This window comes from Chromobacterium indicum (assembly GCF_039708975.1).
Lineage (GTDB): Bacteria > Pseudomonadota > Gammaproteobacteria > Burkholderiales > Chromobacteriaceae > Chromobacterium > Chromobacterium piscinae.
In genome coordinates this window covers 1-113,643 of record NZ_JAYFSJ010000006.1, presented here as the reverse complement: position 1 = coordinate 113,643, position 113,643 = coordinate 1, and the positions used below count along the sequence as shown (strand labels likewise).

The following is a 113,643-nucleotide window of genomic DNA, read 5'->3' as shown; positions in this document are numbered from 1 at the left end:
TTACGGCAATGTGTTCTACCAGAACGAGGTGGAGCAGTCGAAGTACGCGTTCGAGCACAGCAACGTCGAGCTGCTGTTCCGCCAGTTCAACGACTACGAAGCCGAAGCCAAGACGCTGCTGGACGCCAGCCTGCCGCTGCCGGCCTACGAGATGATCCTGAAGGCGGGACACGCCTTCAATCTGCTGGATGCCCGCGGCTCCATCTCGGTGACCGAGCGCGCCGCCTACATCGGCCGCATCCGCAATCTGTCCCGCGGCGTGGCGCAGGCGTATTACGATGCCCGCGAGGCGCTGGGCTTTCCGATGTGCCGCAAGGACTGAGCCGAGGGAAGTCTATGCTGTTAGGGGCGACGGCAATCGTCGTCGCGCCTGACAGGGGGTGGATATGAGAGTCAAAGCCGCATTCTGGCTGTTGTTCGCTTTGCCGGCCTGGGCGCAGCCGGCCGCCGACTGGGTGGTGTACCAGGACGGCGGCCAGATGCAGCTGGCGATAGACGGCAACTCGCTGTGGCTGGGCAAGGACGGGCTGGTGCATTTCATCAACCAGGAACGCTTCGCCAAGCAACGCTACGAGAAGTCGTACCGGCTGAACTTCTATATCCGCCGCACCACCGGCTACGCCGATTGCAAGCAGTACCAGTACGTGTTTGTCGGTTCCGAGTATTTCGACAAGAACAACAAGCACCTGTTTTCCACCATGTTCCCGGTGCCGCGCTATGCCTGGAAGTGGCAGCCGGTGAACGAGGATTCGGTCGCCCACGCCATGATGAAGGTGATTTGCGAGGCGGCGGGATCCGCATCCCGATAATTGAAGCTTGAGAGAATGAACGCGACCCTGTTGATCGAACTCCTGACCGAGGAGCTGCCGCCCAAGGCCCTGCCGCGTCTGGCCGCCAGTTTCGCCCAGACCATCGCCGAAGAACTGAAGAAGATGCAGTTCGCCGCCGCCGACGCCGAGGCGGTGGTGTACGCGTCGCCGCGCCGCCTGGCGGTGCAGCTGTCCGGCGTGCTCGCCGTGCAGCCTGAACAACGCATCACCCGCCAGGGCCCGGCCGCCGCCGCCGGCATGAAGGACGGCCAGCCGACGCCGGCCTTGGCCGGCTTCGCCCGCTCCTGCGGCGTGGACGTGTCCGAACTCTCCATCGTCAGCAACGGCAAGCAGGATGTCTACGCCTATTCCAGCACCAAGCCGGGCGAGGCGCTGTCCGCGCAGCTGGCCGATGTGGTGTCGCTGGCGCTGAAGAAGCTGCCGGTGCCCAAGCTGATGCGCTGGGGCGATTCCGACGTGCAGTTCGTTCGTCCGGTGCACGGCCTGATCATGCTGCACGGCGACAAGGTGATCGACGGCGAGGTGCTGGGCCTGAAGAGCGGCAGCGCCACCCGCGGCCACCGTTTCCTGTCGCAGGGCGACGTGGCCATCGCCAACGCCGATGCCTACGCCCGCGCGATGCACGAGCAGGGCAAGGTGATCGCCAGCTTCGACGCGCGCCGCGAGCTGATCCGCCACAAGCTGGCCGAGGCCGCCGCCAAGCTCGGCGCCGCCATCGCCGCGCCGGATGAGCTGTTCGACGAAGTGACCGCGCTGGTGGAGTGGCCGGTGGTGCTGGAAGCCGGCTTCGAGGCCGAGTTCCTGCAAGTGCCGCAGGAATGCCTGATCCTGACCATGCAGCAGAACCAGAAGTACTTCCCGCTGCTGGACAAGAACGGCAAGCTGATGAACCGCTTCCTGCTGGTGTCCAACGTCGATCCGCAGGATCCGTCCTTCGTCATTGGCGGCAACGAGCGCGTGCTGCGCGCCCGCCTGTCCGACGCCAAGTTCTTCTTCGAGCAGGACAAGAAGCACCGCCTGGACAGCCGCCTGCCGCGCCTGGCCAACGTGGTCTACCACAACAAGATCGGCTCGCTGCTGGAGCGCGTCGAGCGCTTGCAGAGCATCGCCGGCGCCATCGCCCATGAGCTGGGCGCCGACGCCGCGCTGGCCGCCCGCGCCGCCTATCTGGCCAAGGCCGACCTGGTCAGCGACATGGTCGGCGAATTCCCGGAATTGCAGGGCATCATGGGCATGTACTACGCCCAGCACGACGGCGAGCATGCCGAAGTGGCCGCCGCCATCGAGGGCCATTACCACCCGCGCTTCGCCGGCGACACGCTGCCGGAAGGCAAGATCGCCACCGCCGCGGCGCTGGCCGACAAGCTGGAAGCCATCGTCGGCATCTGGGGCATCGGTCTGATCCCGACTGGCGACAAGGACCCGTTCGCGCTGCGCCGCGCCGCGCTGGGCGTGGTGCGGATGGCGCTGGAAGCTGACCTGGACCTGAAGCGCCTGCTGGCTGTCGTCGCCGAGGCCTTCCCGGCCGGCAAGCTGTCCGCCAACGTCGCCGAGGAAGTGTTCGGCTTCATGATGGACCGCCTGAAGAACTTCCTGGCCGCCGATTACAAGGGCGACGAGATCGACGCCGTGCTGGCGCTCTCGCCCAGCCGCCTGAACGAAGTGCGCGCGGTGCTGGCCGCCGTGGCCGCGTTCAAGTCGCTGCCGGAAGCCGCCGCGCTGGCCGCCGCCAACAAGCGCGTCAACAACATCCTGAAGAAGGCCGAGGGCGAAATCGGCGCGGTGGACGCCGCGTTGCTGCAGGAAGCCGCCGAGCAGGCGCTGTACGCCGCGGTGCAGGAGCTGGCGCCGGCGGTGGAAGCCAAGTTCGCCGCCCACGACTTCGCCGGGGCGCTGTCGCAGTTGGCCAGCCTGAAGGCGCCGGTGGACGCGTTCTTCGACGGCGTGATGGTGATGGCCGAGGACGCCAGGGTGCGCGCCAACCGCGTCGCGCTGCTGGCCAGCCTGGCCGCGCTGTTCAACCGCGTGGCCGACATTTCGCTGCTGGCGGAATAAGCGGCGGCAAGCGCATGGATGGGAGGCGGCCGCGGCGACGCGGCCGGCCTCCCGTTTTGACAAGATGGCTGGGTGAAAGGATTATCGGGTGAAGCTAGTCATTCTGGACCGCGACGGCGTGATCAACGAGGATCGCGACGATTTCGTGAAGAACACCATCGAATGGGTGCCGCTGGCGCACAGCCTGGAGGCGATCGCCAATCTGACCCAGTCCGGCTGGCGCGTGGTGGTGGCGACCAACCAGTCCGGCATCGCCCGCGGCTTGTTCGACATGCACGCGCTGAACGCGATGCACGAGAAGATGCATCGGCTGGTCGGCCAGGCCGGCGGCCGCATCGACGCGGTAGTGTTCTGTCCGCACAGCGCGGATCACGGCTGCGAGTGCCGCAAGCCGCTGCCCGGCATGGTGCTGGAGATCGCCGAGCGCTTCAACGTCAAGCTGGAAGGGCTGCCGATGATAGGCGACAGCCTGCGCGACCTGGAGTCCATCGCCGCCGTCGGCGGCCAGCCCATCCTGGTGAAGACCGGCAAGGGCGCCAAGACGCTGGCCAAGGGAGGCCTGCCGGAAAGCACGCTGGTGTTCAACGACCTGTACGATGCCGCCGAGCATCTGATCAACCATCATTGAGGCAGAGACTGAAAGCATGATTGGTTTGTGGATACGCAACTTGCTGTATTGGGTGGTGCTGATCATCGCCACGCCGCTGTTCTTCTTGCTGCTGATGCTGGCCGCGCCGCTGCCGCGCCGCAGCCGCCACGTGTTCGGCGTGACCTGGGCGATGACCCTGCTGTGGATGCTTGAGCATGTGATCGGCCTGAAATACAAGGTGATCGGCGCGGAGAACATTCCGTCGGCGCCGTCGGTGATCACGTCCAAGCACCAGTCCGGCTGGGAAACGCTGGCGCTGCAGAAAATCTTTCCGTGGCAGGTGTATGTGGCCAAGCGCGAGCTGACCTGGATTCCGTTGTTCGGCTGGGGCCTGGTGCTGATGAACCCCATCATCATCAACCGCTCCGACCGCGCCCGCGCCAATCAGCGCCTGCTGGATCAGGGCCTGGAGCGCAAGCGCCACGGTTTCTGGATCACCGTGTTCCCCGAAGGCACCCGCACCAAGCCGGGCGTGGGCGGCAAGTACAAGCTGGGCGCCGCGCGCATGGCCAAGCAGTTCGACATGCCGATGGTGCCGGTGGCGCATAACGCCGGCGAATTCTGGCCGCGCAATGCCTTCCTGAAATATCCGGGCGAGATCACCGTGGTGATCGGCCCCGCCATCCATTCAGACGAAGAGACCGGCCCCGAGGCGATGATGGCCGAGGCCGAGGCCTGGATCGAGGCCCGCCAGCGCGAAATCGGCGGCGTCGGCCCCTTCGCCCATCCCGATGAAAAACGCCAGCGTCTGGCACCGCCTGCCTCTGCCTGACGGCGAGGTGCCCGTGCTGCTGACGCGTAGGTCGCGCCAGAGCATAGGCATCAAGGTCAGCGGCGGGGTGGTGGAACTGATCGCCGCGCCGGGTGTCAGTCAACAGCGCTTGCATCAGGTATTGCAGCAGCGCTACGACTGGATCGTCGGCCACGTGTTGCGCCAGCGCAGCCATCTGGAGGCCGGCGAGCAGCTGAGCAGTCTGGCGCTGTTGGGCGAGCAGCTGACGATCAGGCTGACAGGCGGCGCGCGCAAGGCGGCGCGGCGCGTGAGCGGAGAGTTGCTGGTGGCGGGCGTCGCCGACGGCGACGCCGCCGCGCTGAAAGCCGTTCTGGCCAAATTCCTGAAACGCGAGGCGGCGACACTGTTTCCCGGCCGTCTCTCCCTGCTGGCCGCGCACTGCCGCCGCAAACCAAGCGGGTTGCTGCTGTCGTCTGCGCGCACCCGCTGGGGCAGTTGCAGCGCCGATGGCCGCATCCGCCTGAACTGGCGGCTGGCGCAGGCGCCGCTGGCGGTGGTCGACTACGTGACCGCCCACGAGCTGGCCCATCTCGAACACATGAATCACTCGCCGGCGTTCTGGGCCGAGACCGAGCGTCTCTGCCCGGGCTGGCGCGATGCCCGCCGCTGGCTGCGCCAGCACGGCGGCGGCTTGTTTGTCTTAGACTGATCTTTAAAAGGAAAACGCCATGAGAATGCTTCACACCATGCTGCGCGTCGGCAATCTCGACCGCTCGATCGCTTTCTACCAGGAAGTGCTGGGCATGAAGCTGCTGCGCCGCAACGATTTTCCGGAAGGACGCTTCACGCTGGCCTTCGTCGGCTACGGCGACGAGGCGGCCCACACCGTGCTGGAGCTGACCCACAACTGGGATACCGAGTCCTACGATCTAGGCAGCGGCTACGGCCACATCGCCATTGAGGTGGAAGACGCTTACGCCGCCTGTGACATGGCGCGCGCCAAGGGCGGCAAGGTGACGCGCGAAGCCGGCCCGATGAAGCACGGCACCACCGTGATTGCCTTCATCGAGGATCCGGACGGCTACAAGATCGAGTTCATCCAGAAAGGCAGCCGCTAAGCGCTGCCGGCGGCGTGTCCGGGCGTTTCCGGATAGGCCGCCGAATCCACCGGCCGCATTCATGCGGCCGGCCACGGGCGGGAGGGGCCGCCCAGGCGGACCGGCACCCGGAAGCCGGTCCGCTTCCAATAATAACCGGGAATGTTCCGGCAGCCGCGGCTGCGTTTTGGCATCACGGGCACCTGCTCGTTCGGGAAGGACTGATGAATAAAAAACTGATTGCACTGGCGGGCGGGCTGCTGCTCCCCGCGTTCGCCCGCGCCGCCGATCTGGACGGCGCCACGCTCAGCCTGGGCTGGGGCGTGCCCTTCGCCGGCATCCTGCTGTCCATCGCGCTGTTTCCGATGCTGGCTCCCGGCATCTGGCACCACCATTTCGGCAAGATCACCGCGCTCTGGACCGCGCTGTTCCTGCTGCCTTTCGCCGCCGCCTTCGGGCTGGGCCAGACCGGCGCGCTGCTGCTGCACGCGCTGTTCACCGAATACATCCCCTTCATCGTGCTGCTGTTCGCGCTGTACACGGTGTCGGGCGGCATCCTGGTCTGGGGCTCGCTGCACGCGTCGCCCCGGCTGAACACCTTGATCCTGGCCATCGGCACCGCGCTGGCGTCGGTCATGGGCACCACCGGCGCGGCGATGCTGCTGATCCGGCCGCTGCTGCGCGCCAACGAGGGCCGCAAGCGCAATGTGCACGTGGTGGTGTTCTTCATCTTCCTGGTGGCCAATGTCGGCGGCGGTTTGACGCCGCTGGGCGATCCGCCGCTGTTCCTCGGCTTCCTCAAGGGCGTGACCTTCGGCTGGACCTTCCAGCACATGCTGATGCCGGTGCTGCTGCTGTCAGCGCTGCTGCTGATCATCTTCTACTTTCTGGACCGCCACATGTTCGCCAGGGAGGCGAAGGAGGGCACGCTCAAGCCAGTGGACACCAGCCACGACAAGCCGCTGAAGCTGCACGGCAAGCGCAACTTCTGGCTGCTGGGCGGCGTGGTGGGCGCGGTGCTGATGTCCGGCCTGTGGAAGCCCGGCATCGCCTTCGAGCTGCCAGGCGTCCATCTGGAGCTGCAGAACCTGCTGCGCGACCTGGCCCTGCTGCTGCTGGCCTTCGTTTCGCTGTGGATCACGCCCAAGCAGGTGCGCGCCGGCAACGAGTTCAACTGGCTGCCCATCCTGGAGGTGGGCAAGCTGTTCGCCGGCATCTTCATCACCATCGCGCCGGTGATCGCCATCCTGCGCGCCGGCGACCACGGCGCGCTGGCCGGTCTGGTGCAGACGGTGTCGGGTCCGGACGGCAAGCCGCTGGACGGCATGTATTTCTGGATGACCGGCATCCTGTCCAGCTTCCTGGACAATGCGCCGACCTACCTGGTGTTCTTCAACCTGGCGTCAGGCGATGCCGCCGAGCTGATGGGGCCGTTCGGCAGCACCTTGCTTGCCATCTCGATGGGCGCGGTATTCATGGGGGCGATGACCTATATCGGCAACGCGCCCAACTTCATGGTCAAGGCCATCGCCGAGCATCGCCACGTCAAGATGCCGGGTTTCTTCGGCTACATGCTGTGGTCGGGCGCGGTGCTGCTGCCGTGCTTCCTGCTGCTGACGTTGGTGTTCTTCCACTTCTGATTCAGGCTCGGCCCGCAAGCAAAAAGCCCATCGCATTGGCGATGGGCTTTTTTTGTCGGAGAGGATCGGGGTCAGGCTTCGGCGGCTGCCGGCTTCAAACCGGCTTGCGGCGCCGGTCGGCCCAGCAGCGCTTTCCAGCGGCGGAAGGCGGAGATCAGGATCACCAGTCCCAGCGCCAGCATTACGATGGAGATGCCGGCGTTGAACACGTTATAGCCTTTGGCGGCAGGGTTCAGATAGACGTTCTTCACCATCCAGTAGCCGGCGTAGTTGACGGTCACGTACAGGTAGGCGAGCGGCGCCAGGCAGGTCAGCATGTAGCCGCGATTGTGCGACAGCCGCAGGATGATGGTGGCGCCGATGATCAGGCCGATGGAGGCCATCAGCTGGTTGGACACGCCGAACAGCGCCCATACCGAATTGATGTCGCCGGAGTTCAACAGATAGCCCCACAATGCGCAGGCGACGACGGAGGCGCCGATCGCGCCAGGCATCCAGTCGGTGCGCTTCAGCGGCGCCCACAGGTCGCCGACGAAGTCCTGGATCAGGTAGCGGGCGACGCGGGTGCCGGAATCGATGGCGGTGAGGATGAACACCGCTTCGAACATCACCATGAACTGGAAGAAGTAGGACGCCAGATGGCTGAACCAGGGGATGCGGGTGAAGATGTCCGCCATGCCCACCGCCAGCGTCACCGCGCCGCCGGTGCGGCCGTACAGGTCCAGGCCTATCTCCTGCGACAGCTTGGGCAGATTGACCACGTCCATGCCCAGGGTCTGGAACACGGCCGGCGCGGAGTTGATGGCGAAGTAATCGGCCGGGTGCAAGGCGGTGGCGGCGATCAAGGCCATCACGCCCACCACGCATTCGGCCAGCATCGCGCCGAAGCCCACCGGCAGGATGTCGCTCCACTTGTCGATCTGTTTGGGCGTGGTGCCGGAGCCGATGAAGGCGTGGAAGCCGGAAATGGCGCCGCAGGCGATGGTGATGGAGATGAACGGCCATACCGGGCCGGACAGCACCGGACCGCCGCCGTGGATGAACTGGGTCACCGCCGGGAACTGGATCTGCGGGTTGATGAACACCACGCCGGCCACCAAGAGGCCGAACACGCCTATCTTCATGAAGCTGGACAGGCAGGCGCGCGGGGTTAGCAGCATCCACACCGGCAGCGCTGTGGCGAAGAAGGCGTAGATGGGCAGCAGCAGCGACACGGTGGACGCCTTCAGCGACAACCATTCGCCCAGCGCGGTGTGTTGGATGTAAGGGCCGGCGAACACGCAGGCCATGATGGCGGCGATGCCGACGTAGCTGGCGTTCTTCATGCTGCCGGTCACGCGTTCCCACAGGCCTACGCCGATGGCGATGGGAATGGTCATGAACACGGCGAAGGCGCCCCACGGGTTGCGCTCCAGCGCGTGCACCACCACCATGGACAGGCCGGCCATGGTGATGGTGATGATGAACAGCATGGCAAGGCCGGTGCACCAGCCGGCCACCGGGCCGAGCTCGGCCTTGGCCACTTCGGACAGCGACTTGCCGTGGTGCTTCATCGACGCGAACAGCACCACGGTGTCGTGCACCGCGCCGCCGATCACACAGCCTATCAGCAGCCAGATCATGCTGGGCAGATAGCCGTACTGGGCAGCCAGCACCGGGCCCACCAGCGGGCCGGCTGCGGCGATGGCGGCGAAGTGGCCGCCGAAGGCCACCCACTTGCTGGTGGGCACGTAGTCCTTGCCGTCCTTCAGTTCGTGGGAAGGGGTGACGGCGCTATCGTCGACGCCTAGCACCTTGCGCGTGAAGAATACCCCGTACAGGCGGTAGCAGATCGCAAGTATGCATAGGGTGCCGATCACAAAACTCAATGCGTGATCCATGTTGGAGGCTCCGGTGAAATCGTGGCTCCACCTTACGCTTCAAAAGGAGCGAGTCGACGCGGGAAATGGGCGAGCGGCAGCCTGGCGTCGCGAGCGGCGGCGTGGCGGGGGCGAGCGGCGGCGGCCACGACCCCGTGAGCAGCGGGAAGAGCCAACCGCGAAGAGTCCCTGGACCAAAACAAGCCGGCGCGGGCAGCGCAAGTTGTGGGATAAAGAGCGGGTGCGGGGGGATTAGCGGTTCTGCGGCTGCCAGTCCTGATAGGGCAGGTGCACCCTGGAGTAGGCCTTCTGCAGCTCGCCGCTGGCGCGGGCCGCCCTGATGGCGCGGCTGAGCGCCTGATTGACGAAGTCGCCGCGGCGATTGCAGGACATGAACAGCACGTCGGGGAAATCGTCGAAATGCTCGCGATGGATGTGGCTGAGCTTGTGCTTGCGCACCAGGTAGTCGGCTTCCTCCTGCGCCCACAGCACGGCGTCGATTCGCCCCAGATTCAGCTGCTTCAGCGACAGCTCCAGATTGACCACGCTCTTGCTGGGGAAGCCCCAGTTCACCGGCGGCGCCTCCACCGCATACCGCGCGAGATTGGCGGTGCGCAGGATGTCGATCTTGCGCAGCGGCTTGGCCTGGTTGGAATAAAGCACGAAGGTGACCTTGCCCATCATCTCGTGGGAGAACTGGTAGGGTGTGGCGCCGTCGGCGTTGTCGCGCACTTTCATGATGGGGAAACGGAAGTCGGCCCCGCGGTCGTCGGTGTCGAGGTAGACGCGTTTGACCGGCTTGATTTCGAAACTGATCCTGCCTTCCGGGTAATGGCGGGCGATGGTTTTCAGCAAGTCGGCGAAGGGGCCGGACTCGCTGTTTTCCAGCACCTGAGGCAGGTATACCGCGATGCCGCGCAGATCGGGCGCATCCACCCGAGAGGCGGTTTCCGGCGTGATGGTGCCGTTGCAGGCGAGGGCCTGGGCGGCGCATAGGGCCAGCGGCAGGCAAAGCGTTTTCGGCGCGTATATGGCCATCCCCTGGCATCCATCCTTTTCGTCTTGCGCCTTGTTATGAAGCGGCGCTTGCTGATTTGGGTGTAGCACAGGGGGAGGATGGCGTCAGCCGGGAATGCCCAGCGCCTCCTTCAGCGGCTTGAGAAAGCGCCGGCTGACCGGCAGCGAGCGGCCGGCGTGGGTGACGATGTCGGCGACGCCGTTCTCGCCCAGGCGGATCTCGTGGATGGCGCGCAGGTTGACCAGATGCTGGCGGTGGCAGCGGAACAGCGCGCTGCGCTCCTCGAAGGTGCGCAGCGTCAGTTCGGTGAAGTGCTCGCGCCCGTCGCCGGCCTGGACGAACACGCCGCTGACGCGCGAGGACACGTACTCCACTTCGGCCAGCGGCAACAGCACGATGCGGTTGACGCCGTGGCAGGGCACCACCTCCAGCGGGGGCAGGCAGCGCAAGATGTCCAGCGGCTGCGGCGCGGTTTCCCGCCTCAGCCTAGCCAGCGTCTTGGCCAGGCGTTGCGGGTCCACCGGCTTGAGCAGGTAGTCGAAGGCGTGTTCCTCGAAGGCCTGGATCGCGAAATCGTCGAAGGCGGTGACGAACACCACGCGCGGCATCTTGTCCGGGTCCAGCATCGCCAGCATTTCCAGGCCGCTGATCCGCGGCATCCGGATATCCAGGAACACCACGTCCGGCGGCTGGCGGTGGATGAAGGCGATGGCCTCGATCGCGTTGCCGCATTCGCCGACGATGTCGAAATCGCTGTGTCCCGCCAGCAGCTGGCGCAATTCGTCACGGGCTAGCGGCTCGTCGTCGACCAGCAGGGTTTTCAGCATGGCGCTTCTCCAGGCGCGGGGCAGGGCACGCTGAGCGTGACGCGGGTGTAGGCTTCCGGTTGGCATTCCACCGACAGGCCGTAATCCGGTCCGTGGCGGGCGCGGATGCGGCGGTCCACCAGCGCCATGCCCAATCCGTCGCCGGGTCCGGCCGGCGCGTACAGGCCTGCGTTGTCTTCCACCGTCACGAAAAGCCGACCGTCCGCGCAACGCGCCCCGATGCGGATGCGGCCGGTTTCCAGCAATTGAGAGGTGCCGTGCTTGATCGCGTTTTCCACGATGGGCTGAAGCGAGAACGCCGGCAGCCGAGCCAGGCGGGCGGCCTCATCCAGCGCGATCTCCACGTCCAGCCTGCCGGCGAAGCGGGCTTCCTCGATGCGCAAGTAGGCGCTGACGTGTTCGATCTCGTCTTCCAGCGTCGCCGTTTCGCCGGAGCGCTTCAGGTTTTTGCGGAAGAAGGTGGACAGGTATTGAACCAGTTGCCGGGCGTGTTCCGGGTTGCGCCGTATCACCGCCGACAAGGTGTTCAGCGCGTTGAACAGGAAGTGCGGATTCACCTGGGCATGCAGCAGCTTGATCTCGGTTTGCGCCAGCAACTGCTTCTGCCGGTCGTACTGGCCCTGCAGTATCTGGGCGGACAGCAACCGGGCGATGCCTTCGCCCAGCGTCAGGTTGATGCGGGAGAACAGCTTGTTGCGCGGCTCGTACAACTTGATGGTGCCGATCACCCGCTCGTCCTCGCCGCGCAGCGGAATCACCAGCGAGGACGCCAGCCGGCACTGGGCGCTGATCGAGCAGCGGTAGGGGGTCTCGTTGCCGTCGGCGTACACCACCTCGTTGCGCTCGATCGCGCGATGGGTATGCGGCGAGGTGATGGCCGTGCCGGGCAGGTGGTGGTCGGCGCCTATGCCGATGAAGGCCAGCAGCCGCTCGCGATCGGTGATGGCCACCGCGCCGACGCCCAGTTCCTCGTACAGGATGCGCGCCACCGTCATGCTGTTTTCCGGGTCGAATCCTTGTCGCAGCACGCCTTCGGCTCGGGCGGCGATTTGCAGGGCCTTGCCGGAGAAGGCGGTGGAGTATTTTTCCGCCAGCACCCGGCGGTCCAGCAGGATGCGCATGAACATCGCCGCGCCTAGCGTGTTGGCCGCCATCATCGGCAGCGCGATGCTGGCCACCAGGCGCTCGGCCGCATCGGAAGGGCGCACCAGCGCCAGAAGGATCAGCATCTGTCCGATCTCGGCGACGCAGGCCACCGCCGCCACGACCAGAGGATCGAACAACCGCGCGCGCAGGCCGCGGCGCACCAGATACAGATGCGCCAAGCCGCCCAACAGGCCCTCCATCATCGTCGACACCATGCAGGCGCCGGCGGTGAGCCCCCCCAGCGAATAGCGATGCAGGCCGCCGGTGAAGCCTACCGCCAACCCCACCCAAGGGCCGCCCAGCATGCCGCCCAGCACCGCGCCGATGGCGCGGGTATTGGCGATGGAGTCCTGGATGTGCAGGCCGAAATAGGTGCCCATGATGCAAAACATCGAAAACACCAGATAGCAGACCAGCTTGTGAGGCAGTTGCAGCGTGATCTGGGTCAGCGGGATGAACAGCGGCGTCTTGGACAGCAGATAAGCGATCACCAGGTAAACGCACATCTGCTGCAGCAGCGACAGCACCAGGGTCAGTTCTACGAGCATTCGGCGGCGTGGATGGTTTGCATGAGGACAGTTTAATGGCTGTATCGCCGCCGCGGCCTTGTCCTGGCGCAAGGGCGGACGGCGCCTGCGGCGCGTCGAGGCGGGCGGGGGCCGGCTCGCGGTGTCGGGGCGGGCTGCTTTCCGGTATCCTTGCGGTTTCGTTGTTTTCAGCTGCGTTGAACGATATGCACATCCACATCCTGGGTATCTGCGGTACCTTCATGGGCGGCATCGCCGCCATCGCCAAACAAGCCGGCCACAAGGTGACCGGCTGCGACGCCAACGTCTATCCGCCGATGAGCACCCAGTTGGAGGCTATGGGCATCGAGCTGGTGCAAGGCTTCGGCGCGGAGCAGGCGGATCTGAACCCGGACGTGTACGTGATCGGCAACGTGGTGACGCGCGGCAAGCCGCTGATGGAGGAAATCCTCAACCGCGGCCTGCCGTACATCTCCGGCCCGCAGTGGCTGGCTGAGAACGTGCTGCAGGACAAGTGGGTGTTGGCGGTTGCCGGCACCCACGGCAAGACCACCACCAGCTCGATGCTGGCGTGGATCCTGGAAGACGCCGGCCTGGCGCCGGGCTTCCTGATCGGGGGCATTCCGGAGAACTTCGGCGTGTCGGCGCGGCTGCCGGGCAAGCCGGCGCTGGATCCGGACAGCGTCAGCCCCTTCTTCGTGATCGAGGCCGACGAGTACGATACCGCCTTCTTCGACAAGCGCTCCAAATTCGTCCACTACCGGCCGCGCACCGCCATCCTGAACAATCTGGAGTTCGACCACGCCGACATCTTCGCCGACCTGGCCGCGATTGAAACCCAGTTCCACCACCTGGTGCGCACCATCCCGGGCAACGGCCGCATCGTCAGCAACGGCCGCGAGGCCAGTCTGGACCGCGTGCTGGCGCGTGGCAGCTGGACACCGGTGGAGCGCTTCGGCGTAGAGGCCGGCTGGCAGCTGGGCGCGCTGCATGAGGACGGCGGCTTCGATGTGCTGCTGAACGGCGAGATGCAGGGCACGGTGAGCTGGGCGCTGATGGGCGAGCACAACCGCCTGAACGCGATCGCCGCCATCGCCGCCGCCCGCCACGCCGGCGTGGCGGTGAAAGACGCCATAGTCGCGCTGTCCCGCTTCGCCAACGTCAAGCGCCGGATGGAGGTGAAGGGCACGGTGAACGGCATCACGGTGTATGACGATTTCGCCCACCATCCGACCGCCATCGCCACCACGCTGGAGGGGCTGCGCCGCAAGGTGGGCGGCGCGCGCATCCTGGCGGTGCTGGAGCCGCGCTCCAACACCATGAAGCTGGGCACGATGAAGGACGCGTTGCCGGGCTCGCTGGAATTGGCCGACCGGGTGTTCTGCTCGGCGGCGGGGCTGAACTGGAATCCGGGCGAAGCGCTGCAAGTCATGGGCGCCAAGGCGCAGACCTTCGGCGATTTCGACGCGCTGATCGACGCCATCGCCGCCGAGGCCAAGCCGGGCGACCATGTGCTGGTGATGAGCAACGGCGGCTTCGGCGGCATCCACCAGAAGCTGCTGGACAGGCTGGCCTGAGCCGCCGAGCGGGGGATGCCGCGAGCGCGGCTCCAGGCTCCGGGCGCTAGATTAAGCGCCTGTGCCGGCTTGCGGGATCAGGGCAGTTCGATGATGTAATTGGCGCCACCCGCGCGGGCTTTGGCCAACGCATCTTCGAGCCGCTCCAGCATCGGCGCGGGGCTGGTTTCCTCCGGCCGCAACGTGCTGATGCCGATGCAGGCGGCCGCCTGGTTTTCGGCGCCCTGGTACAGGAAGGTGAGCTGGCGCAGCGACTTGATCAGGCGCCGTCCCATCTCATGGGCGCCGCCGATCGGCGTCTGCGGCAGCAGGATGACGAAGGTGTTGGCGCTGCGGCGCGCCACCAGGTCGCTGTCGCGGCTGCTTTGCAGGCATAGGCTGCCCGCCAGCCGGATCAGATGGCTGTAGGCGGAGCCGTCATCCTCGCGCGGCACCATCTCGGGAATGTTGACCAGCTCCAGCGCCAGGCTGGACAGATTGCCGCCGTAACGCTTGGCGCGGCTGGTTTCGGCGTGGGCGCTGGACATCAGCCTGTGCATGCCCACCACGCCGGTCAGCTTGTCCTCGTCTTCGCTCTGCCGGCCTTCCTCCTTCAGCGTCTTGACGATGCTGAGCGAGCGCTCCACCAGCTGGCGCTCGAAATCCAGCAGCTGCCCCAGCACCTTGGCCTCGGTGCGGTCGGAAAAACTGATCACCAGCAGCGGCACCTGGTCCAGCAGGATGCGCCGCGCCGACAGCTGGACGTCGAACAGCCGTCCGCCGCCGGTGCTCAGTTGCATGCCGCGGTTGTAGATCATGTTGTTGCCGGCCAGTTCGCGGCTGATGTTGTAGGCCTCGGTCTTGTCGGGCAGGAAATCGTAGACCGACGACTTGAGCAGATCGCTGTGGGGGCTGGCGAGCAGGATGCAGGCCAGCTGGTTGGCGCAGTAGATGCGGCCATCCTCGGGCGAGGCCAGCAGCAGGCTGCCTTGCACCGTGTCTATCAATGGCTGGAATGCCTGCAATGTAACCATCTCTCCGTCTCCCGTGGCTGCCGAAGGTAATGACGCGGCTCGGGCACCTGGGGGAGGCGTCGCAGCACACTACGTTCTTCTACTTAGTTTATTCATAGTTTTCGCCATTTTCACGTTGTTTGATGAAGATTAACTGCTTAATTTTCAATTAGATATCTGTGTTCCAGGCTGGGCGGGCTTTTCGCCGGGATCGGGCGGAATCGGCGGCGCATCGTTTTGCGCGCATGGGAGAACCGGTCGGCCTGCCCGGTCTGGCAAGCGGCTGAACCATGAAAAAGCGCGCCCGAGAGCGCGCTTTTTCATGGCGATGAGAGCTTATTGCCACAGTTGACAGTATTCGGTGTTCGCTTCGTAGTTGTCGCTGACCGTGCCGTCGTTGTAGATCTTCTTCACCCAGCCGTTGGGCTGCCGGCTGGTCGGCTGCGCGCCGCAGTTGGGGTGCACCCAGTGGATGCCGACGCCGCTGGTGTACAGCTGGCCGCACAGCTGCAGGCGGTCGCCCTGCTGGATGGTGTTCAGCGGAGAGGGAACGTCTTCGCCGGCATAGTCGTAGCCGTAGGCGTAGACATTGTCCATCGCCACGTCGTAGGTGCGGCCGTCCTGGTCGGCGCGCAGGCGGACGTGGGTGTGCGACAGCTCGACGCCTTTGAGCGATTGGCCGGAGGCGAAAGTCGGCCCGCTCACCACGGTGCCGGTCAGGTAGCTGCCGGCGGCGGCGCGGCAATCGGATTTGGCGTCCGCCAGCGCGGCGAAGGAAGCGCCCAGCAGGCAGGCGGCCAAAGCAAGTTTCTTCATTTCATGACCCTTGTAGTTTTAATGACATTGTTTTAATGCGAGAGTCATTCTAGTGATGATGAATAAGGTGTATGTTTCAATTGCAATAAAAGTGATGTGTTTGTTTTGCAATGGTGAAGAAAGTGTTAAGCGGGCGGATTGGCGCAGTTGGAGGCGGGTGACAACGCGGAAATCGAGCGGTCTGGCGCTGCCGTCGGCGGATCGCTGGCGGGATTGCTGTATATGCGGAATGTCATGTAAACGACTATTTACACTGGCATGAATTAGAGACTGCTCGCAATCGTGTTACATTCTGAAACGCATCTTCAAGATGCATCGCGAGGACTGGCAGGCTCCACCACCCCGGAGCGCCAGTAGCAACCGTTCAGCAGACGGCTTCCTCCCCCGGTTCCGCCGCGCAGGCGGCGCGGCTCGCTCCAGCGGCCCGCAATGCGCGCGACGGACATCTCGACTCCGCGGTTTGCCGCATCGGCAGACACGGACGTTCGGCGACGCCGCAGCATCGCGCGCTTCCCGTGCACGTTAGACCGGCTCCGTTTCGGCGGGGCGATTGCGCGTGCCTGAGCGCGCGTGGCGGCACACATAAAACCTATTACACGACAAAGATTTACAGGACATGGCTAGATCTCAATGGGGCTCGCGCCTCGGTTTCATTCTCGCGGCAGCCGGCTCGGCCATCGGGCTGGGCGCTATCTGGAAGTTCCCCTACGTGGCCGCCACCAATGGCGGCGGCGCGTTTTTGTTCATTTATCTCGGCATCTGCCTGACGCTGGGCCTGGCGCTGATGGTGTCTGAGATGGCGTTGGGACGCGCCACCAGCGCCGGCGCAGTCGGCGCTTTCCGCAAGCTGGCGGGCGGCTTCTGGCCGGTGATCGGCTATATGGGCGTGCTGGTGTGCTTCCTCATTCTGTCGTTCTACAGCGTGGTGGGCGGCTGGACCGTCGCCTACATCGTCAAGTCGCTGCAGGGCAGCATCATGACCTCCGATCCCAAGGCATTGGGCGCGATTTTCACCGGTTTCATCAGCGATCCGGTGCAGCCGGTGCTGTATCACGGCGGTTTCGCGCTGCTGACGCTGGGGGTGGTGGTTGGCGGCGTGCAGAAGGGCATTGAGGCGCTGTCGAAATTCCTGATGCCGGCGCTGTTCGTGCTGATGCTGGTGCTGATCGCGCGCGGGCTGACGCTGCCGGGCGCGCTGGAGGGCGTCAGCTACTTCGTCGCGCCCGATTTCTCCAAGGTGAGCGCGGCGATGCTGGTGGACGCGCTGGGCCTGGCCTTCTTCTCGCTGTCGCTGGGCCTGGGCATCATGATCACCTACGGCTCCTACGTCGGCCGCGAATCCAAGCTGGTGAGCTCGGCGCTGTGGGTGATCGCGCTGACCGTGGCCACCTGCTTCCTGGCCGGCCTGATGGTGCTGCCGGCGGTGTTCGCCTTCGGCTTCGATCCGTCCGCCGGCCCCGGCCTCACCTTCATCACCATGCCGGCGGTGTTCGCCCACCTGCCGCTGGGGCAGTTGTTCGCGGTGATGTTCTTCTGCTTGCTGCTGCTGGCGGCGCTGACGTCTTCCGTTTCGCTGCTGGAGGTGGTGACCAGCTTCGCCATCGACGAGCTGCGCCTGTCGCGCCGCGCCGCCGCCATCCTGATGGCCGCCGGCACCTTCCTGCTGGGCATCCCGGCTTCGCTGTCGCTGGGCGTGTGGGGCGATTACCAGCTGGGCGGCATGAATTTCTTCGACCTGCTGGACTTCGTCACCTCCAAGCTGCTGATGCCGGCGGGCGAATTGCTGCTGGCGCTGTTCGTCGGCTGGAAAGCCTGGCCGGTGGTGAAGGCCGAGCTGTCGTCGGGCCGCTCGCCGCGGGTGATGCGCTGCATGCGCGGCTTCTGCATGGCGCTGGCGCCGCTGCTGATAGGCTGGATCATGGTGGCCGGCATCTGATTGCTGGCATGTGAAGACGGGGAGCGATGGCTCCCCGTTTTGCTATGGTTCAGACAGCAAGATGGTCTGGAGAGGCGATGTCTGGATGGCGAGCGGCGGCGGCCTTGTTGGGCGCGTTGCAGGCGGGGGGCGCGCAGGCGGAAACCCTGCGCATGCTGCTGACGCAGATTCCCGGCGTCATCGAGCTGGCGCCGGATGGCGCGTCCATGCGGGGCACCGGCGTCGACCTGATGAAGGAAGTGGGGCGTAGGGCTGGCGTGGCGCTGCGCTTCGAGGCCTATCCCCAGGCGCGCGCCCGCCTGATGGTGGAACAGCAGGCCGATGCCTGCTTTCCCGTTGGGCGCTTGCCCGAATTGCAGGCGAAGTACAAATGGACCGCGCCGCTGCTGCACATGCGCCTGGTTTTGCTGGCCAGAGCGGACGATGGCCGTCAGCTGGGCGGCCTGGAGCAGGCGCAACCGCTGCGGGTGGGCGCGATGCGCGGCACCATGGCGGCGGCGCGGCTGAAAGAGCAGGGTTTGGCGGTGGAGGAGAGCGCCGATTATCTGAGCGGGCTGGAGAAGCTGCGGCTGGGCCGGCTGGACTTGTGGGCGATGCTGGACGTCGGCGTGTCGTCGTTGGCGAAGCGTCTGCAAATGCCGCCGCCCCGGGTAGCCTGGGTGATGGATACGCTGGAGGTGTCCTTCGCCTGCAACCGGCAGGTCGACGACGCGCTGATCGCCCGGCTGGACCGCGCCATCGCTTCGATGCGCGCCGACGGCAGCATGGCCCGTTTCGATCTGCGTTGACGGCGGACATGCCAAATGGGCCCGCGCTGGGCTACACTGCCGTTTTGCCCGTTTGCGAGACACCGTTGAAAGCCCGTCTGACCCTGCTGGCAGGCAGTCTGCTTGTCGCCGCCTGCGCCACGCCCCCCAATCCGGCCTCCGCGCCGGCCCCCATCGTCGCGCCGGATATGTCCGCCTCTGCGCCCGCCGTCGACGTGCCGGCCCCGTCTCAGCCGGCCTCCGCGCCGGCCGCCGCGCTGCCGTCTCGTCCGGTCGCGCGGCCGGTGCAGCCGCCGGCCGCCATTTCCGACAGCCAGGGCCGCGCCTTGCTGGACCGGCTGCTGCCGCCCGGCATCCCGGATCGCAAGGGCTGGAGCAACGACGTGATGGGCGCGTTCAGCCATCTGAAGATTCCATACACGCCGCAGTTCTTCTGCGCAGTGCTGGCGGTGGCGGAGCAGGAGTCCGGCTTCAGTCCGGACCCGGCGGTGCCCGGCTTGTCCAAGATCGTTTGGGGCGAGATAGAGCAGCGCCGGCAGAAATACCTGATTCCGCAGTTCGTCGTCGACGCGGCGATGAGCAAGAAATCACCGGACGGCCGCACCTTCAAGCAGCGCGTCGACGCCTTGCGCACCAAGCGCGAGATGAACGCGTTGTACGAGGACATGGTGCGCGAGCTGCCGTTCGGCCAGACCATTTTTGAGCATAAAAATCCGATCCGCGACGGCGGGCCGATGCAGGTCAGCGTGGCCTTCGCCGAAACCCACATCCGCGCCTGGCCGTACCCGTATAGTTATTCCAGCCTGCGCGACGAAGTGTTCGGCCGCCGCGGCAGCGTCTACTTCGGCACCGCCATCCTGCTGCAGTATCCGGCGCCGTACCACGAGATGGTGTACCGCTTCGCCGACTACAACGCCGGCCGCTACGCCAGCCGCAATGCCGCCTTTCAGCAGGCGGTGGCTCGCCTGTCCGGCCGCAAGCTGGCGCTGGACGGCGACATCATGCTCTACAGCGACAAGATGAACCGCGTGCTGTCCGGCGAAACCAGCGATACCCAGCGCGCGCTGCAGTCCATCGCCGGCCGGCTGGGCATCAGCGACGCCGATATGATGCGCGACCTGCGGCTGGAAAAGCTGTCCGGCTTCGGCCAGAGCCCGCTGTACCAGAAGGTGTTCGCGCTGGCCGGCCCCAAGGCACCGCGCGAAATCATCCCGCAGATCGTGCTGGTCAGCCCCAAATTCACCCACAAGCTCACCACCGAGTGGTTCGCGCGCCGCGTCGACGGCCGCTACCAGCGCTGCCTGCAACGGGGAGGCTGAGCGGCCCGCCGGCTTGAGTCTGAACCGATAGCGCCTATAGTGATTGCAGCGGCGCCGCGGCGGGATTCCGCCCGGCGCCGGTTCGCATCCGGACGGCGGCCATCGCATGGCCGTCGTCTTCTGTTTCTCGGCTCGGGAGGCAAGGCATGAAGGTTTCCATCAACGGCAAGGAGGTGGAGCTTAACTCCTCTCCGGACACGCCCATTCTGTGGGCATTGCGCGACGAACTGGGCCTGACCGGAACCAAGTTCGGCTGCGGCGCGGCCTTGTGCGGCGCCTGTACGGTGTTGAAGAACGGTCTGCCGATCCGCTCTTGCGTGACGCCGATCTCCACGCTGGCGGCGGACGACAGCATCACCACTGTGGAAGGCAACGCCGACAAGGTGGGCCAGGCGGTCAAGCAGGCCTGGCATGAGCTGGACGTGGTGCAATGCGGCTTCTGCCAGAGCGGCCAGGTGTTGGCCGCCACCGCCTTGCTCAGCGCCAACCCCCATCCTTCCGATCAGGACATCGATCTGGCGATGAGCGGCAACCTCTGCCGCTGCGGCACCTATCCCCGCATACGCGCGGCCATCCACGCCGCCGCCAAGCTGCTGTAGGAGGCCCGGATGACAACCATCGGAGTATCCCGCCGCAGTTTCCTGAAAATGAGCGGCGCGGTCGGCGGCGCGCTGTGCCTGGGCTTCGTCCTGAGCGAGGGCGGGCGCAGGGCCGAGGCCGCCGAGGCCAAGAACGCCATTCCCTCTCCCAACGCCTTCGTCCGCATCGAAAAGGACGGCGGCGTCACCATCGTCAGCAACAAGTCGGAAATGGGGCAGGGCATCTACACCTCGCTGGCGATGCTGATCGCCGAGGAACTGGAGTGCGATTGGAACCGGATCAAGGTGGTGTCGGCGCCGGCGGCGCCGATCTACGTCCATACCGCCTTCCATATCCAGATCACCGGCGGCAGCACCAGCACGCTGTCCAGCTATGACCAGTACCGCAAGATAGGCGCCGCCGCGCGCGATATGCTGATATCGGCCGCGGCGCGGCGCTGGCGCGTGCCGGTCTCGCAATGCCGCGCCGAAAACAGCCGGGTGTTCAACAACGCCAATGGCGCCAGCCTGGGGTACGGCGAGCTGACCGAGGCCGCCGGCAAGCTGCCGGTGCCGGACACGGTGGAGCTGAAGCCGCGCCACCGCTGGAAGCTGCTGGGCACCCGCGTGCACCGGGTGGACGGCGACGAGAAGCTAGACGGCCGCGCGCAGTTCGCGATGGATGTCCGCCTGCCCGGCATGCTGACGGCGCTGGTCAAGCGCTGCCCCAGCTACGGCGGCAAGCCAAAGGGTTTCAATGCCGACGCGGCCAGGGCGGTGCCCGGCGTCAAGGACGTGTTCGCGATCGGCAACGGCGTCGCCGTGCTGGCTGACGGCTTCTGGCCGGCGAAGAAGGCGCGCGACCTGCTGGAGGTGGAATGGGACCGCGGCGCCAACGCCGAGCTGGATTCGGCCCGGCAGCGGGCCGACTACCGCGCTCGCGCGGCCAAGCCTGGGCAGGTCTATCGAAGCGAGGGCGACGCCCAAGCGGCGTTGGCCGGCGCGGCCAAGAAGCTGGAGGCCTGGTACGAAGTGCCGTACCTGTCGCATTCGCCGATGGAGCCGCTCAATTGCGTGGTCTGGCTGAAGCCCGGCAGCTGCGAGATCTGGAGCGGCACCCAGTCGCAGACGATAGACGCCGGGATGGCGGCTTCGATGTCGGGACTGAAGCCGGAGCAGGTCACGCTGCACACCACCTTGCTGGGCGGCGGTTTCGGCCGGCGCGCGGTGCCGGTGGGGTCCGACTGGCTGAAGGAGGCGATGGAGGTGGCCAAGCATCACGGCCAGGGCCTGCCCATCCGGTTGATGTGGACCCGCGACGACGATTTGGCCGGCGCCTACTACCGGCCGATGTGGCTGGACCGCGTGCGCGGCGGCATTGACGCTTCTGGCCGTCCGGCGGCTTGGCTGCAGACTGGAGTCGGCCAGTCCATCATCGCCGGCACGCCGTTCGCGCCGATGATGATCAAGAACGGCATCGACGCGGTGTCGGTGGAAGGCACCGACGACATGCCCTACGCACTGCCGGCGGTCTCGCTGGACCTGCACACCCCGGAGATCCCGCTGCCGGTGCTGTGGTGGCGCTCGGTCGGCCATTCCCACAGCGCCTTCTCCAAGGAAAGCTATATCGACGAACTGGCGCGGCTGGCGCGCCAGGACCCGGTGGCTTATCGGCTGGCCTTGATGGGCAAGGCGCCGCGCGAGCAGGCCGTGCTGCGCGAGGCGGCGCGTATGGCCGGCTGGGGCCGCAAGCTGCCCAAGGGACATGGCCTGGGGGCGGCGGTGCACACCTCGTTCGGCAGCCATGTCGCCCAGGTGGTGGAGGTGTCGGTCAAGGGCAAGGAGTTGAAGGTGGTGCATGTCTGGTGCGCGGTGGATTGCGGCGTGGTGGTCAATCCGGACCAGGTGGCGGCGCAGATGGAGGGCGGCATCATGTTCGGCCTGTCGGCGGCGCTGTTCGGCGAGATCACCTTCAAGGACGGCGAGGTGGAACAGAAGAATTTCGACGGTTACCCCATCGTCAGGATGTTCCAGGCGCCCAAGGTGGATGTTTCCATCGTCGCCAGCGAGGAAGCGCCGGGCGGTACCGGCGAGCCGGCGGTGCCGGTGGTCGCGCCGGCGCTGGCCAACGCCATCCACGCGGCTTCCGGCCAAAGGCGGCGCGAGCTGCCGTTGAGCCGGCACGGCTACCAGATGGTGTGAGGGAGGCGGACATGAAAATCTCGATAGTCTTGTGCTGGGCGCTGGCCGGCTGTCTGCCGGCCGCGTGGGCGGCGGGAGACCCGGCCGCATCACGGCAGGCCTTCGGCGATGTGGCCAGGGTGCTGCAATCGCCGCGTTGCCTGAACTGCCACACCGTCACCGATTTTCCGCGCCAGGGCGACGACCGCCATCCGCACCAGCAGATGATCAAGCGCGGACCGGCGGACATGGGCCATCCGTCGCTGATGTGCCTGGCCTGCCATCAGACGGCCAACTCGGCCGACGGCGCGGTGCCGGGCGCGCCCAACTGGCACCTGGCGCCGCTGAGCATGGGCTGGGAAGGGCTGAGCGCCGGCCAGATGTGCCGCCGGCTGGTGGACAAGTCGCGCAACGGCAACCGCGACGTTCCCGCGCTGGTCGCCCACATGACGACTGACCCGCTGGTGCAGTGGGCTTGGCGCCCGGGCGGGCGGCGCACCTTGCCGCCCTTGTCGCAAAACGATTTCCACGACGCGGTGCGGCGCTGGGCCGACACTGGCGCCTACTGTCCGAAATGAGCGCGGCGATGCGCGGCAACGACGAGACCGTGCTGGCGCAGACGCTGGATTGGCTGCGGCAGGGCCGCCGCGTCGCGCTGCTGACGGTGCTGGGCACCTACGGCGCCAGCCCCAGGCCGCCGGGCGCGCTGGCGGCGATACGCGACGACGGCATGATCTGCGGCTCGGTGTCCGGCGGCTGCGTCGAGGACGATCTGCGGCGGGAGATCGCCGAAGGCGGCGTGTTTGGTGATGGCCGTACAGCCTGGGTGCGCAGCTTCGGCGCCAGCGTTGAGGAGAGGCAGCGCTACCGGCTGCCCTGCGGCAACAGCCTGCGGGTGGCGGTGGAAACGATGCCGGACCTGGCGCAGCTGGAGGCGCTGCTAGCCGCGGTGCGGCAGCGCCGCTGCCTGTGGCGGCGGGTCGACTACCAGGATGGCGCGGCTTATCTGCTGAATGAAGGGCCGGCGGACGCTTTCGCCGAGGACGAGACGGGATTTTCCGTGCTGCACGGCCCGCGCTGGCGGCTGTTGATCATCGGCGGCGCCGAGCTGGGCCGCTATCTGGCGCAGGTCGCGCTGACGCTGGACTACGCGGTGACGGTGTGCGAGCCGCGCGAGGAATACGCGGCGGGCTGGGAGCTGGGCGGCGTCGCGCTGTCGGCCGAGATGCCGGACGATCTGGTGCTGGCTTTCGGCTGCGACGAACGCACCGCAGTGGTGGCGGTGACGCACGACCCCAAGCTGGATGACCTGGCGCTGATGGAGGCGCTCAAGCTGCCCTGCCATTATGTCGGCGCGCTGGGCTCCGCTACCACTACCATGAAACGAAAGGCGAGGCTGGCCGAGCACTTCGGCCTGACGCCGGCAGAGCTGGACAGGCTACACGGACCGGTGGGGCTGGCGATAGGCTCGCGCACGCCGGCCGAGATCGCGGTTTCCATCGCCGCCGATCTGATCGCCAGCCGCAGCGCTTGTCACCGGGAGGGGGCTCATGGCGAGGAAAGGAGTTGCCGGACATGATGGCGGGCGCGCTGCTGGCGGCGGGCCAGGCGCGCCGCTTCGGCGCCGACAAGCGGCAGGCGCGGCTGCCGGACGGCCGCACGTTGCTGGAGGCCAGCGCCGCGGCGTTTATCGGCCGGCTCGGGCCGTTGGCGCTGGTGCTGCCGGAAGACGACGCCTTCGGGCTGGAGCTGTGCGGCCGGCTGGGCCTGCAGCCGCTGGCCTGCCGGCTCAACCGCGGCGGCATCGGACATTCGCTGGCCTGCGCCGCCGCCTGGGCCTTGGGCCTGCCGGACTGCCGCGGCCTGGTGCTGGGGTTGGCGGACATGCCGGGGGTGCGGCCGCACACCGTCAGCCAGGTGGCGGCGGCGCTGGCGCACGGCCAACTGGTGCTGCCCTGCTATCAGGGGCGGGCGGGCCATCCTCGCGGGCTGCCGGCGGACTGCTTGCCCGGATTGCTCGATTTGCGGGGCGATGCCGGCGCGCGCGACATCCTGGACTGGAATGGGGCCCTGAGGCTGGAGCTGGACGATCCGGGCGTGCTGCTGGACATCGATCAGCCGGAGGACCTGACGAAGCTGGTCTGAACCGCGAACCCTGGTATTTACGCTTAGCGGCCGGCCTCTCCTATAGTGAGAAGTGTTCCGGCTCGGGGTGGATGACGGATATGCGGGTTCGCTTCACGGTTGCCCACAAACTGGTGCTGCTGATCGCGCCGCTGGTGCTGGCCCTGTCCTGCGTGGCGATAGGCTACGCCTGGCATCAGCGCCAGTTGCTGCAGGTGCTGGATCGCGATCAGGTGCTGAGCGCCAATATCGAGATGGTGGGAGAGCTGATTCAGCAGCTGCAGGTCGAGCGCGGGCTGGGCTATGGCTATCTCAACCGCCATCAGGCGTTGCCTGCCGAGCTGGTCCGGGCGCGCGCGGCGGCCGATATCGTGCTGCAGAGGCTGCGGGCCCAGCCGCAGGACGAGCTGTCCGACGGCCTGCGAGCCTATCTGGGCCACAGCGTGCCGACGCAGAATGATCTGGACCAGCTGCGCCGAGACATCGACGCCCGCCACATCTCGCCCGCGCCGGAGTTCAACCGCTATTCGGACATGATCGAGCAATTGTCCGGCATCATCACCCTGTTCAATGCCCAGACGCCCGAGGTGCAAGCCCTGCTGTTGCAGTGGTCGGCGGTGAATTGCCAGAAGGAATTCACCAGCCGCACCCGCGGGCTGGTGACCGGTGTGCTGACCGTGGGCAGCTTCAGCATCACCAATTTCCGGCTGGTCAGCGGCGTGGAGTCGCAGGAAGAGCTGTGCCGCTCGCAATACCGGCAATACGGCGGCGACGAGGCCGCGCTGCGGGCGGCGATGGACCGCAGCCGGCAGTTCGAGTCGGCCCGCGACGCGGTGTTGGCGCGCGGCGCCGGCGCGATGCAGAGCGAGACGCCGGACGAATGGTTCCGCGTCGCCGGCCTGCGGGTGGCGGAGTTGTACCAGTTGCAGGGCCAGCTGTTGCAGCAGATCCGCGGACAGCTGGACGCGCAGGCGAGCAGCGCGCGGGTGTACGGCTACCTGGTGCTGCTGGGCCTGTTGCTGCTGCTGTTGCCGATCGGCCTGGCTGTGCTGGTGGGCCGCAATATCATCCGCACCTTGGGCGCGGAGCCGGACGAGGTGGCGCGGGGCATGCGCGAGCTGTCCGCCGGCCGGCTGGACTTCTTCCTGCCGCTGCGGCGCGGCGACGACCACAGCCTGGCCGCCCACATCCGCCAGATGGGTGAGCGGCTGTCCGGCGTGATCCTGCAAGTGAAGGAGGACGCCGACGCGGTGGCCAACGCGTCCACCGAGCTGAATTCCGCGTCGCAGGGCCTGTCGCAGGGCGCGGCGCGCACCTCGTCCGACGCGGAAGAAAGCAGCAGCGCGATCGACGACATCGCCTGCAGCATGTTCAGCATGGCTGGCGACGCCAATCACGCCGGTGGCATGGCGGACACCGCCAGCGCGCAGGCGGCCGAAGGCAATCGGGTGGTGCAGCAGACGATAGCGGCGATGCGCCAGATCGCCAAACGCACCGACATCATCGACGACATCGCCTACCAGACCAACCTCCTGGCGCTGAACGCGGCGATAGAGGCGGCGAGGGCGGGCGAGCACGGCCGCGGCTTCGCGGTGGTGGCGGATGAGGTGCGCAAGCTGGCGATGCGCAGCCAGACGGCGGCCAAGGAAATCGGCAAGGTGGCGATAGACAGCGTGGAACTGGCGGAAAACGCCGGCCAGCAACTGAGCGACATCGTCGAGTCCAGCCGCCAGACCCTGGTGCTGGTGAAGGGGATTTCCAGCGAGGCGACGACGCAGGCGCAGCGGGTGGGCAATATCAACCAGGCGATGCGGCGGTTGAACCAGCTGTCGCAGGACAACGCCGCCGCCAGCGAGGAATTGTCGGCGGCGGCGCAGGAGGTGGCGATGCGCGCCGACAGCCTGCGCCAGCAGATGCATTACTTCCAGCAGGGGACCGGGCCCGCGGATTGACGCTCAGCGCACCTCGCGCAGATTGTCGCGGTCGAAGCGCAGCCGCACCGGCGCGCCGGCCGGCAGCAGGTCGGCCGCGTGGCGGTTGAGCCGGTCCACCTGCAGCGTCGCGCCGCCGGCGTCCACCTGGTAGCGGATGATGTTGCCCAGCAGTTGGTGCTGTCGGATCACCGCCGGCAGCGCCTGATCGTCGGCGGCGTCATCGTTGCCCAGCAGTTCTATCGATTCCGGCCGAACCGCCAGGTGGCCGCGGATTTCCAGGCCGAGCAGCGCGTGGCTCTGCTCGGCGGTCAGCAGATTGTAGTTGCCCATGAAGCGGGCGACGAATTCGGTGGCCGGCTGGGTGTAGATGGTCTCCGCCGCGCCTTCCTGCTCCACCTTGCCCTGGTTCATCACGAAGATGCGGTCCGACATCGTCAGCGCCTCTTCCTGGTCGTGGGTGACGAAAACGGTGGTCAGTCCCAGGCGACGCTGGATGTCGCGGATCTGCTCGCGCAGGTTCTTGCGGATGCGGGCATCCAGCGCCGACAGCGGCTCGTCCAGCAGCAGCACGCGCGGCTCCACCACCAGCGCTCGGGCCAGGGCCACGCGCTGGCGCTGGCCGCCGGACAGCTGGTGCGGCAGGTGGCGCTCGCGGCCGTTCAACTCCACCAGCGCGATCACCTCTCCCACCTTGCGGCGGATTTCGTCCGCGGAGCGCTTCTGCATCTTCAGGCCGAAGGCGATGTTGTCGGCCACGTTCATGTTCGGGAACAGCGCGTAGCTCTGGAACACCATGCCGATGCCGCGCTTCTGCGGCGACTGGTGGGTGATGTCGTCGCCGGCCAGGCGGATGGCGCCGCCGCTGGGCGTTTCGAAGCCGGCGATCATGCGAAGCACCGTGGTCTTGCCGCAGCCGGACGGGCCGAGGAAGGTGACGAACTCGCCGGCCTCCACCTTCATGTTGAAATCGTGGACCACGGCCTGCTGGCCGAAGCGTTTGTTCAGATGGTCGATTTGCAGAAATGCCATGATGCTTTCCGTTTCCAATTCAATGTTCGTCGGCGCCGAGGGCGGCGCGGTTGCGGCTGAACACCTGCATCAGCCCCATCGCCGCCCAGGTGACCAGGAAGGCGATGATGGCCAGCGCGGCTGGCTCGTAGGCGCGGTTGGCGCCGATCAGCTGCAAGTAGGGGCCGAAGGCCGGGCGGGCCAGCAGGCTGGCCAGCGTGAACTCGCCGATGACGATGGCGAAGGTCAGGAAGGCGCCGGACAGGATGGCGGTTTTCAGGTTGGGGAAGATCACCAGCCTGAGGATGTCGAACCAGCCGCTGCCCAGGCTTTGCGCTGCCTCGGTCAGCGAGCGCACGTCTATCGCCGACAGGCCGGTATCCACCGAGCGGTACAGATAGGGCAGGGCCAGCGTCACGTAGCCAAACACCAGCAACACGTCGGTGCCGCGCTCGCTGCCGGTGAACGGCAGCCAGCCGCCGCTGCCGTAGAGGCGAAGGTAGCCGAACACCAGCACGATGGCGGGAATGACCAGCGGCAGCAGGGTGATGAATTCGATCAGCGGGCGCAGCCTGGGCAGCTTCAGCTGGATCCAGAACGCGGTGGGCACCACCAGCAGGATGCCGGCGAGGATGGTCAGCAGCGCCAGCAGCGCCGAGTAGCCGAAGCTCGCCTGGAAGCCGGGGTCGGACAGCACCACTTTGTAGGCTTCGAAGCTGTAGCCTTCGCGCTTCATCTTCAGGCTGAATTCGAAAGTTGCGATCAGCGGCAGCAGGAAGTAGCCGCTGCCGAGCAGGATGGCGATCCAGGCGCCCAGGCGCGAGGTGGCGGTGGGTTTCATGCGGCCTCCCGGTGGCTGCGCTTGCGCAGCCAGATGTAGCCGGCGTTGGCGCTGCCGGTGATCAGAACCATGCCCAGCGCCAGCGCGTAGCCCAGGTTCTGATCGTGCAGCACGTCGCCGTGGATTTGCGCGTACAACAGGATGGTGACGATGTTGAGCGAGCTGCCGGTCAGCGCGTAGGCGGTAGCCACCGCGCCGAAGGCGTTGGCGAACAGCAGCAGCGCGGCGCCCACCATGCTGGGCCACAGCACCGGCAGCGCGATGTGGCGCCAGTAGGCGAGGCCGGAGCCGCCCAGGCTTTCGCAGGCCTCGCGCCATTCGTCCTTCAGGCCTTCCACGGCCGGGGCGATGATCAGCACCATCAGCGGCACCTGGAAGTACAGATAGGTCAGCGTCAGGCCGGCGAAGCTGAGGATGGAGAAGCCGCCGGCGTACAGATCGACATCCAGATACTTGCGCAGCAGCATCGTCACCAGGCCCATCCGGCCCAGCGTCGACAGGAAGGCAAAAGCGAGCGGGATGCCGGCGAAGTTGGAGGCCACGCCGGAGAAGGTTGTGAGCGTTGGGCGGATCCAGGCCGGCAGGCCGCCGCGTATCGCCGCCAGCGCCAGCAGCAGGCCCAGCAAGGTGCCCAGAATGGCCGAGGCGGCGCTGATCTGCAGGCTGATCTTGTAGGCGCCGAGGATGTTGTCGTCGAACAGGCGGACGATGTTGTTCAGCGTGAAATGGCCCTGCGCGTCCTGGAAAGCGCCCACCATCAGCATGCCGGTGGGCAGGATCAGGAACAGCAGCGCGAAGATCAGGAAGGGCGCGACGCCCAGCCACGACAGCAGCGAGGCGCGGGCGGCGCTGGGCTGACTGGCTGTGCGGGAAGAGGGCGTCGGCATGGATTCTGAGGATGCGGACATCGGTGTTTCTCTAGGTGAACGGGCCGCCAGTGGCGGCTTCAGGCTGTTGGCAAAGTGATTCGGTCAGGTGCTGCAGGACCCGGCAAAGCCGGGCCTGTCCACATAAGTGCTTGAGTCCACAGCCTGAATGTCGAATCCCAATCCCCCCGCCCTTTCCCTGCAAGGGAGCCTCGCCTTCGTGAAGGCGAGAGGGGGCATTGTCAACAATCTGAGGGCCGCCAGCGGCGGCCCCGGGGTGAGACTGGGAGATCGTTTTACTTCACGTTGCTGCCGACCACGCTGTCCCACTGCTTGGTGATGCCGGCCTTGTAGGCCTCTTGCTGTTCGATGGTCGGGAATACCGCTTTCTTGTAGGCGGCAGCGTCCGGCAGCCTGCTGATCAGCTCGGAAGGAATCTTCTTCCTAGCGGTCAGGTCGTTGAAGCGGATCGGGTGGCAGTAGCCCTTCAGCCAGGCCACCTGGCCTTCGTCGGAGAACAGGTACTCCATCCACAGCTTGGCGGCGTTCGGGTGCGGCGCGTAGGCGCTGATGGCTTGGGCGTAGACGCCGGCCACCACGCCGCTCTTCGGCACGATTACATCCACTTTCGGGTTGCCCTTCAGCGTGTCGCGGTCGGCCAGCGCGTTGTAGTCCCAGCGCACGATGATGGGGGTGGTGCCCTGGGCCAGCGAGGCGGCCTTGCCGATCACCGGCACGAAGTTGCCGTTCTTGTTCAGCTGCGAGAAGAATTTCAGGCCGGCGTCGGCGGATTTGCCCACGTCGCCCTTGGCTTGCGCCAGGCCGGCGGCGAACACGCCCTGGATGGCCTGGTTGGCGGCGCGCGGGTCGCCGGCAAGCGCCACGGCGTTCTTGTATTCCGGCTTCAAGAGGTCGGACCAGTCGGCCGGGGCCTTGCTGATCAGGTCGCGGTTGACCTGGAAGGTCAGCACGCCGTAGTAGTCGCCGTACCAGTAGCCGTCCTTGTCCTTGACGTTGTCCGGAATGCTCTTCCAGGTGGACACCTTGTACGGCTGCAGCAGGCCGGCGGCCTTGGCTTGCGGGCCAAAGGACAGGCCGACGTCGATCACGTCAGGCGCCTGCGGGCCCTTGTTGTTCTTGTTGGCCTTGATGGCTTCCAGCTCGTCGGCGGAGCCGGCGTCCGGATTCAGTTCGTTGACCTTGATGCCGTACTTGGCCTTGAAGCCGGCGATCACATTGCCGTAGCCGCACCAGTCGTGAGGCAGGGCGATGGTGTTCAGCTCGCCTTCCTTCTTGGCGGCCTGGACCAGCGCGGCGAGATTGTCGGCGATGGCCGCGTTGGCGATCAGACCCAAGGCGCCGGCGACGGCGATGTAACCCAGTTTGTGCTTCATCATTGCTCCCCTTCTGCGGCCGGTGGCCTATTTATCGAAAAACTGATGCGATGGTATGAGGGATTGATGACAAAACGACGTCATTAATATGACAAAACGGTTTCATCCGCCGATGTCCGCCGGCGCGGGCGAAAAAAAACCGCCAGACCATCAGGTCGTGGCGGCTCAGTGAGAGGAACTTGATCAAGCGTGCAGCGCGAAATCCATCTGTTTTTCGGTGCGGTTGGGGAAGCGGCCGGCCAGGAAGGGCGTGACGTCCAGCGGCAGCGGCTCGCCGCGCACCAGCCCGTTCAGCATCACCCCGGTGATGGCAGAGGTGAGGATGCCGGTGCGGAAGTGGCCGCAGGCGTTCAGATAGCCTTCGACGCCGTCTTCCGGCCCCAGGATGGGCAGCTCGTCCGGGGTGCCGGGGCGCAGGCCGGCCCAGCAGCGCTTGATGTTGACGTTGGCGAGTTCCGGCACGCAGCGGATCGCGCCCTGCACCAGGCCGTTGATTTCCGGATAGGTGATGGTGGTGTCGTAGCCCTTGTCCTCGGTGGTGCTGCCGATCAGGATCTCGCCGTTGTCCTTCTGCGCGATGTAGCAGTCGCTGGTGGTGATGCAGCCGCGCAAGAGCTTGGGCATCTTCTCGGACAGCACGATCTGGCCCTTGACCGGCTTGACCGGGATGGTGCGGCCGGTGGCCCAGCGCGACAGCTCGGCGGCCCAGGAGCCGCCGGCGTTGATCAGCGTGTGGCACGAGAAGTCGCCGGCCTCGGCGGTGCTCACGCCGGTGACGCGGCTGCCCTGGCGAGTGACGCCGGTGACGTTGACGTTGAAGAACACGTCGACGCCGTTCTGGCGCGCCGCTTCGGTGTAGGCGTCGGTCAGGCGGAACGGGCTGACCTGGTGGTCGCACAGGAATTCCAGCGCGCCTTGCGCCTGGTCGCTGACGTAGGGTTCGTCCGCGCGCAGCTGGGCCCGGTCCAGCCAGCGCACTTCGCTGGCCAGATGCGGAATCTGGGCGGCGATATGCTCGGCGTACAGCTGGTCTTCCTCATCGTAAATGATGTATTTGAGCCCGGTGCGCTCGAACTTGAAGTCCATGCCGTGGTTTTCCATCAGCTCCTGGTGCAGCGTCGGGTACAGCGCGTTGGAGGCCAGCGCGAAGTCGAAGAAGCTTTGCGGCAGGATGTGCGGCGTGGTGGCGTCCACGGCCACCGCCGCGCCGGCCGCGTCGCGCTTGCGTTTGGCCGAAGTCATGCGGAAGAAGATCACGCCGCAGCCCAGGCCCACCGACTCGCCGATCGCCCACAGGCCGCCGGCCGACGCGCGTGAGGCGTTGCCAGGACGCTTGCTGTCGATCAGCGCGATCTTCAGGTCGCGGTTCTTGGATAGCTGGTAGGCGCAGGAGGCGCCGATCACGCCGCCGCCGGCGATCACGATGTCGTATTGCTTGCTCATGTCAAATCTCTTCAGTCTGTTGGGCATCGATTGCGGAGAACGCCGAGAACGGCAGCGGGTCCAGCGGGAAGCGCGGGCGTATCCAGCCCACGTCGCGCTTGCCAGTGTGCTCGCGCAGGCGGTCGCTGCAATAGCCGACGCACATCTTGCCCTGGCAGTCGCCCATGCTGACCCGGGTGCGCATCTTCAGGCTGATCAGGTCGTTGACGCCCTGTTCCAGCGCGGTGTCGATGTCCTGGCGGGTGGCGTGCTCGCAGCGGCAGATCACGGTGTCGCGCGCCGGCAGCGCCAGCTGGCCGCGGCCGCGGCGGGTGAAGCTGTCTATGCCCTTGCGGAAACGCAGGATGGAGGCCAGCTCGTCCAAGCAGGCCTGGCGCCGGCTCAGCGCCTGCGCCTGGTCCAGCTTGCCCAGTTGCAGCAGCATGGACTGCGCGGCGATGCGGCCGGTGACGATGGCGGCGTCGCCGCCGCGCAGGCCGCCGATGTCGCCGGCCAGGTGGACGTTGTCGCGGCTGCTGCGCTGCCAGTCGTCGTTGACCGGCTTCAGGTAGCCGTCGTCGTCGTAGCGGTGCTCCAGGCCCATCTGCTGGGTCAGCTGGGTGCGCGGGATGAAGCCGTAGCCGACGGCCAGCGTCTGCACCTGCAGGCGGCGGCTGCGCGTCAGGTCGGCGTGCCATTCGGCGTCGTACGGCGCGACGGTCACTTCGCCCAGTTCGGCGTCGCCGTGGGCCTCCACCACGCCCCAGCCGTAGTGCAGCGGCACGCCGTGGCGCTTCAGGTAGGCCACCATGCTCAGGCCGTCCAGGAACAGCTGCGGCTGGTTGAGCAGGGCGATCGCCTCCTTGGCCAGGCGGCCGAAGGCGCTGGCCTCGTAGACGCCGGCCACTTCCACGCCGGCGCGGTGCAGCTGGCAGGCGACCAGCGGCAGCAACGGGCCGGTGCCCACCAGCGCGGTGCGGCCCAGCGGCTTGACCACGCCGCTCTTGATCTGCAGCTGCAGGCCGCCCAGCATGATCACGCCGGGTAGGGTCCAGCCGGGGAAGGGCACGCTGCGCTCATGGCAGCCGGCGGCCAGCAGCAGCTGGGAGTAGGGGATGGCTTCGACCTGCTCGTCCGGCGTCAGCGCGAACAGCTCGCCGTCGCCGCCGCCGACGATGCGGGTGTCCAGCCGGATGTCGACGCGGTTGCGGTATTGCTCGAACTCGCGGTGCAGCGCCTGCATGTTCTCGCGATAGCGTTCGCCCAGGTAGTCCAGCACCACGCCCTGGCGCAGAGGGCCGCGGTAGACCACGCCGCCGACGCGGGAGGCTTCATCCAGCAGCACGCTGTCCACGCCGTGGCGGGCCAGTTCCATGGCGGCCGACATGCCGGCCGGGCCGCCGCCGACGATCACCGGTTTCGCGCTCATCTCAGGCCCTCCGTGTTCAGGCGGTTATGGGCCGTTTCCACCTTCATGCCGGGGCTGACCACGGTCTGGCAAGCGCGGCGCTTGTGGCGGCCGTCTATCTTGACCAGGCAGCAATGGCACACGCCCATCCCGCAATAGGAGCCGGCGATCTGCTGGTTGTCGTTGCGGCTGAGCTGGCGCAGGCCGACGGCGCTGAGCACGCTCAGCACGGTTTCGCCGCTGGCGGCTACGACGGGTTGATCGTTGATGTGTATCGTCAGGGTCTGGCCCTGCAATGCCTGGATATCGTGACTGCGATGTAAGGACATGGTGCACCTTGCTGGTTTTGGCTAGCTGGCGGTTTCTTACCGTGAAGCCGGGGTTCCGCCATCGCCCCGGTTCGTGATCGCGATACAGGTTTTGTTCGCTTGTCGGCTCAATGCTTTTCAGATTTGATGCAAATGGACTTGCTTAATGCAAGCAAAGTTCGTTTTAGCATTATGAAACTGCCATTTGTTTAACTCATGTCAATTTTTGAATTTAAACTCTACAAAAATGACAAACAGATAGTCTGTCTGTTACTTTTTTGCCGACTGTATATATGCAGATCCGAACGCGCTTCATGTTCGTTAACCAAGAGGACAAATTCGGACATCGGCGGGAAAAACGGTTATGCCGCCTGGCTTGGGCGGCTACAAACGCTTACACGCCGAAACCTGAATGCTGCTGAATTCATTTCCGGGAGCGGTCAAGCTGTAATCGGCTTTGCAAGGAACTGATTACAGCAGGCCGGACGGCTGAACCGATCCGGCCCGAAATCCAGGAGACGAATGGTGAAAACGACGATTGCCGGCCTCGTCCGGTTGATGCCGCTGGCGGCGGCGTGCGGACTCAGCGCCTGCGTGGTGGCGCCGCCTCGAACGGTGTACCGGCCGGTGACGGTGCAGGTGGAGGCGCCGCGCAGCTGGCGGCCCGCCGAACATCCCTACTATCTGCATGCGATGAGCGATCTGCGCCAGGCGCGCGCTTATCTGGCGCGCCCTGACTATCCGCAGATCGCCGACGACGAGCGCCGCGCGGTGGCCGAGATCGACGCGGCGCTGGGCGAGATGCAGCATGCCGCCATCGAGGACGGCAAGGATCCTTGGCGCTACGAGCAGCCTGATGCTCATATGAGCCCGACCGACCGCTTCCACCGCGCGCTGGCGCTGCTGGACGCCGCGCGCCGCGACGCCGGCCACCAGGAAGACGATCCTTGGGTGCGCGATTTGCAGCGCCGCATCCTGCATCACGTCGACGCCGCCCATCACGCGGTGCAGCAAGCCATCAACGACGCTTTGCGTTGAGCGCCGGGCCGATTTCGATCATACGAGGAGACAATCATGAAACTGCGTGGAATTCTGGCCATTCTGGCGCTGGCCGCCGCCGGCAACGCGATCTGCTGGCCCGTCCGGACTATCCGCGAGTGATGGACGACGAGCGCCGCGCCGTCGATGAAATCAACAAGGCGATGCGCAAGATGCGCGACGCCGCCATTGACGACGGCAAGGACATCTACGACCGCGCTGAGCCGGACGCGCGCTGGCGGCCGGAAGACCGCTTCCACCAGGCTAAGACGCTGCTGGACAAGGCCCGGCAGGATGCCTCCCACCGCGAGGACGATCCCTATCTGCGTTCGCTGCAGCGCGACATCGTCCATCACATCGACGAAGCGCGCCGCGCCATCGACGAGGCGGTGTCGGACGCGCTGCGCTGATCCCGCCTGTCCCGCCGGCGTGTGACGCCGGGTGAGGCTTGCGCTACCATCGTCCGCAGACCAAGTGCGATGGAGTATGCAATGAGCCGAATCCTGGTGCTCTACACCGGTGGTACCATAGGCATGGACCACACCCCCGAAGGCCTGGCCCCCGTGCCGGACCTGCTGCCGCGCCTGCTGCAGCGTTTCGCCCGCCCGGGCCTGGAGTTCGACATCGTCGAATTCGAACAGCTGATCGATTCTTCCGCGCTGACGCCGCGCCAGTGGAACCAGATACTGGACGCGCTGGTTTCCCGCTACCACGACTACGATGGCTTCGTCGTCATCCACGGCACCGACACCATGGCGTATACCGCCGGCGTGCTGGCGTTCGCGTTGCGCGGGCTGGCCAAGCCGGTGGTGCTGACCGGCGCCCAGCTGCCGCTGGTGCATCCGCGCTCCGATGGCTGGAGCAATCTGGCCGATGCGCTGGAGGCGGCCTGTCAGCCCGACCTCAATGAAGTGGCCGTCGCCTTCGACCGCCTGCTGCTGCGCGGCAGCCGCGCCCGCAAGATGGACGTCGAGCGTTTCGCCGGCTTCAACAGCCCCAATGCCGAGCCGCTGGCCGAGTTCGCGATCCACGCGCATTGGCGCAAGGAGCGCTGGCTGAAGCCGGATGGCGAATGGCGGCCTCTGCGGATAAACGAAGACCTGAAGCTGGCGGCTTTGATGCTGACGCCGGGCTACGGCAGCGCGCTGGCGGGGCAGACGCTGCGCGACGGCGGGCTGGACGGTGCCGTCCTGCTGGCTTACGGCAGCGGCAACGCGCCGGCGGATCCCATTCTGCTGCAAGGCATTGCGGCGATGACGGCGCGGGGAGCGCCGGTGCTGACGCTGACCCAGGCGCCCAGCGGCGCGGTGGAGGTGGGCGCGTACGCCGCCAGCCAGCCGCTGGCCCGCGCCGGCGCGCTGCCGGGCGCGGATCTGACGCCGGAGGCCGCGCTGGCCAAGCTGCAGGCGCTGCTGTCGGCGGGGGCGTCCGGCGAAGAGCTGCGCAAGCAGCTGGTCCGCCCGCTGCGCGGCGAAATGACGGTTTGAGTTTCCCCGTTGAAATGAAAGGCTGCCTAAAAAACAGGCAGCCTTTTTTCATGCTTTGCGCTCAGGGACTTGCGCGGCTTGTCCACAACGCTTCCACATGGCTTTGCACCGCGAGTGTGGGAAACCGGCGCGATGGTCCGGCTTTGCGTCCATGGGGTAAGGGCGGCATTTTTGCTTAAAAAATAATCAGACAGCGGCGGGCCATGGAAAATCAGGCGCTTGGGTGACTTGTCCACATGCCGCGCACAGCTTTGTGTACCGGCGTGGGGGATGACTCCAGTCCGCTGGCACGCAAAACTGCCTAAAAAACAGGCGGCGCTGGTTTTTCCTTCCCATACAGCGGCTTGCCGCGACTATCCACAACCGGTCCACACGGCTCTGCACTGGCGGTGGGGAAAAAATATTGAAATGATTAAAAAATAATCAGCGCGGGGAAAGGTCAAGGCATTCAATGCTTTGCGGCTATTGTCCACAGCCGGTTCACAGGGCTGTCCCCGGCGCTTGTGAAAATCCGGGAAACCACGGTCCGTCGGGGTATAATGTCCGGCTTGGCCTGAGCAATGGCCGGCGAGTGCCGGGAAAGACGAATGATGGGGCAGCAAAGGGCCGTTGGGCCTATCCGGGTGGCGATCGTCGGGCCGGAATCCAGCGGCAAGAGCACGCTGGCGCGCGACTGGTCGCGCCGATTGCGAGAGCTGGGCATGAGCGCCGCGTGGGTGGAGGAGTATTCCCGGGCCTATTATGCGGACAGGCCCTATGTGTCCAGCCTCGCCGACATCGAGGCGATCGCCGCCGGGCAACTGGCGGCGGAGAGGCGCGCGGCGGAGGCCGGAGCCGAAATCCTGCTGTGCGACACCACGGCGCTGACTTGCAAGATCTGGGCCGAAGTGGACCATGGGCAGGCGTCGGACGCGCTGCTGGCCCTGTACCGGCCGCGCGATTACGCGCTGACCGTGCTGGCCTGTCCGGACATCCCCTGGGAGCCGGACCCGCTGCGCAGCCACCCCACCCAGCGCGACTGGCTGCTGGAGCTGCACCGGCAGGAGCTGGCGCGGCAGGGCATCGCGGCGGTGGAATTGGCCGGCGCGCATGAGGCGCGGCTGGCGCGGGCGATGGCGGCACTTTTGCCGTTGCTCGCTGCCTAAAAAATGATCGGCCTGAAAATGGATAAGCGAATCAGCGGTTTGCCGCGCTTGTCCACAGCGGCTCCACAATATTGTTCGCCGGCGGCGTGGATAGTCCGGCGAGGCTGCCTAAAAAATGGGCGGCAAAGAAAACATCAGACAGATTAAGGGCTTGGCGGCCTTGTCCACAGGCCGCTCACAAGCCTGTCCAGAACGAGTGTGCAAAACATGAAGGAAACTTACCAACTCTCCGGCGAGTACATCGCGCTGTGCGATCTGCTGAAAGCCTGCAACGTCTGCCATTCCGGCGGCGCGGCCAAGCATTTCATCGCCGAGGGCAATGTGTCGGTCGACGGGCAGGTCGAGCTGCGCAAGACCTGCAAGATCCGCGCCGGCCAGCAGGTCAGCGGCGGCGGCTTCCTGATCGCGGTCGAGGCGGCCTGACATGGAAGACCCCGCCGACATCATGCCGGAGCCGCCGTTCGAGGTAGGCGACGACATGTGCTGCGGCAGCGGCTGCGAACCGTGCATCCTGGATATCCATCAGCAGGAGCTGCGCGCCTACCGCGCGCGGCTGGCCGCCTGGGAGAAACGCCAGGCGGAGCGGCGGGCCGCGGGAGGCGACGATGGCCAATATTGATCTGCATTTCCATTCCAGAACTTCGGACGGCGCGTTGACGCCGACCGAGGTGATAGACCGCGCCGCTGCGCGCGCGCCGTCCTTGCTGGCGCTGACCGACCACGATTGCACCGGCGGCCTGGCCGAGGCCGCGGCCGCTGCCGCACGGCACGGCATCCCCTTCCTCAATGGCGTCGAAATCTCGGCGACCTGGGGCCGGCACACGGTGCACATCGTCGGCCTGGGCATAGATCCGGACGAGCCCGCGCTGGCCGTTGGCTTGAAATCGATACGGGACGGCCGGCTGGAGCGGGCGCGGCTGATGGGGGCTTCGCTCGAGGCGGCCGGCATCGCCGGCTGCTTCGAGGGCGCGATGCGCTGGTGCGACAATCCGGAAATGATCAGCCGCACCCATTTCGCCCGCCATCTGGTGGACAGCGGCGCGGTCAAGGACGTGCGCACCGTGTTCCGCAAATACCTGACGCCGGGCAAGCCGGGTTACGTCGCGCACGAATGGGCCAGCCTGGCGGATGCCGTCGGCTGGATCGTCGGCGCCGGCGGCATGGCGGCGATCGCCCATCCCGGCCGCTACGATATGGGCAAGACGCTGATCGAGCGGCTGATCCTGGACTTCCAGGCCGCCGGCGGCCAGGGCATCGAGGTGGCTTGCGGCAGCCACAGTCTGGACGACATGCACAAGTTCGCGCTGCACGCCAACCGCCACGGGCTTTACGCCAGCAGCGGCAGCGATTTCCACGCGCCGGGCGAGGGCGGGCGCGACGTCGGCCATACCGAGGACTTGCCGCCCATCTGCAAGCCGATCTGGCGCGAGCTGGAAGCGCGCGTTATCCGGGCGTAGTCCCGGAACTCAAGAGGGATGGTATGAAAAGCGTTCATGGTGACGTCTGTTGCGTAGCGTATATGGCTACCAGTCTGGATGGTTATATTGCCCGGGAAGATGGCGGCTTGGAGTGGCTGAACCTGGTGGCTCTTGAGGGCGAGGATTATGGCTATAGCGCTTTTATGGCGACGGTGGATGCGCTGGTGATGGGGCGCGGCACGTTCGCCAAAGTGATGGGCTTTGCCGAGTGGCCATATCCTTGCGTGAAAGTCGTGGTGGCCAGCTCCAGTTTGAGCGAGGCTGACTTGCCAGCGGCGCTGCGCGACAAGGTGACGGTGAGCGCTGACGCGCCGGCTGAGCTTGCGGCAAGGCTTGCAGCAGATGGGGCGCGCTGCGTGTATGTTGATGGCGGACGCTTGGTCACGTCTTTTTTGGCGGCGGGAGTGTTGAACCGAGTCATCATTAGCCGAGTGCCTATCCTTTTGGGCGGCGGCATTCCCCTGTTTGGCAGCTTCGGGCGCGAGGTGGCGTTGCAACATCAGTCCACTCGCGCTTTTGCCAGCGGGCTGGTGCAGAGCGATTATCTGATCAATAGCAGTGGCCGTACTGAAACACGGCTTTGAAGCGACGGTAAACATGGCTCAGTTTTTTATCATTCACCCCGACAATCCCCAGGCCAGGCTGATCCGCGAGGCGGTGAAGATCCTGCGCGAGGGCGGGGTGATCGCCTATCCCACCGATTCCTGTTACGCGCTGGGCTGCGCGCTCGGCGACAAGCAGGCGATGGAGCGGATCCTGGACATCCGCGGCGTGGACCTGAAGCAGCGGATGATGACACTGGTGTGCCACGATCTGTCCGAGCTGGCCAACTACGCCAAGGTGGACAACCGCCAGTACCGGCTGCTGAAGAGCGCCACGCCGGGCAGCTACACCTTCATCCTGCAGGGCACGCGGGAGGTGCCGCGCCGCACGCTGCACCCCAAGCGGGCCACCATCGGCCTGCGCGTGCCCGATCACAAGGTGGTGCTGGCCTTGTTGGAAGAGCTGGGCGGACCCATCTTGTCCTGTACCCTGATGCTGCCGGGCGACGACGCGCCGATTTCCGATCCTTATGAAATCCGCGAGCGGCTGGAGCACCAGGTGGACGCCGTCGTCGATGGCGGCTGGTGCGGCACCGAGCCGACCACCGTGATCGACATGACCGACGGCGTGGAACTGGTTCGCGAGGGCAAGGGCGCGCTCGCGCCGTTCGGTTTTTGATTCATTTTTCGTCTGTTAGGAAATCATGCAGGAACTCTCTTTGATCCAGACGCTGGCGGTGTCGATATTGCCGGTGCTGTTCGCCATCACCATGCCCGCCGGCGCCCAGGCCTTCATGGCCGACCGCCTGGGCGACCGCACCGCCTACATGACCGGGCGGCGCACCTTCAGTCCCTTCGCCCACATCGATCCCATCGGCTCCATCGTGCTGCCGATGATAGGCGTGGCGATGGGCGGCTTCATCATCGGCTGGCCCAAGTCGCTGCAGCTGAATCCGGGCGCGATGCGCAAGCCGCGCACCGCCCTGGCCAAGGTGGCGGTGGTCACCCCGCTGGCCAATCTGGTCATGGCGCTGTTGTGGGCCGGCGCGATCGCCGCCTCCGCCTACGCGCCGGACTATTTCCGCGCGCCGCTGCAATGGATGGGGCTGATCGGCATCAAGGTCAATGTGGCGCTGATGATCTTCACGCTGATTCCGCTGCCGCCGCTGCCGGGCGGCGTCATCCTGCAGTCGCTGCTGCCGTCGCGCGCGGCCTGGCAGTTTTCCAAGGTGGAGCCTTACAGCTTCTGGATCCTGCTGCTGCTGATGTTCACCGGCGTGCTGGGCGGCTTGCTGATGCCGCTGCTCAAATTGGTCAACATGCTGATTCTGAGCCTGGTTCTGTAGCGGCGCGATTGCGGCCGGATTTGCCAAATCCGCGCGGGGCTGTCATGTTGATAACGTGGCGGAGCGCGGAGAACGGACATGTTCGACCCCAATCAGCTGGTGCAGCAAGTCACGATTTATGCGTTGCCGGTATTGCTGGCCATCACCTTGCACGAAGCGGCGCACGCTTACGCCGCGCGCCGCTTCGGCGACGACACCGCCTATCTGCAGGGGCGGATGACGCTGAATCCCTTCAAGCACATCGATCCGATAGGCACGGTGCTGCTGCCGCTGTTGACCATCTGGCTGGGCAGCTTCGTGTTCGGCTGGGCCAAGCCGGTGCCGGTCAACTTCAACGCTTTGCGCAAGCCGCGCCAGAACATGCGCTGGGTGGCGGCGGCCGGGCCGCTGGCCAATCTGGCGATGATGCTGGCCTGGGTGGCTTTGCTGAAACTGGCGTTGGGCATGGACGGCGCCTATCGCGATCCGCTGATGCTGATGAGCAAGGCGGGCATCAGCATCAACATCTCGCTGATGCTGCTCAATCTGCTGCCCATCCTGCCGCTGGACGGCGGCCGCATCGTCTATAGCCTGCTGCCGCCCGGCATCGCCTGGCGCTACGCGCAGACCGAGACCTGGGGCATGTGGCTGCTGCTGATCCTGATGGCCAGCGGCCTGTTGGGCGTCATCCTGCAGCCGCTGTATGTCTTGATGTATCATCTGCTGCAATTGTTTTTCTAGAACCCTGAGCGGGCCTGGCCGCCGGATGGAGCCGGCGGCTTTTCATTTCCCGCGCAACCGAGAGCATAACAATATGTCCGCCAACCGCATTCTCTCCGGCATGCGCCCCACCGGCAGCTTGCACCTTGGCCACTATCACGGCGTGATCAAGAACTGGGTGGAGCTGCAGCACAGCCACGAATGCTTCTTCATGGTGGCCGACTGGCACGCGCTGACCACCAACTTCGACGATGTGTCCATCATCGGCAAGTCCATCAATGAGATGGTGATCGACTGGCTGGCCTCCGGCGTCGATCCGGAAAAGTCCACCGTGTTCGTCCAGTCCAAGGTGCCGCAGCACGCGGAACTGCATCTGGCGCTGTCGATGGTGACGCCGCTGGGCTGGCTGGAGCGGGTGCCGACCTACAAGGACCAGATGGAGAAGCTGAGCCACAAGGATCTGACCACCTACGGCTTCCTCGGCTACCCGTTGCTGCAGGCGGCCGACATTCTGGTGTACAAGGCCGGGCTGGTGCCGGTGGGCGAGGACCAGGTGCCGCACATCGAGCTGACGCGCGAAGTGGCGCGCCGCTTCAATCACATGTTCGGCCGCGAACCCAACTTCGAAGAGCTGGCGAAGGCCGCGGCGAAGAAAATCGGCAAGGCCGGCAAGCTGTTCGAGCAGCTGCGCAACCGCTATCTGCAGGACGGCGAAGTGGAAGCGCTGATGCAGGCGCGCGATATTCTGGCGGCCAGCCAGAATCTGGGCGCCGCCGATCGCGAGCGCCTGTACGGCTGGCTGGAGAACAAGGGCAAGATCATCCTGCCGGAGTGCGAGGCCAAGCTGACCGCCGCGTCCAAGATGCCGGGCCTGGATGGCCAGAAGATGTCCAAGTCCTACGGCAACACCATCACCATGCGCGAAGCGCCGGAGACGGTGAGCAAGAAGATCCGCGGCATGCCGACCGATCCGGCCCGCGTGCGCCGCACCGATCCGGGCACGCCGTCCAAGTGTCCGGTGTGGCAGCTGCACGAGGTGTACAGCGACGGCGAGACCAAAGAGTGGGTGAAGGCCGGCTGTACCACCGCCGGCATCGGCTGCCTTGACTGCAAGCAGCCGGTGATCGACGCCGTGGTGCGCGAGCAGCAGCCGATGTTCGAGCGCGCGGAAAAATACCTGAGCAATCCGAAGCTGGTGTCCGAAATCCTCGCCGACGGCAATGCCCGCGCCGAGAAGGTGGCGCGCGAGACGATGAACGACGTGCGCGCCGCGCTGGGTCTGGGCTATTGACGCCGATCCGCCTCCGGCGCAGCCGGATGGAATGAAAAACGGGCCGCATGATCGCGGCCCGTTTTTTTTGACGCTTCGGCGTTTCAGCTCTGTTGCAGCAATTCCGACACTTCTTTCACCACCAGCACCACGTCGCGGGCGCCGGTGCGGATCTCCTGGATCGCGCTGCGCGCCTGGTCGGCCAGTTGCAGGCTGTTGCCGGCCAGCTCCTGCATCTGCCGCATCGCGTCGATGGCCGAGCGGGAATCGTCCTGGATGCTCTTGACGATGCCGGATATCTCGCCGGTGGACTGGCTGGTGCGTTCGGCCAGTTTCCGCACTTCGTCGGCCACCACCGCGAAGCCGCGGCCCATTTCGCCCGCGCGCGCCGCCTCGATCGCCGCGTTCAAGGCCAGCAGATTGGTCTGGTCGGCGATGTCGCTGATGGTGTTGACGATGCTGCCGATCTGGTCGGAGCTGTCGCCCAGCTTGGACAGGATGCCGGACGAGGTTTCCACGCTGCCGGCCACGCGGTTGATCTCGGTGGTGGCTTGCTCCAGCACCGAGCTGCCCTGTATCGACAGCTGCTCGGTGTTTTCCGACGCGTGCACCGCCGATTGGGCGTTTTCCGCCTGCTGCCGCAACTTCGTCATCTGCTCGCTGATGTCGCTGGCGAACTTCACCACTCGCACCGGCCGGCCGTTCGGGTCCAGCACCGGGTTGTAGGTGGCCTGCAGCCAGATCACGTCGCCGTTCCGGTTCACTCGGCGGAACTGCCCTTCCAGAAAGCGTCCCTGCCGCAGTTGCTGCCACAGCTGGCCGTACTCAGGGCTTTGCGCGTAGCTGGCCTCGCACAGCATGCGGTGCTGCTTGCCGAGCACTTCGGCGCGCTGGTAGCCGAATACTTTCAGGAAATTGTCATTGGCGTCCAGGATGTTGCCGTCCAGATCGAACTCGATCCGCGCCATGGAGTGGTCTATCGCCTGGCGCAACGCCTTGCTGTCCTGTTCCGCCTGCACCTGGGCAGTGATGTCGGTGGCCACCTTGATCACCCCGGTCACCTTGCCCGCCTCGTCGACGATGGGCGAGTAATTGGCCTCCAGCCATATTTCGCCGCCGTCCTTGCGCAATCTGAGAAAGTGGCCGGATTGGAACTCCCCGCGGCCTAGCTTCTGCCAGAACTCCCGGTAGTCCGCGCCGTTCGCGAAGCTGGGCGGGCAAAACATGCGGTGGTTGCGGCCGACGATCTCGTCGGCGCGGTAGCCCATTGCGTTCAAAAAGTTGTCGTTGGCCTGAACAATGTCGCCATTGGCGGAAAATTCGATCACCGCCATCGAGCGTTCGATGGCGGCCAGCCTGCTGTGGACTTGCGCCAGACTGTGCTGGGTGGTTTCAAGCTGTCGGGTAAGAGATCGGGTGAAAAAGACCATTCCTGCATTCCTTCAATCAAAACTAGGGCGAGTAGCGTGTTCAAGCCGTCCTCGGGCGGGCGGTCTTATGAGTACTGTCTAGTGCAGATTAATACAGAATAGGTAGATTTACTGATCTTTGATACCGCGGCAATAAAAACGGCGCCCGCTTGGCGAGCGCCGTCATGCCGGTGGCTTGAGGTTCAGTCCAGCTTGTAGCGCACGCCCAGGGTGAAGGCGCGGCCGCCGGGATCGTACTGGGTGGCGTCGTAATAGTGGCTGGCGTTGGAGTCCCAGGGCGGCCGGCGATTGGTCAGGTTCTGCACGGCGGCGGTCAGCGTGGTGCGCTTGATGCCGGCGTAGCTGGCGCTCAGGTTGAAGGTGTCCAGGCTGTCCACCCGCTGCTGGGTGGTGTCGCTGCCGGTCTGGGTGTAGCCGTCGGTATGGAACCAGGTGAGGGTGGAAGACCAGTTGCCGGCGTCCCAACTGGCCGAGGTCTGTCCTTTCCAGCGCGGCAGCGCGCCCAGCAGATTGCTGCCCGCGCCTTCCTGCATGTCGCCGCCCTGCTGCAGCGGCTGGCGGAACGACAGCAGCCGGCTCCATTGCGCGGCCAGGGTCAGCTTGCCGCCGGGCAGTTTCCAGCCCTGGCGCAGCTCGATGTCGAAGCCCGAGGTCTCGCGGTCGCCCAGATTGGTGAATTGCTGGGTGATGGTTTGCAGCCGGCCTTGGGCGTCGCGGACGATGGCGCCGGGGTTCGCGCCGGGGTCGCGGATGATGTTGCCGACGTCTTCCAGGCCGATAACGTCGCGTTGCCGGATGCGGTAGTAATCCAGACTGACGCTGGTGTCGGCGCTGGGCGCGAGCACCAGTCCCAGGTTGGCGTTGGTGGATCGTTCCGGCTTGATGTTCGGATTAGCCGTGATCAGGTGGGTGAAGGCGACGTTTTGGCCGGGCGTAAGCGGATCGTACGGGTCTTGCGCCGCGCTGTAGCTGACCGCGGTGCTGCTGGTGATTTCCGGCAGCGACGGCGCGCGGAAGCCGCGCGACACCGAGCCGCGCAGGGTCAGGCTTTGCAGCGGCTGGTAGCGCAGGCCCAGCTTGGGCGAGAAGGCGTTGCCGAAGTCGCTGTAGTGGTCGGCGCGGGCGGCGGCGCTGAGGCTGAGGGTCTTGTGCAGCGGCACGTTGAATTCGCCGTAGGCCGCCTGTATGGTGCGGCCGCCGCGGATCAGGTCCAGCGCCGGGCGCAGCTCTGTGCCGCTGGCCACTTCCGTCGAGGTGCCGGCGTTCATCATCTCGCGCCGCAGCTGGTAGCCGGCGGCGAAACCCACCGGGCCGGCCGGCAGCTGGGCCAGCTCGGTGCTGGCGGTGGCGTCCAGGCTGGCGACGCGGTACCAGGCAGGGCGCATGGTGCTGATGCGCAGGCTGTCGCGCGCCGCCTCGCTGTTGCGCGAGGGGTCGATGAAGTTGTAGCCGCCGTTGGCGAGCAGCCGCTCGTAGGCGTAGCGGTTGACGAAGTTATACGCGTATTCGCGCAGCCGGCTGTCGGAGTACAGGCCGGACACGTCCCAGTCCCAGGCGTCGCCGCTGCCCTTGACGCCCAGCAGCAGGCGGCGGAACGACACGCTATCGGTCTTGTTTCGTTGACCCAGATCGAACAGGTTGGCGGTGATCGGCGTCGGCGCGGCGTTCGGGTTGGAAGGATTGCCGGCCGGCAGCACGTTGCTGATCGACGTCAGCGATTGCGAGGCCGCGTCCCAGGCGCGCAGGCTGCCGGAGACGGACAGCGGCGGCCCGAAGATCTGCGTGCTGTGATTGGCGCCGTACAGGAATTCGGCGTAGGCCTCGGTGGAGGCGTTCAGCCGGTAGCTGCCGTGCAGCGCGGCGTGATAGCGCTCTATGCCCGGAATCAGCGTGGTGTATTGCGCCGGATTGTAAGCCCAGATGCGGCCGCTCTTGCCGGGGTTGACCGCTCCGTAGTCCAGGTCCTGCAACGGCCCGGTCGCCGTGGGGAAGCGCTGGGTCGGGTTGCCGTTGTAGTAGTTGGTCGGCGTGCGCACCAGCTTGCCGCCTGGCTGGCCGCGGAAATCGTTGTCCTTCAGCCAGTCCACCCCGTTTTGGTCCAGCCGGTCGCGCTTCTGGGCGTCGAAGGAGAACCAGACGTTGTAGCCGTCCTTGTCCAGATCGCCCTTGCCGGCCAGCAGGTTCACGCGGCGCTCGTCCTGGCCGGTGCTGGTGTCGCGGCCGATGTCGGCGCCCAGCTCCAGCCCCTGGTAGGACGGATAGAGGATGATGTTGACCACGCCGGCGATGGCGTCCGAGCCGTAAATGGCCGATGCGCCGTCCTTCAGGATTTCAATGCGCTTCACCGCTTTCAGCGGCAGCGAGTTCAAGTCGACGAAGGTTTCCTGCAGGTCCTGGGCGGTGGCGTAGTTGGACACGCGCTTGCCGTTGACCAGCACCAGCGTGTTGCGTTGCCCCAGGCCGCGCAGCGAAACGCCGGCGGTGCCGGCCGAGAAGCTGCCGGTGTACTGCTCGTTGAAGCTGTTGCCGCTGTTGACGGCCAGCGAGCGCAATACGTCGGGCAGGCTGGTCTTGCCGCTGCGCTCGATGTCGGCGGCGCTGACGACCTGCACCGGATTGGTCTTGGCTTTGGAGCTGGCGCGCAGGTTGGAGCCGGTGACGGTGACGCGCTCCAGCGAATTGTCGCCGGCATCGGCGGCGTGGGCGGAAAAAGGCAAAGCGGCGCCCAGCCCGGCCAGCAGCAGGGTGTGTTTGATCATCACGAAACTTTCTTTGTTATGGGAGGAAGCGGTGCGCCTGTCCGGAAGGGATTAGCCGGACAGGCTGCGACAGCGGATGGGCCGCGCGGAAGGGGAGTGCTTGATGCTTTGCATGGTGGATACAAAATACATAATTAGCTGATATGCAGAATGTATCGATGCGAAACGGATATGTGAAATGAAAGTTTCCGCTTAGTAAATTCCCTTGGCGGGATATTGCGCGCGGATTCCGCGGCCCTCGAACGGCAGGCGGTTTGAGACTTGCGGGTGGCTTGAGCCTGGCCGGCGCGGCGGAATGGGATGAGCGGCGGTTCGCCGCCAGCCAGGGTGGGGGATGCGAAAATCGGGGGGGTAGCTTAATGGCCTGGCCGCATCGCCTCGACCTGTTGGCGCAGCGCTTCGTGGCAGCTTTGGAGCGCCTGCGGCGTTTGCGCCGCCTGCACGCAGCGCTGGGCGGATTGCAGCACCTGGATGTGCTGAGACAGCATCTGCAGCTGCTTGGCTTTCATCTCGCCGAAGCGGGCCGGGTCGCGGCCGTGCGGCGCGGAGGCGGCGGGGGCGGCCAGCGCCAGCGACGGCAGCAGGGCGAGGATGGCGGTCAGCGCTTTCTTCATGGCGTTCTCCTTGAGGCGGGATGCCTGATCGAGATATACACCACCGCCATCCGCGGCGCTCAGTCCAGCGGCTCGATCTCGCCGCCGGGGCCGACGCGGCCGCGGATCACCTTGCCGCTGGAAAGATTGCGCACGCGTATCGTTTCGCCTTGATGGCCGTTGTCCAGCGCCTCGCCGGCGGCGTTGACCTCGACGCCGTCCTGGCGGGCGACGATGCGGGCTTCGGCGCCTCGCTTGACCAGCAGCGGCGCCTGCAACTGGCGGCGGCGCAAGGGCTGGCCGTCGGCGATCGCAGCGCGCGAAGCCAGGCCCAGCGGCGGCGCGGCGGCGCCGAACAGATCGGCCGGGTCGCTGACCGGCCGATTCGCCCAGGCGATGTCTTCTTCCCGCAGCGGCTCGCCGGCGCGCAAGCCGCGCGCGGCCACCGCCACCCGGGCGCCGACGGCGGCGCGGACGATGACGGCGCCGCGCCAGCCGCTGGCGGGACAGCGCAGATCGAAGCGCATGCGGCTGAAGGCGCGGCTATCGGCCGCGTCGGCCTGCCACGGCGCCGCGCAGGCGGCGGGCAGGTCGCGCGGGGGCAGCAGTTGCAGCCGGATGTCCGGCTGGTCGAGTCCGGCGTCGGCCAGCCGCTGGCGGACCAGTTTCTGCGCCTGGCGCTCCACTTCCTGTTCGGCCGGGGAGGCCGCCAGGGCGGTTTGGGCGATGGCGAGCAGCAGGCAGCCGAGGCTGTAGCGGGTTTTGGCGAATTTTTCCATTACAAAATGCGTGGTAATTGTTGCGTATACGATGACGGGCGCGCTTATTAGTATCGCTTTCCAATTGAATAGCTATTCATAGTAAATAGCTTGAACATGGTAGTGAACTGATAGGGTCAAGGCAATGGGCATGCATCTGGACAAGGCCCTGAGCATCCATCCCGAGGCCTTGCGGCTGCGGGCGGATCGGACCCGGGTGCTGGCGTCGAACATCGCCAACGAGAACACCCCGGGTTATCAGGCGCGTGACATCGATTTCAAGGCGGCGCTGGCATCGGCGGCCGCCGATTCGCCATTGGCGTTCGACGACGGCGGCGGCGATCTGCTGTACCGCCTTCCCAACCATCCGTCCCGCGACGGCAACACCGTCGAGCTCAGCGTCGAGCAGGCCGAGTTCTCGCAGAACGTTTCCGAATTCCAGACCAGCCTCACCTTCATCAACATGAAGCTGCATGGTTTGGCCAAAGTGATAGCGGGGCAATAAACCATGTCATTCCGCGACATCTCGCGCATCGCCGGTTCCGCCATGACCGCGCAGACGGTGCGTCTCAACACCGTGGCCAGCAACATCGCCAACGCCGACACCTCCGCCGGCACCGAGCAGGCCGCCTACCGCGGCCGCAAGCCGGTGTTCAGCAGCCAGATGCAGGGCGAGGGCATGGGCGTGCAGGTACTGGACGTGGTGCAGAACCAGGAGCCGGTGCGCAAGGCGCACGAGCCGGGCAACCCGCTGGCCGATACCGACGGCAATGTTTTCTACAGCAACGTCAACGCGGTGGAGGAGATGACTGACATGTTGTCCGCCACCCGCGCCTTCCAGACCAATGTCGAGGTGCTGGCCAAAGTGAAAACCATGCAGCAGGACCTGCTGAAACTGGGAGATACCGCATGAGCGTGGAACAGGCGCAATCGAGGCAACTCGCCGCCAACGGCGGCCAGAAGGATGGCGCGCAGAACGTGGCCAAAAACGGCAGCCAGCCGACCAACGACATGTTCATGACGCTGCTGCTGGCGCAGATCCGCAACCAGAGTCCGCTGGACCCGGCCGATCCGTCGCAGTTCGTCAGCCAGTTGGCGCAGATGAGCCAGATGCAGAGCACCCAGGACATGCTCAAGCAGCTGCAGAGCCAGGGCGCGATGCTGCGCGAGCTGCAGGGCGTGGCGCTGGGCGCGCAGGTGGGCAAGCCGGTGCTGGTGCAGACCGACCGCATCCGCAGCGACGGCCAGGGCGAGCTGAACGGCCGCCTGACGCTGGCAGGCCAGGAGGACGGCGCGACGCTGATCCTGACCGACGCCGCCGGCCAGCGCACCCGCATCGAGCTGGGCAAGCGCGCGGCGGGCGCGTCCGATTTCAAGATCAAGCTGGCCGATTACCACCTCGCCGCCGGCAACTACCAGCTGGAGCTGTCCACCGCGTCCGGCAGCAAGGGGCTGTTCGAGCTCAAGGCCGAGGTCGGCGGCGTGCGCCTGCCGGTCAACGGCGGCGAGCCGGTGCTGAGCCTGGCCGGCATCGGCGACTTCCCCGCTTCTTCCGTATCCGCCTTGCTTTCCGCATAAGTCACCCCGGAGATAACCATGAGCTTCGAGATCGCCCTTTCCGGCATCAACGCCGTCAACAACCAGCTGGGCAGCGTCAGCGACAACATCGCCAACTCCGGCACCTACGGCTTCAAGTCCGGCCGGGTGACTTTCGCCTCCGCCTACGCGGGCAGCCAGGCGATGGGCGTCAACGCCAATCCCAACAGCCAGAACATCGGCCGCAACGGCGGCCTGGTCAATACCGGCCGCGCGCTTGACGCCGCCATCGACGGCCGCGGCTTCTATGTGTCGCGCAGCACCGCCGGCGCGGTGACTTACAGCCGGGTGGGCATTTTCGACACTGACAAAGAAGGCTATCTGATCGACAACTACGGCGGCCGCGTGCAGGGCTACGGCCAGTCCGAAGGCGGCGTGCTGGGCGCGCTGGGCGACATTCAGATTCCCACCGGCAATATTCCGGCCAAGCCCAGCGACCAGCTGAAGTACTCCGGCAATATGTCGGCCGGCTGGGAGGTGCAGAAGCTGCCGTTCGACAAGGGCCTGTCGCAGAGCTTCAACCATTCCACGATATCCTCGGTGTACGACTCGCTGGGCAACAAGCACAACCTGACCCAGTACTTCTGCAAGAGCGCCGACAGCACCATCACCGTCCACTACCAGCTGGGCGACAAGATGCTGGCCGCCACCACCGATCTCAAGTTCGACACCAACGGCAAGATGACGCAGCCTACCGCTCCGGTGGACCTGGATCTGGGCTCCCCGGCCGGCGCCAGCGCGCTGAAAGTGGCGCTGGACTACAGCGGCACCACCCAGTACGCCGGCGAAGGCAGCACCACCCGCAGCGCCGCCAACGGCTACCCGCCGGGCGCGCGCACCGGCGTCAGCCTGGGCGAGAAGGGCGAAGTCATCGTCAGCTACAGCAACGATCAGAAGCAGGTGGTCGCGCGTCTGGCCATCGCCAACTTCGCCAACCAGGGCGCGCTGACCGCGGCCTCCCAGACCAGCTGGCAGGAGTCGACCGCCTCCGGTCCGGCGCTGCTGTCGCCGGCCGGCAGCAATATGGCCGGCAAGCTGGTCACCAGCTCGCTGGAGCAATCCAATGTCGACGTCACCTCCGAGCTGGTGTCGCTGATGACCGCGCAGCGCAACTATCAGGCCAACACCAAGGTGATCTCCACCGAAAACCAGGTGATGCAGGCGCTGATGCAGGCGGTGTAAGGCCATGGACAAGCTGATCTACACCGCGATGAGCGGCGCAGGCCGGATGCTGCGCGCGCAACAGATCCACGCCAATAACCTGGCCAACGCCGAAACCGGCGGCTTTCGCGCCGACATCGACACCGCCGTCAGCCAGGAAGTGCCCGGCTACGGCTACGATGCCCGCCTGCTGAGCCTGAACGCGCCGACCGCGCTGTCCGACCGCAACGGCGCCGTGGTGGAGACCGGCCGCGAGCTGGACATCGCCTTGCAGGGCGACGGCTTTTTCGCCGTCGCCGCGCCGGACGGCAGCGAGGCTTACACCCGCGCCGGCAGCATGATGGTGGGCGCCGACGGCGGGCTGAGCGTCAACGGCCACCCGGTGCTGGGCGACGGCGGCCAGATCCGCTTGCCCGAAGGTTTTCTCAAGGCAAGCGTGGCCGCCGACGGCACGATTTCCGTGCTGAACCCGGATGACACCGCGATGCAGCCGGTGGACAAGCTCAAGCTGGTCAAGCCGGAGGCGCGCGAAGTGGGCAAGCGCCCTGACGGCTTGATCGCCGCGCGCCAGGGCGGTCCGCTGCCGGTGGACGACAGCGTGCGCGTGCAAAGCGGCCATCTGGAGCGCAGCAACGTGTCCGCGGTGGAGGAAATGGTGTCCACCATGACGCTCAACCGCAATTTCGAGATGCAGATGAAGCTGTTCAACGCCGCCAGCGACATGAACGAAGCGGGCAACCGCCTGGTGCGCGGCTGAACGCCCGACTGATTGGGAGATACGATGAATCCGGCACTTTGGATCAGCAAAACCGGCATCCAGGCGCAAGACGCGCGCCTGACCGCCATCGCCAACAACCTGGCCAACGTCAACACCACCGGCTTCAAGCGCGACCGCATGATATTCGAAGACCTGTTCTACCAGGTCGAGAAGCAGCCGGGCAGCAAGGTGGACGACAACAATGCTTCGCCGTCCGGCGTGCAGATGGGCAACGGCACCCGGCTGGTGGGCAGCCAGAAGGTGTTCACCGAGGGCAACATCACCACCACCAGCCAGAGCCTGGACGTGGCCATCATCGGCCAGGGCTTCCTGCAGGTGAAGATGGCCAACGGCGAGACCGGCTACACCCGGGCGGGGCAGCTGAGCCTGAGCAAGGACGGCGTGCTGGAGACCGCCCAGGGTCTGCCGCTGGAGCCCGAGATCCGCATCCCGGTCGACGCCTCCAAGATTTCCATCAGCGAAACCGGCGAAGTGTCGGTGACCCGCGGCACCAGCACCACGCCGGAGGCGGTGGACCGCATCCAGCTGGCCGGCTTCATCAATCCGGCCGGCCTGCTGGCGCTGGGCGACAACCTGTTCCAGAAGACCGACGCCAGCGGCGACGCCAATGCCGGCGATCCGGGCAGCGGCGCGCTGGGCAAGCTCAAGCAAGGCAGCCTGGAAGGCTCCAATGTGCAGGTGGTGGAAGAAATGGTGGACATGATCGCCGCGCAGCGGACCTACGAGATGAACACCAAGGTGCTGTCCGCCGCCGACAATATGCTGCAGCAGCTGGGCCAGTCGGTACGATGACGCTTGCCCGCCTCGCGCCGCTGGCTGCCTTGCTGCTGGCGGCCTGCGCCCAGTTTCAGCCGCCGCCGCCGGAGCCGGACCCGCTGCCGGAACTGATGCGGCAGCAGACTTCGCAGCCGATCGGCGGCGGCGTGTTCACGTCCGGCGGCTCGCTGTCGCTGACCTCCGACAACCGCGCCTTCCGCCCCGGCGACGTGCTGACCGTGGTGCTGGAAGAAACCACCCAGGCCAGCAAGCAGGCTGGCACCAGCTTCGGCAAGAAGTCCGGCGCCAAGATCGGCCCCTCGCTGATCGGCAACACCACCTTCAACGCCCAGGTCGGCATCGACGCCAACCGCGACTTCAACGGCTCGTCCAGCTCCACCCAGCAAAACGCGCTGGCCGGCTCGCTGACCGTGGTGGTGCACAAGGTGCTGCCCAACGGCCTGTTGCAGGTCAAGGGCGAGAAGCAGCTGGCGCTGAACCAGGGCGAGGAAATGCTGCGCCTGGCCGGTTATGTGCGGGTGGAAGACATCGACACCGACAACCGCGTCTCCTCACTGCGCATCGCCAACGCCCGCATCGGTTATTCCGGCAGCGGCGCGCTGGCCGACGCCAACAGTCCTGGCTGGCTGATGCGCTTCTTCGCCAGCCCGCTGATGCCGTTCTAAGGTTTTTCATGATATCGAGACAGATTCGAAGCCTGATCGCCGCCGCCTTGCTGGCGGCGTTGTCGTTGCCGGCCGCGGCCCGTCCGCTGCGGCAGCTGGTCAATGTGGAAGGCATACGCGACAACCAGCTGATAGGCTACGGCATCGTCGTGGGCCTGGACGGCACCGGCGACAACTCGCAGGTGAAGTTCTCCGGCCAGTCGGTCGCCAACATGCTCAAGCAGTTTGGCCTGAAGATGCCGGAGAAGACCGACACCCGCGTCAAGAACGTGGCCGCGGTGATGGTCAGCGCCAGCCTGCCGCCCGGCTACAACCGCGGCCAGACCATAGACGTGACCGTGTCGTCCTTGGGCGACGCCAAGAGCCTGCGCGGCGGCACGCTGCTGCTCACCCAGTTGAAGGCGGCCAACGGCGAAGTCTACGCGCTGGCCCAGGGCAGCGTGGTGATAGGCGGCTTGTCGGCGCAGGGCAAGAGCGGCTCCAGCGTCACCGTCAACACGCCCACCGCCGGACGCATTCCGAATGGCGCGTCGATCGAGCGCGAGATTCCCAGCGATTTCGAGCAGGGCGACAGCATACGCCTGAGCCTGCGCCGCCCAAGCTTCGAGACCGCCACCAACGTGGTGCGGACCATCAACCGCAGCTACGGCAAGATCGCCACCACCCGCAACGCCACCACCATCGAGGTGAGGGCGCCGGGCGACCCGACCGAGCGCGTGGCTTTCGTCGCGCGGCTGGAGAGGCTGAACGTGGACGTCGGCGCGGAAATTCCGCGCGTGGTGTTCAATTCCCGCACCGGAACCGTGGTGATCAGCGAGGGCGTCACCGTGCGCCCGGCGGCGGTGTCGCACGGCAGCCTGCGGGTGGTGATTTCCGAGTCGTCCCAGGTCAGCCAGCCCGGCCCGTTCAGCAACGGCACCACCCAGGTGGTGCCCGACTCCCGGGTGCAAGTGGAGCAGGGCCAGGGACGGATGTTCAAGTGGCCGGCCGGCGCCAGCCTGCGGGCCATCATCGATACGGTCAACCGCACCGGCGCCACGCCGGACGACGTGATGGCCATCCTGCAGGCGCTGGACCAGGCCGGCGCGATAGACGGCGAACTGGTGGTGATCTGATGCTGAACAACGATTTGCAGAACCCGTCCGCCGGAGCCGGCGGCGACGCGCCGGTGGCGGCCGCCAGTCCGGAATACCGCAAGAAGGCGGAAAAGGCGGCGGAGATGTTCGAGGCCCAGTTCGTCCGCGAGATGTTCAAGCAGATGCGCAAGACCACGCGCGAAGTAGCGGGCGAAGACAGCGTCTTCGCCAACTCCATGAACGCCGACATGCTGGATATCGCCGACGGCGCCTTGGCCGACCAGCTGGCCAGCCAGCGCACCTTCGGCATCGCCAAGGTCATCCTGGCGCAGCTGCTGCCGGAGGATGGGAATATTCCCGTTAAGGATGTGGACGCCGCCGTCGCCAGTCTGAAGCAGGGCCGGGATGCCGGCCAGGGGCTGGCGGCCTTCGCCCCGCCCATGTTCCCACTCACCAAGTGATGACAGCCAACCATGCGCATGATCAATAACGCGCTGTCCGGCGCCCAGGCGGCGCAGGTCGCGCTGAACACGGCCAGCCAGAACATCGCCAACCAGCAGACGCCCGGCTATTCGCGCCAGGGCGTGGTGCTGGCCACCCAGGCCCCGGGCGCCGGCGATCCGCTGAGCGCCGGCTACGGCGTCAACGTCAGCAACGTTCGCCGCTTCAGCGACGACTACAAGAACTTGCTGCAATGGCAGGCCGGCTCCAACGTCGGTTCGATGTCGGCTTCCCAGCCGTATTTCATTCAGCTGGAAAAGGTGATGGGCAGCAAGGGCAGCAGCCTGTCCGAAGGCTTCGACCAGTTCTTCGCCGCGCTGAACGCCGCCAGCCTGGACTCCAACACCATGCGCGACCAAGTGGTTCGCTCGGCCGGCGCGCTGGCGCAGCGCTTCAACAACCTGGACGGCGTGCTCACCTCGCAGCTGGGGGCCATCGCCGAACAGCGCAACGCCACGCTGACGCAGATCAACAGCGCCACCGCCAATCTGGCGATGCTGAACGAGAAGCTGACGTCGGCCAAGGCCCAGGGCATCAACACCTCCGGCCTGGAGGACGAGCGCGATCGCCAGATCGACGCGTTGTCCTCGCTGATCGAGGTGAGGGTGGTGGCGCAGCCGGACGGCAGCAAGACCATTTCGCTGAAGAATGGCCTGCCGCTAGTGGCCGCCGACAGCGCCGCCACACTGTCCAGCGAGGCCCAGCCGGATGGCAGCCAGCAACTGAAGCTGGCTTTCGGCACCGAAAAGTACGCGATGGCGGGTTCTGATCTCGGCGGCCAGCTGGGCGGGCTCAACCGCTTCGAAGCGGAAAACCTGCGGCCGGTCCAGGCCCAGGTGCGCACGCTGGCCGGCGAACTGGCCACCCGCGTCAACGCCCAGCTGGCCAAGGGCTACGACATGAATGGCCAGCCGGGCAAGCCGCTGTTCCAGTACGATGCCGGCGCCGCCCATGGCCTGTTGCAGAGCACCGGCATCCTTGCCTCCGAGCTCGGTTTTTCCGCCGATCCGGCCAAGCCCGGCAACAACGACAATCTGCTCGAGGTGTTGAAGGTCAAGCAGCAAGCTTTCCCGCTGGCCGGCGTCGGCAATGTGACGCTGGGCGACGCGTATTCGCAGATGATCGGCCACCTCGCCATTTCCAGCCAGGCGAACAAGGCCGGGCTGGACACCGCCAATGTGATCCGCGCCGAGGCGGAAAAGAGCTGGCAGGCGACCTCGGGCGTCCAGCGGGACGAAGAGGCGGTCAGCCTGATCGAATTCCAGAAGATGTACCAGGCCAATATGAAAGTGATCTCGGTGGCCAACCAGCTGTTCGAAAGCACCCTGGCCATCCTGTAAGGACTTAGCATGCGTATTTCCAGCAACCAGTACCAATCCGTCGTGCTGCTGGCCATGCAGAACAGCAGTTCCGGCATGTCAGAGCTTTTGCAGAAGATGTCCAGCGGCCAGAGCATGCTCGTGCCGTCGGAGAATCCCATCGCCAGCGTGCGCCTGCTGCGTCTGCAGCGCGAAGAGGCGTCGCTGAAGCAATACCGCGACAATATCGGCGCGCTCAAGTCGCAGCTGACCAAGAACGAAACGCTGCTGAGCGGCATCAGTTTCAGTTTGCGCGACGCGCGCGACCTGCTGGTGGCCGCGGCAAACCAGCCGGCGACCGACGATCTGAAGGCGATGGCCGCGCCATTGGTCAGTCTGCGCGACAGCATCCTGTACGCGGCCAACACCAAGGACAGCGAAGGCCGCTACATGTTCTCTGGCAGCGCGGTCAACAGCGCTACCATTGCCGTGGACGACGCTCAGCCGGCCGGCAGCCGCTACCGCTACAACGGCAACAGCGACCGGCAGCAGGTGACCGTGGGCGAGGGCGTGACCCAGACATCCAATGTCACGCTGGAGGCCATGGCCCCCTTGCTCAACCAGCTGGACAAGGCGATCGCCACGCTGCAAAGCCCGACCCTGGACAGCAAGGACCCGGCGGTGGGCGCCACCATGCGCGAGGTGATGAATGGCGTGGACACCGCGCTGGATCGGATCGGCGGCACCATTTCCGAGCTGGGCGGCGCGCAGAACGTGCTCAAGACTTTGGATGGCAACCATGACAGTCTGAGCCTGGCCAACCAGGGAAGCATCATCGAGTTGGGCAGCCTGGACTACGCCACCGCCTATATCGACATGAACAATCTGTCGATGGCGCTGCAGACCAGCCAGAAAGCCTACGGCAAGGTCAGCCAGCTGACGCTGTTCGACGTGATTTAAGCCATGTCCACCACGTTCAGCGGCATCAAGCAGACCAGCGGCGACAAGCGCTGGAGCAAGGACGGCGCGGCCGTCGCGCCGGCCAGCCCGCGCGCGCTTGCCGCCGGGCGCCCGGCGCTGGAGAGTCCGCGTCCATCGGCCGGAGCCGCCAGCGGCTGGCGCTACAGCACCCAGCTCAACGAGCAGCTGAGCGCCGCGCAGTGCGCGCTGGGCTACGTCGACGGCATGCTGCGGCAGATGGAAAGCTTCAAGGGCAATCTCAGCCGGCAGCTGTCGCAGCGCCAGTTGGACAGCGGCAGCCTCAAGTTCCAGCGCGGCGAGCTGGAGGCCAATTGGCAACGTCGCCAGGCCGACAGCGCGGGCAGCCTGGACAGCCAGTTGCGGCTGTCGCTGGGCGCGCCCGCCCGACAAAGCTTCACCGCGCGCGGCCTGGACCTGGACAGCCTGACCGGCGGCCAGCCTGAGACCCTGGTGTTCGCGCTGGATGGGCAGACCGCGCCGGCCGCGGTGCGGGTGGGCGACGGCATCAGCCGCGACGCCGCGCTGCGCCGGCTGAACCAGGCATTGGGCCCGTTGGGCGTGCGTTGCGAGCTGGACGATCATGGCCGGCTGGGTTTCAGCTGCAGCGAGCAGGATTGGGCGCGACTGCGCGACAGCCTGACCGTGCGCGGCGGCGGCATGCGCTTTCCCGGCGGCATGCCGCAACCGCTGCCGGCCCAGGCCGAGCCGGCGGCGCTGGACGCGGGGCAATGGCAGCTGGACGACCATGCCCAGGTGCGCCAGACCCTGCAAGGCGTGGTGCGCTCCATCGCCCAGCTGCAGCAAACCCGCGCTGCCATCGGCAGCGCCATCGCAGAAGCCAGGCAATCGATAGGGCAGCTGGCCCGCACCGATGAGCAAAGCTGGGCCAGCGGCTTCGTCAGCGATTTCAACGCCCGGCTCAATCAGACCGCCGATTTCAATCATCTGCAGCAATTGGTGCCGGCGCTGCTGGGCATCAGCCGCTATCGCGTGATTTCGCTGCTTTCGCTTCGTTGACGGACCACAGCGGGCCCGTCTTGACGGCTGCCCCTCCGGGGCGGCCTTTTTTCATGCCGGCTACACATCCGCTTAACATGTCCATGGCATGATGCGCCCTTTTCTAAAGGATGCAGCAATGTCCAAACGCTGGTGGCCGCTGGCCCTGATCATGGCGTGCTCGCTGGCCCGCGCCGATTTCTCCATTCCCGGCTTCGAGCTGGCGCACACCGCGCCGCAGCATGCCGGCCTGGACACGCCGGATTTGCGCGATCCGGCCACGGTGTGGGGACAGCTGTTCGATTCGGCCAAGCGCGAAATCGCGCTGGAGCAGTTCTATGTTGCGGGACAGCCCGGCAGCCTGATGGACGGCGTGATCGAGAAGCTGGACGCCGCCGGCCGGCGCGGCGTGAAGATCCGCTTCCTGATGGAGAAAAAGGGCATGTTCGCCAGCGATCCGGCGACCATCGAGCGGCTCAAGCGCATCCCCAATCTGGAATACCGCCAGCTGGACTACAACCAGCTGACCGGCAACGGCATCATCCACGCCAAATTCATCGTGGCGGACGGCAAGTCCGCCTATGTGGGCAGCCAGAATTTCGACTGGCGCTCGCTGCAGCACATCCATGAGACCGGCCTCAAGGTTGACGACGCGGCGATGGCCGGCCGCATGCAGGCCATCTTCGAACAGGACTGGGCGGCGCAGGCGACGCTGGCCGCCGGCGGCAAGGCCAAGCCCTTGCGAGAGGCCGAGCAGGCGGCGGATCTGTCTCAGCCGGCGGTGCTGCTGGCCAGCCCCAACGCCTATAACCCGGACGGCGTCGGCGATTCCGAGCAGGCGCTGCCGCGCTTGATGGCCGAGGCGAAGGACGAGGTGCGCATCCAGTTGCTGGATTACGCGCCGCTCAGCTTCGGCAAGCCGCGCAGTTACTACCCGGTGTTCGACAACGCCATCCGCGGCGCGCTGGCGCGCGGGGTCAGGGTCAAGCTGATGGTGTCGGACTGGAATCTGGAAAAGCCGGGCGTGGACTATTTGAAAAGCCTGGCCGTGCTGCCCGGCATGGAGGTTCGCGTGGTGACCATTCCGCGCGACGGCGTGTGCATCCCCTTCGCCCGCGTCATTCACAGCAAGACCATGGAAATAGACGGCAAGATAGCCTGGGTGGGCACCAGCAACTGGAGCGGCGGCTATATGGACAAGTCGCGCAATCTGGAAGTGGCGCTGCGCAGCGAGTCCATGGCCAGGCGCATCGCCGCGCTCCACGAGCAGACTTGGTCTTCCCCGTACGCCGCGCCGCTGGACGTTTCCCGCCTATATCAGGCGCCGGACAAAGCCTGCCGCCAGGCGGGCTGACGTCCAGGCCCGGCGAAGAGCCGGGCCTATCCTGAATACGTCAATATTCCATTCTTATTACCAGTTCCGCCTCCGCGGCGGCCTCCTTCGGGCTGATCATGCGTTATGCATAACGCGGGCCGGGCGGATCATCCGTCCGGCCGCTGACAAGAGGAGAGCCGAATCATGTGTGGAATTGCCGGATGGGTGAGTTTCGAGCGCGATCTGCGCGAGCAACGCGCGGTCGCGGAGACGATGACGCGGACAATGGCCCTGCGCGGGCCGGACGACGAGGGGCTATGGCTGGACCGCCATGCGGCGTTGGGGCACCGCCGCTTGTCCATCATCGATCTGGAAGGCGGCCGCCAGCCGATGACCGCCGACGAGGACGGCAAGACGCTGGCGTGTCTGGTCTACACCGGCGAGGTGTACAACTTCCAGGAGTTGCGCCGGGAGCTGCAGGGCCTGGGCCACGCTTTCCGCACCCGCAGCGACACCGAGGTGGTGCTGCGCGCCTATCTGCAATGGGGCGAGGCGATGCTGGAGCGGCTGAACGGCATGTACGCGTTCGCGCTGTGGGACGCGCGCGAGCAGCGGCTGCTGCTGGCCCGCGACCGGATGGGCGTCAAGCCGCTTTACTACTATCCGATGCCCGACGGCGTGCTGTTCGGCTCCGAGCCCAAGGCCATCCTGGCCCACCCGGAAGCCGAGCGGCGGGTGACGGCCGACGGCCTGCGCGAAATGCTGGATCTGGTGAAAACGCCGGAAGCCGCGGTATTCGCCGGCATGCATGAGGTGCGGCCGGGCCAAGTGGTGACGATAGACCGGAACGGTCTGCGCAAGCGCCGCTACTGGCAGCTGGAGGCGCGGGAGCACGCCGACGATCTGCCCACCACCATCCGCACCGTGCGCGAGCTGCTGGACGACATCGTCGAGCGTCAGATCATCGCCGACGTGCCCTTGTGCACTTTGCTGTCCGGCGGGCTGGATTCGTCGGTGGTCACCGCGCTGGCCGCGAAGAGCATGCAGCGCCAGGGCAAGGTGCGCTCGTTCTCGGTGGATTTCGTCAAGCACGGCGTGGAGTTCGAGGCCGATTATCTGCGCGGCTCGCCGGACGCGCCTTTTGTGCGCGATCTGGCCGCCCACGCCGGCACCGATCACCAGGAAATCCTGCTGGAAAGCCGTGAGCTCGCCGATCCGCGCTTGCGCGCCGCGGTATTGGGCGCGCAGGACCTGCCGCCGGCCTACTGGGGCGACATGCTGCCGTCGCTGTACAAGCTGTTCGAGGCGATCCGGGCGCAGTCCACGGTGGCGCTGTCCGGCGAGTCGGCGGACGAGGTGTTCGGCGGCTATCGCTGGTTCCACGACGCCGCCGCTGTGGATGGCGACACCTTCCCGTGGCTGGCCGGGTCGAGCGGCTCCTTCTTCGACGGCCAGTCGCTGATCGCGCCGGGATTGCTGCGCGAGCTGGACATGCCCGGCTTCCGCCGCGACAGTTACGCGCAGGCTTTGTCCGAAGTGCCCAGGCTGGCCTCGGACACGCCGAAGGAGAAACGCATGCGCGAGATCAGCCACATGCACCTGACCCGCTTCGTCCAGGCGTTGCTGGACCGCAAGGACCGGATGAGCATGGCGGTGGGGCTGGAGGTGAGGGTGCCGTTCTGCGACCACCGGCTGGTCGAATACGTGTTCAACGCGCCGTGGAGCATGAAGAATTTCGACGGCCGCGAAAAGAGCTTGCTGCGGGCCGCCGGCAAGGATGTGTTGCCGGATTCCATCGTCCAGCGCGTCAAGAGCCCGTATCCGGCCACCCAGGACCCGGCCTACGAGCAGGCGCTGCGCCAAGGCCTGACTCGGGTGCTGGACGACTCTCGCTCTCCGGCTTTGCCGCTGTTGGACAAGGCGGCGGCCTGGAAGCTGCTGGACCGGCCGTTCGGCAAGACCAGCACCTCGCCGGAGCGCGCCGGGCTGGAGATGGCGCTGGGCCTGAATGAGTGGCTGCTGCGCCACCAGGTGGCGCTGGACTTGTAAACCGGCTCAGCGGGGCGGACGCACCGGCCGCCCCTGGATGGGCGTGGACAGGATGATGGCGGTGCGGGTCTCGCCCAGGTCGTTCAGGCTCGCCACCAGTTGTTCCAGGTGCGAGACGTCGCGCGCCAGCAGGCGGAACGTATAGGAGTCGACGCCGGTGACGTGATGGCATTCCATCACCTCCGGCATCGCCTCCAGCCGCGCCAGCAGCGTCTTCTTGTCTGGCTGCGGCACGGTGATGCCCACCAGCGCCGACAGTGCGTAGCCGGCGCGCAGCGGCGCCACATGCGCGTGATAGCCCTGGATCACGCCGGCTTCCTCCAGCCGCCGCACCCGTTCCGATACCGCGGGCACCGACAGTCCGACGGTCTGCGCCAGTTCGGTCAGCGATTGCCGCGCATTGGCTTGCAGGGCGGCCAATATCGCCCAGGATTTGGCGTCAACTTCCATTCGTAAACTCCTTTTGCTGTTTGGCCTCAGCTTTAAAAGCCAGCATAGCGGTTAGGCGAAAAAAGCGCATGGGCTTGGGGCTGGCGCGGCGGCACACTATGGCTATGGCCGAGGGAGGAAAAACATGTTCTGGCAGGCGGGCTTGATAGGTTTGGCGATCGCGGCGCCAGTGGGGCCGATAGGTTTGTTGTGCATCAGCCGCACCCTGCGCGGCGGGCCCCGGCTGGGTTTGGCCACCGGGCTGGGCGCGGCCAGCGCCGACGCCTTGTTCGCCTTGGCGGGCGTGGCGGGCAGCAGCATGGCGCTGCATCTCGCCGGCCAGCTGGCGCGGCCGCTGGCTTGGGCCGGCTGTTTGCTGCTCGCCTGGATGGGGATGGCCACGCTGCGGCGTCCGGCGCTTGAGGCGGCGGATAGAGAGGAGGGCGGCGTTGGCTTGCGGCGCGCCTATGCCGGCGCGCTGCTGCTGACCTTGAGCAACCCGATGACCATTCTGTCCTTCGCCGCGGTGGCGGCCGGCTTGTCCGGCGGCCTGCCGGCCAGCGGCGCGCAGCAGTTGGCCATCGTCGCCGGAGTGTTCTGCGGCTCCGCGTCGTGGTGGCTGGCGCTGGCTTATGGCGGCGGCGCGCTGTTGTCCCGGCTGGGCGCGCGCGGCCGGCGATGGCTGGATGCAGGCTGCGGCTTGCTGCTGTTGGGTTTCGCCGTCTTGCTGGCTTGGCGCGCGGCGGGGATTTGAGCGGACGGGCGGCAATGAAAAAGCCCGGCGAGGCCGGGCTTGGAGCGGGGAGGTGGGCGCTTACAGCTTGAAGCGGCCGACCAGTTGCTCCAGCTCGCCGGACAGCTCGCGCAGCCGCCCCACCGCGTCGCTGACCTCGCGCACGGTCTGGTTGTTGCTCTGCGCCATGCTGCTGATGCGCTCGACGTTCTGCGCGATTTCCACGCTGGCGCTCGATTGCTCGCGGGTGGCGGAGGCGATGTCGACGATGCTGGTCACCAGCTGGCCGTTGTAGCTCTGCACCTCGCGCATCGACTGATTGGCCTCCTCGGCGATGCCGACGCTGAGATCCACCTGCTGGCTGCTGTGGCGCACGTCGCTGACCGCCTGCTGGGTTTCGCTGCTGATCGCCTGGACGATGCGGGTGATCTGGATGGTGGCTTCGGCGGTGCGGCCGGCCAGATTGCGCACTTCATCCGCCACCACGGCGAAGCCGCGGCCCATTTCGCCGGCGCGCGCCGCTTCGATCGCCGCGTTCAGCGCCAAGAGATTGGTCTGGTCGGCGATGTCCTTGATCACGCCGACGATGGTGGTTACTTCGCTGGAGCGCTCGCCCAGGCCGTTCATCCGCTCGGCCAGCGCGTGCATGCTGTCGGTCATGCGCTGGATTTCGCTGGTCACGCGATTGACCTTGGCCACGCTCTGCTCGGTGAGCGCGCCGGTTTCGCGGGCGATGTCGCCAGCCTGCTGCGCGGTGTTGGCGATGTGCTGGGCGCCGACGGTGACCTGCTCGACGCTGGCGGCGCTGGCCGTGGCGGCGTCGGACTGCTGCGCCGAGGCATCGTGCACCTGGCTGGCCGACTGGCTCAGCGTCAGGGCGGATTCGGATACCTGGCGGCTCTGGTCCCGCACTTTGACGAACATGTCGCGCAGGCTGTCCAGCAGCCGGTTGAAGGCGTCGGCGGTGCGGCCGATTTCGTCGCGGTTGGCGATGTCTATGCGGACGGTCAGGTCGCCGCCGCCGCCGGCCAATTGTTCCATGGTCTCTGCCAGCCGGTTCAGCGGACGGGTCTGGGAGCGGATCGCGGCGGCCAGCAGCAGCAGGATCAGGGCCAGCGCCACCACGCCGATGGCGATGGCGCTGAGCATGGCCTTGCGGGCGTCGGCGGTGAGCGCGGCGGTGGGGATGCTGATGCCCAGCGACCAGAACTGGCCGGTCTCGCCTATCCGTATCGGGTGGAAGAAGTGGGTGAAGCCGCCGTCCTCGTAGACGAAATCCTCGCCTTTTTTGATGTCGGCCAGGTGGGCGAATAGCGCGTCCTCCTTGGTCACCGCTTTGCCCAGCGTCTCGGCCTTGGGGTTGACCACGTAGAGCCCGCCTTCGGAAACGATGCGGACGAAGCCGTTTCCGCCGGGCTGGATCTGGCCGAAGCGCTTCTGCAGCTGGTCCAGCGCGACGTCGGTGGCGGAGACGCCCAGCATCTTGCCGGCGGCGTCCTTGATCACTACAGCCAAGGAGCTTTCCAGCACCATTTTGCCCTGCACCTCGTAGGGGAAGGGTTCGGTGACGGTGTCGCGGCCGCGTTGTTTGGGCACGTAGTAGAAATCGCCCCAGCCGGGTTTTTCGTAGTCCGGCTTGTAGGTTTCCGGATGTTCCTTGTATTTGGGGAAGTCCTTGATGCGGTCGGCCGACATCATCACGTCCATCTGCGCCTTGCCCTGGGCGTTGCGGGTGATGTAGGGCTGGTAGCGGCCGGTGGGGTCATGGCGCGGCCAGTCGAAGCGGAAGGCGTTGTCGTCGCCGTCGAAGGCGTTGGGCTCCCACAGCATCCACAGGCCGATGGATTGCGGCGCATGGTCCAGCATTTCCTGGATGACGTTGTCGGTCTGCTTGCGGTCCGGCTTGCCGGCGCGCTTGATGCCGGCCACGGTGTCCGCCAGGTGGCGCGGCAGCAGGAAGCCCTGCGACAGCGTGTTCTCTGCGTCTTTGGCGTAGCTGTCGGCTTGCTCGGAGGAGAGCTGGTAGCCGGTGTCCAGCGCCGAGGTGTAGTTGAGCCGAGCGATCAGCGCGATCATGACCGCGAAAGCCAGGGAAATGGCGGCGGCGGCCACCAGAGTGATGCGGGTGCTCAGATGGCCCCATTTTGCGTGCGTGCGGCTCATGGCGATTTCCTGCGTGGATGGCGAGTGCTGCGCTAGCCAACTAAGTAAAGTTTCTTAGTTGAATTGAATATAACGGTTGCGTAGCGGTACAGGCAATCCGCTTGTGCATTTCGCGCGGCGAGTAGGGCTGGGGAGGAGACTGGACGCCATGGGCCGGGGCGGGGACATCCGGAGAGAGTGTCGGCGATGCGAACGACGACGATCAAGCGCAGAAGCCGGTTGCCGTGGTTTGTCCGGGGCGGATGGTTTCGCTCAGGGGAGAGGAAGGCAGCCGTTCGCCGCCGCCCGCGGTTGGCGGAACATCCCGCATCGCGCGCGGCGGCGCAGGCAAGCGCTCAAATTTCCTGAGCGATTTCCAGCAACTGCCGGCGCTCCTGCTGGCTGAGTCCGTTCTCGCTGATCAGCTGCACGCTGACGCCCAGCTGTTCCATCAGCCTTTCCTCCATTTGGAACATGTCGAAATAGGAGGTGTCCGGCGATGGCGCGATCAGCAAGACCAGATCCGCGCTGCCGGCGTAGACGTCGGGAACGTAGCGCAGGTGATGAAGGTGGAAGGGCTTGAGCGCGTGGTTGATCTGGCTCTTGTGTTCTCGGATGAACTGTAGATCGTGCATGTGGCTCTCCCCGAATGACTGGCCGGGCCCGGGTGGCGGCGTTTGGGGAAACGGGCAAGCACTAGTATGCTCCTTGGCGGGCGGGGATGGGGTATTTTGTTGAAAGCAAAAGGATATTTTTTATTCTGGGCAGGGTTTTGTGGCGGGCGGCGCTGGGCGAACCATATCCTGTGTGGCCTTACGGTCACAATGCGGTTGTCGTGAACTACGCGGGCGCGCCGGCGTTGTTGCGCGGCAGATGCATGGACAGCAGCTGTTCCAGTTGGGAGAAGCTGAACGGTTTTTCCAGCTTGCCTGCCAGCAGCGCGCTGCGGGCGTCGTTGAATTCTTGCTGGAACGCCGTCATGCCGATGATGGGCGTATGCTGATTCGGGCCGAAGCGGCGGGCAGCCTCGGCAACCTCGTAGCCGCTGGCCGCGCCGACTTGCAGGTCTATCAGCAGAACATCGAAGCGGTGGCGCATGACCTGGGCCGCCGCGTCGTTGACCGTGGCGAAGCTGGCTACGCTGTAGCCGTTCTCCTGCAGCAGCGCGCCGTAGGACTCGCGTATCGGATCATCGTCGTCCAGCAGCAGGACGCGGTTTTGGCCGCTGCCGGCGGCATCGCTGTTTTCCGGTATGGCAGCCTCCTGAACCGGCAGGTTCAGCGTGAAGGTGGTGCCGCGGCCTTCCTGGCTGTCTACCTCGATCTGGCCGCCGAACAGGGTGACCAGCTCGTGCACGATGGCCAAGCCCAGGCCGCTGCTGCCGGGGCGGCGCGTTTTGCCGCGGGTGAAGGGGCGGAACAGCTGGACTTTGATGTCCTCGGGAATGCCCACCCCGGTATCCGCGACTTTGAGCGTCAGATTTCGGGGGCGGTATTCCATTTCCAGGCGGATTTGCCCCTGGTCGGTGTAGCGGATGGCGTTGGACAGCAGGTTCCACATGATCTGGCGCAGCCGGTTGCCGTCCAGCCACAGCAGGGGCATCGGCGGCACGGCCACGGTCAACGCCAGGCCTTTGGCCTCGGCATTGCCCTGATGCACGGCGATGATGCAGGCCACCAATTCTTCTATGTCCGTGGCGGCGGGGTCGAGCGCGAGCTGATGGTTTTTCAGCGCGGAGATGTCCATGATGTCCCGCACTTGCGCCAGCAGGTATGCATTGCTCTGCTTGAGGCGGGATAGATAAGGGTAACCGGGATTGTCGGCCGGGATGCTGTATTCCAGCAGCTCGGTGCAGGTCTGGATGCTTTGCAGCGGCGAACGGATTTCGTGGCTGATGGTGGCGAGGAAGGTGTCGCGAGCCAGCTCGGTCTGAACCAGCGCGGCCCTGGCCGCCTGCTCCCGTTCCAGAACCTGCTGTTGCTGCATCGAGTGGCGTTTGATATCAGCCAGCCGGTGCAGCACGAACCAGAAAATGCCGAGAAACACCAACCAGCACATCAGGCCCAGCAGATACATGGTCTGGTGCCGCTCCACCATGCGCATCTGCTGCACGATCAGGCTGTTTTCCGCATAGCGCGCCCTGACGCCATAGTCGGCCAGCAGCGGGCGCATTTGTTCCATGTCGCTCGACAGTTCAAGCGCGTCCTGCTTCGTCCACTGGCGCGGCGGATGTTGGAAAATCTTGATCAGCAGATCTTTGATCTGGTCGTAGCCTTCTATCTTTTGCAGGTCGGCGTTGACCACCGACGAGCGGGTGAACAACTGGTACTTGCTGTCGGCGATGGCGTAGCTCTTGTCGGTTTCCTCGCGGGGGATCTGGCCGGAATGGTAGCGCCAGGCATCCATTTCCAGGCGATTGAAGGTCAGTTGCATCTGCGCCACCATCCAGTACAGGTCGGAGGCTTTGTTGGTGATGGGGCGTTTGATGACCGCGGCGTACAAGGTGAAGGAAATGATTACGGTCGCGAGCAGCGACAGGGCGAGGAAGGCGCGTTCCAGCCCCCCTATGCTGCTGAGCACGAGACGGAAATAACGAGTCATTTGACCTCTATGCGGGTGACTTGCCAGGCGAGCTTGGCGATGAAGATTCCGCTCGTTTCGGAGGTCGACATGTCTTGAATGGGGTACATCACCCAGAATGGGCCGAAGTCGTTCAACTGCAGGGGTTTGTTATTCCAGGTTCTGGCCAGAATGACGTCGTATTTGCTGAAGTCGCTGGCGGGAATGGTGACGTTGTAGTTGTCTTCGCCGTAAAACTTGATCTGGCGGCCCTGCGCGCCGACCCTGGCCAGCAGTTCCCGCACCAGCGGCCCGCGGAAGGTGCCCTTGGGCGTCCAGTCGGTCGCGGTGCTGATTTCGCGCATCGGCAGCGCGTTGAATTCGGCTTCGCTGAAGACGTAATTGCGGACGGATTGATTGGTGAATTTGCCGATATTGCCGCTGATCGTGAGCGTGACGCCGGCAGCCTGCGCGGCAGAAACGGTTAACAGGCTTGCGGCCAGAAACAATGTTGAGGCGAAGAGCCGGTGGATTGTCGGTTTGGAGCGCGCGCGATGGCCGGAAGGTGTGTTGGAGTCCATGTTTTCTGCTGCCTTGATGCCTGACTGGGGCGAGGTTGCGTAATGCCGCCGCGAACAATGCGGAATGCTGATTATGCATTTGATCTAAACGATCACAACAGGAAAATGACCTAGCTAGTTCGAAAGGACAGGTACGATCCGCGCCAGACCGGCTCAACGCGTAGGCCTGGCGAGGGGTAGGCCGCTCAGAAGCTCAAGGCGTCCTGCTCCTCCCGTCCCAGCATGGCGGACGGCTCGCCTACGATCAGCGGGTCGGCCGCATGGGCCACGCGCAGGTCCTTGCCGGGGTAGTCCAGCCGCGACAGGAAGTGGCGGATGCAATTGAGGCGGGCGCGTTTCTTGTCATCCGATTTCACCACCGTCCAGGGCGCGTCGCCGGTGTGGGTATGGAAGAACATCGCTTGTTTGGCCGAGGTGTAGTCATCCCATTTGTCCAGCGATTGTATGTCGATCGGCGACAGCTTCCAGTGCTTCAGCGGATCGTCGCGCCGGGAGATGAAGCGGCGCAGCTGTTCTTCGCGGCTGACCGAGAACCAGAACTTGAACAGGCGTATGCCGCTGTTGACCAGCATCCGCTCCAGTTGCGGCGTTTGGCGCATGAACTCCAGGTAGTCGTGGGGCGAGCAGAAGCCCATCACCCGTTCGACGCCGGCGCGGTTGTACCAGGACCGGTCGAAGAACACGATCTCTCCGGCGCTGGGCAGGTGGGCGATGTAGCGTTGGAAATACCATTGGCCGCGTTCCAGGTCAGACGGTTTTTCCAGCGCCACCACCCGCGCGCCGCGCGGGTTCAGGTGTTCCATGTAGCGCTTGATGGTGCCGCCCTTGCCGGCGGCGTCGCGTCCTTCGAACAGGATCACGATCTTCTGCCCGGTCTCCTTGACCCAGCTTTGCACTTTCAAGAGCTCGATCTGCAACTTCTGTTTCAGCCGCTCGTACTCGGCGCGGCGCATCCGGACGCGGTAGGGATAATCTGCGGGCAGTTCGGCGCTGGAGCTGTCCTCGTCGCTGCCGTGCGGGGCCAGCGCCACCTGAAGCGCCATCGGCTGCTGGCTGATTTGCTCGATGATCTGGACCGACTCGTCATGCACCCGCTTGACGTTGCGCTCGCGCGCGGACTGACGGCGCGGCTTGGCCGGCGAGGCGGGCGCGTCGGTTTCGAGCGGAGCGAAGTCGGAATCTTTGTCTTGCATCATGGCCGGACTTTCCCATTTGGATGACATGGTTTTATCGTACGCCGGCTACCACGGGGTGTCGATGGCGGCGTGGGGGCTCCCCGCGGATGGATATGAGGCCCTGATGGCCCGGCGTTTTGGCGCGGCCGGACCGGGCCAGCAGGGAGATCGTCATGGGAGGCCGGCCCGCCAATGTGGTGAACATCGGAATGTGGCGGAAAAGGATTATCGGGAGGGGGCGCTGGGCGGCGCCTACCAGCCGCTGACGCCGTTTCTGGACGAGCGGAAGGGCAGGCGGGGCGCCAAGCTGACCCGCCTGCCCCCAGGGCACGCCGGTTGCTCTGCCCACTGCCGCGCGTTGGAGGAAGAAGGCGCCTTGTATGGACGGCGAGCCGGCGATGCCCAGGATATTCGAGTTGGCGCAGCGAGCCGCGCGGCTGCGCCGGCATGGGAGGTTTCAGCCATATCGGGTAAGGGGAGCCGGTTTGCAGCTATGATTGGGTGAAACAACCCATGGTTCATGCGCGTCTCCCGTTTGCGAGGCCGCGTGGCCCCGAAAGCGCCCGATGTCCGCGATTGCCTTTCGTCCCCGCCTGCTCGAAACCCTGCGCGGCTACAACCGCGCGATGCTGCGCGCCGACCTGATGGCCGGCGTGACCGTGGGCATCGTCGCCCTGCCGCTGGCGATGGCCTTCGCGATCGCCAGCGGGGTGCCGCCGCAGGCCGGCATCTTCACCGCGGTGATCGCCGGCGCGCTGGCTGCGGCGCTGGGCGGTACCCGGCTGTGCGTCACCGGACCCACCGGCGCCTTCATCGTCATCCTGTACGGCATCGTCAGCAAGTACGGCGTGGCCAACCTGCTGATCTGCACCTTCATGGCCGGCGCGATGCTGGTGCTGATGGGCGTGTTCCGGCTGGGGCAGGTGATACGCTTTTTCCCGATGCCGTTGATCACTGGTTTCACCAACGGCATTGCGGTGCTGATCTTTTTGACGCAGTTGAAGGATTTCTTCGGCTTGCCCATCGCGAAGATGCCGTCAGGCTTCTTCGCGGTGATGGCGGAGCTGAGCCGGCACTTCGCCGGGCTTCACTGGCCAACCACGTTGCTGTCGTCCTCGCTGCTGCTGCTGATTCTGCTGTGGCCCAAGCGGCTGAACCGGCTGCTGCCTTCTCCGTTCGCGGCGTTGGTGCTGGCGACGCTGGTCACGATGTTGTTCGACCTGCCGGTGGCGACCTTGGGTAGCCGCTTCGGCGGCATTCCGCAGGGTTTGCCGGCACCGGCCGCTCTGGATCTCAATCTTGCGCACCTGTCGGACCTGTTGGCGCCGGCTTTTACCATCGCGCTGTTGGGCGCGATCGAATCGCTGCTGTGCGCGGTGGTGGTGGACAGCCTCACAGCGGACCGGCACGACGCCAACCAGGAACTGATCGGCCAGGGCATCGCCAACATGGTGGTGCCGTTCTTCGGTGGCATACCGGCCACCGGCGCGGTGGTGCGCTCGGTCACCAATATCGGCAACGGCGCCCGCACGCCGCTCGCCGCCGTCTTTCACGCGGCGCTACTGCTGCTGGTGCTGTTGCTGGCCGCGCCGCTGGCTGCACATGTGCCGTTGGCGGCGCTGGCGGCCATTCTAGTGTCGGTGGCGCTGAAGATGGGGGATTGGGATATCCGCAAGGCCAGGCAGTTTCCGCGCCACGACACGCTGGTGCTGGTGGTGACCTTCGCGCTGACGGTGGCGTTCGACCTGACGGTGGCGGTTGAGATCGGACTGTTGCTGGCGGCGGTGTTCTTCATCCGCAGCATGGCCAGCCATACCGGCATCCACAGGTTGTTGCCGGAGCACGCGCAGTTGTTTGAGAGGCACAGCATGGCCGGCAAGAGCGTGCCGGACGGTTGCGCGGCCTTTCGCGTTGAGGGCGCGCTGTTCTTCGGCGCGGCGGACAGCGTGGACATCATCCTGCGGGACGCGCCGCGGGCGCGGGCGGTGATCCTGCAATTGCACCGGCTGGTGTTGCTTGATACTACCGGGCTGCTGGCGCTGGAGGCGCTGCGCGCGAGGCTGGCGGAACAAGGCAAGACGCTGATCCTATGCGGCGCGGCGGACGAGGTGATGGCGATGCTGGAGGGATCCCGGCTGGCGGAGCGGCTGGGCGAAGACAATCTGCAGCCAGACCTGGCCAGCGCGCTGCAGCGGGCGGAGGCGGTACTGACCGACGGCGTGGTGTGGGGGTGAGCAGCCGTCTTAGGACGCCCTCGGGCATCCGAAGACGGCTGAAACGTTCAGCGGGCGCGCTTCTGCTTGCGCATTTTCACCCAGCGCACCAGCGCGTGGCCGACCGCCAGCGGCGACAGCGGCACCAGCGCCAGCAGGCCGTCGCCTTGGCGGTAGCCGGGGTTGACGCTGAGGAAGAAGCGGTCAGAGGGCTTGGTGGAATTCTGCCAAAGCTGGTGGTCGTCTTTGCCTTCCCGGGTCAGGATGCCGAGGTTGGCGATGAAGGGGCGGTCCGGCGATACCGGCGTGATGTTGAAGCTGGCGAACAGTTCGCAGGCCTTGGCCGCCAGCGGGTGGCGGTTGTCCTGGCCGGGCGCGGGCCAGAAACGGTGGGAGAAACGGTGGAGCACCGCGTAGCTGGACGGGTGCAACATCACGCCGAAGAAATACAGCGGGCGCAGCGGGTGCTGCAGCCAGTGGTACATCACTTGCCGCATCAGGAAGGTGATGTTGCTGTTCTTGCCGCGAAACTCCTTGTACAGCCCGGACTGGGCGCGCAGCACGCTGCAGGTGCGTCCGCCTATCTGGCGGCGAAAGCGGTGCATGGTGCAGTAACCCACCAGGCGGCCGGCTTCGTCCCGATGCAGGAGCAGGCTGCTGTGTTCCGAGGGCGGAGCCATCACTAGATTGGCGAAGGTGGGGAGGTCGGTGCCGGCGAAGATGGCGTCGTGGACCTGGAACAATTCGCGCGCCAATGCTTCCCTTTCATGGTCGGGCAGCCTGGCGGGTTCCACGCGGATGGATTGAGCGATGCGGGCCATTTCATACCCCTTTGTGCGTTGCAGCAGAGAAATGGCGGCATGGTAGAAATCGGCGGGAAGAGGCGCTACTGTACTTTGTTACTATGCATTTGACATTTTATTTTAATAATAAAAATGTCTATTGGTTTCAGTTTCTTGTAAAACGATTGTATGAATTAAGGCAAGGTCAATTGCCTGTTTGGACAGGTGGCCGGCCACATGGCTTACTGCGCGCGCAGCATCCGGCGACATCTGGCCGTCGCGCCTAAGAGCCGCTGACAAACCCTTGTGGAACACCCGAGACAAGTCGGCGCAACGCGGCGTCAGGGGTTTGTCGGCGGCTCTAAATTAAGCGTCGACAGGCGCTAGTAGCCCTGGCTTCTCACCACTTGGCCATCGGCCTCCTGGCCGGCGGCTAGCTTGCGCAGGTTCGCTGTGATCTGCTCCACCGCCTGCTGGCGCAGCGTGATCGCCGCGATGTGCGGCGTGATGGCGACCGAGGGGTGTTGCCACAAGGGGTGCCCGTGCGGCAGGGGCTCTTGGGCGAACACGTCCAGCTGCGCGCAGCGGATGTGGCCGTTGTTGAGCAGGGCCAGCAGGGCGTCCTGGTCCAGCAGGTCGCCCCGGCCGGCGTTGATCAGCATGGAGCCCGGCGGCATCAGCGACAGCCGTTCGCCGTTGAGCAGGCCCTGGGTCTGGGGCGTGGACGGCAGCACGCAGGCAAGCACGTTGCTGTTTTCCAACAGCTTTTCCAGGCCGGCATCCCCATGCAGGCTGCGCACATGGTGGATGTGCTTGGGGCTGCGGCTCCAGCCGCTGACTTGATAACCGTCCTTGCTCAGCGCCTTGGCCGCCGCCGAGCCTATTTCCCCCAGGCCCAGGATGCCGACGCGGATATCGCCGGGCAGGCGCGGCGCCAGCATCCGCCATTGTCCCGCCGCCTGTTGCCGGCGGTAGACGTCCATATTGCGCTGGTAGCCCAGCACGCCGTAGCGGATGTATTCGGTCATCTGGGCCGCCATGCCGCTGTCCAGCAGGCGGTAGAGCGGCAGATCGGCCGGCAGGTCGGGGCGGGACAGCAGCTTGTCCACGCCGGCGCCCAGCGCGAACACCGCCCGCAGCTTGGGCAGGCGGGCGATCAGCCCATCCGGCAGGCCCCAGGCGATCAGGTGGCGGACTTGGCCGAGATCGGCTTTGTCCAGGCTGGCGAAGCTTTCCTCCGGCATGGCCGCCTGGAACAGATCGAGGTAGGCGGCGACTTCCTTGGGATTGGGCGTGTGTACGAGGATCATGGCGGCTGCGGCTTGTTGTCGTGATTATGCCTGCAGTATACATCGCCGCCTGACCGGCAAGGCCGGCGGCGGGGAGGGGCTGCCGGGAAGTAGGGACAAACCGCAATCCGTTGCCGCCACCGGGCCGTCGCATGGCCAGATCCGGTACGCCGAGGGTTACGCGGCTTTCAGCGCCGATGCCGAAGCCTCGCGACAGCATCTTCGCCTTGCCCCTGCAATTGGCCGGTTTGGCGATGGTGAGGGCTGCGAGCCTGGGCGCGCTGGCCGAATCCTAAGCGGCGGCGAAGCGCTCGCCCAGGCGGCGCATGGTTGCGATCAGCTGTTCCTCGGTGTCATCGCCCCGCGCGATCCGTTCCGTCGCCAGCGTCCCGAGCTGCGCGTGCTCGCCCACCTGCACCGAGTGGCGGGCGACGGCGAACATCGGGATATCGTTGCTGTCGTTGCCGAAACACACCATTTCGTCCGCCGCGATGCCGTGGCGGGCCAGCGCGGCCGCCTTGTCCACGCCGGCGGCGGTGATGTCGACGATCTGTTGGTCAGAGTGGTGATGAATGCGGATGTCGGATCGCCGCGCCAGCGCCTGTTGCAATCCGTCGCTGTCCGCGCAGTCGGTGACCAACAGCTTCGCGGCCCGGCGGACAGCGCCGCGTTCCACGTGGCGGGCCAGCCGTCCCGGATCCACCAGGCTCATGAAGGGATGGGCGGGGTCGCCGCTGTAGTGGTAATGCCAGTCCAGATCCGCCAGCCAGGAGGCGGCATGGCGTTCGGTCAGTTCGAACAGCTGTTCCAGCGTGTCGTCCGGAAGCGGCGTGAGATCCACCAGCGTGCGCCGGCGCCAGGTCATCGCGCCATTGGAGCCGACGAAGAGGCCGTCGTGGAAGCGCTCGTCCAGCAAGGGCAGCATGTCGCGGTAAGGGCGGGCGGAGGCAAAGCCTATCCGGTGGCCCTGGTGTTCTAGCTCGGCCAGCGCGTCCTGGATGGCCGGGCTGATGCTGGCGCCGTTGAAGCAGAGGGTGCCGTCTATGTCGAAGATGAAGTGCATGGCTGCAAGCGGTTTTGTGAATAGTGCGCACTGGCGCGCTGTTTGGTTTCTGGATTGCTGATTTTGTTTAAATTTTGACTAAATATTGCATTGAAATGGCCGATATGAAAAGTGGTTGAATATTCAGGGGCAGAATCGTGATTGTGAATAATGGCTTGACCGTCTCCTTCCGGCCGCAAGCGGCCGCCGTTTTCAGCAGCCGGGTCCAGGGCGTCGCGGACGAAAGCGGCGGCAAGCCCGAACCGTTGCAGGATCTCAACGGCCGCGTTGTCGGCACGCCGGAATCGCGCTACGGCTTGAGCACCAGGACGCTGCAACTGTTGAAGCAATACGACGTGCGCAGCATGTCCGGACGGGATTTGTACGCGCTGACGGAGATCCTGGGCGCGAATGACGAGATGGACGGCGAGACGGCTGCGGTGATTCGCGCCGACATCGCGAACAAAGGCTGGAAGGGCTCCGGCGAGGTCAACACGCTGGAGATTTTTTCCAAGCGGCGCGATGACGAGATGGCCGGCGTCAAGGCGGGAGAGGTGTCGCTGCGTTTCGCCGATTATGCGATCAAGGGATACGAGAGGGCGCAGCAAACGCTGGAGAAGCTGGCGGCGCTGCATGATGCCTTGCAGAGCGAGGACGACGTGCAGTCCGCCACCGCCGACGGCATGTCGCAGGCGACGGATCTGCTGAACCTGGAACGCTGGGCGCGATCGGCCGAGAAGGCCGATGCCAATGGTCAAGCGCTGGTTGTGGACCAGGAAACCGCGGAATCGATAGGCCGGGCTATGCGGCGCGCAGGCATGGAGCTGCCGCCGCCATCTTCCGATTTGGAAGATGGCACTTGGGCCCGGCAGGCGCTGCAGGCGCATCGGACGTGGCAGTTCCGGCACCCGGGCGACAAGCTCGGCATCGATCTGAAGCCGGCGGACGAGGCGGACAAGAAGGTTTTCAAGGAGGCGGCCAAGCCGTCGACGGAAGCGGTGGGCGAGCAGTTGCCGCAGCAAGCGCCTGCCAGCCCGGCGAAAAAAGCGGCCGAAGCGCTGGCGGGGCAGCAGGCGCAGGCGCAGTACGGCATGAGTCTGTCGATGCTGCAACTGATCAAGGGCGCCGATATCGCGAGCTTGTCGGTGGAGCAGGTCAAGCAATACAGCCAATTGCTGCGAACCGGCGGCGTGTTGTCCGAGGACGACGCGGAGTCGCTGTTGCCGCTGACCCAGCGCGGAATGGTGGACCCGATGAGCTACTACAAGCGCGATCTGAGCTGGCTGGCGGACATGAAGGCGAAGGGTCTGACCCCGCAATACGCGACCGCGGGAGGCATGGCCGACCTGGCCAATGTGGAGGGGCGGGTACGGAACGACCAGCAAGGGCAGGGCGTGCTGGAGCGTTTGCAGGCGCTGCACCAGGCGCTGCAGGGCGACTATAGGGTGAAGGCGGCCGCGACCGACAGCCTGGGTCAGGCCGGCGACCAGGCTGCTTTCGAAAGATGGGCCCATGTCGAGCAGCAAGGCGCGCGCAACGCGGAGGCTGCGGAACCGGAGTTTCGCAGCCAGAAGGACGTGGACGGCATCTTCCGCATCCTGCATCGCCTGGGGGTGGAGCTGACGCCGATGCAGGGCGACAGCAGCGCCAGCCAGCGGCTGGGGCAGGCGTGGAAGGATTATCAGAACTGGCGGAGCAGCCACCCCGGTGAGGGGCCCGCCGTTGCGCGGGCTCCCGCGCGCGGGATCGACGCGTACGCCTGATTTCTTGGCTCGGTTAAGCCGGCGGCAAGGTGGCCAGCAGCAATTGCGGCCTGACGCGCTGGGGCTGGCCGTCTATAGGCGCGGCGACGTCGGCCAGCCGGCGGGCGCCGCGGGACAGGTAAAAACCCAGCGCGTTGGGATCGGCGTCTATCGCGATGTCGGTCTGGCCGGCGGCGCGGGCGATGTCCAGCGCCTGCGCCAGCAACGCCTTGCCCAGGCCGCGGCCCATGCATTCCGGCAGCACCCACAGCGATTCCAGGCGCCATGGCGCGGCGCGCGGGTTCAGCTGGACGAAGCCCACGACTGTGCCGCTCATTTCCGCGACGAAGGTGGGATGGCTCGCCAGGGTGTCGGCTTGCGTCGTCAAGTCCTCGCGCCATGCTTCCAGCTGGCGCGCGGTATAGGCCCAGTGGGCCTTGGATTTGAACGCCACCTGGTTCATCTGGGGCAGGTCGGCGGGGTTGGCTTGGCGTATCCGGTGCGCAGGCATGGCGTGAACGGTCCGGAGGAGAAAAGGCCTATTGTCAGCCGATTTTCATCGCGCGGGCCAGTTCGGCCAGGCAAGCCACCTGCCATTCAAACTCAGGCTCGAACGACTCCGGTTCCATCGCCGCGCCGTAGCCGCCCTGGCCATAGACGGCGGCGTAGGCCGCGTATTCGGCCGCTTGCCGCGCCTGGCCGGCCAGGGCCCGGGCAACCGCGTAGCTGGCCGATACCGCCGCATGGCCGCAGCCGTCCAGCGAGGGGGAGCCGGGATGGGCGCCGGCCAGTGCCGCCGCGCGGGCGGCAAGCGCGTTCAGGGCGTCGCGGTCCAGTTTTCCACCCAGATAGCGTTCCAGTCCGTCCAGGCAGGCGCGCGCGTCTTCGCTTTCCAGCAGATGGGCGACGCGCCGCGCGCAGGCTAGGCCGAAGCGCAGGCGCAGGGGTTCCCGCTCCGGCGAATCCAGCTTGAGGTCAGCGGCGAGGCGGTCTAATTTGTCGCGCATCGGAAAGCCGGAAGGGAGGCCGGCGGGCTCAGGTCAGGCAGATGACATCGCTTTCCAGCGCGTCCTCTTCCCGCAGCACGGCCTCCAGCGCCTCGAAGCAGGCCGGGTCCAGCGCGCTGCCCAGGTTTTCGCGCATGATGGCCAGCGTTTCCGGCACCGGATTCTCCGGATGATAGGGCCGGGCGGCATGGATGGCGTCGAAGATGTCGGCGGTGGTGATGACGCGGGTTTCCAGCGCGATCTCATTGGCCGCGAGGCCGCGGGGATAGCCTTTGCCGTCCAGGCGCTCATGGTGGGCGCCGGCCACCTTGGCCAGTTCGGAGAACGATTCGATGCGGCCGAGTATGGTCTCGGTGTGGCCTGCGTGCAGTTTCACCGCCTCCCATTCTTCCGGCGTCAGCTTGCCCGGCTTGTCCAGAATGGTGTTGCTGACGCCCAGCTTGCCCACATCATGCAGCAAGGCGCCGCGCTTGAGCCAGCGCCGCCGCTGTGGATTCAGGCCCAGTTCCTCGCCGATGCGGTCGGCGTAGTGGCCGACGCGCAGGCTGTGGCCGGCGGTGAACGGGCTCTTGGAGTCCACCACCTGGCCGAAGCCCTCGGCGATCTCGTCCATGTAGTCGTCGTCCAGCGGCACCGTGCATTGGGCCGGCTCCAGCTCCAGCACTGCGCGTTCGATGTCGTCGGATTCCAGCCGCTGCCAGAACGCGGTATCGCGGCCGGCGCCGCGGAAGGCGGCCACCAGCTCCGGATCGAACCAGCCGCCGCCGCGGCGCACCGCCTCGTCCAGCGCCGCGTGGCGGCCGTGGGTGACGTGGAACACGTCTATCACCTGGGCCAGCAGCGCGATGCGGGCGTTCAGCGGGATGGCGTCGCGCTGCAGGCCCAACGGGCGGCCGGAGCCGTCCCAATGCTCGTCCAGATATTGAATGCCGTTGGCCACGTTTTCGTTGAAGCGCAGTTGGCGGGCGATGTCCGCGCCGCGGTGGCAGCGGGTGTTGATCAGCTCATCCGCCATTTCCTTGCCGCGGCGCAGCACGTTGACGATGGAGGCGGCGCGCTCGCGCCAGCCGGCGGCGTGGGTGCCGGTGTTGCTGAACACGAAGCCCAGCATCTGCGGCAGGCTGGCGCCCACCTGCTTGAAGTCCTGCTTGAAGCTGCGGTCGTCGGTCAGGTAGAGCTCGCAGATCCGGGCGGCGTTGCTGCTGCAGCCCAGGTCTTTCAGCAGGATGGCGTAGTAGAGGTCCCACAACTCTTGCGGCGCCAAGCCCAGCGTGCGGCCGATATGCATGCCTATCCAGCAGCTGCGGACGCAATGTCCTTCGGGCTGGCCTTCGGTGATGTCCAGCGCGTAGCTGAGCGAACTGATCAGTTGCGACAGCTTGAGGGTAGCGGCCATGGGCGCTCCATTGCCGGCAGGCAGGTTGGCGATGTTTTGTTTATGCGCGGCGGGTTGAATTTTCGCAATGACGGTCTGCGTCGGTAATGTCCACGGCGCGCGGCGCTGGACAGCCTGGACAGGCCATTCGAGAATGTTTTCGCCCTATCCCGCAGTGCGTTCCCCCTGTCATGCCACCCGCCCCCAGGAGCTTGCGTTGATGAATGCCGCCTTCACCCTCCGTCCGCTGACTGCCGACGATTTCGAAACCGTCGCCTTGCTGGGCGCCGCCATCTGGCGCAAGCACTTCATCTCCATGATCACGCGGGAGCAGATCGACTACATGGTTTCCAGCCGCTACACGCCGGAAAAGCTCAGCCGCTATCTGGACGCGCCGGACCGCTGGTTCCGCCTGCTGCGGGTGGAGGGGCGGCCGGTAGGCTATTGCAGCTACGCATTGAGCGGGCAGGACGGCGAGATGAAGCTGGAGCAGCTGTATCTATTGGAAGAGATGCGGGGAAGAGGGTTGGGCGGCAGGATGATGGATGAGGCGGAGGCCGCCGCCCGCGCGATGGGCTGCGCCACGCTGAGGCTGACCGTCAACCGCCACAACGCCGAGGCGATCGCCGTGTACGAAAAACGCGGTTTCCGCATGCGAGGGGAGGTGACGGCCGATATCGGCAACGGCTTTGTGATGGATGATTATGTGATGGCGAAAAACGTGTAAGGGAAAATTGATATTTTTATTTTTGGATCTGGTTGGTTTTCCTTCCAGTTTCATAATTTCCGAGAAGCGCCTCCAAGTTATTTGCTTTTTATTGATCGAATTCCCAGAGGGTAGCCATTCTATATTTCCTTTGCTGATCAGCAACGTTCCCAGTTTGGCACCATCAAGTTTTATCTCAAATTCTACGTCTTTGTGCAGGATGATTTTTTCGCTGAGGTTGAGGGTGGCTTCATGAGCCATAATTTCCACTCCTCCCTTACTTGGGGCTGATCGGTTGCTTACTGCTGGTTATAGTAAAAGAGCAAGCATAAATGCTTGCTCTTTATAGGTATGCGGCGAGTTCTTTATTATGTCCCGCAAAACGTCCTATATCCCTCCGCCAGCTCCGGCTCCGCCGGCAATGTGTAACGTTCCAGGTCTCCGCGTTCTGCGAACGGCTGGCGCAGCGTTTCCAATAGCTTCAGCGCCGGTTTCATGTCGCCGCGTTCGCTGGCGGCGTCCAATGCTTCTTCCACCAGATGGTTGCGCGGGATGTAGAGCGGGCTTTCGCGGCGCATCGCGGCGGCGATGTCGGGCGGGCGGCGGGTGCGCGGCACGTGGCGGGCGTGCCATTGCTTGAGCCACGGCGCCAGCGCGTCCGGAGATGGGAAGAGCCCAGCCAGCCGTTCGGGCTTGCCCTCCGCCTCGTCGGCCAGATAGCGCCAGGCCAGCGTGTGATCGACGCCGTGGGCTGCCAGCAGCACCAGCCAATCGTCGGCCAGCGCCTGATCGCCGTCGCGCTCGCCCTCCAGGCCCAGCTTGCGGCGCGCCTGCTCCAGCCAGCGGCGCTGGTATTGCTCCTCGAAGCCTTCGACGATTTCAGTCGCGGCCGGCACGGCGGCGGCCGGATCTTCCGGGGAGATCAACGGCAGCAGCGTTTCGGCGAAGCGGGCCAGATTCCATTGGGCGATGGCCGGCTGGTTGCCGTAAGAATAGCGGCCCTGGTGGTCTATCGAGCTGAACACGGTGCCGGGGTAGTGGGCGTCCATGAAGGCGCAGGGGCCGTAGTCTATGGTTTCGCCAGACAGCGCCATATTGTCGGTGTTCATCACGCCATGGATGAAGCCGGCATGCATCCAGCGGGCGATCAGCGCCGCCTGGCGTTCCGCCACGGCGGCCAGCAGCGCCAGGTGGCGGCCGTCTTGGCCGGCCAGCGCCGGATAGTGGCGGGCGATGGTGTAGTCGGCCAGTTTTTTCAGCATGCTGGTTTCGCCGCGGATGGCGAAGTACTGGAAGGTGCCGACGCGCAGATGGCTGGATGCGACTCGGGCCAGCACCGCGCCGGGCAGAGGGCGCTCGCGGTAGACCGGCTCGCCGGTGGCCGTCACCGCCAGCGCGCGGGTGGTGGGAATGCCCAGCGCCTGCATCGCCTCGCCGACGATCAGCTCCCTCAGCATCGGCCCAACGGCGGCCTTGCCGTCGCCGCGGCGCGAGAACGGCGTCTGGCCGCTGCCCTTGAGGGCGATGTCGCGCCGTTGGCCGTTGCGGTCCGTCACCTCGCCCAGCAGCAGCGCGCGTCCGTCGCCCAGCGACGGCGACAGGCCGCCGAACTGGTGGCCGGCGTAGGCCTGGGCGATCGGTTGCGCGCCTTCGGGGACATCCGCGCCGGAGAACAGCCGCGCCAGCTCGGCTTCGCTGGCGTGTTCGGTATCCAGGCACAGCTCGTCTGCCAGCTCTGCGTTCCAGTACAGCAGCTCCGGCGCCGGCGGCGTTTCCGGCCGCACCGGCGCCCAGGCGTCTGGCAGGTCGCGGGCGTAACTGTGGTCGAAGGGAATATGGATCATGGCTGGTGTGATTTTGGATGAGTTGGCTTGGATGCTAACTGAAAAGTTTTACAAGACGTAATGCTGCTCGGTTATGCATCCAGTTCTGGGAGGCATACGTCAGGACGATTTTCGCGCGTTGGGGTGGGTTTTTCAATTGTCGAATTGATATGCCGGCGACATTTAATTTGTGTGCAAAGTGTTAATTTGTGTTGCAATTCCAATGCAAATATTATATAAATAGAATATTTGCATATGAATTTGAATTTTCTTATCCATTTGAAGAGATTGCTTTTAGCCATCTCTAGTCCGATGTGGTGTGTCTTGCTTTTCTTATCATTCGGAGGGCAATGGGCTCACGCCACAGCAAACGATTTTCTACAGTTGCTACACCGTGCCTCTTACTCCCATCCCCAAGTTGCCATGGCGCATAGTCAGCGCGAAGGTGCGGACGGTGAGCGCCAAGCCGCTCGCTGGCAAAGATATCCCATGCCCAGTTTTCAGAGCGTGACGCCGCAGGACCGTTCCCGTTCTGAGCCAGTCAATCGGTTTTCCCTTGAGCAGCCAATTTTCGCGGGCGGACGGATTGATGCTGGCATTGATGAGGCAGAAGCGAAATACACCGCGAGCCAAGGCAATCTGGATCAAGTGGCTGTTGATCTGGGCGTGCGCTTGAGCACTGTCTGGTATGAGTGGCATCGCCAGCGGGAGCGCAAGATGGTGCTGATGGATAGCGTGCAGGCACATCAGCGTCTGCGCGATCAGATTGGCAGACGGGTCAAGGAAGGGGTGAGCGCGCAGGCGGATCTGACACTTGCCATGGCGCGTTTGTCGCAGGCTGAGGGCGATCTACAGCAGGCTAAATCAGCCGAGCGCAATGTTTATGCGCAGCTTGTCCAGTTGGCCGGCGCACAAATCCATTATCTGAGCACATTCCCAGTCCCTTCCGCCGATCAGCTGGTGGAAGAGGCCCCGTCTGTCGACTGGCGCGAGAAAGCGATTGCGCGAGCCCCTGGTTTGGCAAAGCTGGATGCGGAGGCCGACGCGGCCGCCGCTGAGATCCGAGTGAAGCGTGGACAGTTGTCTCCTGTTGTGAGTGTCCGTTACGACTACGACGCTTCCGGGTTTAGAAAGGGATCCGGCGTATTCCTTCAAGTGTCCGCGCAGCCAGGCGCGGGTTTGTCCGGCCTGTCCGGCGTTAAGGCCTCGGAAGCCTACTATCAAGCTGCCAAGGATGCGCGGCGCAGCGCCGAGCTGGAGTTGCGGCAAATGCTGGACACCGATTTTTCCGATTATGACTCTGCCTTGGGCCGGATCCAATCCTACGAACAATTACAGATCTCTTCCCGTGAGGTGGCCGCTTCTTATGCCAGGCAGTTTGTCGCCGGGAGGAAAAGCTGGCTTGACGTGCTGAACGCGGTGCGCGAGTCGGTGGCGGCTGACCTTTCCATTATCGATGCGAAAACTCAGCGATCGCAGGCTTGGTGGCGTTTGCGCCTGCGGGCTTTTGGTCTTGGCGAAACAAGCAAGGAGCCGCAATGAATAATCTTGGCGCAGCGTTGTTATATCTCTGTCGTTTGCAGCGGCATCGGATCAACCATCACAGCGTGACTTTTGCGGTCGAGACTTGTCTGCCGACGAGCGGGGCGAGGGAAGAACTTGCGGAGCTATGGCGCAGGCTTGAGCAGCCGGGTGAGCCTGCGATGCTTGACGATTTGACCCCAGACCGTCTGCCTGTGTTGGTTTTTCATCCGCAATCAGGCTGGGGGGTGGCTGAAGCTCTCGATGCCCAGGGGCGACTGGTGGTGGCGAATGGTCTGGGAGAGCAAATAGCCATTGCCAAAGAGCAACAGCCACGCCTGCAAGGCTTTGTCCTCCCCAAGAAGGAGAGTCGGGCGGGCGCTTTGTCGTGGGACATGATCAAGGCCTCGGTGCTGAAACATCGCCAAACGTTGATCCATGCCATGGTGGCGACGGCGTTGGTCAATCTGATCTCGCTGATCGTATCCATTTACAGCATGCAAGTGTACGACCGGGTGATTCCGACCTCAGGTGTGGCCACACTGACAGTGCTCACTTTCGGCGCGGTATTGGCGGCACTGTTCGAGTTTGCGCTCAAGTGGCTGCGCGGCCATGCCATTGATCAGGCCAGCGCAGTAGTGGATTGCGAGGTTTCCAATCAGCTGGTGGGCCGGCTGCTGGGCAGCCGCCTTGATGCGCGTCCAGCCCAGGTTGGCACTTTGGCGGCCCAGGTTCGGGGCTTTGATTACATTCGTGGCTTGATGACGTCGACCACGCTGTTCTTCGCTATCGATTTGCCGTTTGGATTGATTTTCATCGCGGTGATTGCTTTGTTGGGCGGCGTGGCGGTGATCGCTCCCATCGTGGTGGTGGCGATCAGCATTTTGCTGGGATTGTATGCCGCCAAGAGGGTAAGGAGGCTGAGCGCGCAAAGCTTGCACAACAGCAACCGCAAAATGGGTGTGCTGGTCGAGGCGATCGAGGCGGGCGAAACGCTCAAGGCAGGCGCCGGTGAATGGCGGCTGTTGGGCAAATGGCGCCATTTGGTCGAGCAAGTCGCTCTGGATGACTTGGAGCTGAAAAATCATAACTCAAATGTCAGCTATCTCGTCGCGCTGCTGCAAAGTGTTGGCTATGTCGCGATGATCGCCACCGGAGCGGTGCTGGCTATGGATGGCTACATCACCACGGGCGCCTTGCTGGCGTGTTCCATCTTGAATGGCCGCGCCGTAAGCCCGCTTCTGCAATTGCCTTCATTGTTGCTGCAATGGTCGCAAGCGAAGTCTGCGCTGCAGACATTGGATCAGATGCTGGCTTTGCCGGCGGATGCGCCGGAGGAAAGCGAGCAACTTATGCCCGATTTCTGCACAGGTGATATTTGGTCTGACGAACTGGGTTTTGGCTATGCCGAATCTTCTGTCGCGAGTGTGGCGTTGCGTGCGCCATTGTCCATCCGTGCTGGTTGCAAAGTCGGAATCGTCGGTGAAGTCGGCTCTGGTAAATCGACTCTTCTGAAGTTGCTGGCAGGTTTGTATGAGCCGCAAAAAGGACAGGTCCGCCTCGATGGTGTGGACATGCGCCATCTGAATCCGGGGTTTGTACGTGCCAACTTGGGCTATTTGGCTCAGGACTATCGTCTGGTAGGCGGCACCCTGCGCGAAAACCTGACCTTGGGTTTGGCCGATCCTGGTGATGAGGTCCTGCTTGATGCTTGTCGCGCTACGGGATTGATCCAATTGATCAATGCCAGTCCGAAGGGTTTGGCGCTGCTGATCAGTGAAGGAGGGCGCGGGGTATCTGGAGGGCAACGTCAACTGATCGGCCTGACCCGCTTGTTGCTGGCCAATGCCAAGGTTTGGCTGTTGGACGAGCCCACCGCCTCGTTGGATGGAAATAGTGAAGGAAAAATACTAAGCATGCTGAAACAGCAGGGGAGCAGCCGCACCATGGTTGTGGTGACGCATAAGCAAAGTCTGCTGCCTCTGTTTGATCGCTTGATTGTTATCGCGAATGGCAATGTCGTTCTAGATGGTCCTCGAGATATTGTTCTGGCCAAACTGCAGGGTAATGCCCGTGCGCAGCAAACTGTAGAAGCGAATTGATTTTCATGAATGTCCTCAAACAGCAACGAACATTGAAACCGCCTTCAACTCATGGCGGACGTCTGATTTGGGCCAGTGCCGCGGCGGTGCTTGGCGCTGGCGTCTGGGCAGCGAATGCTCCTTTGGATCAGATTACCCGCGGACCGGGCCAAGTAATCGCAAGCTCTCATACCCAGATCGTACAAGCGGCTGATGGCGGCACTATGCAGCACCTGTATGTGCGAGAGGGGGATAGGGTCAAGCGTGGCCAGCTTTTAGCAGCGATGGACCGAGCTAGAGCCGAATCGATGGTTAAGGAAAGCGAGGCAAGGGCCGCGGCGCTGCATGCCAATATCTCTCGCTTGAAAGCAGAAGTATTTGGGGGCAAGCCGCACTTTCCGGTTGAGGTGAAAGGGTATCCAGAGTTTCAGCGTAACCAGAGCATTTTGTTTATCAAGCGGCAGGCGGCAATACGCGAGGAGTTGAGCTCATTGCAGTCTTCGCTAGCCATAGTCAAGAACGAATTGGACATGAATCTGCCGTTGGTGAGGCAGGGAGATGTCAGTAGGGCGGATATTCTCCGCTTGCAGCGTCAAGTGGCTGAGCTGAGCGGGCAAATTACCAATAGGAAAAATAAATACTTGCAAGATAGTCAAACGGAATTGTCCAAGGCGGAGGAGGACTTGGCTTCTGTATCGCAGATCAAGGCGCAAAGGCAGGACGCGCTCAATAATACTCGTCTAACCGCACCGGTCGATGGTGTGATCAAGAGTGTCCGAATGACTACGCCGGGCGCAGTATTGAAGCCTGGCGAGGAGTTATTGTCGATTGTGCCAGCTGGCGATGAGCTTGTGGTGGAAGCCAAGATCAAGCCTGCTGATATCGCATATCTAAAAAAAGGCCTACCGGCCACAGTTAAGTTTGATGCCTGGGACTACAGCATCTACGGTGCGTTCAAAGGAGTGGTGAGCTATATCAGCGCCGACACCTTGGCGGAAGAGGGCAAGCATGGCGATCAATTGTTCTATCGGGTGAAGATTAGTTTGCCCAGGCAGAATTTCTTGAACGCTAAGGGGAAGTTGATTGAACTGCAACCGGGCATGACTGCTCAGGTTGATATAAAAACAGGGACGAGAACAGTCCTGCAATATCTGACAAAACCTATTACCAAGACTTTGTTGGATTCTATGGGTGAGCGCTAAAGCACATCGCCCTTTATTTTCGTGATGAATATTAATTGTTTAGGGGTTTTCTGGCATGGCTATAAAAAAATCGGCACCAGCTCGCAGTGTTTCTGGTGTTGTCGAAACGAAGAATAATATTGTTGCAGCGCAGCTTGTTGAAAAGTCGGTAGGCAAGCAAGAAACGCAAGCTAAGAAGAAAATACTGGTAGCGGAAGCAGATGCCATCATCAAGTCTGATGCGGATGCGAAAGGCATGGCTGCCGAAGAGCACGTTGTTTCGGCTGCTCAAAATGAGGCGGTGGCTCAAGCCGATGCATCTTCCGCTTCTTCGGTAGTCAGCAATGCAGGACAAGTTGATTCGTCGGCTTCTGCATCACATGCGGTCGCCGCAGGCAAAACCGGTTATTCGCCGTGGCTGCTCGGCACGGCGTTGGTGGGCGGTCTGGCTGCGGCAGCAGGCGGTGGCGGTGGGGGCGGTGGTGGTGGTGGTAGCAACGGAGAAAATGGGGGCGGTCCAGCGCCGCAGCTGACGGCTCAGTTTAAAGGCACCGTTATCGACGGCTACATCAAGGGCGCCGATGTCTTCCTGGTGGATAGGAATGGCAAGGAAATCGCTACTGGGCAAAAAACCGATGACAAGGGTAATTTCAGCATCAACAACCCTGATGGTCTGGCAGTCAAGATCACCGGCGGGGTAAACGTTGATACCGGCGCGGCTAATACCTTGGAGTTGTATGCCCCGGCAGGCCAGTCCGGCAAAGTGATGGTTACGCCATTGACCACGTTGGTGCACAAGCTGGTCACCGCGCACGGCATGTCGAACGCGGATGCGGAAGCCCAGGTGCAAAAGGCATTGAGCTTGAAGGGCGATGCGGATTTGCTGACCCAAGATCCTATTGAGGCCAAGAATCTTGAAGCGCACAAGGCCGCGGTCAAGGTGGCGATTGTCATTGCCGGCATTGGCGCTGTCTCAGCGGCTACGGACAAGGTGTTGGCCGATTTGGTTGCATCGATCAAGTCTAATTCTTTGCAAGATCTGAACCAGACGTTGAAGGCTTTGGTTGAGCAGCATGCGGGCAGCGAGAAATCTGCGACTGTTGAGTGGCAGATGAAAGCTATTGATGCGGCTGCTGATTTTCAGAAGATCGCCGAGTCTCAAAAAGTGATCGCCAGTGATGCAATTCCTCCTGAAAAAGCGCATATCGATGTTGCAGCCTTGGTCGGCGCCGAAGCGGCGAAATCTCCGTTGGTGTTGAAGGTTAAGGCGGCGCGTGATGCCGAGACCGTAGTAGTCAAATTCAATGGCCAGGTGCTGGTTGCGGATGGCAAGGGCGCTTATAGCATCGATGCCAGCAAGCTGGCTGATGGCGATTACAAGGTGGAGGTGATCAGCGCCGACAAGGCCGGCAATGCTTCCATTAGCAGCCAGGCGATCACTATCGATACAACTGCTCCGGTAGTGGAAATTCAGGCGCTGGGCGGCCAGGCTGGTTTCAGCAAGGGCTTCACGGTAAATGCGGGCGCGGTCGTCACCGGCGTGGATTTGGCCAAGTTCGACAAGAGCAGCAAGGATGGTATCGATACTTATATCGCCAAGGCGGGGGCATTCAAGGGCGATGAAGCGCTGAAGCTGGATGCAAGCCTGACTGATGGTGCTGGTAACGAGGGCAAGGCCGGCCTGGAGCTGAAGATCGACACCATTACGCCGGCCGTGCCGACGATCGCGCTGAAAGTCGACAGCGGCACCGTGGGCGACAAGATCACCAACGACGCCACGCTGGAGATCAGCCCGGCAGCGGATGGTATGGGGCGCGTGTACAAGGTGGATGGCGTTCAGACAAGCGGCTACGACGCGGGCAAGTTGGCGGATGGCAAGCATACGGTGGAAGTGATCGACACCGATGCGGCCGGCAACAGCGTATCGAGCGGCGAGTTTGTTTTTGACCTGGCCAAGACTGCGCCGGTTGTCGCGCTGAAGGCGATAGCAGGCGAGGGTGGTTTCAGCCATGGCTTCACGGTAAATGCCGGCGCGGTCGTCACTGGTGTGGATTTGGCCAAGTTCGATAAGAGCAGCAAGGACGGCATTGATACTTATATCGCCAAGGCGGGGGCGTTCAAGGGCGATGAAGCGCTGAAGCTGGATGCACGCTTGACTGATGGTGCCGGTAACGAGGGCAGGGCTGGCCTGGAGCTGAAGATCGACACCATTACGCCGGCCGTGCCGACGATCGCGCTGAAGGTCGACAGCGGTGCCGTGGGCGATAAGATCACCAACGACGCCACGCTGGAGATCAGCCCGGCAGCGGATGGTGTGGGTCGCGTGTACAAGGTGGATGGCGTTCAGACAAGCGGCTATGACGCGGGCAAGCTGGCGGAAGGCAAGCATACGGTGGAAGTGATCGACACAGATGCGGCCGGCAATAGCGTGTCGAGCGGCGAGTTCGTGTTTGAGCTTGATAAGACTGTTCCTGTGATAGAGCTGAAGGTGCTGGGGGAGCAGAATGGTTTCAGTAAAGGCTTTGTGGTTACTGCTGGGGCGGTAGTGTCTGGCGTGGATCTGACCAAGTTCGATAAAAACTCTCAGAATGGCATTGATACTTATATTGCCAAGGCCGGAGTATTTGATGGTGAGACATTGAGATTGAATGCGACACTGTTAGATAAGCTTGGCAATATAGGTCATGCGCCTGAGTTAAGCCTAGTGATTGACAATATTGCGCCGGAAAATACCAAGGTTATCGTTGATGGGCTGATTAATGCAGAGGCGGCCAAATCGCCGATCGTATTGCAGGTTGAAGCGGCGAAGGATGTTGAGAAGGTTGCAGTCGAATTCAATGGAAAGGTAGTGGAGGCTAATGATAAAGGGGGGTATTACCTTAACGTCAATGAGCTGAGTGATGGTGAGTACAAGGTTTTTGTAACTAGCACGGATAAGGCTGGCAACGTTGCTAAGACAGAAAAAGCTATCGTTGTCGATAAAACACCGCCGAAGGTCGACATCAACTTAATTAGCCCTAACCATGATTTGGTATTTATTCATAAAGGATTTACTGTTACAGAGAGGGCTGCGGTAATTGTTACCGTGAATGGCGCCGTGATTGATCTGGATAAGTTTGACAAAACTTCCAAAGATGGTCTGGATACTTATATCGGCAAGCCGGGAATTTTTGGGGGGAGTGAGAAGGTAACAGTTAATGCAAGTCTGACTGATGCTGCGGGGAATGTCGGCAAGAGTAGTGCTGTGGATTTTCTCATAGACACGAGAGCGCCAGAGGTGCCGGGCATCGCGCTGAAGGTGGATAGCGGGGTCGTTGGTGATAATATTACCAATAATGCCGAGTTGGAATTTAGTCCAGTTGCGCCGGGTGTGACGCGCGAGATTTCGGTGAATGGTAATAAATTACCCTACTATAATTCGGCCTGGCTGGATAAAAATGGCCATTATGTGGTTGAGGTGAAAGACAGTGATCCAATAGGTAACACTGTGTCAGGGAAGTATGAGTTTGATCTGTATTTGGCAAGTAAACTAGCTAAGCCAACTGTCGATTTGGCATTTGATAGTGGTGTCGTGGGCGACAAAATTACCAATGATGCCACGCTGAATATTAGTCCTGCAATGGATGGCGTGAGCCGCTTGTTCAAGGTGGATGGCGTTCAGGCAAGCGGCTATGATGCAGGCAAGCTGGTGGATGGCAAGCATGTGGTGGAGGTGATCGATACCGACGCGGCTGGCAACAGCGCATCAAGCGGCGAGTTCGAATTTGAGCTGGAGAGGACCGCGCCTCTGCTGGATATCCGGGCACTGTATCTTGAAGGGCAGGTGGATTACAGCAAGGGCTTTTCGGTAACGACGGGCGCGACGGTGACTGGTGTGGACCTGGCTAAGTTTGATAAGAGCAGCCACGATGGTCTCGATTTTTACATTGCCAAAAATAATGCATTTAATGGCGAGATTTTATTGGCTAACGCCAGTCTGATTGATGCCGCTGGAAACGAGAGTAAGGCATTTCAGCGATTCATGGTGGATACTACTCCGCCGGATGTGCGTGTGTTTCCCTTGGGCCTGCGCGGGGGCTTTAGCCATGGTTTTACCGTGACGATTGGTTCGAAAGTGATGGGTGTGGATCTGACAAAATTCGTCATGACGACAGATTACCGGAGTTGGGATAATTATGAAGCGAAAAAAGGCGCATTTGATGGCGAGCAGGTGACGATTATTGCGAGCCAAAAGGATAAGGTTGGCAATCTAGGTCAGGCGGAAATGTCGATTACATTTGATACCACCCCTCCGGTTGTGGAATTGCACGCCATTCCCCATAAAGGCGATTATAGCAGCGGTTTCACCGTGACCAAGGGTGCGGAGGTGAGCGGGCCGCTGGATAAGTTTGACAAAACGGTGGACAGTACGGGCCAGCTATATATCTACACTGCCAAGGCTGGGGTGTTTAATGGCGAGTCTCCGATTATTAGTGCCAGCCTAAAGGATGCGGCCGGCAACGTGGCCGAGGCGACTATCCAGCCTAAGATAGATACTACCGCGCCGCACACGTCAGGAATATATAGTGTTGGCGGGCGTGCCATTGCTCATGGATTTGGCGTAGACGCCGGGGCGGAGGTGATTGGGGTGGATTTGACGAAGTTTGTCAAGTCGTTTGATGGCGCGAAGCAGTGGGACATTTATACCGCTCGCGATGGGGCGTTTAATGGAGAGCTGGTGGCGGTGAGTGTGCGTCAGGTTGATGGGGCTGGAAATGCATCGGATACAACTAGCGGGTCGCTTAGGATTGATACCCAGGCTCCCGATGCCCCAGGCTTCACGTTTGCAGCAGGTAATAGTATCAATTTTGTAGCGGAAGAGCATGCGTCATTGTGGTACAGCGTAGATGGTATTCAGTGGGATGGGATCAAGCCCCTGATACTGCCCTTCAAGCCTCAATTTGGCAGTTATCTAGCGCATCAGGTTGATGAAGGCGGCAATGTGTCTGCCGCCGTAAAAACCTTCTATTCCACGACGACGCAGGCGGATCAGTTTGATATCCAAAAGGCTGATCCAGCTTCCAAAGTGGTATTAAAATTCAACAAGACCATGGACCATATTCATTTGGAAGGCTTGGCGGTAACGGCGGAAACCGATTTGTCGGGTAAGGTCAGCGCGGAGCAGGCTGGCGGGGATGTGAAGCTGACGTTTGCTCAGGACAGCGGTTTTGCCGGCTCTTTGGTGCTGCATAATGTGACTCTGACTCCCGAAGAGTTGCACAAACCTAACGTGCTGTTCGTATAAATCGGTTCTTTTCTGTTTCTCGGACTTAGAATCAGAGAACCCGGCAAGCAAGCTTGCCGGGTTTTTATATGCGCAGAGTGAGCAAGATAAGAAAATGGCGCGACGCGTTTTCACGCGCCGCGCCATCCGGTTTGAGTGCTGAGTGGCTCCGTGTTGCGTCAGCGGCTACGGCCGGTTTTGCCACCGGGTTTGGCCGGCGAGCGGCCAGCTTGCGGCTTGCCACCCTGTCCGCGCGCGCCGACGGCTGCGGCCGGCTTGGCGCGCTGCCCTTGCTGCGGCTGACGGGCGCCGGGAGACTTGCCGCGGTTCATCGGCGCGCCCATCTTGTGGCGCACCGCGGCGGCCTTGTCGCCCGGCGGCGTCGGCGGAATCAGGCAGTGCTTGCTGTGGCCGATCAGGTCGCTGCGGCCCATCTGGATCAGCGCGTCGTGGATGATCTGCCAGTTGTCCGGATGGTGGTAGCGCAGGAAGGCCTTGTGCAGCTTGCGGCGGTAGCCGTCGCGCACCACGTCCACCTTTTCCGAGCTGCGGCTCAAACGCTTCAGCGGATTGCGGCGGGTGTGCCACATGGTGGTGGCCATCGCCATCGGCGTCGGGGTGAAGGTCTGCACCTGGTCCAGGCGGAAGTTGTTCTTCTTCAGCCACAGCGCCAGGTTCATCATGTCCTCGTCGCTGGTGCCCGGGTGGGCGGCGATGAAGTAGGGGATCAGGTACTGTTCCTTGCCGGCCTGGCGGCTGAAGCGCTCGAACAGTTCCTTGAATTTGTCGTAGGCGCCCATGCCCGGCTTCATCATTTTGGACAGCGGGCCGTCCTCGGTGTGCTCCGGGGCGATCTTCAGATAGCCACCGACGTGGTGCTGCACCAGTTCCTTGATGTACTCGGGCGAGCGCACGGCCAGGTCGTAGCGCAGGCCGGACTGGATGTTGATCTTCTTCACGCCCGGCAGCGCGCGCGCCTTGCGGTACAGCTGGATCAGATGGCTGTGGTCGGTGTTGAGGTTTTCGCAGATGACCGGGAACACGCAGGACAGCTTTCTACAGGAACGCTCGATCTTCGGGTCCTTGCAGGAGAGGCGGTACATGTTCGCGGTCGGGCCGCCCAGGTCGGAGATGTGGCCGGTGAAGCCCGGAGTCTTGTCGCGGATTTCCTCGATCTCGTGCAGGATGGATTCTTCCGAGCGGCTCTGGATGATGCGGCCTTCGTGCTCTGTGATCGAGCAGAAGGTGCAGCCGCCGAAGCAGCCGCGCATGATGTTGACCGAGTACTTGATCATCTCCCAGGCCGGGATGTGGGCGTCGCCATAGGCCGGGTGCGGATTGCGGGCGTAGGGCAGGCCGTAGACGAAGTCCATTTCCTCGGTGACGAGGGGGATCGGCGGCGGCGTCAGCCACACGTCGCGCTCGCCGTGCATCTGCACCAGCGCGCGGGCATTGCCGGGGTTGGATTCCAGATGCAGCGTGCGGCTGGCGTGGGCGTACAGCACCGGGTCGTGGGCGACGGCTTCGTAGGCCGGAATGCGGATCACGGTCTTGGCGCGCTCGGCGCGGCGCTTGGCCAGGCGTTCCTCGCGCGATTCGATGCGGATCACCTGCGGCTTGGACGGATCGATGCCCTTGGTGGCTTCAGCCGCCTGCTCAGGGATTTCCTGATACGGGTTCAGATGCGGGTCGACGCGGCCGGGGATATCCACCACGCTGGAATCCATCTCCTGCCATTCATCGTCCGGGCGCCAGCCGTGCGGCACGATGAAGGCGGTGCCGCGGATGTCGCGCATCTCGGACAGCTTTTCGCCCTTGGCGGCGCGGTGGGCGATTTCCACCAGCGCGCGCTCGGCGTTGCCGTACAGCAGGATGTCGGCCTTGGAGTTGACCAGCACCGACGGGCGCACCTTGTCGCTCCAGTAGTCGAAGTGGGCGATGCGGCGCAGGCTGGCCTCGATGGAGCCTATCATCACGCCGACGCCGGGGTAGGCCTCGCGGCAGCGCTGGGCGTAGACGGTGACCGCGCGGTCCGGCCGCTTGTTGGGCTCGGCGTTCGGCGTGTAGGCGTCGTCGGAGCGCGCGCGGCGGTCGGCGGTGTAGCGGTTGATCATCGAATCCATATTGCCGGCGGTGACGCCGAAGAACAGGTTCGGCTTGCCCAGTTCGCGGAACGCGTCGGCGCTGTGCCAGTCGGGCTGGGAGATGATGCCGACGCGAAAGCCTTGCGCCTCCAGCAAGCGGCCCACCAGCGCCATGCCGAAGCTCGGATGGTCGATGTAGCAGTCCCCTGTGATCAGGATGATGTCGCAGGAGTCCCAACCCAGCTCGTCCATTTCGGCGCGGGTCATCGGCAGGAACGGGGCGGTGCCGAAACGGCTGGCCCAGTACTTGCGGTAGGAATCGATTGGTTTGGCTTGCGGAGTAGTCATGCGTTCACGTCGAATTCAGGCAGCCGGCCATTATGCCGCATTCTGGTAAAAAAATCAGCATAAACAACTGTTTATTCTCGCCAATAGCCCGCATGGCGGTAGGGGCTTTGCGCGCGGGGATTTCTCAGGCGAATCAAGGCGCTGGCCGGCCTGCCCTGGGGCGGGGCTGCCGGCGCGGCGGCTTTGGGTGTACCCTTGCCGGTTTGCGCGGCGCGGCAAACCCGCGCCTCTCGTAAAATATTGGATATTGCCGGGATGGGAGACGAAATCATGGCGGAACGCATTGTCGGAGTGAAGGACGGGGACCAAGGGTTGGTGAGCAGGCTGGAAGCGGGCGCGGTGCTGCATGTGCCGGATTTCGGTTTTACGCTCGATGCCGCCGAGCAGGCGCTGTTGAATCCGGCCATCGCCGACCCCAAGCGCAAGAACATCAGCCTGGAGCCGGACAACGGCGCGCTGCACGGGGTATTGGGCGGAGACGACGCGCAGCGGGCGGTGCGGGCGCTGGTGTCCCGCTACCAGCGGGCGGCGGCCGACCTCTTGGCCCGCGTGCTGCCGGAATACCAGGGCAAGACCCGCGCCGCGCCCACCAGCCTGCGCCTGGTGCGGGTGGAAGACCGCAAGACCTCCTGGCGCAAGGACGACAGCCGCCTGCACGTGGACGCCTTTCCGTCCCGTCCCACCTATGGCGAGCGCATCCTGCGCGTGTTCTGCAACATCAATCCGGCGGGCGAGCCGCGGGTGTGGCGCGTCGGCGAGCCGTTCGAGGATATGGCCAAAAAGATGCTGCCGCGCGTGCCGGCCCAATGGCCAGGATCGGCCGCCTTGCTGGCCGCGCTGAAGATCACCAAGCGCAAGCGCAGCGGCTACGACCACATCATGCTGCACCTGCACGACGCGATGAAGGCCGATCTGGCGTACCAGCGCGATTGTCCGCAGCAGACGGTGCCGTTCGCGCCGGGCGGCGCCTGGATCTGCTTCTCCGACCACGCGTCCCACGCGGTGATGTCCGGCCAGTTCATGCTGGAGCAGACGCTGTGGCTGCCGCTGGAGAAAATGGACGATCCGGCCAAGTCGCCGCTGCGGCAGCTGGAGCGGCTGACCGGCAGGATTCTGGCATGAGTTTTTCCGAGTCAGACTCGAAATGGGTAACGCGGATTGCCGTTTTGTAGCAAAATGACCTTGTTTTCGCGACCCGGCGCCGCGTTCGCGGCGCCGGGGCCCGCCATTTCCACGGAAAAAACAGAAACGGTCGCCTGAGCATGCACTCTCCGCAGATATTTTCCCCGATCCAGCTTCTGCCCGACTGGCGTTCCGCCGGCAAGGCGCCCGAGGCCGCCATCCAAGGCGAGACCGTGTCCCTGCGTCCGCTGGACGCGCCCCGCCATGGCGCGGCATTGTTCCGGTTGTTCACCGGCGACGACGGGCATTGGGAGCATCTTCCCTATGGCCCGTTCGCCGATGAAGATGGATTCATGACCTGGCTGGCGCTGACCGTGGCGCAGTCGGACACCGCGCTCTACATCGTGTGCGCCAAAGACTCGGAGCAGCCGCTGGGCTTTCTGGGCTATCGGCAGATGGTCCAGGCTCACGGGGCGATCGAGATCGGCCACGTCAATTTTTCGGCGGCGCTGCGACGCACCCGGTTGGCCACCGAGTCCGTGTTCCTGCTGCTGAAGGCCGCGTTCGAGCTGGGCTACCGCCGCTGCGAATGGCGCTGCGATTCGCGCAACGCCGCTTCCGCCGCCGCCGCCCGCCGCCTGGGTTTCCAGTTCGAGGGCACCCTGCGCCAGGCCATGGTGGTCAAGCGCCGCAACCGCGACACCCACGTGTTTTCGATGCTGGATGGCGAATGGCAGGCCTTGCGGCCGGCTTATGCCGCTTATCTGGCAAGCGGCAATTTCGACGCGGCCGGCAAACAGCGGCGCCCGCTGGCCGAGTTTCTGGGCGAGGTCCGTGAACCGGCCTGACCAGTCAGAGAGCCGGGACCCGTGGCTGGCGCGCTGGCTGCCTTTGCTGCGGGAGGCGGGCAGGCTGGGGCCGGTGTTGGAGATAGGCTGCGGCGAGGGCGAGGATTCGGCCGAGCTGCTCGACGCGGGACTGGAGTTGATCGCCTTCGATCTATCGGCCGACTCGATTGCCGCCGCAGCTCGCCGCGCGCCCGGCGGCAAGTTTCATTGCCGGGATGTTCGGCAGCCGTTTCCACTGGACGGCGTTCGGCCGGGCGCGGTGGTGGCTAGCCTGTCGCTGCATTATTTCCCCTGGGATGAAACGGTGGAGATCGCGGAGCGCATCCGCCAGTGTCTGCCGCCCGGCGGCAAGCTGCTGTGCCGGCTGAACGCGGCCGACGACCATCATTACGGCGCCAGCGGCCATCCTGAAATCGCGCCGGACTATTACCTGGTGGACGGCGCGCCCAAGCGGTTTTTCAATGAGCGGGCGGTGCGCGAGCTGTTCGCCGGCGGTTGGCGCATTTTGTCGCTGGAGCACCATGTCAGCGGCAAATACGCGTTGCCGAAAGCCTTGTGGGAGGCGGCGCTGGAGCGGTCTGACTGAGTCCGCCGGCTCCGTCCGGGCGGTGGGCGGCGCGAGGAATCGGCCGCTTGGCGAAAATGGCGGAAAAATCGGTTACAATGGCCGATTCGCTATCCATACCCACAGCCAGAACATGAGCACGGAAAACAACGCGCCGGTTGTCAACAACTTCATTCGCAGCATCATCGACGAGGATCTGGCCACCGGCCGCCGCAACTCGGTGGTGACCCGCTTCCCGCCCGAGCCGAACGGCTTCGCCCACATCGGCCACGCCAAGGCGATCTGCATCAACTTCGGCCTGGCCGAAGACTACAACGGCCAGTGCAATCTGCGCATGGACGACACCAATCCGGAGAAGGAATCGGACGAGTTCGTCGAGGCGTTCAAGCAGGACATCTCCTGGCTGGGCTTCAAGTGGAACGGCGAGGTGCGCTACGCATCCGACTACTTTGACCGCCTGTACGACTACGCAGTGGAGTTGATCCAAGCCGGCAAAGCTTACGTGGACGACCTGTCCGCCGAGGAAATGCGCCAATACCGCGGCAATCTGACCGAGCCGGGCAAGAACAGCCCCTACCGCGACCGCACGCCGGAAGAAAACCTCGATCTGTTCACCCGCATGAAGAACGGCGAGTTCCCGGACGGCAGCAAGACGCTGCGCCTGAAGATAGACATGGCCTCCGGCAACATCAATCTGCGCGATCCGGCCATCTACCGCATCCGTCGCGTGCACCACCACCGTACCGGCGACAAGTGGTGCATCTACCCGATGTACGACTACACCCACTGCATTTCCGACGCCATCGAGGGCATCACGCACTCGCTGTGCTCGCTGGAGTTTGAAGACCACCGCCCGCTGTACGACTGGGTGCTGGACAACATCAGCATCGGCCACCATCCGCAGCAGATCGAATTCTCCCGCCTGGAGCTGCTGTACGCGCTGACCTCCAAGCGCAAGCTGCAGGCGCTGGTCAACGACGGCGCCGTCACCGGCTGGGACGACCCGCGCATGCCCACCATCGCCGGCATGCGCCGCCGCGGCTACAGCCCGGCCGGCATCAAGCTGTTCGCCCAGCGCATCGGCGTGTCGAAGAGCGAAAACATCATCGACATGGCCATTCTGGAAGGCGCGGTGCGCGAGACGCTGGAAAACGACTCGCCGCGCGTGATGGCCGTGGTCAATCCGCTGAAAGTGACGCTGACCAACTACGACGCCGCCGTCACCGCCAGCCGCAGCGCGCCGTTCCATCCGCACCATCCGGAATTCGGCGAGCGCGACGTGCCGATCGCCAGCGAGATCTGGATCGAGCGCGACGATTTCGCCGAAGTGCCGCCGCCGAAATGGCAGCGCCTGACTGCTGGCGGCGAAGTGCGCCTGCGCTACTCCTACGTGATCAAGTGCGACGAAGTGGTGAAGGACGCCAACGGCGAGATCGTGGAGCTGAAGTGCTCGATCGACCACGACACGCTGGGCAAGAACCCGGAAGGCCGCAAAGTCAAGGGCGTGATCCACTGGGTGTCGGCCGAACACGCGATCCAGGCCGACGTGCGCTGGTACGAGCGTCTGTTCACCGAGCAGCGTCCCGACGCGGTGCGCGGCGACGATGGCGAGTACGTCGACTTCCGCCAGTTCCTCAGCCAGGAATCGCTGAAGCTGGTGCCGGCCTTCGTGGAGGCCTCGGTGCTGCAGGCGGTGCCGGAATCGCGCTTCCAGTTCGAGCGCCTGGGCTACTTCGTCACCGACCGCTACGAACACCGCAAGGGCGACAAGGCGGTGTTCAACCGCACCGTCGGTCTGAAGGACAGCTGGAAGTAAATCATCGCAGCACTGCCGGATGGCGAGCCCCAGGGTTCGCCATTTTTGCATGCGCAAGCGGCAACGCCGGCTCATAAGGAGAAAAAATGCGCACCGAGCTCAAATCCATCGCTGTATCCCTGCTGGCCGCCGGCCTGCTGTCCGCCTGCGCCACGCCGCCGGGCAAGGGCAATTACGACAGCGGCAAGGTCTACAAGATCACCATCCTGCACACCAACGACCACCATGGCCGCTTCTGGCCCAACAGCGACGGCGAATACGGCCTCGCCGCGCAGAAGACGGTGGTGGACCAGGTGCGCGCCGAGGTGAAGGCCGAAGGCGGCTACATGCTGCTGCTGTCCGGCGGCGACATCAACACCGGCGTGCCGGAGTCCGATCTGCAGAACGCCGAGCCCGATTTTCGCGGCATGGACCGCATCGGCTACGACGCGATGGCGGTGGGCAACCACGAGTTCGACAAGCCGGTGCCGGTGCTGATGCAGCAGCGCAAGTGGATCAACTTCCCGATGCTGTCAGCCAACATCTACCAGGACGGCAAGCGGATGTTCGATCCCTACGCCATGTTCAACCTGGGCGGCGTCAAGGTGGCGGTGATGGGCCTGACTACCGACGATACCGCCAAGATGGTGAACCCGGCCCAGATCAAGGGCATCGAGTTCAAGAGCCCGATCGCCGAGGCTGCCGCCCTGGTGCCGGAACTGCGCCAGCAGGCCGACATCGTCATCGCCGCCACCCACATGGGCCATTACGCGGACGGCAACCATGGCGTCAACGCGCCGGGCGACGTGGAAATGGCGCGCGCGGTGAAGGGGCTGGATTTGATCGTCGGCGGCCATAGCCAGAACCCGGTGTGCATGAAGGCCGAGAACGTCCGCGACGACGCCTACGTGCCGGGCGCGCCCTGCGCGCCGGACCGCCAGAACGGCGCCTGGATCGTGCAGGCGCACGAATGGGGCAAATATGTCGGCCGCGCCGATTTCGAATTCCGCAACGGCAAGCTCAAGCTGGTCAAATACCAGTTGATTCCGATCAATCTGAAAAAGACGGTGAAGACCGCCGACGGCAAAACCGAGAAGGTGCCGTACACCGAGCTGATTCCGGAAGACAACAAGCTGCGCAGCTTCCTCAAGGCCTACCAGGACAAGGGCCAGGCCGAGCTGGGCGTCAAGGTGGGCGAGCTGTCGGCCAAGCTGGAGGGCGACCGTTCCGTGGTGCGCGGCCAACCCACCAATCTGGGCGTGTTCGTCGGCGAGGCGATGATGGCCAGAACCCAGGCCGACTTCGCGGTGATCAACTCCGGCGGCATCCGCGATTCGCTGCCGGCGGGCGTGGTCAGCTACAAGGACGTGCTCAAGGTGTTCCCCTTTGGCAGCACTTTGGCCTATGTGGACATGAGCGGGGCCGAGGCATTGGATTACCTGAAGGCTGCGGCGCGGATGACGCCGGGCGCAGGCGCCTTCGCCCAGTTCGCCGGCGTCAAGCTGCGCATCGTCGGCGGCGAGCTGCAGCAGGCCGAAGTGGCCGGCAAGGCCATGGCTCCGGCCAAGCGTTACCGCGTGGCGATCAACAGCTTCATGGCCTCCGGCGGCGACGGCTATCCGAAGATGATGGAGCATCCGGGCTATGTGAACACCGGCTTCGTCGACGCCGAAGTGCTCAAGGACTACGTGGCCAAGCATTCGCCGATCCGGGCCGAGCGTTACGCGCCGGCCGGGGCGGTGGCGCGGGAATAAGATTCGGCCGCCGCGGCTTTGGGTGAAACGGGCCGCTCCTGTGGAAGGAGCGGCCCGTTTCGCATTGGCGGCAGACGCGTTCAGCGAGTGATTTCAAAGAACGGGTCGCAGCAGCTGCCTGCCGGGGTGCAGCCGTAGCCGCCAGTCTGGTCCGGGGCGAAGTCGCTTTTTCTCCATTGCTTGTAATGGGCGGCCGTGTAGTAGACGCGGCTGTTGACGTAGTCGTAGACGACGCGTCCGTCCGACGCGGCGTAGGCGTACTGATTGTCGCCGGGGTACTCGGCCTGGGTCAGTTCCACGTAACCGGTCAGCGGGATCTGCGCGCCGCCTACCGTGCGGAAGCGGTTGGCGTAGCAATGCCAGCGCAGGCTGTTGCTGATGCCGGCGGTGCGATTCAGCAGATCCATCGCGGGTTGCCGTCCCAGATTCGCCAGATTGGGGCATTGATTCAGATTCAGCCCGGCGATGTTGACTGCCGGCAGGTGGTTGCGTTCGTTGCCGTGCGGCGAGCGGGCATATTCGGCCCAGTAGGCGGCGTTCATGAGGAACGGGCCGTCCACTTGCGGGGGATAGAACTGGCCGGCGGCGACGGTGGCCAACTGGTATTGCAGCAGCGAGGAAGCCATCTGCCTCAGGCCGTTGGTCAGCACCGCGCGATCTTGCTTGACCTGGGGCACCACCAGGCCGGAGCCGGTATTGCTGACCACGGCCCGGACATCCGCCGGCAATGCGTTGTAATTGCTGCACTGCTGCGGCGTCCAGCGAGCGCCCAGCGGCATGCGGGCGGACCAGAGCTGGCCGATCGCGTCTTGAGGGCTGGTCCACTTGTCGGCGGCGACTGCGTGGCCGGAGAGGCTGATGGCCAGCGCCGCGGCGGGGATCAGGGCGTGAAGGGCGCGCGGGAAAAGCGCGGGGTGTCGTTTGGACATGGTGCCTCCTGAGGGAAGGGGTATCGGGATGGCGTGTCGGTCGCCGCGGCCATCCTGCCGCCGTTGAGCGTGAAAAAGTACTGATCGTTAGGGCGGGGCATGGTTTCGCGCTTTTCCCTCGGCGCGCCGGCGAGCGAGTTTGCCGCTGGTCAAGGAAGCGTTTTTTGCCGCGGTCATCGGTCTTGAGGCGGCTTTCGTCCAAGTGGTATGGTGGTGGCGTTATCGGCGCGGCCCGGACGACGGCTGCGCCTGTTCCGTCAGTTTCTCATCCAGGTTGCGATCATGACCAAGCCAAGAGCTGTATATCTGCAATCCGGCGGACCCACCGCCGTTCTGAACGCTTCCGCCCAAGGGGCGATTGAAACCGCGCGCCGCCTGGGGCTTTCCCTGTACGCCGCCTACGATGGCCTGGCCGGCTTGCTGGATGATCGCCTGTGCGACACCGACGGCGTGTCCGACACCGCCATCGCCCAGCTCGCCTTCATGCCGGGCGGCAGCTTCGGCGTCAGCCGCCGCATGATAGGCACGTTCGAGGAGGCTCCGGAGGACTGGCTGCGCCTGCGCGACGTGCTGGCCAAGCACGACATCCGCTATCTGTTGATCAACGGCGGCAACGGCTCGCTGGGCTGCGCCGAGCGGCTGGCGGATTTTGAAAAGCACACCGGCTACAAGCTGGGCGTGATCGGCATCCCCAAGACCATAGACAACGATCTGATGGGCACCGACAACAGCCCCGGCTACGGCTCGTCGGCCAAGTTCCTGGCCAGCGCGATGCGCGAGGTGGGGCTGGACATGGCCAGCATGGGCTGGGGCAGGGTGTTCATCATGGAAACCATGGGCCGCCACACCGGCTGGCTGGCCGCCGCCTGCGCCGCGTCCTCGCGCAGCCCGCAGGAGGCGCCGCACCTGTTGCTGCTGCCCGAGGTGCCGTTCGAGCAGGAGCGCTTCCTGGCCGCGCTGGACGCTAGCCTGGCCAAGCATGGCCAGTGCGCGATCGCGGTGGCCGAGGGCATTACCGGCGCGGACGGCCGCTTCGTCGCCGAGGCCAAGAAATCGGAAACCTACGGCCATGAGCAACTGGGCGGCGCCGGCCACTGGCTGGCCCAACTGATCCTGCGCGAGCGCGGCATCTCCGCCCACGTAGCCCAGGTGGATTACCTGCAGCGCGCGGGCGGCCATCTGGCTTCGGCCACCGACGTCCGCCAGGCCTATGTGATGGGCGAGAAGGCGGTGGAATGGCTGCTGGCCGGCAAAACCGGGCTGATGGCCGGCATCAAGCGTCTCAACGACCATCCCTATTGTTGGGACGTGGCCGAGGTGCCGCTGTCGGCGGTGGGCGACAAGGAAAAACGGCTGCCGCCGGAGTTCATCGGCGCCGACGGCTTCAGCGTCACCCAGGCTTTCCTGGACTACGTGAAACCGTTGATGGAGGGCGAGCGCATCCCGCCGTTCAAGGACGGCCTGCCGGATTACCGCCCGATCGCCTGGCCGCGGGTCTGATTCGCGATTGATGGCGAGAGACGGCCGCCGCGTCGAGAGGCGCGGCGGCCGTTTGCGCATTTCAGCGCGTAATGTCGCGGCTCGAATGACAGAAGCCGGCGCCGCTCTGTTACAATCTCTTTCCTTTGAATCACCAACCATAGGTTTTTTTGATCATGCTGAGCCTGTACAACACACTGACCCGCCAGAAGGAAGCGTTCAAACCCATCGAACCCGGCAAAGTGAGCATGTACGTCTGTGGCATGACCGTTTACGACCTCTGTCACATCGGCCACGCGCGCATGCTGGCCGCCTTCGACGTCATCTACCGCTGGCTGAAGGCCTCCGGCTACGCAGTCGATTACGTGCGCAACATCACCGACATCGAAGACAAGATCATCAAGCGCGCGCTGGAGCGCGGCATCACCCCGGAGCAGCTGGTGGAGGAAACCATCGCCGACATGCGCCAGGACGCCGCCGCGCTGGGCCTGTTGCCGCCGACGCACGAGCCGCGTGCCACCCATCACGTAGGCGGCATGGTCGCGATGATCGAGCAACTGATCGCCAACGGCAAGGCTTATCCGGCCGCCAACGGCGACGTTTACTACGCGGTGCGCGAATTCGAAGGCTACGGCAAGCTGTCCGGCCGCACGCTGGACAAGCTGCGCGCCGGCGAGCGCGTGGAAGTGGACCCGAACAAGCGCGATCCGCTGGACTTCGTGCTGTGGAAAGCCGCCAAGCCGGGCGAGCCGTCCTGGGACAGCCCGTGGGGCAAGGGCCGTCCGGGCTGGCACATCGAGTGCTCGGTGATGAGCTGCCACCATCTGGGCGAACATTTCGACATCCACGGCGGCGGCGAGGACCTGCAGTTCCCACACCACGAGAACGAGATCGCCCAATCCGAAGGCGCGCATGGCCACCAGTACGTCAACTACTGGCTGCACAACGGCTTCATCAATGTCGACGGCGAGAAGATGTCCAAGAGCCTGGGCAACTTCTTCACCATCCGCGACGTGCTGCAGCACTTCGACGGCGAGGTGATCCGCTTCTTCATCGTGCGCAGCCACTACCGCAGTCCGGTCAACTACACCGACGGCATCCTCAATGACGCCAAGCACGGCCTGACCCGCCTGTACACCGCGCTGCGCGGCATCGAGTTGCCGGCGTCCGCGGGCCTGGACTGGAACAATGCCTACGCCGCCCGCTTCAAGGCGGCGATGGACGATGATTTCAACTCGTCCGAGGCGGTGGCGGTGCTGTTCGAGCTGGCCGGCGAAGTGAACAAGAGCCGCGATCCGCAGCTGGCTCGTCTGCTGAAAGATTTGGGCGGCGTGTTGGGCCTGCTGGAGCGCGATCCGGAAGCCTTCCTGCAAGGCGGCGCGGGCGAGGGCGAGCTGTCGGCGGAACAGGTGGAAGCGCTGATCCAGGCGCGCAAGGACGCGCGCGCCGCCAAGAATTGGGCCGAGTCCGACCGCATTCGCGACGAGCTGATCGCCAAGGGCATCGCGCTGGAAGACGGCGCAGGCGGCACTACCTGGCGCCGCGCCTGATCCGGGTTAGGCCGCTGGCGCTTGTCAACGGCGGCCAAACGGCGGATAATGCCATGTTTCGCAAGCAGTACAGGCAAAACCCCTGTACCCGTTATGAAAGGTAGAGAGATGAAAACCGATATTCACCCGAACTACAAAGAACTGTCCGTTACCTGCTCCTGCGGCAGCCAGTTCGTGACCAAGTCCACCATGGGCAAAGACGCTTTCTCGATCGAAGTGTGCTCCAACTGCCACCCGTTCTACACCGGCAAGCAGAAGATCGTGGACACCGCTGGTCGCGTGGACAAGTTCAACCAGAAATTCGGCGGCTTCTTCAAGCGCTAAGCGCGTTGCCGTATCTGGACTTCGAAAAAGGCAGCCTGCGGCTGCCTTTTTTCATGCCTGCGCCGCATGCGTGGGATAATCATCAGATCCTTAGGAACAACAAGGTGGCAACGGGATGCTGACTTATTCCGCTCAGGCCAGCACGCTGGCCAAGCCGACTGAAAAACCCTGGGTGCTGCTGCTGCTGTGTTTCATCTGGCTGTGGCCCGGCATCCTCGGGCACGATCCCTGGAAGCCGGACGAACCCTTCGTGCTGGCTATCGCGCAAGGCATGCTGGACAGCGGCAACTGGCTGCTGCCCATGCTCAATGGCGCGCCCTATCTAGACAATCCTCCCTTGTATTACTGGCTGGTCGCCGGCTGCATCAAGCTGTTCTCGCCCTGGCTGCTGCCCGCGCATGACGCCGCCCGGCTGGCGACGCCGCTGCTGATGTCGCTGTCGCTGCTGCTGGCCGGCATGGCGGGCCGCGACCTGATAGGCCGTCGCCACGGCCGCAGCGTGGTGATGATACTGATAGGCTGCATCGGGCTGGTGGAGTCCGGGCACCAGCTGACCCCCATCGTCGCCAGTTTCGCCGGCCTTACCGCCGCCTTCTACGCGCTGTCGCTGACTCTGCGCTCGCCAGGCCTCGCCGGCGCGCTGTTGGGCGCGGCCAGCGTGATGACCTTCCTGGGCGGCAGCCTGGCGGACCTGCTGCTGATCTGGCTGGTGGCGGTGATGCTGCCGGCCTTCAGCGGCTGGCGGCGCAAGAATTACGCGATCACGCTGCTGCTGGGATTGCTGCTGGCCCTGCCTGCCATCCTGGTGTGGCCGATGCTGCTGCAGCGTCTGTACCCGGCGGTGTACGCCGAGTGGTGGGGCAATTACGCGCTGGGCGGCTCCAGCGGCTTCCGCCATGTCAGGCTGTTTCACGACTTCGGCTATTACAGCCTGAACGTCTTGTGGTTCGCCTTCCCCGCGTGGCCGCTGGCGATGTGGACGCTGTACCGCAACCGTCAGCTGCAGTCACCCAAGCTGCAACTGCCGCTGCTGTTCACGTTGATGATCGCGGTGCTGCTGACGCTGTCCGATCGCGCCAGCATCACCGACGCGATGCCGCTGCTGCTGCCGCTGGCCGTGCTGGCCGCGGTGGAGCTGGACAATCTGCGCCGCGGCGCCGCCGCCTTCCTCAATTGGTTCGCGCTGATGACCTTCGGCCTGTTCGGCCTGCTGGTGTGGCTGGGCTGGGCGGCGATGAACTATGGCTGGCCGGAGGGCCTGGCTGGGCGCGCGCAGTATTTCAGCCCCTTTTACCATCCGCACGTGTCCTGGCTGCAGGCGGCCGGCGGCCTGATCGCCACCCTGGTGTGGCTGTGGGCGCTGACCCGGCCGCACCTGCGGGGCCGCCAGGCGATCACCAACTGGGCGGCCGGCCTGACGCTGCTGTGGGGCCTGGGGATGACCTTGTGGCTGCCCTGGTTCGACGCCGCCAAGAGCTACCGTCCGGTGGTGGACAGCATGCTGCGCAAGCTGCCGGCCACCGCCACCTGCATCGCCACGGAAAACCGCAACAGCCTGGCCATGATAAGCTGGCGCTACTACGCCGGCATCGACCTGCTGTCCTTCCCAGCTGGGGAGACGCCGCCGTGCGACTACTGGCTGGTGGTGCGCAGCAGCGAGGAGGGCGTGGCCGAGCCCGGCTGGCAGGTGTTGTGGACGGGGAATCGCCCGCGCGAGCAGAACATGACCTTCGCGCTGCTGCAGCGCCTGCCGCCGCCGAAATCGCCCAAATAAGCGCTGCCATTGAAGTGAAAGCCGCTCCGGACGCATGCCGGGGCGGCTTTTTTCATGGAAGCTGGGCGCTATCCTGATTTAGGCCGATCCGGCGGGCGGTGGCCGGCGTAGTGCTGCATGCCCTCCACCAGCGCGTCGAACACGGCCTTGCAGGCGCGATTGTGGCGCAGGTCCTCATGCATGGTGATCCAGGTATCCAGGCGCAGCGCGTAATGCTCGGGCAGAATGCGCCGCAACCCGTCGCGCCGAGCCAGCGGCAGCTGGCAGAAGCCGAGGCCGGCGCCGGCCCGCAACAGCGCCAGCTGGGCCAGGTCGCTGTCGCTGCGCAAGGCGAATTTTTCCCGCGCCATGCCGGACATCCTCTTGGCGGCCTCCCGCTGGAAGGCGCTGGGCTGATCGAAACCGATCAGGCTGTGCTTGTTCAGATCATCCACGGAAGCGGGCTCGCCATGCTCGGCCAGATACGCTGGCGCGGCGAACAAGCCGATCTCGATGGCGCCCACCGGGCGGGCGATCAACTGCGCCTGCTGCGGCGCCAGCATGCGCACGGCGATGTCCGCCTCTCGTTGCAGCAGGTCCTGCGCGCGGTTGCTCAGCGCCAGCTCTATCGTGACCGCCGGATGGCGGCGGCGCAGCTCGGCCAGCATCGGCGGCAGCACCTCCACGCCCACCACCTCGCTGGAGGTGATCCTCACCACGCCGCGCGGCGCATCCCCCTGGCTGGAGGCCATGCGCTCCAGCGCCGCCGCGTGGCTGGACATCGCCTCCGCATGCGGGCGCAGCGCCCGGGCCGCGTCTGTCGGCAGCAGCCCGCCCTGGGAGCGGGTGAACAGCGGGATGCCCAGCGCGGCCTCCAGCGCGTCGATATGGCGGCCGAGGGTGGGCTGGGCCTGGCCCAGCGCGCGCGCCGCCGCGGATAGCGATCCTTCCCGCAGCACGGCGAGGAAGGAACGGTACAGCTGCCAATCTATCGTGGAATCCATACGTAAATGTATGGAATGTATGCTGTTTTAGTCAATTCCGTATTGTTCCGCGCCGCCATAAGATGACTCCACCAAGACAAACCAAGGAGCAAGATCATGACGACGCGACAAACGGCGCTGGTGGTGGGAGCGGCTGGCGGCATAGGCGGAGAGGTGGCGCGCCAATTGCGCGACGCGGGGTGGGAGGTGCGCGGCCTGGTGCGCAGCCTGGAGCAGCCGGTCCAGACGCGCGATGGCATCGCCTGGATCCGGGGCGACGCGATGCGGCCGGACGATGTGGCGAAGGCGGCCGAGGGCTGCGCGGTGATCGTCCATGCGGTGAACCCTCCCGGCTACAAGCGCTGGGCCGAGCTGGTGCTGCCGATGCTGGACAGCACCATCGCCGCGGCGAAGCGGGAGGGCGCCGCCATCGTGCTGCCGGGCACGGTGTACAACTACGGGCCGGACGCCTTCCCCATCCTAAGGGAGGATTCGCCGCAGCGCCCGCTGACGCGCAAGGGCGCCATCCGGGTGGAGATGGAGACTCGCCTGCGCGCTTATGCGGCCGGCGGCGGCAGGGCGCTGATCGTGCGCGCCGGCGACTTTTTCGGCCCCAAGGCCGGCAATAACTGGTTCTCGCAAGGCCTGATCCAGCCAGGCAAGATCACCCGCCGGATCCAGAATCCGGCCATGCCGGGCATCGGCCACCAATGGTCATACCTGCCGGACGTGGCGCGCAACATCGTCGCGCTGCTGGAGCGGCGCGAATCGCTGGAGCCGTTTGCCACTTTCCATCTGGGCGGCTATTGGGACGCGGAGGGCACCCAGATAGCGCAGGCCATCCGCCGCGCGCTGCGAAAGCACGGCGTCAACGCCAAGGTGGATGCCTTCCCCTGGTGGCTGATCCGGCTGATCGCGCCATTCAACGTCACGCTGCGGGAAATGATGGAAATGCGCTACCTATGGCGCAAGCCGGTGCGGATGGACAACGGCAAGCTGCTCGGCGCGTTGGGTCGGGAATGGGTGACGCCGTTGGACGAGGCGGTGGAGGCGACGCTGAAGGGTTTGGGGTGCCTGCCGGAGTGATTGCTCGACGAGGTGGCGCCTGCGATGACAGGTGCCGCTTCCTTTTGGAGAAGCAAGAGACATCTTTTGCACAGGACAATCGGCTTGTCCAGTAGTCAATGACCTGATAACGATCGAATAACGTGATAATTTTTAATTATTGCTGATAAAGCCGCGCCCTCTGGTGCTCATTATATTGCCTGTGTCGTCTGGATTTAATCTGGGTCTTTGAATGATTTATTTGGTAATCTGTGCAGGATTTTGTACGCATGAAATTAATATATAGATGTATTTAATCGCATGGGCAATGTGTGCTTGCAATGATTTCGAGTGAGTTTGCGCGAGATGTTTATATTGCTTTTGCAATGAATGTCTTGGCATCTGTTTCAAACATTGTTGATGGTTTGCAAAGGTTTGTACAAATTCAACCTGTTCTTTATACCAGTTCTTGTGAAACGTCGACAGATTTTTGGAGTGAGGTCGCTAACTGTGCTGATGGTCAAATTGCCTTCCCCGTGTGAATGTGGCAAATTGAACATGCATAATGTATGCAATTGGTTTGTTTTAACTTTGATATTTCAAATAAGTGGAGTTAGCCATGCACCCTCCCTACTCGTTCAGAAATTTTTTAGAGCTAGAAACCTTTATTGACCAATTGGAGAGCATAGGTCAAATGGCAGGAGCTAAAGACCTACATCACAATTTTCTATATGTCAATGAAAGCTATGCGGATTTTCACGGAATTTCGCGTGACGACATTGTAGGTCGAAAATCAGAAAATATGCCTAACGGTATTTCTGTATTGTCAAAATTACTTTTTGAGCAAGACCAGATTGTATTGCACAAAAAGAAGAGGATTATTATGGGCAGTATTCATCCACATCGCAGCGGTGATCCAAGAGCCTATAAATTCCGCAAGTTCCCTGCTCTGATAAATGATAAAGACCAGATAATTCTATTTGCTGGTGAAGATTTGACCTGCGATACCACATTCTGGAGTGAAATATTATGTGGCATTGAGCCCATGGTTAAATTTGAAAAGTTGGTTGCGGCTTCATTTAACCAACTTCAAGAGCAAAAAGAGATAAAGATTCCTCTGAATGAGAGCGAATTATCTGTTCTATGTCTTTTGTTGCGTGGTGTACCAGTTAAGAGAATTGCTGGGCTTTTTGATCTTACCACTCGTACTATTGAAAATAGGGTGGAGTCACTAAAAGATAAATTTGGTGCTTTGAATCAACAGAACTTGATTGATGTGGCAAGGAAGATGGGCTATCAGTCTCTTCTTTCGCGTGCGATTTTCAAAGAGCACATGACTTATAATCTGTTGGTTGAATAATATGAAGCCCAGTAAAACCATACTTATTGTACTTCTTTCTACTGGCATCTTTGGTTTTAACTATGTTGCCGCAAAGATCAGCTCCATCCGTATTGATCCCGTCGAAACGGCCATGCTTCGTGTAGCTTTTGCAGCACTGCCTGCATGCCTATTCTTACGGCTCAAGAAAGATGAATTCCTTTATGTTTTTCTCTATGGGGTAGCGTTCGCTTTAGGCTTATTCCTGTTCTTCAAAGGTCTTAAGACAGGTATTGATGCCGGCATTTCATCCGTGATCATGCAGGCGGGTTCATTATTTACAGCGGCCGGGGGGATCCTGATATTGAAAGAGAGGTGGAACAAGTTCAATGTTGTTGGCTGTTTGATTGCGATGTTTGGCATCTATTCCATTTCTAAGATTAAAGAAGGGGGGATCAATGTTGCCGGTATCGCTTTTGTACTGGGCTCAGCATTTAGCTGGACCTTTGCTAATCTGTCCGTCAGGCTCTCTAGAACTGAACGTCCGCTAGCATTTGTGTCTTGGGGAAGTTTGGTTTCTGCCGTTTTGTTATTTGCGATTAATCTTGCCAGTGGAAAATCTATCTTATCCACGATCGGCATGATTGACCAGCAGGCTTGGTTAGCTATTGCATTTCAAGGGTATGTGACAACATTGATTGGCTATGGCCTTTGGACTTTGTTGTTAAGTCAAAATCAGCTAGTTTTGAGTGCGCCTAGCTATTTACTCGTACCTGGATTTGCGTTACTCTTCTCTCATATTGTACTAGGTGAGGCAATCACAGCGGAGAGGGTTTTGTTTTCTCTCGTCGTTGTCGCGGGCATCGTGATTAATGCAAGCGCTCAAAGCCTGAGTACATTAGGCGAAAAGAAAAAACCTGCAATGGTAACATAGCTTTATTGTGCTGGTAAGGTGGTTTTCCCCCCTTTTTAATACAGAGGGGGGAACTACAATAGCCATATTAAAACTTTGATTTGTTGGAGTTTGAATATGGCTAATGCGGAACAATTATCGTTGGAAAATTTCCAGCCAGAATTTTGCCAGATTGTAGCAAATCACATCCAAGATCATCTAAATCCATTGGAGTGGGAGCAGCTACATGCACTCGCACAAAGTGGAATTCCACATTCTCCAGAACTTTCCTTTACAGCCTTTGATTCCATTGAAAGGCGAGTTCGTCATTTGACCTTTATAGAAAACATCTCGCCCTTAGAGATGTTGTCTGCGCCTAATTTCTATCAACGTTTACAGATCATTGGCACGCTACATGGCCAGCCTGTTTGTTATTTCTCGGGAAGCGGCATTTATCAATGGAGTTTGACCCCTGATGGCGACTCTCTAAGTTTCTGGCTTACTTACCCTGTCTATCCGCCTGGCTGGCCGAATGATGATGATTTGGACTTGCCTTTTCAGCTCCAAGGCTCTGAGTTTGGTTCAAAGTGGTTGATGTAAGTTATGGGTCGTGTGTAAAGAAGTGATAAGCCGTTTTGGAGGAAGAAGTGATGTTGTAAGAAGGAAGAGGGCGTAGTGGTAGAAGTAAATGGGGAGCTGTAAAGAAAACAGCCACAATCATGTGGCTGTTTTTATAGGCTTTATAGTTGTACGAGCTTTAACTTAGGCATCTACCCCTTTGGGCCGCTTTTGCGGCCTTTTTTTTCCTCACTTATTAAGTGGAGGCATGCTACTAACATACACCTGTTGGGCTTGTGTAGCAACGGAATAAAGGCAGTAGTGATACTGTTTTATAACACATGATTTTTCTGTTGCTGCTCGGTGTTAGGACAAACTTAAAGGCTTTGGAGTTGATCACGGAATTTTACGCCAAGCTGGAACATATCCTGCTTATGAACCTGCTCTAGTTTGTCTGTCGGCAGACCTTGACCTTTCAGAATGGCTTTCTGGTTTTCAAATGCAAGATTGCGCATCCTAACTTGCTCTTTGTAGTCGTAAGCTAGCTGATCTTGGCGGGCTTTTAGTGTGTCGCGTGCAAGAAAATCGATTGCACTGGTGGTTTTGGCATACCGTTCGTCGCTGCCGACGAATGTTGCGCGCTGATGGGCATGTCCGCCGACTTCACGGCGGGTATTCGTCATTACAGATGCAAACCTACCTGGGCCGCCATCCCCTTTGACAAGATCGGAATAATCACTATCCGTCACTACGGGATAATTTGAGCTATCGATTTTATTGGGATCGGATGAGTCACCTGGCGCGCACTTTACTAACTTCTGTTCGAATGGGCTAAGCTTCTTTGGCGTTAGGCCGGTGGCGGGATTATATATTACGCTCTTGCTCTTATACCTTGCATCTGCGATGCGTTGTTGTCGCTGCCATGCCGTTGTCGGGCCGATCATATAAAATGAGGCATGAGAGTCGTGAAGATGTTGATCAAAGAAATCATGAACATCCTTTGGGACGGGTTTCTTGGCCTCTTCAGATTGCAGCCGCAATAGCTCAGCAGCTTCATTAACGTCGCTTTGTACTATGCGTGCTCTGGATAAGTCGCCTTGCCAATCTTTTTCGCTAGCGCGCATGTCCTCTAAATCTTGTTTGTCGGAACGCGAGCTGCGCAGCGTGCTGCCTTTGCTAAGCTGTTGAATGCAATCTTGCTGCATAAACTGCGCGCTGGTAGCAATGCGCCAATGCCAATATTTTTTCAAATGGGCATATAGTGCATCTTCTACAATGCGGCCGCCTGCGCTGGCCCATGCCATATAGGCATTAAAACGTTTAATGAGAAGTGGGTCTATTTCAAAGTCTTGTGCGGCAGGGTCTCTTTTTAGGGCTGAAAGAGAGCGAAGGGGAACGCCTGCAGCTCTTGCGTCGTTATACATATTGAGCAAAGCTATTTGACTTAGAAGCTTTCGTCTATGGCCTACGGCCTTCCCTTGATCGCCAGGGCCATAGCCACCACCTACGTCAGAGTGCGAGCCGGGGTAAACAACTTCAACTGCATTCAAAGGCATGCTGCCATCTTCATGCCGAATGCTGGTTAACGGGAAGGAGTAACGCACTTCATGAGAGGCCACATAATGGCGGCATTGTTTTGTGAAGCTGGTTACTTTTAGCATGTCAGGCGTTGCCCAACTATTTTGTCCATCTACGACACCATTTGCCGAGCGGCCGGGCGATCTGCCTATGCCTGGCGTTGAGTGTGCCATGCCGACGGATGCAACTGTGTCAAATATCCCTAAGAAATAAAGACGAATCGGGACGCAGCCGGCAAATAGCCAAATATCACCTTGGCGTTTGCAAGATAATTCTAACCAACGGCAAAATACCCTTGCTAATGCTGCACCGCGTGAGAATCCAAATACGGCAATATTGATGATTTCTATTTTAGGGGTGTTTTTATTATTCCCTATGTTGAGTGCTAGTTTTTTTTGAACTGCATCAAGTGAGGAGAGGTCAGGGAATCTAGGATTAGGATTTCTATCTTTAGATACTCTTAGCTCTTTTTTTAAATCACTGGCAGTGAATATAAGCTTTCCATTAAAGGAAGCGCTTATGTCATTGCATAACTGATAGTATGCATAACTTAATCTTGCTTGGCCGCCGGCAGCCATGGATAAACCAGAGTCTAACGGCTCATTTTCACCAATATCTTTGAAGATAGTTCCTACACCCTGCATGTAATGGGTGTGGTGGTGTATTTTTGGATCGTCTATCGCTGTGTCGTATATTGATACAATATTTGAATGATCACACCGATATCGTGGTTTCCCACTTTTTTCCGCTTCTACTAAATCTCTATCACGATTGTTATTTGTTCCATCGAAAAAGAAGCTTGACCATATGTTAGTCTTGCAGCTTGGTTCAATTTTTTTATTGGCATTGTTGCCAAGCTCAGCTTTGGTTTGAAAGCGCGCAGCTTTTTGTGCGGTGCTTTCTTTTTCAGGTGCCGGGCAGCTAGCATTTTGTACACTCATTTCGATGCATCCTTTGGCTTGCTGTTATTGGGTGGCCATATCCCCTCAAGCGGCCTTGGGCCATCTTCTATAAGTGAGCCAAATTCTTTATGGGATGGATGCTCCTTATGGAGGAGAGAAATATTTCCAACGTAAATTCGTGCATCATCGTTTGGCAATAAAACAACCTGTACCTCTGCCATCGTCTCCCCATCATATGGGGGAACGACTACTGTCTTGCTTTTAGTTGTTAGAATAAATCCACCGCTGGCATCTCTTTTTTCACACTCTGGAGTGTCATGGATGCAAACGCCCCTCTCCCATTCAAGTTTTACGGAAGTTCCTGGCGTGTACTTTCTTGGCAAGGTAATTGATCCTGCAATTCCACCCCCGCCATTTACTCTTGGGCCACCTACCCAATGCCCATCAGCCCACACCATACTAATATCGTGGTTTGTATAGTTATATGCACCGACCGGAACAGCAAGCATTTCGTCTTTGCATCCAGCTAGTATGGCTATAAGGGATAGTATGAATAGAATGCGCATTTTCTTGTCTGTTCAAT

99 protein-coding genes and 2 pseudogenes (1 of these 101 only partly in view) are annotated in these 113,643 nt (G+C 63.5%); 65 read left to right on the top strand and 36 right to left on the bottom strand.

Annotation, left to right across the window (positions count from 1 at the left end):
• The 8 genes from glyQ to VA599_RS09910 all read left to right on the top strand — a co-directional run.
• A protein-coding gene (glyQ, locus tag VA599_RS09945) for a glycine--tRNA ligase subunit alpha (protein WP_046157480.1) crosses the window boundary here: on the top strand, window positions 1-322 show its 3' end. Its footprint begins 569 nt before the window's first position; 322 of the gene's 891 nt are visible here — the last part of the coding sequence; its start codon lies off the left edge, out of view; it ends in the stop codon at window positions 320-322.
• Window positions 323-386: 64 nt separating this feature from the next.
• The gene (locus tag VA599_RS09940) at window positions 387-809 is read left to right on the top strand and encodes a surface-adhesin E family protein (RefSeq protein ID WP_021475762.1); all 423 of its coding nucleotides are present in this window, start codon (window positions 387-389) and stop codon (window positions 807-809) included.
• Between the two features lie 15 nt (window positions 810-824).
• Window positions 825-2,885 (top strand): glycine--tRNA ligase subunit beta, encoded by a 2,061-nt coding sequence (gene glyS, locus VA599_RS09935; RefSeq protein ID WP_346788445.1) that lies wholly within the window; start codon window positions 825-827, stop codon window positions 2,883-2,885.
• A gap of 88 nt (window positions 2,886-2,973) precedes the next feature.
• Window positions 2,974-3,513 (top strand): D-glycero-beta-D-manno-heptose 1,7-bisphosphate 7-phosphatase, encoded by a 540-nt coding sequence (gene gmhB / locus VA599_RS09930; RefSeq protein ID WP_021475764.1) that lies wholly within the window; start codon window positions 2,974-2,976, stop codon window positions 3,511-3,513.
• Window positions 3,514-3,529: 16 nt separating this feature from the next.
• The gene (locus VA599_RS09925) at window positions 3,530-4,306 is read left to right on the top strand and encodes a lysophospholipid acyltransferase family protein (RefSeq protein WP_346788443.1); all 777 of its coding nucleotides are present in this window, start codon (window positions 3,530-3,532) and stop codon (window positions 4,304-4,306) included.
• Window positions 4,266-4,976 (top strand): M48 family metallopeptidase, encoded by a 711-nt coding sequence (locus tag VA599_RS09920; RefSeq protein ID WP_346788442.1) that lies wholly within the window; start codon window positions 4,266-4,268, stop codon window positions 4,974-4,976. The genes VA599_RS09925 and VA599_RS09920 overlap by 41 nt, the downstream gene beginning before the upstream one ends.
• Window positions 4,977-4,995: 19 nt before the next feature.
• The gene (gene gloA, locus VA599_RS09915; protein ID WP_046168771.1) at window positions 4,996-5,385 is read left to right on the top strand and encodes a lactoylglutathione lyase; all 390 of its coding nucleotides are present in this window, start codon (window positions 4,996-4,998) and stop codon (window positions 5,383-5,385) included.
• Window positions 5,386-5,588: 203 nt separating this feature from the next.
• Window positions 5,589-7,004, top strand: a complete 1,416-nt coding sequence (locus VA599_RS09910) for a sodium:proton antiporter (RefSeq protein ID WP_346788441.1) — start codon at window positions 5,589-5,591, stop codon at window positions 7,002-7,004.
• A 71-nt stretch (window positions 7,005-7,075) separates the two neighbouring features.
• Here VA599_RS09910 and VA599_RS09905 read toward each other — a convergent pair whose 3' ends face one another.
• From VA599_RS09905 to VA599_RS09890, 4 genes are all read right to left on the bottom strand, one after another.
• Window positions 7,076-8,884, bottom strand: a complete 1,809-nt coding sequence (locus VA599_RS09905; protein ID WP_346788440.1) for a carbon starvation CstA family protein — start codon at window positions 8,882-8,884, stop codon at window positions 7,076-7,078.
• A 231-nt stretch (window positions 8,885-9,115) separates the two neighbouring features.
• Window positions 9,116-9,901 (bottom strand): type 2 periplasmic-binding domain-containing protein, encoded by a 786-nt coding sequence (locus VA599_RS09900; RefSeq protein WP_346788439.1) that lies wholly within the window; start codon window positions 9,899-9,901, stop codon window positions 9,116-9,118.
• An 84-nt stretch (window positions 9,902-9,985) separates the two neighbouring features.
• Window positions 9,986-10,708, bottom strand: a complete 723-nt coding sequence (gene btsR, locus VA599_RS09895; protein WP_346788438.1) for a two-component system response regulator BtsR — start codon at window positions 10,706-10,708, stop codon at window positions 9,986-9,988.
• Window positions 10,702-12,402, bottom strand: a complete 1,701-nt coding sequence (locus tag VA599_RS09890) for a LytS/YhcK type 5TM receptor domain-containing protein (RefSeq protein WP_346788437.1) — start codon at window positions 12,400-12,402, stop codon at window positions 10,702-10,704. Before VA599_RS09890 ends, btsR begins: the two co-directional genes overlap by 7 nt.
• Before the next feature lie 185 nt (window positions 12,403-12,587).
• Here VA599_RS09890 and mpl point away from each other — a divergent pair, with 185 nt between their 5' ends.
• The gene (gene mpl / locus VA599_RS09885) at window positions 12,588-13,958 is read left to right on the top strand and encodes a UDP-N-acetylmuramate:L-alanyl-gamma-D-glutamyl-meso-diaminopimelate ligase (RefSeq protein ID WP_104946673.1); all 1,371 of its coding nucleotides are present in this window, start codon (window positions 12,588-12,590) and stop codon (window positions 13,956-13,958) included.
• A 77-nt stretch (window positions 13,959-14,035) separates the two neighbouring features.
• Here the strand turns inward: mpl and VA599_RS09880 are convergent, their stop codons facing one another.
• Together VA599_RS09880 and VA599_RS09875 are read right to left on the bottom strand one after the other, a co-directional pair.
• Window positions 14,036-14,971, bottom strand: a complete 936-nt coding sequence (locus VA599_RS09880; RefSeq protein WP_346788436.1) for a sensor domain-containing diguanylate cyclase — start codon at window positions 14,969-14,971, stop codon at window positions 14,036-14,038.
• Between the two features lie 315 nt (window positions 14,972-15,286).
• Window positions 15,287-15,766: a hypothetical protein gene (locus tag VA599_RS09875; protein ID WP_104946675.1), complete on the bottom strand. Its 480-nt coding sequence runs from the start codon at window positions 15,764-15,766 to the stop codon at window positions 15,287-15,289.
• Window positions 15,767-16,382: 616 nt separating this feature from the next.
• On the opposite strand from VA599_RS09875, the gene VA599_RS09870 reads away from it, so the two are divergent.
• The 9 genes from VA599_RS09870 to VA599_RS09830 all read left to right on the top strand — a co-directional run bounded on the left by VA599_RS09870 (window position 16,383) and on the right by VA599_RS09830 (window position 26,623).
• Window positions 16,383-17,702 (top strand): sodium-dependent transporter, encoded by a 1,320-nt coding sequence (locus VA599_RS09870; RefSeq protein ID WP_346788435.1) that lies wholly within the window; start codon window positions 16,383-16,385, stop codon window positions 17,700-17,702.
• A gap of 77 nt (window positions 17,703-17,779) precedes the next feature.
• Window positions 17,780-18,490 carry a substrate-binding periplasmic protein gene (locus VA599_RS09865; RefSeq protein WP_346788434.1) on the top strand — a complete coding sequence of 237 codons (711 nt, stop codon included), beginning with the start codon at window positions 17,780-17,782 and terminating at the stop codon, window positions 18,488-18,490.
• A 65-nt stretch (window positions 18,491-18,555) separates the two neighbouring features.
• Complete coding sequence (locus VA599_RS09860; protein ID WP_346788433.1) at window positions 18,556-19,788, top strand: DUF1615 domain-containing protein; 1,233 nt, start codon at window positions 18,556-18,558, stop codon at window positions 19,786-19,788.
• 146 nt (window positions 19,789-19,934) lie between these two features.
• On the top strand, window positions 19,935-20,387 hold the full coding sequence (locus tag VA599_RS09855; RefSeq protein WP_046158572.1) for a (2Fe-2S)-binding protein: 453 nt from the start codon (window positions 19,935-19,937) through the stop codon (window positions 20,385-20,387).
• 9 nt (window positions 20,388-20,396) lie between these two features.
• A complete protein-coding gene (locus VA599_RS09850) occupies window positions 20,397-22,568 on the top strand; it encodes a xanthine dehydrogenase family protein molybdopterin-binding subunit (protein WP_346788432.1) in 2,172 nt (723 codons plus the stop codon).
• A gap of 11 nt (window positions 22,569-22,579) precedes the next feature.
• Complete coding sequence (locus VA599_RS09845; RefSeq protein ID WP_346788431.1) at window positions 22,580-23,125, top strand: hypothetical protein; 546 nt, start codon at window positions 22,580-22,582, stop codon at window positions 23,123-23,125.
• An 8-nt stretch (window positions 23,126-23,133) separates the two neighbouring features.
• On the top strand, window positions 23,134-24,126 hold the full coding sequence (locus VA599_RS09840; protein ID WP_346788430.1) for an XdhC family protein: 993 nt from the start codon (window positions 23,134-23,136) through the stop codon (window positions 24,124-24,126).
• Window positions 24,123-24,692, top strand: a complete 570-nt coding sequence (locus tag VA599_RS09835; protein ID WP_346788429.1) for a nucleotidyltransferase family protein — start codon at window positions 24,123-24,125, stop codon at window positions 24,690-24,692. Before VA599_RS09840 ends, VA599_RS09835 begins: the two co-directional genes overlap by 4 nt.
• Before the next feature lie 80 nt (window positions 24,693-24,772).
• The gene (locus VA599_RS09830; protein WP_158677573.1) at window positions 24,773-26,623 is read left to right on the top strand and encodes a methyl-accepting chemotaxis protein; all 1,851 of its coding nucleotides are present in this window, start codon (window positions 24,773-24,775) and stop codon (window positions 26,621-26,623) included.
• 3 nt (window positions 26,624-26,626) lie between these two features.
• Here the strand turns inward: VA599_RS09830 and VA599_RS09825 are convergent, their stop codons facing one another.
• From VA599_RS09825 to VA599_RS09795, 7 genes are all read right to left on the bottom strand, one after another.
• Entirely contained in the window at window positions 26,627-27,634 is a 1,008-nt protein-coding gene (locus tag VA599_RS09825; RefSeq protein ID WP_166438498.1) for an ATP-binding cassette domain-containing protein, read from the bottom strand.
• Window positions 27,635-27,653: 19 nt separating this feature from the next.
• Window positions 27,654-28,454 carry an ABC transporter permease gene (locus VA599_RS09820; RefSeq protein WP_346788428.1) on the bottom strand — a complete coding sequence of 267 codons (801 nt, stop codon included), beginning with the start codon at window positions 28,452-28,454 and terminating at the stop codon, window positions 27,654-27,656.
• Window positions 28,451-29,362: an ABC transporter permease gene (locus tag VA599_RS09815; RefSeq protein WP_346788427.1), complete on the bottom strand. Its 912-nt coding sequence runs from the start codon at window positions 29,360-29,362 to the stop codon at window positions 28,451-28,453. Before VA599_RS09815 ends, VA599_RS09820 begins: the two co-directional genes overlap by 4 nt.
• A gap of 254 nt (window positions 29,363-29,616) precedes the next feature.
• The gene (locus VA599_RS09810; RefSeq protein ID WP_346788426.1) at window positions 29,617-30,717 is read right to left on the bottom strand and encodes an ABC transporter substrate-binding protein; all 1,101 of its coding nucleotides are present in this window, start codon (window positions 30,715-30,717) and stop codon (window positions 29,617-29,619) included.
• Window positions 30,718-30,897: 180 nt separating this feature from the next.
• Window positions 30,898-32,157 carry a cyanide-forming glycine dehydrogenase subunit HcnC gene (hcnC, locus tag VA599_RS09805; RefSeq protein WP_346788425.1) on the bottom strand — a complete coding sequence of 420 codons (1,260 nt, stop codon included), beginning with the start codon at window positions 32,155-32,157 and terminating at the stop codon, window positions 30,898-30,900.
• A 1-nt stretch (window position 32,158) separates the two neighbouring features.
• On the bottom strand, window positions 32,159-33,565 hold the full coding sequence (locus VA599_RS09800; protein WP_346788424.1) for an FAD/NAD(P)-dependent oxidoreductase: 1,407 nt from the start codon (window positions 33,563-33,565) through the stop codon (window positions 32,159-32,161).
• Window positions 33,562-33,873 carry a (2Fe-2S)-binding protein gene (locus VA599_RS09795; RefSeq protein WP_031296427.1) on the bottom strand — a complete coding sequence of 104 codons (312 nt, stop codon included), beginning with the start codon at window positions 33,871-33,873 and terminating at the stop codon, window positions 33,562-33,564. The genes VA599_RS09800 and VA599_RS09795 overlap by 4 nt, the downstream gene beginning before the upstream one ends.
• 504 nt (window positions 33,874-34,377) lie before the next feature.
• Here VA599_RS09795 and VA599_RS09790 point away from each other — a divergent pair.
• The 12 genes from VA599_RS09790 (at window position 34,378) to VA599_RS09735 (ending at window position 42,878) form a co-directional block, all read left to right on the top strand.
• Window positions 34,378-34,890, top strand: coding sequence for a hypothetical protein (locus VA599_RS09790; protein ID WP_346788423.1), 513 nt, complete (start codon window positions 34,378-34,380; stop codon window positions 34,888-34,890).
• A gap of 119 nt (window positions 34,891-35,009) precedes the next feature.
• The gene (locus VA599_RS09785; RefSeq protein WP_346788422.1) at window positions 35,010-35,300 is read left to right on the top strand and encodes a hypothetical protein; all 291 of its coding nucleotides are present in this window, start codon (window positions 35,010-35,012) and stop codon (window positions 35,298-35,300) included.
• Between the two features lie 81 nt (window positions 35,301-35,381).
• A complete protein-coding gene (locus VA599_RS09780) occupies window positions 35,382-36,377 on the top strand; it encodes an asparaginase (RefSeq protein ID WP_346788420.1) in 996 nt (331 codons plus the stop codon).
• Window positions 36,378-36,964: 587 nt separating this feature from the next.
• The gene (locus tag VA599_RS09775; protein WP_346788419.1) at window positions 36,965-37,522 is read left to right on the top strand and encodes an AAA family ATPase; all 558 of its coding nucleotides are present in this window, start codon (window positions 36,965-36,967) and stop codon (window positions 37,520-37,522) included.
• 207 nt (window positions 37,523-37,729) lie between these two features.
• On the top strand, window positions 37,730-37,945 hold the full coding sequence (locus tag VA599_RS09770; RefSeq protein ID WP_346788418.1) for an RNA-binding S4 domain-containing protein: 216 nt from the start codon (window positions 37,730-37,732) through the stop codon (window positions 37,943-37,945).
• 1 nt (window position 37,946) lies between these two features.
• Complete coding sequence (locus VA599_RS09765) at window positions 37,947-38,141, top strand: oxidoreductase-like domain-containing protein (protein ID WP_021477287.1); 195 nt, start codon at window positions 37,947-37,949, stop codon at window positions 38,139-38,141.
• The gene (locus VA599_RS09760) at window positions 38,128-38,979 is read left to right on the top strand and encodes a 3',5'-nucleoside bisphosphate phosphatase (protein ID WP_346788417.1); all 852 of its coding nucleotides are present in this window, start codon (window positions 38,128-38,130) and stop codon (window positions 38,977-38,979) included. Before VA599_RS09765 ends, VA599_RS09760 begins: the two co-directional genes overlap by 14 nt.
• A 62-nt stretch (window positions 38,980-39,041) precedes the next feature.
• Window positions 39,042-39,584: a dihydrofolate reductase family protein gene (locus tag VA599_RS09755; protein ID WP_346788416.1), complete on the top strand. Its 543-nt coding sequence runs from the start codon at window positions 39,042-39,044 to the stop codon at window positions 39,582-39,584.
• Between the two features lie 13 nt (window positions 39,585-39,597).
• Window positions 39,598-40,221, top strand: a complete 624-nt coding sequence (locus VA599_RS09750) for an L-threonylcarbamoyladenylate synthase (protein ID WP_346788415.1) — start codon at window positions 39,598-39,600, stop codon at window positions 40,219-40,221.
• Between the two features lie 25 nt (window positions 40,222-40,246).
• Window positions 40,247-40,888, top strand: a complete 642-nt coding sequence (locus VA599_RS09745) for a site-2 protease family protein (protein WP_021477284.1) — start codon at window positions 40,247-40,249, stop codon at window positions 40,886-40,888.
• Between the two features lie 78 nt (window positions 40,889-40,966).
• The gene (locus VA599_RS09740; RefSeq protein ID WP_346788414.1) at window positions 40,967-41,608 is read left to right on the top strand and encodes a site-2 protease family protein; all 642 of its coding nucleotides are present in this window, start codon (window positions 40,967-40,969) and stop codon (window positions 41,606-41,608) included.
• A gap of 73 nt (window positions 41,609-41,681) precedes the next feature.
• Window positions 41,682-42,878: a tryptophan--tRNA ligase gene (locus VA599_RS09735; RefSeq protein ID WP_104946697.1), complete on the top strand. Its 1,197-nt coding sequence runs from the start codon at window positions 41,682-41,684 to the stop codon at window positions 42,876-42,878.
• 83 nt (window positions 42,879-42,961) lie between these two features.
• On the opposite strand, the pseudogene VA599_RS24160 reads toward VA599_RS09735, so the two are convergent.
• From VA599_RS24160 to flgA, 5 genes and pseudogenes are all read right to left on the bottom strand, one after another.
• Window positions 42,962-43,303: pseudogene (locus VA599_RS24160) on the bottom strand (methyl-accepting chemotaxis protein); the annotation flags it as partial.
• 219 nt (window positions 43,304-43,522) lie between these two features.
• Window positions 43,523-44,287 (bottom strand): annotated as a pseudogene (locus tag VA599_RS24155) (PAS domain-containing protein); the annotation flags it as partial.
• Window positions 44,288-44,469: 182 nt separating this feature from the next.
• The gene (locus VA599_RS09725; protein WP_346788413.1) at window positions 44,470-47,046 is read right to left on the bottom strand and encodes a TonB-dependent receptor plug domain-containing protein; all 2,577 of its coding nucleotides are present in this window, start codon (window positions 47,044-47,046) and stop codon (window positions 44,470-44,472) included.
• A 356-nt stretch (window positions 47,047-47,402) separates the two neighbouring features.
• A complete protein-coding gene (locus VA599_RS09720) occupies window positions 47,403-47,660 on the bottom strand; it encodes a hypothetical protein (RefSeq protein WP_346788412.1) in 258 nt (85 codons plus the stop codon).
• Window positions 47,661-47,719: 59 nt separating this feature from the next.
• Complete coding sequence (gene flgA, locus VA599_RS09715) at window positions 47,720-48,418, bottom strand: flagellar basal body P-ring formation chaperone FlgA (protein WP_346788411.1); 699 nt, start codon at window positions 48,416-48,418, stop codon at window positions 47,720-47,722.
• A gap of 130 nt (window positions 48,419-48,548) precedes the next feature.
• Between flgA and flgB the strand changes: the two genes are divergently transcribed.
• From flgB to asnB, 14 genes are all read left to right on the top strand, one after another.
• On the top strand, window positions 48,549-48,902 hold the full coding sequence (gene flgB / locus VA599_RS09710) for a flagellar basal body rod protein FlgB (protein WP_011135253.1): 354 nt from the start codon (window positions 48,549-48,551) through the stop codon (window positions 48,900-48,902).
• Window positions 48,903-48,905: 3 nt separating this feature from the next.
• On the top strand, window positions 48,906-49,310 hold the full coding sequence (flgC, locus tag VA599_RS09705; protein WP_021477632.1) for a flagellar basal body rod protein FlgC: 405 nt from the start codon (window positions 48,906-48,908) through the stop codon (window positions 49,308-49,310).
• Window positions 49,307-49,975: a flagellar hook capping FlgD N-terminal domain-containing protein gene (locus VA599_RS09700; protein ID WP_104946700.1), complete on the top strand. Its 669-nt coding sequence runs from the start codon at window positions 49,307-49,309 to the stop codon at window positions 49,973-49,975. Before flgC ends, VA599_RS09700 begins: the two co-directional genes overlap by 4 nt.
• Window positions 49,976-49,993: 18 nt before the next feature.
• Entirely contained in the window at window positions 49,994-51,175 is a 1,182-nt protein-coding gene (locus tag VA599_RS09695) for a flagellar hook protein FlgE (RefSeq protein WP_021477633.1), read from the top strand.
• 4 nt (window positions 51,176-51,179) lie between these two features.
• A complete protein-coding gene (locus VA599_RS09690) occupies window positions 51,180-51,911 on the top strand; it encodes a flagellar basal body rod protein FlgF (protein WP_346788410.1) in 732 nt (243 codons plus the stop codon).
• Between the two features lie 24 nt (window positions 51,912-51,935).
• The gene (gene flgG, locus VA599_RS09685) at window positions 51,936-52,724 is read left to right on the top strand and encodes a flagellar basal-body rod protein FlgG (protein ID WP_104946702.1); all 789 of its coding nucleotides are present in this window, start codon (window positions 51,936-51,938) and stop codon (window positions 52,722-52,724) included.
• The gene (gene flgH / locus VA599_RS09680) at window positions 52,721-53,374 is read left to right on the top strand and encodes a flagellar basal body L-ring protein FlgH (RefSeq protein ID WP_021477636.1); all 654 of its coding nucleotides are present in this window, start codon (window positions 52,721-52,723) and stop codon (window positions 53,372-53,374) included. Before flgG ends, flgH begins: the two co-directional genes overlap by 4 nt.
• 8 nt (window positions 53,375-53,382) lie before the next feature.
• Window positions 53,383-54,489 carry a flagellar basal body P-ring protein FlgI gene (locus VA599_RS09675; protein ID WP_031296522.1) on the top strand — a complete coding sequence of 369 codons (1,107 nt, stop codon included), beginning with the start codon at window positions 53,383-53,385 and terminating at the stop codon, window positions 54,487-54,489.
• Window positions 54,489-54,911, top strand: coding sequence for a rod-binding protein (locus tag VA599_RS09670; RefSeq protein WP_021477638.1), 423 nt, complete (start codon window positions 54,489-54,491; stop codon window positions 54,909-54,911). Before VA599_RS09675 ends, VA599_RS09670 begins: the two co-directional genes overlap by 1 nt.
• A gap of 12 nt (window positions 54,912-54,923) precedes the next feature.
• Window positions 54,924-56,291 (top strand): flagellar hook-associated protein FlgK, encoded by a 1,368-nt coding sequence (gene flgK, locus VA599_RS09665; RefSeq protein WP_104946703.1) that lies wholly within the window; start codon window positions 54,924-54,926, stop codon window positions 56,289-56,291.
• A 9-nt stretch (window positions 56,292-56,300) separates the two neighbouring features.
• Complete coding sequence (flgL, locus tag VA599_RS09660) at window positions 56,301-57,209, top strand: flagellar hook-associated protein FlgL (protein WP_021477640.1); 909 nt, start codon at window positions 56,301-56,303, stop codon at window positions 57,207-57,209.
• A 3-nt stretch (window positions 57,210-57,212) separates the two neighbouring features.
• A complete protein-coding gene (locus tag VA599_RS09655) occupies window positions 57,213-58,247 on the top strand; it encodes a hypothetical protein (RefSeq protein WP_104946704.1) in 1,035 nt (344 codons plus the stop codon).
• 118 nt (window positions 58,248-58,365) lie between these two features.
• The gene (locus VA599_RS09650; RefSeq protein ID WP_346788409.1) at window positions 58,366-59,580 is read left to right on the top strand and encodes a phospholipase D-like domain-containing protein; all 1,215 of its coding nucleotides are present in this window, start codon (window positions 58,366-58,368) and stop codon (window positions 59,578-59,580) included.
• Window positions 59,581-59,745: 165 nt separating this feature from the next.
• Window positions 59,746-61,590 (top strand): asparagine synthase (glutamine-hydrolyzing), encoded by a 1,845-nt coding sequence (gene asnB / locus VA599_RS09645; RefSeq protein ID WP_346788408.1) that lies wholly within the window; start codon window positions 59,746-59,748, stop codon window positions 61,588-61,590.
• A 6-nt stretch (window positions 61,591-61,596) separates the two neighbouring features.
• On the opposite strand, the gene VA599_RS09640 is transcribed toward asnB, so the two are convergent.
• Window positions 61,597-62,040 (bottom strand): Lrp/AsnC family transcriptional regulator, encoded by a 444-nt coding sequence (locus VA599_RS09640; protein ID WP_346788407.1) that lies wholly within the window; start codon window positions 62,038-62,040, stop codon window positions 61,597-61,599.
• Window positions 62,041-62,164: 124 nt separating this feature from the next.
• Between VA599_RS09640 and VA599_RS09635 the strand changes: the two genes are divergently transcribed.
• The gene (locus VA599_RS09635; protein ID WP_346788406.1) at window positions 62,165-62,773 is read left to right on the top strand and encodes a LysE/ArgO family amino acid transporter; all 609 of its coding nucleotides are present in this window, start codon (window positions 62,165-62,167) and stop codon (window positions 62,771-62,773) included.
• 60 nt (window positions 62,774-62,833) lie between these two features.
• Here VA599_RS09635 and VA599_RS09630 read toward each other — a convergent pair whose 3' ends face one another.
• The 5 genes from VA599_RS09630 to ppk2 form a co-directional block, all read right to left on the bottom strand.
• On the bottom strand, window positions 62,834-64,915 hold the full coding sequence (locus VA599_RS09630; RefSeq protein ID WP_346788405.1) for a methyl-accepting chemotaxis protein: 2,082 nt from the start codon (window positions 64,913-64,915) through the stop codon (window positions 62,834-62,836).
• A 335-nt stretch (window positions 64,916-65,250) separates the two neighbouring features.
• On the bottom strand, window positions 65,251-65,529 hold the full coding sequence (locus VA599_RS09625; protein WP_104946707.1) for a hypothetical protein: 279 nt from the start codon (window positions 65,527-65,529) through the stop codon (window positions 65,251-65,253).
• Window positions 65,530-65,734: 205 nt separating this feature from the next.
• The gene (locus VA599_RS09620; RefSeq protein WP_021478657.1) at window positions 65,735-67,495 is read right to left on the bottom strand and encodes a hybrid sensor histidine kinase/response regulator; all 1,761 of its coding nucleotides are present in this window, start codon (window positions 67,493-67,495) and stop codon (window positions 65,735-65,737) included.
• Window positions 67,492-68,034, bottom strand: a complete 543-nt coding sequence (locus VA599_RS09615) for a putative pterin-binding protein (RefSeq protein ID WP_021478658.1) — start codon at window positions 68,032-68,034, stop codon at window positions 67,492-67,494. Before VA599_RS09615 ends, VA599_RS09620 begins: the two co-directional genes overlap by 4 nt.
• Before the next feature lie 185 nt (window positions 68,035-68,219).
• On the bottom strand, window positions 68,220-69,077 hold the full coding sequence (gene ppk2, locus VA599_RS09610) for a polyphosphate kinase 2 (protein ID WP_346788554.1): 858 nt from the start codon (window positions 69,075-69,077) through the stop codon (window positions 68,220-68,222).
• 698 nt (window positions 69,078-69,775) lie between these two features.
• Between ppk2 and VA599_RS09605 the strand changes: the two genes are divergently transcribed.
• Window positions 69,776-71,443, top strand: a complete 1,668-nt coding sequence (locus VA599_RS09605) for a SulP family inorganic anion transporter (protein WP_346788404.1) — start codon at window positions 69,776-69,778, stop codon at window positions 71,441-71,443.
• A gap of 47 nt (window positions 71,444-71,490) precedes the next feature.
• Here VA599_RS09605 and VA599_RS09600 read toward each other — a convergent pair whose 3' ends face one another.
• The 3 genes from VA599_RS09600 to VA599_RS09590 form a co-directional block, all read right to left on the bottom strand.
• Window positions 71,491-72,243 carry a hypothetical protein gene (locus VA599_RS09600; protein WP_021478662.1) on the bottom strand — a complete coding sequence of 251 codons (753 nt, stop codon included), beginning with the start codon at window positions 72,241-72,243 and terminating at the stop codon, window positions 71,491-71,493.
• A gap of 344 nt (window positions 72,244-72,587) precedes the next feature.
• Window positions 72,588-73,514, bottom strand: coding sequence for a 2-hydroxyacid dehydrogenase (locus VA599_RS09595; RefSeq protein WP_346788403.1), 927 nt, complete (start codon window positions 73,512-73,514; stop codon window positions 72,588-72,590).
• Between the two features lie 271 nt (window positions 73,515-73,785).
• Window positions 73,786-74,556: an HAD-IIB family hydrolase gene (locus tag VA599_RS09590; RefSeq protein ID WP_021478665.1), complete on the bottom strand. Its 771-nt coding sequence runs from the start codon at window positions 74,554-74,556 to the stop codon at window positions 73,786-73,788.
• A 137-nt stretch (window positions 74,557-74,693) separates the two neighbouring features.
• Here VA599_RS09590 and VA599_RS09585 point away from each other — a divergent pair, with 137 nt between their 5' ends.
• A complete protein-coding gene (locus VA599_RS09585) occupies window positions 74,694-76,298 on the top strand; it encodes a hypothetical protein (RefSeq protein ID WP_346788402.1) in 1,605 nt (534 codons plus the stop codon).
• 13 nt (window positions 76,299-76,311) lie between these two features.
• Here the strand turns inward: VA599_RS09585 and VA599_RS09580 are convergent, their stop codons facing one another.
• Genes VA599_RS09580 through VA599_RS09570 form a run of 3 tightly spaced genes read right to left on the bottom strand, consistent with a single transcriptional unit; the run spans window position 76,312 to window position 78,680 of the window.
• Complete coding sequence (locus tag VA599_RS09580) at window positions 76,312-76,788, bottom strand: GNAT family N-acetyltransferase (RefSeq protein ID WP_166438461.1); 477 nt, start codon at window positions 76,786-76,788, stop codon at window positions 76,312-76,314.
• Window positions 76,789-76,822: 34 nt separating this feature from the next.
• Entirely contained in the window at window positions 76,823-77,284 is a 462-nt protein-coding gene (locus VA599_RS09575; RefSeq protein WP_346788401.1) for a hypothetical protein, read from the bottom strand.
• 28 nt (window positions 77,285-77,312) lie between these two features.
• Window positions 77,313-78,680, bottom strand: coding sequence for an HD-GYP domain-containing protein (locus VA599_RS09570; protein WP_231179123.1), 1,368 nt, complete (start codon window positions 78,678-78,680; stop codon window positions 77,313-77,315).
• 199 nt (window positions 78,681-78,879) lie between these two features.
• Between VA599_RS09570 and VA599_RS09565 the strand changes: the two genes are divergently transcribed.
• Window positions 78,880-79,386 (top strand): GNAT family N-acetyltransferase, encoded by a 507-nt coding sequence (locus VA599_RS09565; protein ID WP_346788400.1) that lies wholly within the window; start codon window positions 78,880-78,882, stop codon window positions 79,384-79,386.
• 347 nt (window positions 79,387-79,733) lie between these two features.
• On the opposite strand, the gene VA599_RS09560 is transcribed toward VA599_RS09565, so the two are convergent.
• Window positions 79,734-81,209: a protein adenylyltransferase SelO gene (locus VA599_RS09560; RefSeq protein ID WP_346788399.1), complete on the bottom strand. Its 1,476-nt coding sequence runs from the start codon at window positions 81,207-81,209 to the stop codon at window positions 79,734-79,736.
• Between the two features lie 234 nt (window positions 81,210-81,443).
• Between VA599_RS09560 and VA599_RS09555 the strand changes: the two genes are divergently transcribed.
• The 4 genes from VA599_RS09555 to VA599_RS09540 are packed head-to-tail and all read left to right on the top strand — an operon-like array spanning window position 81,444 to window position 91,255.
• A complete protein-coding gene (locus VA599_RS09555; protein WP_346788398.1) occupies window positions 81,444-82,730 on the top strand; it encodes a TolC family protein in 1,287 nt (428 codons plus the stop codon).
• Window positions 82,727-84,811 (top strand): ATP-binding cassette domain-containing protein, encoded by a 2,085-nt coding sequence (locus VA599_RS09550; RefSeq protein WP_346788397.1) that lies wholly within the window; start codon window positions 82,727-82,729, stop codon window positions 84,809-84,811. The genes VA599_RS09555 and VA599_RS09550 overlap by 4 nt, the downstream gene beginning before the upstream one ends.
• Before the next feature lie 5 nt (window positions 84,812-84,816).
• Complete coding sequence (locus tag VA599_RS09545; RefSeq protein WP_346788396.1) at window positions 84,817-85,992, top strand: HlyD family type I secretion periplasmic adaptor subunit; 1,176 nt, start codon at window positions 84,817-84,819, stop codon at window positions 85,990-85,992.
• A gap of 55 nt (window positions 85,993-86,047) precedes the next feature.
• Complete coding sequence (locus tag VA599_RS09540) at window positions 86,048-91,255, top strand: Ig-like domain-containing protein (protein ID WP_346788395.1); 5,208 nt, start codon at window positions 86,048-86,050, stop codon at window positions 91,253-91,255.
• A 158-nt stretch (window positions 91,256-91,413) separates the two neighbouring features.
• On the opposite strand, the gene VA599_RS09535 is transcribed toward VA599_RS09540, so the two are convergent.
• Window positions 91,414-93,666 carry a YgiQ family radical SAM protein gene (locus VA599_RS09535; protein ID WP_346788394.1) on the bottom strand — a complete coding sequence of 751 codons (2,253 nt, stop codon included), beginning with the start codon at window positions 93,664-93,666 and terminating at the stop codon, window positions 91,414-91,416.
• A 270-nt stretch (window positions 93,667-93,936) separates the two neighbouring features.
• Here VA599_RS09535 and kdoO point away from each other — a divergent pair, with 270 nt between their 5' ends.
• The 5 genes from kdoO to ushA all read left to right on the top strand — a co-directional run bounded on the left by kdoO (window position 93,937) and on the right by ushA (window position 99,750).
• Window positions 93,937-94,788 (top strand): Kdo hydroxylase KdoO, encoded by an 852-nt coding sequence (gene kdoO, locus VA599_RS09530; RefSeq protein WP_346788393.1) that lies wholly within the window; start codon window positions 93,937-93,939, stop codon window positions 94,786-94,788.
• A 140-nt stretch (window positions 94,789-94,928) separates the two neighbouring features.
• Complete coding sequence (locus tag VA599_RS09525; protein ID WP_021478674.1) at window positions 94,929-95,636, top strand: GNAT family N-acetyltransferase; 708 nt, start codon at window positions 94,929-94,931, stop codon at window positions 95,634-95,636.
• Window positions 95,623-96,222, top strand: coding sequence for a class I SAM-dependent methyltransferase (locus VA599_RS09520; protein ID WP_346788392.1), 600 nt, complete (start codon window positions 95,623-95,625; stop codon window positions 96,220-96,222). Before VA599_RS09525 ends, VA599_RS09520 begins: the two co-directional genes overlap by 14 nt.
• 112 nt (window positions 96,223-96,334) lie before the next feature.
• On the top strand, window positions 96,335-98,017 hold the full coding sequence (locus tag VA599_RS09515) for a glutamine--tRNA ligase/YqeY domain fusion protein (RefSeq protein ID WP_346788391.1): 1,683 nt from the start codon (window positions 96,335-96,337) through the stop codon (window positions 98,015-98,017).
• Window positions 98,018-98,103: 86 nt separating this feature from the next.
• Window positions 98,104-99,750, top strand: a complete 1,647-nt coding sequence (gene ushA / locus VA599_RS09510; protein ID WP_346788390.1) for a bifunctional UDP-sugar hydrolase/5'-nucleotidase UshA — start codon at window positions 98,104-98,106, stop codon at window positions 99,748-99,750.
• 80 nt (window positions 99,751-99,830) lie between these two features.
• Here the strand turns inward: ushA and VA599_RS09505 are convergent, their stop codons facing one another.
• Window positions 99,831-100,679 (bottom strand): hypothetical protein, encoded by an 849-nt coding sequence (locus VA599_RS09505; RefSeq protein ID WP_346788389.1) that lies wholly within the window; start codon window positions 100,677-100,679, stop codon window positions 99,831-99,833.
• Between the two features lie 282 nt (window positions 100,680-100,961).
• On the opposite strand from VA599_RS09505, the gene VA599_RS09500 reads away from it, so the two are divergent.
• The 4 genes from VA599_RS09500 (at window position 100,962) to VA599_RS09485 (ending at window position 105,806) form a co-directional block, all read left to right on the top strand.
• Window positions 100,962-102,179, top strand: a complete 1,218-nt coding sequence (locus tag VA599_RS09500) for a 6-phosphofructokinase (RefSeq protein ID WP_346788388.1) — start codon at window positions 100,962-100,964, stop codon at window positions 102,177-102,179.
• Between the two features lie 155 nt (window positions 102,180-102,334).
• A complete protein-coding gene (gene cysS, locus VA599_RS09495) occupies window positions 102,335-103,708 on the top strand; it encodes a cysteine--tRNA ligase (protein ID WP_346788387.1) in 1,374 nt (457 codons plus the stop codon).
• Window positions 103,709-103,816: 108 nt separating this feature from the next.
• Window positions 103,817-104,032 carry a 50S ribosomal protein L31 gene (gene rpmE, locus VA599_RS09490; RefSeq protein WP_021478681.1) on the top strand — a complete coding sequence of 72 codons (216 nt, stop codon included), beginning with the start codon at window positions 103,817-103,819 and terminating at the stop codon, window positions 104,030-104,032.
• 115 nt (window positions 104,033-104,147) lie between these two features.
• Complete coding sequence (locus tag VA599_RS09485) at window positions 104,148-105,806, top strand: ArnT family glycosyltransferase (protein ID WP_021478682.1); 1,659 nt, start codon at window positions 104,148-104,150, stop codon at window positions 105,804-105,806.
• 68 nt (window positions 105,807-105,874) lie between these two features.
• Here VA599_RS09485 and VA599_RS09480 read toward each other — a convergent pair whose 3' ends face one another.
• Complete coding sequence (locus VA599_RS09480) at window positions 105,875-106,789, bottom strand: LysR family transcriptional regulator (RefSeq protein WP_346788386.1); 915 nt, start codon at window positions 106,787-106,789, stop codon at window positions 105,875-105,877.
• A 96-nt stretch (window positions 106,790-106,885) separates the two neighbouring features.
• On the opposite strand from VA599_RS09480, the gene VA599_RS09475 reads away from it, so the two are divergent.
• From VA599_RS09475 to VA599_RS09460, 4 genes are all read left to right on the top strand, one after another.
• A complete protein-coding gene (locus VA599_RS09475; protein ID WP_346788385.1) occupies window positions 106,886-107,854 on the top strand; it encodes an NAD-dependent epimerase/dehydratase family protein in 969 nt (322 codons plus the stop codon).
• Between the two features lie 577 nt (window positions 107,855-108,431).
• On the top strand, window positions 108,432-109,172 hold the full coding sequence (locus tag VA599_RS09470) for a PAS domain-containing protein (protein WP_346788384.1): 741 nt from the start codon (window positions 108,432-108,434) through the stop codon (window positions 109,170-109,172).
• 1 nt (window position 109,173) lies between these two features.
• Window positions 109,174-110,064, top strand: coding sequence for a DMT family transporter (locus VA599_RS09465; RefSeq protein WP_346788383.1), 891 nt, complete (start codon window positions 109,174-109,176; stop codon window positions 110,062-110,064).
• 96 nt (window positions 110,065-110,160) lie between these two features.
• The gene (locus VA599_RS09460) at window positions 110,161-110,622 is read left to right on the top strand and encodes a hypothetical protein (RefSeq protein WP_346788382.1); all 462 of its coding nucleotides are present in this window, start codon (window positions 110,161-110,163) and stop codon (window positions 110,620-110,622) included.
• Window positions 110,623-110,957: 335 nt separating this feature from the next.
• Here VA599_RS09460 and VA599_RS09455 read toward each other — a convergent pair whose 3' ends face one another.
• Together VA599_RS09455 and VA599_RS09450 are read right to left on the bottom strand one after the other, a co-directional pair.
• On the bottom strand, window positions 110,958-113,099 hold the full coding sequence (locus VA599_RS09455; RefSeq protein ID WP_346788381.1) for a phospholipase effector Tle1 domain-containing protein: 2,142 nt from the start codon (window positions 113,097-113,099) through the stop codon (window positions 110,958-110,960).
• Entirely contained in the window at window positions 113,096-113,626 is a 531-nt protein-coding gene (locus VA599_RS09450) for a DUF3304 domain-containing protein (RefSeq protein WP_346788380.1), read from the bottom strand. The genes VA599_RS09455 and VA599_RS09450 overlap by 4 nt, the downstream gene beginning before the upstream one ends.
• Window positions 113,627-113,643 lie beyond the last annotated feature (17 nt).

Excerpts from the sequence above, each read along its gene's own strand:
- kdoO (WP_346788393.1), top strand. The coding sequence starts at position 93,937 with ATGGCGGAACGCATTGTCGGAGTGAAGGACGGGGACCAAGGGTTGGTG.
- VA599_RS09525 (WP_021478674.1), top strand. The coding sequence starts at position 94,929 with ATGCACTCTCCGCAGATATTTTCCCCGATCCAGCTTCTGCCCGACTGG.
- VA599_RS09755 (WP_346788416.1), top strand. The coding sequence starts at position 39,042 with ATGGCTACCAGTCTGGATGGTTATATTGCCCGGGAAGATGGCGGCTTG.
- flgB (WP_011135253.1), top strand. The coding sequence starts at position 48,549 with ATGCATCTGGACAAGGCCCTGAGCATCCATCCCGAGGCCTTGCGGCTG.
- ppk2 (WP_346788554.1), bottom strand. The coding sequence starts at position 69,077 with ATGGCGCTTCAGGTGGCGCTGGCCCCGCACGGCAGCGACGAGGACAGC.
- VA599_RS09820 (WP_346788428.1), bottom strand. The coding sequence starts at position 28,454 with ATGAAACCCACCGCCACCTCGCGCCTGGGCGCCTGGATCGCCATCCTG.
- VA599_RS09940 (WP_021475762.1), top strand. The coding sequence starts at position 387 with ATGAGAGTCAAAGCCGCATTCTGGCTGTTGTTCGCTTTGCCGGCCTGG.
- VA599_RS09505 (WP_346788389.1), bottom strand. The coding sequence starts at position 100,679 with ATGTCCAAACGACACCCCGCGCTTTTCCCGCGCGCCCTTCACGCCCTG.
- VA599_RS09750 (WP_346788415.1), top strand. The coding sequence starts at position 39,598 with ATGGCTCAGTTTTTTATCATTCACCCCGACAATCCCCAGGCCAGGCTG.
- VA599_RS09865 (WP_346788434.1), top strand. The coding sequence starts at position 17,780 with ATGTCTGGATGGCGAGCGGCGGCGGCCTTGTTGGGCGCGTTGCAGGCG.
- flgC (WP_021477632.1), top strand. The coding sequence starts at position 48,906 with ATGTCATTCCGCGACATCTCGCGCATCGCCGGTTCCGCCATGACCGCG.
- VA599_RS09580 (WP_166438461.1), bottom strand. The coding sequence starts at position 76,788 with ATGCCTGCGCACCGGATACGCCAAGCCAACCCCGCCGACCTGCCCCAG.
- flgG (WP_104946702.1), top strand. The coding sequence starts at position 51,936 with ATGAATCCGGCACTTTGGATCAGCAAAACCGGCATCCAGGCGCAAGAC.
- VA599_RS09775 (WP_346788419.1), top strand. The coding sequence starts at position 36,965 with ATGATGGGGCAGCAAAGGGCCGTTGGGCCTATCCGGGTGGCGATCGTC.
- VA599_RS09570 (WP_231179123.1), bottom strand. The coding sequence starts at position 78,680 with ATGGCCGCTACCCTCAAGCTGTCGCAACTGATCAGTTCGCTCAGCTAC.
- VA599_RS09925 (WP_346788443.1), top strand. The coding sequence starts at position 3,530 with ATGATTGGTTTGTGGATACGCAACTTGCTGTATTGGGTGGTGCTGATC.
- VA599_RS09460 (WP_346788382.1), top strand. The coding sequence starts at position 110,161 with ATGGCTAATGCGGAACAATTATCGTTGGAAAATTTCCAGCCAGAATTT.
- VA599_RS09465 (WP_346788383.1), top strand. The coding sequence starts at position 109,174 with ATGAAGCCCAGTAAAACCATACTTATTGTACTTCTTTCTACTGGCATC.
- VA599_RS09875 (WP_104946675.1), bottom strand. The coding sequence starts at position 15,766 with ATGAAGAAACTTGCTTTGGCCGCCTGCCTGCTGGGCGCTTCCTTCGCC.
- flgA (WP_346788411.1), bottom strand. The coding sequence starts at position 48,418 with ATGGAAAAATTCGCCAAAACCCGCTACAGCCTCGGCTGCCTGCTGCTC.
- VA599_RS09880 (WP_346788436.1), bottom strand. The coding sequence starts at position 14,971 with ATGGTTACATTGCAGGCATTCCAGCCATTGATAGACACGGTGCAAGGC.
- mpl (WP_104946673.1), top strand. The coding sequence starts at position 12,588 with ATGCACATCCACATCCTGGGTATCTGCGGTACCTTCATGGGCGGCATC.
- VA599_RS09535 (WP_346788394.1), bottom strand. The coding sequence starts at position 93,666 with ATGACTACTCCGCAAGCCAAACCAATCGATTCCTACCGCAAGTACTGG.
- VA599_RS09740 (WP_346788414.1), top strand. The coding sequence starts at position 40,967 with ATGTTCGACCCCAATCAGCTGGTGCAGCAAGTCACGATTTATGCGTTG.
- VA599_RS09850 (WP_346788432.1), top strand. The coding sequence starts at position 20,397 with ATGACAACCATCGGAGTATCCCGCCGCAGTTTCCTGAAAATGAGCGGC.
- rpmE (WP_021478681.1), top strand. The coding sequence starts at position 103,817 with ATGAAAACCGATATTCACCCGAACTACAAAGAACTGTCCGTTACCTGC.
- VA599_RS09765 (WP_021477287.1), top strand. The coding sequence starts at position 37,947 with ATGGAAGACCCCGCCGACATCATGCCGGAGCCGCCGTTCGAGGTAGGC.
- VA599_RS09590 (WP_021478665.1), bottom strand. The coding sequence starts at position 74,556 with ATGCACTTCATCTTCGACATAGACGGCACCCTCTGCTTCAACGGCGCC.
- VA599_RS09835 (WP_346788429.1), top strand. The coding sequence starts at position 24,123 with ATGATGGCGGGCGCGCTGCTGGCGGCGGGCCAGGCGCGCCGCTTCGGC.
- hcnC (WP_346788425.1), bottom strand. The coding sequence starts at position 32,157 with ATGAGCAAGCAATACGACATCGTGATCGCCGGCGGCGGCGTGATCGGC.
- VA599_RS09555 (WP_346788398.1), top strand. The coding sequence starts at position 81,444 with ATGAATTTGAATTTTCTTATCCATTTGAAGAGATTGCTTTTAGCCATC.
- VA599_RS09845 (WP_346788431.1), top strand. The coding sequence starts at position 22,580 with ATGAAAATCTCGATAGTCTTGTGCTGGGCGCTGGCCGGCTGTCTGCCG.
- VA599_RS09450 (WP_346788380.1), bottom strand. The coding sequence starts at position 113,626 with ATGCGCATTCTATTCATACTATCCCTTATAGCCATACTAGCTGGATGC.
- VA599_RS09470 (WP_346788384.1), top strand. The coding sequence starts at position 108,432 with ATGCACCCTCCCTACTCGTTCAGAAATTTTTTAGAGCTAGAAACCTTT.
- VA599_RS09620 (WP_021478657.1), bottom strand. The coding sequence starts at position 67,495 with ATGACTCGTTATTTCCGTCTCGTGCTCAGCAGCATAGGGGGGCTGGAA.
- VA599_RS09455 (WP_346788381.1), bottom strand. The coding sequence starts at position 113,099 with ATGAGTGTACAAAATGCTAGCTGCCCGGCACCTGAAAAAGAAAGCACC.
- VA599_RS09565 (WP_346788400.1), top strand. The coding sequence starts at position 78,880 with ATGAATGCCGCCTTCACCCTCCGTCCGCTGACTGCCGACGATTTCGAA.
- VA599_RS09550 (WP_346788397.1), top strand. The coding sequence starts at position 82,727 with ATGAATAATCTTGGCGCAGCGTTGTTATATCTCTGTCGTTTGCAGCGG.
- VA599_RS09810 (WP_346788426.1), bottom strand. The coding sequence starts at position 30,717 with ATGATGAAGCACAAACTGGGTTACATCGCCGTCGCCGGCGCCTTGGGT.
- VA599_RS09540 (WP_346788395.1), top strand. The coding sequence starts at position 86,048 with ATGGCTATAAAAAAATCGGCACCAGCTCGCAGTGTTTCTGGTGTTGTC.
- VA599_RS09595 (WP_346788403.1), bottom strand. The coding sequence starts at position 73,514 with ATGATCCTCGTACACACGCCCAATCCCAAGGAAGTCGCCGCCTACCTC.
- VA599_RS09675 (WP_031296522.1), top strand. The coding sequence starts at position 53,383 with ATGATATCGAGACAGATTCGAAGCCTGATCGCCGCCGCCTTGCTGGCG.
- VA599_RS09630 (WP_346788405.1), bottom strand. The coding sequence starts at position 64,915 with ATGAGCCGCACGCACGCAAAATGGGGCCATCTGAGCACCCGCATCACT.
- VA599_RS09900 (WP_346788439.1), bottom strand. The coding sequence starts at position 9,901 with ATGGCCATATACGCGCCGAAAACGCTTTGCCTGCCGCTGGCCCTATGC.
- gloA (WP_046168771.1), top strand. The coding sequence starts at position 4,996 with ATGAGAATGCTTCACACCATGCTGCGCGTCGGCAATCTCGACCGCTCG.
- VA599_RS09890 (WP_346788437.1), bottom strand. The coding sequence starts at position 12,402 with ATGCTCGTAGAACTGACCCTGGTGCTGTCGCTGCTGCAGCAGATGTGC.
- flgH (WP_021477636.1), top strand. The coding sequence starts at position 52,721 with ATGACGCTTGCCCGCCTCGCGCCGCTGGCTGCCTTGCTGCTGGCGGCC.
- VA599_RS09870 (WP_346788435.1), top strand. The coding sequence starts at position 16,383 with ATGGCTAGATCTCAATGGGGCTCGCGCCTCGGTTTCATTCTCGCGGCA.
- cysS (WP_346788387.1), top strand. The coding sequence starts at position 102,335 with ATGCTGAGCCTGTACAACACACTGACCCGCCAGAAGGAAGCGTTCAAA.
- VA599_RS09745 (WP_021477284.1), top strand. The coding sequence starts at position 40,247 with ATGCAGGAACTCTCTTTGATCCAGACGCTGGCGGTGTCGATATTGCCG.
- VA599_RS09795 (WP_031296427.1), bottom strand. The coding sequence starts at position 33,873 with ATGTCCTTACATCGCAGTCACGATATCCAGGCATTGCAGGGCCAGACC.
- VA599_RS09830 (WP_158677573.1), top strand. The coding sequence starts at position 24,773 with ATGCGGGTTCGCTTCACGGTTGCCCACAAACTGGTGCTGCTGATCGCG.
- VA599_RS09720 (WP_346788412.1), bottom strand. The coding sequence starts at position 47,660 with ATGAAGAAAGCGCTGACCGCCATCCTCGCCCTGCTGCCGTCGCTGGCG.
- VA599_RS09670 (WP_021477638.1), top strand. The coding sequence starts at position 54,489 with ATGCTGAACAACGATTTGCAGAACCCGTCCGCCGGAGCCGGCGGCGAC.
- VA599_RS09825 (WP_166438498.1), bottom strand. The coding sequence starts at position 27,634 with ATGGCATTTCTGCAAATCGACCATCTGAACAAACGCTTCGGCCAGCAG.
- VA599_RS09920 (WP_346788442.1), top strand. The coding sequence starts at position 4,266 with ATGAAAAACGCCAGCGTCTGGCACCGCCTGCCTCTGCCTGACGGCGAG.
- VA599_RS09800 (WP_346788424.1), bottom strand. The coding sequence starts at position 33,565 with ATGAGCGCGAAACCGGTGATCGTCGGCGGCGGCCCGGCCGGCATGTCG.
- asnB (WP_346788408.1), top strand. The coding sequence starts at position 59,746 with ATGTGTGGAATTGCCGGATGGGTGAGTTTCGAGCGCGATCTGCGCGAG.
- VA599_RS09515 (WP_346788391.1), top strand. The coding sequence starts at position 96,335 with ATGAGCACGGAAAACAACGCGCCGGTTGTCAACAACTTCATTCGCAGC.
- VA599_RS09635 (WP_346788406.1), top strand. The coding sequence starts at position 62,165 with ATGTTCTGGCAGGCGGGCTTGATAGGTTTGGCGATCGCGGCGCCAGTG.
- VA599_RS09905 (WP_346788440.1), bottom strand. The coding sequence starts at position 8,884 with ATGGATCACGCATTGAGTTTTGTGATCGGCACCCTATGCATACTTGCG.
- glyS (WP_346788445.1), top strand. The coding sequence starts at position 825 with ATGAACGCGACCCTGTTGATCGAACTCCTGACCGAGGAGCTGCCGCCC.
- VA599_RS09500 (WP_346788388.1), top strand. The coding sequence starts at position 100,962 with ATGACCAAGCCAAGAGCTGTATATCTGCAATCCGGCGGACCCACCGCC.
- VA599_RS09725 (WP_346788413.1), bottom strand. The coding sequence starts at position 47,046 with ATGATCAAACACACCCTGCTGCTGGCCGGGCTGGGCGCCGCTTTGCCT.
- VA599_RS09855 (WP_046158572.1), top strand. The coding sequence starts at position 19,935 with ATGAAGGTTTCCATCAACGGCAAGGAGGTGGAGCTTAACTCCTCTCCG.
- VA599_RS09695 (WP_021477633.1), top strand. The coding sequence starts at position 49,994 with ATGAGCTTCGAGATCGCCCTTTCCGGCATCAACGCCGTCAACAACCAG.
- VA599_RS09605 (WP_346788404.1), top strand. The coding sequence starts at position 69,776 with ATGTCCGCGATTGCCTTTCGTCCCCGCCTGCTCGAAACCCTGCGCGGC.
- VA599_RS09655 (WP_104946704.1), top strand. The coding sequence starts at position 57,213 with ATGTCCACCACGTTCAGCGGCATCAAGCAGACCAGCGGCGACAAGCGC.
- VA599_RS09475 (WP_346788385.1), top strand. The coding sequence starts at position 106,886 with ATGACGACGCGACAAACGGCGCTGGTGGTGGGAGCGGCTGGCGGCATA.
- VA599_RS09770 (WP_346788418.1), top strand. The coding sequence starts at position 37,730 with ATGAAGGAAACTTACCAACTCTCCGGCGAGTACATCGCGCTGTGCGAT.
- VA599_RS09690 (WP_346788410.1), top strand. The coding sequence starts at position 51,180 with ATGGACAAGCTGATCTACACCGCGATGAGCGGCGCAGGCCGGATGCTG.
- VA599_RS09735 (WP_104946697.1), top strand. The coding sequence starts at position 41,682 with ATGTCCGCCAACCGCATTCTCTCCGGCATGCGCCCCACCGGCAGCTTG.
- VA599_RS09600 (WP_021478662.1), bottom strand. The coding sequence starts at position 72,243 with ATGGCCCGCATCGCTCAATCCATCCGCGTGGAACCCGCCAGGCTGCCC.
- VA599_RS09560 (WP_346788399.1), bottom strand. The coding sequence starts at position 81,209 with ATGATCCATATTCCCTTCGACCACAGTTACGCCCGCGACCTGCCAGAC.
- ushA (WP_346788390.1), top strand. The coding sequence starts at position 98,104 with ATGCGCACCGAGCTCAAATCCATCGCTGTATCCCTGCTGGCCGCCGGC.
- VA599_RS09700 (WP_104946700.1), top strand. The coding sequence starts at position 49,307 with ATGAGCGTGGAACAGGCGCAATCGAGGCAACTCGCCGCCAACGGCGGC.
- VA599_RS09760 (WP_346788417.1), top strand. The coding sequence starts at position 38,128 with ATGGCCAATATTGATCTGCATTTCCATTCCAGAACTTCGGACGGCGCG.
- VA599_RS09485 (WP_021478682.1), top strand. The coding sequence starts at position 104,148 with ATGCTGACTTATTCCGCTCAGGCCAGCACGCTGGCCAAGCCGACTGAA.
- VA599_RS09780 (WP_346788420.1), top strand. The coding sequence starts at position 35,382 with ATGAGCCGAATCCTGGTGCTCTACACCGGTGGTACCATAGGCATGGAC.
- VA599_RS09815 (WP_346788427.1), bottom strand. The coding sequence starts at position 29,362 with ATGTCCGCATCCTCAGAATCCATGCCGACGCCCTCTTCCCGCACAGCC.
- VA599_RS09640 (WP_346788407.1), bottom strand. The coding sequence starts at position 62,040 with ATGGAAGTTGACGCCAAATCCTGGGCGATATTGGCCGCCCTGCAAGCC.
- VA599_RS09575 (WP_346788401.1), bottom strand. The coding sequence starts at position 77,284 with ATGCGCGACAAATTAGACCGCCTCGCCGCTGACCTCAAGCTGGATTCG.
- VA599_RS09545 (WP_346788396.1), top strand. The coding sequence starts at position 84,817 with ATGAATGTCCTCAAACAGCAACGAACATTGAAACCGCCTTCAACTCAT.
- VA599_RS09910 (WP_346788441.1), top strand. The coding sequence starts at position 5,589 with ATGAATAAAAAACTGATTGCACTGGCGGGCGGGCTGCTGCTCCCCGCG.
- flgK (WP_104946703.1), top strand. The coding sequence starts at position 54,924 with ATGCGCATGATCAATAACGCGCTGTCCGGCGCCCAGGCGGCGCAGGTC.
- VA599_RS09480 (WP_346788386.1), bottom strand. The coding sequence starts at position 106,789 with ATGGATTCCACGATAGATTGGCAGCTGTACCGTTCCTTCCTCGCCGTG.
- btsR (WP_346788438.1), bottom strand. The coding sequence starts at position 10,708 with ATGCTGAAAACCCTGCTGGTCGACGACGAGCCGCTAGCCCGTGACGAA.
- VA599_RS09650 (WP_346788409.1), top strand. The coding sequence starts at position 58,366 with ATGTCCAAACGCTGGTGGCCGCTGGCCCTGATCATGGCGTGCTCGCTG.
- flgL (WP_021477640.1), top strand. The coding sequence starts at position 56,301 with ATGCGTATTTCCAGCAACCAGTACCAATCCGTCGTGCTGCTGGCCATG.
- VA599_RS09840 (WP_346788430.1), top strand. The coding sequence starts at position 23,134 with ATGCGCGGCAACGACGAGACCGTGCTGGCGCAGACGCTGGATTGGCTG.
- VA599_RS09615 (WP_021478658.1), bottom strand. The coding sequence starts at position 68,034 with ATGGACTCCAACACACCTTCCGGCCATCGCGCGCGCTCCAAACCGACA.
- VA599_RS09625 (WP_104946707.1), bottom strand. The coding sequence starts at position 65,529 with ATGCACGATCTACAGTTCATCCGAGAACACAAGAGCCAGATCAACCAC.